99 protein-coding genes and 8 pseudogenes (1 of these 107 only partly in view) are annotated in these 113,001 nt (G+C 68.3%); 54 read left to right on the top strand and 53 right to left on the bottom strand.

The window, feature by feature from the left end:
- Positions 1-230 precede the first annotated feature (230 nt).
- The 4 genes from MKK75_RS23200 to MKK75_RS23215 form a co-directional block, all read right to left on the bottom strand.
- Complete coding sequence (locus MKK75_RS23200) at positions 231-1,118, bottom strand: carbohydrate ABC transporter permease (protein ID WP_244044983.1); 888 nt, start codon at positions 1,116-1,118, stop codon at positions 231-233.
- A gap of 47 nt (positions 1,119-1,165) precedes the next feature.
- Positions 1,166-2,122 (bottom strand): carbohydrate ABC transporter permease, encoded by a 957-nt coding sequence (locus MKK75_RS23205; RefSeq protein WP_244044874.1) that lies wholly within the window; start codon positions 2,120-2,122, stop codon positions 1,166-1,168.
- A 23-nt stretch (positions 2,123-2,145) separates the two neighbouring features.
- Positions 2,146-3,456: an ABC transporter substrate-binding protein gene (locus tag MKK75_RS23210; RefSeq protein WP_244044875.1), complete on the bottom strand. Its 1,311-nt coding sequence runs from the start codon at positions 3,454-3,456 to the stop codon at positions 2,146-2,148.
- Positions 3,457-3,529: 73 nt separating this feature from the next.
- Complete coding sequence (locus MKK75_RS23215) at positions 3,530-4,591, bottom strand: ABC transporter ATP-binding protein (protein WP_244044876.1); 1,062 nt, start codon at positions 4,589-4,591, stop codon at positions 3,530-3,532.
- Positions 4,592-4,844: 253 nt separating this feature from the next.
- Between MKK75_RS23215 and MKK75_RS23220 the strand changes: the two genes are divergently transcribed.
- The 4 genes from MKK75_RS23220 (at position 4,845) to MKK75_RS23235 (ending at position 8,279) form a co-directional block, all read left to right on the top strand.
- The gene (locus MKK75_RS23220; RefSeq protein WP_244044877.1) at positions 4,845-6,038 is read left to right on the top strand and encodes a fumarylacetoacetate hydrolase family protein; all 1,194 of its coding nucleotides are present in this window, start codon (positions 4,845-4,847) and stop codon (positions 6,036-6,038) included.
- A 46-nt stretch (positions 6,039-6,084) separates the two neighbouring features.
- Entirely contained in the window at positions 6,085-7,452 is a 1,368-nt protein-coding gene (locus MKK75_RS23225) for an FAD-binding oxidoreductase (RefSeq protein WP_244044878.1), read from the top strand.
- 10 nt (positions 7,453-7,462) lie between these two features.
- Positions 7,463-7,747 (top strand): DUF167 family protein, encoded by a 285-nt coding sequence (locus tag MKK75_RS23230; RefSeq protein WP_244044879.1) that lies wholly within the window; start codon positions 7,463-7,465, stop codon positions 7,745-7,747.
- Between the two features lie 286 nt (positions 7,748-8,033).
- Positions 8,034-8,279 (top strand): hypothetical protein, encoded by a 246-nt coding sequence (locus tag MKK75_RS23235; RefSeq protein WP_244044880.1) that lies wholly within the window; start codon positions 8,034-8,036, stop codon positions 8,277-8,279.
- Here the strand turns inward: MKK75_RS23235 and MKK75_RS23240 are convergent.
- The 3 genes from MKK75_RS23240 to MKK75_RS23250 all read right to left on the bottom strand — a co-directional run bounded on the left by MKK75_RS23240 (position 8,276) and on the right by MKK75_RS23250 (position 10,463).
- Positions 8,276-8,422, bottom strand: coding sequence for a hypothetical protein (locus MKK75_RS23240; RefSeq protein WP_244044881.1), 147 nt, complete (start codon positions 8,420-8,422; stop codon positions 8,276-8,278). The genes MKK75_RS23235 and MKK75_RS23240 overlap by 4 nt on opposite strands.
- Before the next feature lie 185 nt (positions 8,423-8,607).
- Positions 8,608-9,537 (bottom strand): 3-keto-5-aminohexanoate cleavage protein, encoded by a 930-nt coding sequence (locus MKK75_RS23245; RefSeq protein ID WP_244044882.1) that lies wholly within the window; start codon positions 9,535-9,537, stop codon positions 8,608-8,610.
- A 2-nt stretch (positions 9,538-9,539) separates the two neighbouring features.
- Positions 9,540-10,463, bottom strand: a complete 924-nt coding sequence (locus tag MKK75_RS23250; RefSeq protein WP_244044883.1) for a 3-hydroxyacyl-CoA dehydrogenase — start codon at positions 10,461-10,463, stop codon at positions 9,540-9,542.
- Positions 10,464-10,563: 100 nt separating this feature from the next.
- On the opposite strand from MKK75_RS23250, the gene MKK75_RS23255 reads away from it, so the two are divergent.
- From MKK75_RS23255 to MKK75_RS23270, 4 genes are all read left to right on the top strand, one after another.
- The gene (locus MKK75_RS23255; RefSeq protein WP_244044884.1) at positions 10,564-11,277 is read left to right on the top strand and encodes a GntR family transcriptional regulator; all 714 of its coding nucleotides are present in this window, start codon (positions 10,564-10,566) and stop codon (positions 11,275-11,277) included.
- Positions 11,278-11,279: 2 nt separating this feature from the next.
- Positions 11,280-12,047 carry an SDR family oxidoreductase gene (locus MKK75_RS23260; RefSeq protein WP_244044885.1) on the top strand — a complete coding sequence of 256 codons (768 nt, stop codon included), beginning with the start codon at positions 11,280-11,282 and terminating at the stop codon, positions 12,045-12,047.
- Positions 12,048-12,160: 113 nt separating this feature from the next.
- Positions 12,161-15,106 (top strand): FAD-binding and (Fe-S)-binding domain-containing protein, encoded by a 2,946-nt coding sequence (locus MKK75_RS23265; RefSeq protein ID WP_244044886.1) that lies wholly within the window; start codon positions 12,161-12,163, stop codon positions 15,104-15,106.
- A 59-nt stretch (positions 15,107-15,165) separates the two neighbouring features.
- Positions 15,166-15,846: a GntR family transcriptional regulator gene (locus tag MKK75_RS23270; protein WP_244044887.1), complete on the top strand. Its 681-nt coding sequence runs from the start codon at positions 15,166-15,168 to the stop codon at positions 15,844-15,846.
- Positions 15,847-15,873: 27 nt separating this feature from the next.
- Here the strand turns inward: MKK75_RS23270 and MKK75_RS23275 are convergent, their stop codons facing one another.
- Positions 15,874-16,527: a GntR family transcriptional regulator gene (locus tag MKK75_RS23275; protein ID WP_244044888.1), complete on the bottom strand. Its 654-nt coding sequence runs from the start codon at positions 16,525-16,527 to the stop codon at positions 15,874-15,876.
- A 473-nt stretch (positions 16,528-17,000) separates the two neighbouring features.
- Between MKK75_RS23275 and dctP the strand changes: the two genes are divergently transcribed.
- The 4 genes from dctP (at position 17,001) to MKK75_RS23295 (ending at position 20,679) form a co-directional block, all read left to right on the top strand.
- Entirely contained in the window at positions 17,001-18,023 is a 1,023-nt protein-coding gene (gene dctP / locus MKK75_RS23280; RefSeq protein WP_244044889.1) for a TRAP transporter substrate-binding protein DctP, read from the top strand.
- Entirely contained in the window at positions 18,020-18,694 is a 675-nt protein-coding gene (locus MKK75_RS23285; RefSeq protein WP_244044890.1) for a TRAP transporter small permease, read from the top strand. Before dctP ends, MKK75_RS23285 begins: the two co-directional genes overlap by 4 nt.
- Positions 18,691-20,043 (top strand): TRAP transporter large permease, encoded by a 1,353-nt coding sequence (locus MKK75_RS23290; protein WP_244044891.1) that lies wholly within the window; start codon positions 18,691-18,693, stop codon positions 20,041-20,043. Before MKK75_RS23285 ends, MKK75_RS23290 begins: the two co-directional genes overlap by 4 nt.
- Positions 20,044-20,211: 168 nt before the next feature.
- Positions 20,212-20,679, top strand: a complete 468-nt coding sequence (locus tag MKK75_RS23295; RefSeq protein WP_244044892.1) for a YbaK/EbsC family protein — start codon at positions 20,212-20,214, stop codon at positions 20,677-20,679.
- Positions 20,680-20,682: 3 nt separating this feature from the next.
- Here the strand turns inward: MKK75_RS23295 and MKK75_RS23300 are convergent, their stop codons facing one another.
- The 4 genes from MKK75_RS23300 to MKK75_RS23315 form a co-directional block, all read right to left on the bottom strand.
- Positions 20,683-21,495 carry an enoyl-CoA hydratase/isomerase family protein gene (locus MKK75_RS23300; RefSeq protein ID WP_244044893.1) on the bottom strand — a complete coding sequence of 271 codons (813 nt, stop codon included), beginning with the start codon at positions 21,493-21,495 and terminating at the stop codon, positions 20,683-20,685.
- A gap of 23 nt (positions 21,496-21,518) precedes the next feature.
- On the bottom strand, positions 21,519-22,739 hold the full coding sequence (locus MKK75_RS23305; protein ID WP_244044894.1) for a CaiB/BaiF CoA transferase family protein: 1,221 nt from the start codon (positions 22,737-22,739) through the stop codon (positions 21,519-21,521).
- A gap of 7 nt (positions 22,740-22,746) precedes the next feature.
- Positions 22,747-24,039 (bottom strand): MFS transporter, encoded by a 1,293-nt coding sequence (locus MKK75_RS23310; RefSeq protein WP_244044895.1) that lies wholly within the window; start codon positions 24,037-24,039, stop codon positions 22,747-22,749.
- Positions 24,040-24,354: 315 nt separating this feature from the next.
- A complete protein-coding gene (locus tag MKK75_RS23315; RefSeq protein ID WP_244044896.1) occupies positions 24,355-25,605 on the bottom strand; it encodes a nitrate/nitrite transporter in 1,251 nt (416 codons plus the stop codon).
- A gap of 486 nt (positions 25,606-26,091) precedes the next feature.
- On the opposite strand from MKK75_RS23315, the gene MKK75_RS23320 reads away from it, so the two are divergent.
- The gene (locus MKK75_RS23320; protein WP_244044897.1) at positions 26,092-27,105 is read left to right on the top strand and encodes a L,D-transpeptidase; all 1,014 of its coding nucleotides are present in this window, start codon (positions 26,092-26,094) and stop codon (positions 27,103-27,105) included.
- Positions 27,106-27,249: 144 nt separating this feature from the next.
- Here MKK75_RS23320 and glpX read toward each other — a convergent pair whose 3' ends face one another.
- From glpX to MKK75_RS23335, 3 genes are all read right to left on the bottom strand, one after another.
- The gene (gene glpX, locus MKK75_RS23325) at positions 27,250-28,233 is read right to left on the bottom strand and encodes a class II fructose-bisphosphatase (RefSeq protein ID WP_244044898.1); all 984 of its coding nucleotides are present in this window, start codon (positions 28,231-28,233) and stop codon (positions 27,250-27,252) included.
- A 214-nt stretch (positions 28,234-28,447) separates the two neighbouring features.
- Entirely contained in the window at positions 28,448-29,764 is a 1,317-nt protein-coding gene (locus tag MKK75_RS23330; RefSeq protein WP_244044899.1) for a homoserine dehydrogenase, read from the bottom strand.
- 110 nt (positions 29,765-29,874) lie between these two features.
- Positions 29,875-30,561 (bottom strand): ceramidase domain-containing protein, encoded by a 687-nt coding sequence (locus MKK75_RS23335; RefSeq protein ID WP_244044900.1) that lies wholly within the window; start codon positions 30,559-30,561, stop codon positions 29,875-29,877.
- Between the two features lie 138 nt (positions 30,562-30,699).
- Between MKK75_RS23335 and xth the strand changes: the two genes are divergently transcribed.
- Both xth and MKK75_RS23345 read left to right on the top strand, forming a co-directional pair.
- A complete protein-coding gene (gene xth / locus MKK75_RS23340; RefSeq protein ID WP_244044901.1) occupies positions 30,700-31,494 on the top strand; it encodes an exodeoxyribonuclease III in 795 nt (264 codons plus the stop codon).
- A 69-nt stretch (positions 31,495-31,563) separates the two neighbouring features.
- On the top strand, positions 31,564-32,187 hold the full coding sequence (locus tag MKK75_RS23345) for a glutathione S-transferase family protein (RefSeq protein ID WP_244044902.1): 624 nt from the start codon (positions 31,564-31,566) through the stop codon (positions 32,185-32,187).
- A 22-nt stretch (positions 32,188-32,209) separates the two neighbouring features.
- Here the strand turns inward: MKK75_RS23345 and MKK75_RS23350 are convergent, their stop codons facing one another.
- From MKK75_RS23350 to poxB, 7 genes are all read right to left on the bottom strand, one after another.
- Complete coding sequence (locus MKK75_RS23350) at positions 32,210-33,112, bottom strand: tetratricopeptide repeat protein (RefSeq protein WP_244044903.1); 903 nt, start codon at positions 33,110-33,112, stop codon at positions 32,210-32,212.
- Positions 33,099-34,829 carry a dihydroxy-acid dehydratase gene (gene ilvD / locus MKK75_RS23355; RefSeq protein WP_244044904.1) on the bottom strand — a complete coding sequence of 577 codons (1,731 nt, stop codon included), beginning with the start codon at positions 34,827-34,829 and terminating at the stop codon, positions 33,099-33,101. The genes MKK75_RS23350 and ilvD overlap by 14 nt, the downstream gene beginning before the upstream one ends.
- Before the next feature lie 635 nt (positions 34,830-35,464).
- On the bottom strand, positions 35,465-36,325 hold the full coding sequence (locus tag MKK75_RS23360; protein WP_244044905.1) for a transglutaminase-like domain-containing protein: 861 nt from the start codon (positions 36,323-36,325) through the stop codon (positions 35,465-35,467).
- A 70-nt stretch (positions 36,326-36,395) separates the two neighbouring features.
- Positions 36,396-36,989, bottom strand: coding sequence for a lactate utilization protein C (locus tag MKK75_RS23365; RefSeq protein WP_244044906.1), 594 nt, complete (start codon positions 36,987-36,989; stop codon positions 36,396-36,398).
- Complete coding sequence (locus tag MKK75_RS23370) at positions 36,986-38,557, bottom strand: lactate utilization protein B (protein ID WP_244044907.1); 1,572 nt, start codon at positions 38,555-38,557, stop codon at positions 36,986-36,988. The genes MKK75_RS23365 and MKK75_RS23370 overlap by 4 nt, the downstream gene beginning before the upstream one ends.
- Positions 38,554-39,297 (bottom strand): (Fe-S)-binding protein, encoded by a 744-nt coding sequence (locus tag MKK75_RS23375; RefSeq protein ID WP_244044908.1) that lies wholly within the window; start codon positions 39,295-39,297, stop codon positions 38,554-38,556. Before MKK75_RS23375 ends, MKK75_RS23370 begins: the two co-directional genes overlap by 4 nt.
- Positions 39,298-39,363: 66 nt before the next feature.
- Entirely contained in the window at positions 39,364-41,094 is a 1,731-nt protein-coding gene (gene poxB, locus MKK75_RS23380) for a ubiquinone-dependent pyruvate dehydrogenase (protein ID WP_244044909.1), read from the bottom strand.
- Between the two features lie 168 nt (positions 41,095-41,262).
- Between poxB and MKK75_RS23385 the strand changes: the two genes are divergently transcribed.
- Positions 41,263-41,655 (top strand): DUF2267 domain-containing protein, encoded by a 393-nt coding sequence (locus MKK75_RS23385; protein WP_244044984.1) that lies wholly within the window; start codon positions 41,263-41,265, stop codon positions 41,653-41,655.
- A 172-nt stretch (positions 41,656-41,827) separates the two neighbouring features.
- Positions 41,828-42,046 carry a hypothetical protein gene (locus tag MKK75_RS23390; RefSeq protein ID WP_244044910.1) on the top strand — a complete coding sequence of 73 codons (219 nt, stop codon included), beginning with the start codon at positions 41,828-41,830 and terminating at the stop codon, positions 42,044-42,046.
- Positions 42,047-42,304: 258 nt separating this feature from the next.
- Here MKK75_RS23390 and MKK75_RS23395 read toward each other — a convergent pair whose 3' ends face one another.
- Positions 42,305-43,207: a hypothetical protein gene (locus tag MKK75_RS23395; RefSeq protein ID WP_244044911.1), complete on the bottom strand. Its 903-nt coding sequence runs from the start codon at positions 43,205-43,207 to the stop codon at positions 42,305-42,307.
- Positions 43,208-43,290: 83 nt separating this feature from the next.
- The gene (locus tag MKK75_RS23400; protein WP_244044912.1) at positions 43,291-45,366 is read right to left on the bottom strand and encodes a M3 family metallopeptidase; all 2,076 of its coding nucleotides are present in this window, start codon (positions 45,364-45,366) and stop codon (positions 43,291-43,293) included.
- 175 nt (positions 45,367-45,541) lie between these two features.
- On the opposite strand from MKK75_RS23400, the gene MKK75_RS23405 reads away from it, so the two are divergent.
- The 3 genes from MKK75_RS23405 to MKK75_RS23415 all read left to right on the top strand — a co-directional run bounded on the left by MKK75_RS23405 (position 45,542) and on the right by MKK75_RS23415 (position 48,277).
- The gene (locus MKK75_RS23405; protein WP_244044913.1) at positions 45,542-46,444 is read left to right on the top strand and encodes an extensin family protein; all 903 of its coding nucleotides are present in this window, start codon (positions 45,542-45,544) and stop codon (positions 46,442-46,444) included.
- A 74-nt stretch (positions 46,445-46,518) separates the two neighbouring features.
- Positions 46,519-47,631, top strand: a complete 1,113-nt coding sequence (locus tag MKK75_RS23410; RefSeq protein ID WP_244044914.1) for a L,D-transpeptidase — start codon at positions 46,519-46,521, stop codon at positions 47,629-47,631.
- A 256-nt stretch (positions 47,632-47,887) separates the two neighbouring features.
- Positions 47,888-48,277, top strand: coding sequence for a response regulator (locus MKK75_RS23415; protein ID WP_243920087.1), 390 nt, complete (start codon positions 47,888-47,890; stop codon positions 48,275-48,277).
- 16 nt (positions 48,278-48,293) lie between these two features.
- Here MKK75_RS23415 and MKK75_RS23420 read toward each other — a convergent pair whose 3' ends face one another.
- Together MKK75_RS23420 and rsmI are read right to left on the bottom strand one after the other, a co-directional pair.
- Positions 48,294-48,683 carry a YraN family protein gene (locus tag MKK75_RS23420; RefSeq protein WP_244044915.1) on the bottom strand — a complete coding sequence of 130 codons (390 nt, stop codon included), beginning with the start codon at positions 48,681-48,683 and terminating at the stop codon, positions 48,294-48,296.
- Complete coding sequence (rsmI, locus tag MKK75_RS23425) at positions 48,680-49,648, bottom strand: 16S rRNA (cytidine(1402)-2'-O)-methyltransferase (RefSeq protein WP_244044916.1); 969 nt, start codon at positions 49,646-49,648, stop codon at positions 48,680-48,682. The genes MKK75_RS23420 and rsmI overlap by 4 nt, the downstream gene beginning before the upstream one ends.
- A gap of 135 nt (positions 49,649-49,783) precedes the next feature.
- On the opposite strand from rsmI, the gene MKK75_RS23430 reads away from it, so the two are divergent.
- Positions 49,784-51,067 (top strand): penicillin-binding protein activator, encoded by a 1,284-nt coding sequence (locus MKK75_RS23430; protein ID WP_244044917.1) that lies wholly within the window; start codon positions 49,784-49,786, stop codon positions 51,065-51,067.
- Here MKK75_RS23430 and hemW read toward each other — a convergent pair whose 3' ends face one another.
- From hemW to rph, 3 genes are read right to left on the bottom strand one after another with little or no spacing between them, the layout of a single operon-like run.
- The gene (gene hemW, locus MKK75_RS23435) at positions 51,068-52,243 is read right to left on the bottom strand and encodes a radical SAM family heme chaperone HemW (RefSeq protein WP_244044918.1); all 1,176 of its coding nucleotides are present in this window, start codon (positions 52,241-52,243) and stop codon (positions 51,068-51,070) included. It abuts the gene before it with no gap.
- Positions 52,244-52,281: 38 nt separating this feature from the next.
- The gene (rdgB, locus tag MKK75_RS23440; RefSeq protein ID WP_244044919.1) at positions 52,282-52,911 is read right to left on the bottom strand and encodes an RdgB/HAM1 family non-canonical purine NTP pyrophosphatase; all 630 of its coding nucleotides are present in this window, start codon (positions 52,909-52,911) and stop codon (positions 52,282-52,284) included.
- Positions 52,908-53,621 carry a ribonuclease PH gene (rph, locus tag MKK75_RS23445; RefSeq protein ID WP_244044920.1) on the bottom strand — a complete coding sequence of 238 codons (714 nt, stop codon included), beginning with the start codon at positions 53,619-53,621 and terminating at the stop codon, positions 52,908-52,910. Before rph ends, rdgB begins: the two co-directional genes overlap by 4 nt.
- A gap of 180 nt (positions 53,622-53,801) precedes the next feature.
- Here rph and hrcA point away from each other — a divergent pair, with 180 nt between their 5' ends.
- A complete protein-coding gene (hrcA, locus tag MKK75_RS23450) occupies positions 53,802-54,857 on the top strand; it encodes a heat-inducible transcriptional repressor HrcA (protein ID WP_244044921.1) in 1,056 nt (351 codons plus the stop codon).
- A gap of 420 nt (positions 54,858-55,277) precedes the next feature.
- Positions 55,278-55,910, top strand: coding sequence for a LysE family translocator (locus MKK75_RS23455; RefSeq protein ID WP_244044922.1), 633 nt, complete (start codon positions 55,278-55,280; stop codon positions 55,908-55,910).
- A gap of 102 nt (positions 55,911-56,012) precedes the next feature.
- Here the strand turns inward: MKK75_RS23455 and MKK75_RS36175 are convergent, their stop codons facing one another.
- Positions 56,013-56,300 (bottom strand): DUF1236 domain-containing protein, encoded by a 288-nt coding sequence (locus tag MKK75_RS36175; protein WP_313901888.1) that lies wholly within the window; start codon positions 56,298-56,300, stop codon positions 56,013-56,015.
- Positions 56,301-56,979: 679 nt separating this feature from the next.
- Between MKK75_RS36175 and MKK75_RS23465 the strand changes: the two genes are divergently transcribed.
- The 3 genes from MKK75_RS23465 to MKK75_RS23475 all read left to right on the top strand — a co-directional run bounded on the left by MKK75_RS23465 (position 56,980) and on the right by MKK75_RS23475 (position 59,947).
- A complete protein-coding gene (locus tag MKK75_RS23465; RefSeq protein ID WP_244044924.1) occupies positions 56,980-58,344 on the top strand; it encodes an MFS family transporter in 1,365 nt (454 codons plus the stop codon).
- An 84-nt stretch (positions 58,345-58,428) separates the two neighbouring features.
- A complete protein-coding gene (locus MKK75_RS23470) occupies positions 58,429-59,610 on the top strand; it encodes an alpha/beta hydrolase (protein ID WP_244044925.1) in 1,182 nt (393 codons plus the stop codon).
- A 55-nt stretch (positions 59,611-59,665) separates the two neighbouring features.
- Positions 59,666-59,947, top strand: coding sequence for a DUF2312 domain-containing protein (locus tag MKK75_RS23475; RefSeq protein ID WP_244044926.1), 282 nt, complete (start codon positions 59,666-59,668; stop codon positions 59,945-59,947).
- A 40-nt stretch (positions 59,948-59,987) separates the two neighbouring features.
- On the opposite strand, the gene MKK75_RS23480 is transcribed toward MKK75_RS23475, so the two are convergent.
- A complete protein-coding gene (locus tag MKK75_RS23480) occupies positions 59,988-60,977 on the bottom strand; it encodes a phosphoribosylaminoimidazolesuccinocarboxamide synthase (RefSeq protein WP_244044927.1) in 990 nt (329 codons plus the stop codon).
- A 336-nt stretch (positions 60,978-61,313) separates the two neighbouring features.
- On the opposite strand from MKK75_RS23480, the gene MKK75_RS23485 reads away from it, so the two are divergent.
- A complete protein-coding gene (locus tag MKK75_RS23485) occupies positions 61,314-62,054 on the top strand; it encodes a Crp/Fnr family transcriptional regulator (RefSeq protein WP_244044928.1) in 741 nt (246 codons plus the stop codon).
- A gap of 18 nt (positions 62,055-62,072) precedes the next feature.
- Positions 62,073-62,255 carry a hypothetical protein gene (locus MKK75_RS23490; protein WP_244044929.1) on the top strand — a complete coding sequence of 61 codons (183 nt, stop codon included), beginning with the start codon at positions 62,073-62,075 and terminating at the stop codon, positions 62,253-62,255.
- Positions 62,256-62,699: 444 nt separating this feature from the next.
- Here MKK75_RS23490 and MKK75_RS23495 read toward each other — a convergent pair whose 3' ends face one another.
- A complete protein-coding gene (locus tag MKK75_RS23495; protein WP_244044930.1) occupies positions 62,700-63,002 on the bottom strand; it encodes a helix-turn-helix domain-containing protein in 303 nt (100 codons plus the stop codon).
- A gap of 524 nt (positions 63,003-63,526) precedes the next feature.
- Here MKK75_RS23495 and MKK75_RS23500 point away from each other — a divergent pair.
- Both MKK75_RS23500 and MKK75_RS23505 read left to right on the top strand, forming a co-directional pair.
- On the top strand, positions 63,527-64,327 hold the full coding sequence (locus tag MKK75_RS23500; RefSeq protein ID WP_244044931.1) for a pentapeptide repeat-containing protein: 801 nt from the start codon (positions 63,527-63,529) through the stop codon (positions 64,325-64,327).
- A gap of 43 nt (positions 64,328-64,370) precedes the next feature.
- A pseudogene (locus MKK75_RS23505) lies at positions 64,371-64,643 on the top strand (NAD(FAD)-dependent dehydrogenase); the annotation flags it as partial.
- 21 nt (positions 64,644-64,664) lie between these two features.
- Here MKK75_RS23505 and MKK75_RS23510 read toward each other — a convergent pair.
- From MKK75_RS23510 to soxB, 4 genes and pseudogenes are all read right to left on the bottom strand, one after another.
- Positions 64,665-65,176: pseudogene (locus MKK75_RS23510) on the bottom strand (GlcG/HbpS family heme-binding protein).
- Positions 65,163-65,618 carry a hypothetical protein gene (locus MKK75_RS23515; protein WP_244044932.1) on the bottom strand — a complete coding sequence of 152 codons (456 nt, stop codon included), beginning with the start codon at positions 65,616-65,618 and terminating at the stop codon, positions 65,163-65,165. Before MKK75_RS23515 ends, MKK75_RS23510 begins: the two are co-directional and overlap by 14 nt.
- 15 nt (positions 65,619-65,633) lie before the next feature.
- Positions 65,634-66,116, bottom strand: a complete 483-nt coding sequence (locus MKK75_RS23520; RefSeq protein WP_244044933.1) for a hypothetical protein — start codon at positions 66,114-66,116, stop codon at positions 65,634-65,636.
- Positions 66,113-67,664 (bottom strand): annotated as a pseudogene (soxB, locus tag MKK75_RS23525) (thiosulfohydrolase SoxB); the annotation flags it as partial. The pseudogene soxB and the gene MKK75_RS23520, both read right to left, overlap by 4 nt.
- A gap of 870 nt (positions 67,665-68,534) precedes the next feature.
- On the opposite strand from soxB, the gene MKK75_RS23530 reads away from it, so the two are divergent.
- The 4 genes from MKK75_RS23530 to MKK75_RS23545 are packed head-to-tail and all read left to right on the top strand — an operon-like array spanning position 68,535 to position 72,341.
- Positions 68,535-69,260 (top strand): TIGR04282 family arsenosugar biosynthesis glycosyltransferase, encoded by a 726-nt coding sequence (locus tag MKK75_RS23530; RefSeq protein WP_244044934.1) that lies wholly within the window; start codon positions 68,535-68,537, stop codon positions 69,258-69,260.
- Positions 69,257-70,552, top strand: a complete 1,296-nt coding sequence (locus MKK75_RS23535) for a hypothetical protein (protein WP_244044935.1) — start codon at positions 69,257-69,259, stop codon at positions 70,550-70,552. The genes MKK75_RS23530 and MKK75_RS23535 overlap by 4 nt, the downstream gene beginning before the upstream one ends.
- Positions 70,549-71,622: a radical SAM protein gene (locus MKK75_RS23540; protein WP_244044936.1), complete on the top strand. Its 1,074-nt coding sequence runs from the start codon at positions 70,549-70,551 to the stop codon at positions 71,620-71,622. Before MKK75_RS23535 ends, MKK75_RS23540 begins: the two co-directional genes overlap by 4 nt.
- Positions 71,619-72,341, top strand: coding sequence for a glycosyltransferase family 2 protein (locus MKK75_RS23545; RefSeq protein WP_244044937.1), 723 nt, complete (start codon positions 71,619-71,621; stop codon positions 72,339-72,341). The genes MKK75_RS23540 and MKK75_RS23545 overlap by 4 nt, the downstream gene beginning before the upstream one ends.
- Positions 72,342-72,352: 11 nt before the next feature.
- On the opposite strand, the gene MKK75_RS23550 is transcribed toward MKK75_RS23545, so the two are convergent.
- Genes MKK75_RS23550 through MKK75_RS23565 form a run of 4 tightly spaced genes read right to left on the bottom strand, consistent with a single transcriptional unit; the run spans position 72,353 to position 76,188 of the window.
- On the bottom strand, positions 72,353-73,015 hold the full coding sequence (locus MKK75_RS23550; protein WP_244044938.1) for a DoxX family protein: 663 nt from the start codon (positions 73,013-73,015) through the stop codon (positions 72,353-72,355).
- 33 nt (positions 73,016-73,048) lie between these two features.
- Positions 73,049-74,608, bottom strand: coding sequence for a PhnE/PtxC family ABC transporter permease (locus tag MKK75_RS23555; RefSeq protein ID WP_244044939.1), 1,560 nt, complete (start codon positions 74,606-74,608; stop codon positions 73,049-73,051).
- Positions 74,605-75,285, bottom strand: a complete 681-nt coding sequence (locus MKK75_RS23560; RefSeq protein ID WP_244044940.1) for an ATP-binding cassette domain-containing protein — start codon at positions 75,283-75,285, stop codon at positions 74,605-74,607. Before MKK75_RS23560 ends, MKK75_RS23555 begins: the two co-directional genes overlap by 4 nt.
- A gap of 15 nt (positions 75,286-75,300) precedes the next feature.
- Positions 75,301-76,188, bottom strand: a complete 888-nt coding sequence (locus MKK75_RS23565) for a putative selenate ABC transporter substrate-binding protein (protein WP_279594077.1) — start codon at positions 76,186-76,188, stop codon at positions 75,301-75,303.
- 373 nt (positions 76,189-76,561) lie between these two features.
- On the opposite strand from MKK75_RS23565, the gene MKK75_RS23570 reads away from it, so the two are divergent.
- The 8 genes from MKK75_RS23570 (at position 76,562) to MKK75_RS23605 (ending at position 87,075) form a co-directional block, all read left to right on the top strand.
- On the top strand, positions 76,562-77,629 hold the full coding sequence (locus MKK75_RS23570; protein ID WP_244044942.1) for a radical SAM protein: 1,068 nt from the start codon (positions 76,562-76,564) through the stop codon (positions 77,627-77,629).
- Positions 77,622-78,425, top strand: a complete 804-nt coding sequence (locus MKK75_RS23575) for a TIGR01459 family HAD-type hydrolase (RefSeq protein ID WP_244044943.1) — start codon at positions 77,622-77,624, stop codon at positions 78,423-78,425. The genes MKK75_RS23570 and MKK75_RS23575 overlap by 8 nt, the downstream gene beginning before the upstream one ends.
- A gap of 53 nt (positions 78,426-78,478) precedes the next feature.
- Complete coding sequence (gene selD, locus MKK75_RS23580) at positions 78,479-79,528, top strand: selenide, water dikinase SelD (protein ID WP_244044944.1); 1,050 nt, start codon at positions 78,479-78,481, stop codon at positions 79,526-79,528.
- A gap of 10 nt (positions 79,529-79,538) precedes the next feature.
- Entirely contained in the window at positions 79,539-80,348 is an 810-nt protein-coding gene (locus MKK75_RS23585) for a nucleoside phosphorylase (protein WP_244044945.1), read from the top strand.
- 63 nt (positions 80,349-80,411) lie between these two features.
- Positions 80,412-80,741, top strand: a complete 330-nt coding sequence (locus tag MKK75_RS23590) for a hypothetical protein (RefSeq protein WP_244044946.1) — start codon at positions 80,412-80,414, stop codon at positions 80,739-80,741.
- Between the two features lie 117 nt (positions 80,742-80,858).
- Positions 80,859-82,253, top strand: coding sequence for a molybdopterin-dependent oxidoreductase (locus tag MKK75_RS23595; RefSeq protein WP_244044947.1), 1,395 nt, complete (start codon positions 80,859-80,861; stop codon positions 82,251-82,253).
- A 386-nt stretch (positions 82,254-82,639) separates the two neighbouring features.
- Positions 82,640-84,727, top strand: a complete 2,088-nt coding sequence (locus MKK75_RS23600) for a catalase (protein WP_244044948.1) — start codon at positions 82,640-82,642, stop codon at positions 84,725-84,727.
- 269 nt (positions 84,728-84,996) lie between these two features.
- Complete coding sequence (locus tag MKK75_RS23605) at positions 84,997-87,075, top strand: molybdopterin-dependent oxidoreductase (protein ID WP_244044949.1); 2,079 nt, start codon at positions 84,997-84,999, stop codon at positions 87,073-87,075.
- A 363-nt stretch (positions 87,076-87,438) separates the two neighbouring features.
- Here the strand turns inward: MKK75_RS23605 and MKK75_RS23610 are convergent, their stop codons facing one another.
- The 4 genes from MKK75_RS23610 to MKK75_RS23625 all read right to left on the bottom strand — a co-directional run bounded on the left by MKK75_RS23610 (position 87,439) and on the right by MKK75_RS23625 (position 90,825).
- On the bottom strand, positions 87,439-88,344 hold the full coding sequence (locus MKK75_RS23610) for a LysR family transcriptional regulator (protein ID WP_244044985.1): 906 nt from the start codon (positions 88,342-88,344) through the stop codon (positions 87,439-87,441).
- A gap of 99 nt (positions 88,345-88,443) precedes the next feature.
- Positions 88,444-89,409 (bottom strand): alpha/beta fold hydrolase, encoded by a 966-nt coding sequence (locus MKK75_RS23615; protein ID WP_244044950.1) that lies wholly within the window; start codon positions 89,407-89,409, stop codon positions 88,444-88,446.
- 75 nt (positions 89,410-89,484) lie between these two features.
- A complete protein-coding gene (locus MKK75_RS23620; protein ID WP_244044951.1) occupies positions 89,485-89,871 on the bottom strand; it encodes a nuclear transport factor 2 family protein in 387 nt (128 codons plus the stop codon).
- A 93-nt stretch (positions 89,872-89,964) separates the two neighbouring features.
- The gene (locus MKK75_RS23625; protein WP_244044952.1) at positions 89,965-90,825 is read right to left on the bottom strand and encodes an alpha/beta fold hydrolase; all 861 of its coding nucleotides are present in this window, start codon (positions 90,823-90,825) and stop codon (positions 89,965-89,967) included.
- A 139-nt stretch (positions 90,826-90,964) separates the two neighbouring features.
- Between MKK75_RS23625 and MKK75_RS23630 the strand changes: the two are divergent.
- Positions 90,965-91,405: pseudogene (locus MKK75_RS23630) on the top strand (nitrile hydratase subunit alpha); the annotation flags it as partial.
- 18 nt (positions 91,406-91,423) lie between these two features.
- On the opposite strand, the gene MKK75_RS23635 reads toward MKK75_RS23630, so the two are convergent.
- Entirely contained in the window at positions 91,424-92,491 is a 1,068-nt protein-coding gene (locus tag MKK75_RS23635) for a bile acid:sodium symporter family protein (RefSeq protein ID WP_244044953.1), read from the bottom strand.
- 88 nt (positions 92,492-92,579) lie between these two features.
- Here MKK75_RS23635 and MKK75_RS23640 point away from each other — a divergent pair, with 88 nt between their 5' ends.
- A complete protein-coding gene (locus tag MKK75_RS23640; RefSeq protein WP_244044954.1) occupies positions 92,580-93,467 on the top strand; it encodes a LysR family transcriptional regulator in 888 nt (295 codons plus the stop codon).
- Between the two features lie 318 nt (positions 93,468-93,785).
- On the opposite strand, the gene MKK75_RS23645 is transcribed toward MKK75_RS23640, so the two are convergent.
- The gene (locus MKK75_RS23645; protein WP_244044955.1) at positions 93,786-94,589 is read right to left on the bottom strand and encodes a MurR/RpiR family transcriptional regulator; all 804 of its coding nucleotides are present in this window, start codon (positions 94,587-94,589) and stop codon (positions 93,786-93,788) included.
- A gap of 195 nt (positions 94,590-94,784) precedes the next feature.
- Here MKK75_RS23645 and MKK75_RS23650 point away from each other — a divergent pair, with 195 nt between their 5' ends.
- The 4 genes from MKK75_RS23650 to MKK75_RS23665 are packed head-to-tail and all read left to right on the top strand — an operon-like array spanning position 94,785 to position 97,643.
- Positions 94,785-95,072 (top strand): hypothetical protein, encoded by a 288-nt coding sequence (locus MKK75_RS23650; RefSeq protein ID WP_244044956.1) that lies wholly within the window; start codon positions 94,785-94,787, stop codon positions 95,070-95,072.
- Entirely contained in the window at positions 95,069-95,896 is an 828-nt protein-coding gene (locus MKK75_RS23655) for an efflux RND transporter periplasmic adaptor subunit (RefSeq protein ID WP_244044957.1), read from the top strand. The genes MKK75_RS23650 and MKK75_RS23655 overlap by 4 nt, the downstream gene beginning before the upstream one ends.
- 43 nt (positions 95,897-95,939) lie before the next feature.
- Positions 95,940-96,716 carry a hypothetical protein gene (locus MKK75_RS23660; protein WP_244044958.1) on the top strand — a complete coding sequence of 259 codons (777 nt, stop codon included), beginning with the start codon at positions 95,940-95,942 and terminating at the stop codon, positions 96,714-96,716.
- A 42-nt stretch (positions 96,717-96,758) separates the two neighbouring features.
- Complete coding sequence (locus MKK75_RS23665) at positions 96,759-97,643, top strand: undecaprenyl-diphosphate phosphatase (protein ID WP_244044959.1); 885 nt, start codon at positions 96,759-96,761, stop codon at positions 97,641-97,643.
- A 569-nt stretch (positions 97,644-98,212) separates the two neighbouring features.
- On the opposite strand, the gene MKK75_RS35850 is transcribed toward MKK75_RS23665, so the two are convergent.
- The 5 genes from MKK75_RS35850 to MKK75_RS23685 form a co-directional block, all read right to left on the bottom strand.
- On the bottom strand, positions 98,213-98,341 hold the full coding sequence (locus MKK75_RS35850) for a hypothetical protein (protein WP_279594078.1): 129 nt from the start codon (positions 98,339-98,341) through the stop codon (positions 98,213-98,215).
- Positions 98,342-98,435: 94 nt separating this feature from the next.
- A complete protein-coding gene (locus tag MKK75_RS23670) occupies positions 98,436-101,219 on the bottom strand; it encodes a PAS domain-containing sensor histidine kinase (RefSeq protein ID WP_244044960.1) in 2,784 nt (927 codons plus the stop codon).
- Entirely contained in the window at positions 101,129-102,055 is a 927-nt protein-coding gene (locus MKK75_RS23675) for a Plug domain-containing protein (protein WP_244044961.1), read from the bottom strand. Before MKK75_RS23675 ends, MKK75_RS23670 begins: the two co-directional genes overlap by 91 nt.
- Positions 102,056-102,579: 524 nt before the next feature.
- Positions 102,580-104,787, bottom strand: a complete 2,208-nt coding sequence (locus tag MKK75_RS23680) for a TonB-dependent receptor (RefSeq protein ID WP_244044962.1) — start codon at positions 104,785-104,787, stop codon at positions 102,580-102,582.
- Between the two features lie 179 nt (positions 104,788-104,966).
- Positions 104,967-105,470: a Fur family transcriptional regulator gene (locus MKK75_RS23685; RefSeq protein ID WP_244044963.1), complete on the bottom strand. Its 504-nt coding sequence runs from the start codon at positions 105,468-105,470 to the stop codon at positions 104,967-104,969.
- 85 nt (positions 105,471-105,555) lie between these two features.
- On the opposite strand from MKK75_RS23685, the pseudogene zigA reads away from it, so the two are divergent.
- The 6 genes and pseudogenes from zigA to MKK75_RS23715 form a co-directional block, all read left to right on the top strand.
- Positions 105,556-106,776 (top strand): annotated as a pseudogene (zigA, locus tag MKK75_RS23690) (zinc metallochaperone GTPase ZigA).
- Between the two features lie 25 nt (positions 106,777-106,801).
- Positions 106,802-107,460 (top strand): annotated as a pseudogene (locus MKK75_RS23695) (DUF1826 domain-containing protein).
- A 41-nt stretch (positions 107,461-107,501) separates the two neighbouring features.
- The gene (locus tag MKK75_RS23700; RefSeq protein ID WP_244044965.1) at positions 107,502-108,176 is read left to right on the top strand and encodes a ZIP family metal transporter; all 675 of its coding nucleotides are present in this window, start codon (positions 107,502-107,504) and stop codon (positions 108,174-108,176) included.
- A 262-nt stretch (positions 108,177-108,438) separates the two neighbouring features.
- The gene (locus tag MKK75_RS23705) at positions 108,439-108,771 is read left to right on the top strand and encodes a hypothetical protein (RefSeq protein WP_244044966.1); all 333 of its coding nucleotides are present in this window, start codon (positions 108,439-108,441) and stop codon (positions 108,769-108,771) included.
- 386 nt (positions 108,772-109,157) lie between these two features.
- A pseudogene (locus MKK75_RS23710) lies at positions 109,158-110,090 on the top strand (hypothetical protein); the annotation flags it as partial.
- Positions 110,091-110,399: 309 nt separating this feature from the next.
- Positions 110,400-110,606 (top strand): annotated as a pseudogene (locus tag MKK75_RS23715) (HoxN/HupN/NixA family nickel/cobalt transporter); the annotation flags it as partial.
- A 293-nt stretch (positions 110,607-110,899) separates the two neighbouring features.
- Here the strand turns inward: MKK75_RS23715 and MKK75_RS23720 are convergent.
- Together MKK75_RS23720 and MKK75_RS23725 are read right to left on the bottom strand one after the other, a co-directional pair.
- On the bottom strand, positions 110,900-111,274 hold the full coding sequence (locus MKK75_RS23720) for a response regulator (RefSeq protein WP_279594079.1): 375 nt from the start codon (positions 111,272-111,274) through the stop codon (positions 110,900-110,902).
- Positions 111,275-111,314: 40 nt separating this feature from the next.
- On the bottom strand, positions 111,315-113,001 hold the 3' portion of the coding sequence (locus MKK75_RS23725) for a GAF domain-containing protein (RefSeq protein WP_244044968.1). The gene runs 1,100 nt beyond the window's last position; only the last 1,687 of its 2,787 coding nucleotides appear in the window; the start codon falls outside the window, past its right edge — the gene reads right to left on this strand; it ends in the stop codon at positions 111,315-111,317.

Below are 113,001 nucleotides of genomic sequence, written 5' to 3' on the forward strand. Positions count from 1 at the left end.
CTGTCCGGGGTCGTGGAATGGACGGGCAGGCACCCAAGCTGAGGTGCGGGCTTCAAAGCCCCAGGATGAGCCGGGGTCCTGCCCGTCGCCGCAGATCCAACCTTACCAGATCGGACAACAGAGGACTTACAAGGATGAGGGCGTTCGATGGGCGGGCCGACGTGCGGCTTGGCAGTCACATGTCGTCCACGGTGTGCAACGCGATCGGCACGGCTCTAACGGGATCTCCGTCATTCCTTCACGGCACCCGTGAGCGCGGAGACGTAATACTCCACGAAGAACGAGTAGAGGATCACCAGCGGCAGCGAGCCGAGCAGCGCGCCGGCCATCAGCGAGCCCCACTTGTAGACGTCGCCGTCCACGAACTCGCTCACCACCGCGATGGGCACCGTCTTGTTCTGCGTCGAGGACAGGAAGGTCAGCGCGTAGATGAACTCGTTCCAGCACAACGTCAGGGAGAAGATCCCGGCGGAGATCAAGCCCGGGAAGGCCAGCGGCAGAACGATCTTGGTGAGGATCTGCCAACGGCTCGCGCCGTCCATCAGCGCGCATTCCTCCAGCTCGTAGGGGATGGTCTTGAAGTAGCCCATCAGGAGCCAGGTCGAGAATGGGATCAGGATGGTCGGATAGGCCAGGATCAGGGCGATCGGTGAGTCGAACAGCCCGTAGGCCTGCACGATCGTTGCGAGCGGGATGAACAGGATCGAGGGCGGCACGAGATAGGCCAGGAAGATCGCCGCTCCGACCCAGCTCGCACCCCGGTAGCGGACCCGGACGCAGGCATAGGCGGCGAGCACGCTCGCGAACAGCGACAGCACGGTGGCCGCCACCGACACGTACATCGTGTTCCAGAGCCAGCGGGGATACTGCGTCTCGAACAGCAGCTTGTGGATATGCTTGAACGTCGGCTGCACAACCCAAAACGGGTTGTAGTGCTCCATGTCGATCAGCTGCTCGTCCGGTTTGATGGCGGTGAGCGCCATCCAGTAGAACGGGAACAGCAGCACCACGAGGATGAGCGCGAGCGGCAGGTAGGTGGTCACGAGCCGCCGGGGCAGGCGCTCCAGGTAGGCCATGCCCTCGGAATTGTCGGTGAGGCCGGGGGGCTGCACCGCCATCACGGGCGTGCGCAGCGGGTCGGCCTGGGCGGGCGGTGCGGGGGCGCTCATCGGTCGGATTCCCCGGCCTGCCAGGCCCGGCGCTGCAGGCCGAACCACGAGATGCCGATGGCTGCGAGCAGGAACGGCACCATGGCGGTGGCGATGGCCGCCCCCTCCCCCAGCGTCCCCGAGAGGATGCCGCGCTGGTACGACAGGGTCGCCATCAGGTGGGTGGAATTGACGGGGCCGCCGCGAGTCATCGCCCAGATCAACTGGAAGTCCGTGAAGGTGAACAGCACCGAGAAGGTCATCACCACCGCGATGATCGGCGTCAGCAGCGGCAGGGTGATCCGCCAGAAGATCTGCCAGTTCGAGGCGCCGTCGAGCGTCGCGGCCTCGTACAGCGAGGGCGAGACCGTCTGCAGGCCGGCGAGCAGCGTGATCGCGATGAACGGCACGCCGCGCCAGATATTCGCGAAGATCACGCAGGCCCGCGCCAGATTCGGCTCGCCCAGGAAGTCGATGTTGCCGTCGATGATCCCGAGATGCCGCAGCGACCACGAGATGATCGAGAACTGGCTGTCGAAGATCCACCAGAACGCGATGGCCGACAGCACGGTCGGCACCACGAAGGGGATCAGCACGATCGAGCGGATGATCGCCTTGAACGGCATGTTCTTGTTGAGCAGGAGGGCGAGATACAGGCCCACCGCGAACTTCACCACCGAGGCGACCGCCGTGTACAGGCAGGTGTTGAACACCGAGAGCCAGAACACGTCGTCGTCCCAGAGCCACGCGTAGTTCTCCAGGCCGATGAACACGCCATCCCGGCCGATCCGCGCATTGGTGAAGGACAGCCAGATGCCCTTCAGCAGGGGATAGGCCAGGAACAGGCCGAGGATCAGAGCGGTGGGCAGCATGAACCAGAAGCCCGCCCAGCCGCGGCTGGCCCGCAGGCGCTGCCAGCCTGAGCGGGTTGAAAGCGCGGCCGGGGCGGGCTGCGTCAGGGCCGTGTGCGCCATGCTGTCGCCTCTCGCGCCGGGGGTCAGGTGTTCCGGAAGATGCGCTGGGCGGCACGCTCGGCGCTCTTGATCGCGCCCTTCACGTCCTCGCGTCCGGTGCAATGGCTCGCGAACATGTCGACCACCACGAAATCCGCCAGCACCGCCGCGATGCGCTCGCTCACCGGCGCGAGCCCGCCCGCCGCCAGCGAGCGCCGGCCCGCCTCCGCGAAGACCGCGTTCTTCGGGTCGGCGGTCCAGATCGGGTTCTTGGGGTAGTTCGACAGCGGCTCGCACAGGTAGCCCTGCGCGGCCTCCAGCCAGGGATTGTAGTTCGCGGCCTCCATCATGAAGGCGATGAACGCCTTACAGGCATTGGGCGCCTTCGTGTACTTGAAGGCCAGGATCGGGAAGGCGAGCTGGAACTCGGTCGGCTTGCCCACCGGCCCGATCGGCCAGACCGCGTGATCCATGTCCTCGGCGAGCTTCGGGTTGTCCTTCTTGGCGGCCGCGTAGATCGAGATGCCGTTGTTGGTGAGATACAGGTCGCCCGCCAGGAACGCCTTGTTGTTCGAGGAATCATTCCACGAGACGGTGCCGGGCACGAAGGTCTCGTACAGGGACTTGACGTATTCCAGCGCCTTGGCGGTCTCGGGCGAGTTGATGACGATCTTCTCGTTGGCATCCACGAGGTTGCCGCCATGGGACCAGAGCGCCCAGTGGCACCACGTGTTGCCGTCGCCGGTGGCGTGGCCGAGGGCGAAGCCGGCCGGAGTGTTGTTTTTCTTCAGGCCCCGGCACAGTTCGAGGAAGCCCGCCGTGTCGGTCGGAAACTTGTCGAAGCCGGCCTTGTTCATGGCGGCGACGCGGTAGTTCAGATATCCACCGTTGAACGCCACGGGGATCGCGATCCACTTGCCCTTGACCTTGCCGTAGGCCTCCGCCGAGGGGAACCAGGGTCCGTACTTCTTGGCGAGCGACGCGGCCACGTCCTCCATCGGGACGCACTTGTCCGGGAACAGCGCCGGGAACGAGAACAGGCCCCAGACCAGGTCGGGCCCCTGCCCGGTATTGGCAGCCACCGAGGCCTTCGGCTGGATGTCGTCGTAGGATTCGTTGCTGACCGTGATCTTGACGCCGGTCGCCTGGGTGAAGGCATCGACCAGCTTCAGGAAGGCCTCGTCCTCGCTTGGGACGAACCGCTTCCACCGCAGAAGCGACAGGCTGGCGCCGGGCTCCGGCCTCCACTCGGCGCTCTGCGCCCAGGCTCTGGCGAAGCCGAGGAGGTCGCCGCCGGCGGCGAGCCCGGCCGCGGCGGCGCCGGCGAGGAGGGAGCGGCGATCGAGACCTTGCATGGGTGGCTTCTCCCTGGGTGTCGTTGTCGGCCGACCCTTTCAGCGGGCCGCCGTATGAAGGGCCGGCCGTCGTTCAGTTCGGCAGTCGACGCCCGGTCGCGGCGTCGAACAGATGCACGCGGTTCGGTCGCAGAAACACGGTCTCCCCCGGCCGCTCGGTCACGCGTTCGCGCAGGACGCAGGTGAGATCCTGGCCGACCGCGCGCACCGCCAGCATCGTCTCCGAGCCGGTGGGCTCCACGACTACCACCTCGGCGGCGATCCCGTCCGGGGTGAGGTCGAAATGCTCGGGGCGGATCCCGAGCACGAGGGGCCTTCCCTCGGCCCCCGCCGGCACCTCCGTGAGCGGGATGGTCAGGCCCGCATCGGTGACGAAAACCAGATGGCCGTTCGCCCTGATGTGGCCGGACAGGAAATTCATGGCCGGCGAGCCGATGAAGCCGGCAACGAACAGGTTGTCGGGCCGGTCGTAGAGGTCGAGCGGCGCGCCGATCTGCTCAACGACTCCGTCGTGCATCACGACGATCCGGTCGGCCATGGTCATGGCCTCGATCTGGTCGTGGGTGACGTAGATCGTCGTAGTCTGCAGGCGCTGATGCAGTTCCTTGATCTCGGTGCGCATGGCGACGCGCAGCTTCGCGTCGAGATTCGAGAGCGGCTCATCGAACAGGAACACCTGTGGGTCGCGCACGATCGCCCGCCCCATGGCGACGCGCTGGCGCTGCCCGCCGGAGAGCTGGCGCGGATAGCGGTCGAGCAGGTGGGTCAGTCCCAGGATCTGCGCGGCCCGGTTGACCCGCAGTTCGATCTCGGCGGCCGGCGCCTTCCGGATGCGCATCGAGAACGCCATGTTCTCGCGCACCGTGAGGTGCGGGTAGAGCGCGTAGTTCTGGAACACCATCGCGATGTCCCGCTCCTTGGGCGGCACATCGTTCACGACCCGCTCGCCGATGCGGATCTCTCCGCCGGAGATGTTCTCCAGCCCGGCAATCATTCGCAGGAGCGTCGATTTTCCACAACCCGACGGACCGACGAGGATGACGAATTCCCCATCCCGGATGTCTACCGACACACCGTGAAGGATGTTCGTCGATCCGAAAGCCTTGCGAACCTCGCGGATTCCCACCGAGGCCATGCTTCCTCCTGATCAAGGCCGCTCTGTCGGCGACTCTCTGAATACAGTACACGGGAGCGTGAGCGGGAAAGCAAGGCTTCACCTTCATCATCGCGCAGATTATCCCGCTTCTGTCATTCCGCCCCGGCGGAGCGGGTGACGGGACGGTCGGGGTGAAACGGCGCGCCAGCCTCATCGGTCGTCCGGGGTGCTAAGGCTGCGCCGCCCCGGCCCGGCAGAAGGCCGCGGCCGATCGAGCAGGGAACGAAGCATCATGGCGTTATCCGGTCTCGACGCGTGCGCGATCCTGCCCGCCGACGGGTGCCGCGGCTCGCTCGTCGGCCGGGTCTGGCGCCCTGACGCGGGGGGACCCAGCGTCGTGGCGATCCGCACCGATGCGTCGGGCGAAGGGCGCGTGATCGACGTCACGCCCCGCTTCCCGACGGTGAGCGACCTGTGCGAGCAGCCCGATCCCGCCGCCGCCCTGCGCGGCGCGGCGGGCGAGGATCTCGGCGGCCTCGACGCGATTCTCGCCAACACGCCGCCGGACGCACGCGACCCGAAGCGGCCGTGGCTCCTCGCGCCGGTCGATCTCCAGGCCCTGAAGGCGGCGGGCGTCACCTTCGCCACCTCCATGCTGGAGCGGATCATCGAGGAGCGGGCCCGGGGCGACCTCGCCGCCGCCGCGGCGATCCGCGCCGAGGTCGAGCGCCTGGTCGGCCAAGATCTGCGCCGGCTCAAGCCCGGCTCGGCCGAGGCCATGGTGCTCAAGGAAGTGCTGGTCGGTCAGGGCGCCTGGAGCCAGTATCTCGAAGTCGGCATCGGCCCCGATGCGGAGATCTTCACCAAGGCCCAACCGCTCTCGGCGGTGGGCTGCGGAGCGGATGCCGGCCTCCATCCGGACTCGCACTGGAACAACCCGGAGCCGGAGGTCGCGCTGGCCGTCAGCTCCGATCAGCGCGTGGTCGGCGCGACGCTCGCCAACGACGTGAACCTGCGCGATTTCGAGGGCCGCTCGGCCCTGCTCCTCGGCAAGGCCAAGGATAACAACGCCTCCTGCGCGCTGGGGCCGTTCCTGCGCCTGTTCGACGCGACCTTCGACCTCGACGCGATCCGGCGCACCACCGTGACCCTGGAGGTGACCGGCGTCGACGGCTTCCGCATGGAGGGTGCCTCGCCGCTTGCCGAGATCAGCCGCGATCCCGACGAGCTGGTGGCGGCCCTGATGGGGCAGACGCATCAGTATCCGGACGGCGCGCTGCTGCTCCTCGGCACGATGTTCGCGCCGATCCAGGACCGGCACGGGCCCGGCCTCGGCTTCACCCATGTCGAGAACGACCGGGTCGTGGTGGCGAGCCCGGAACTCGGCAGCCTCGTCAACCGCATGCGCCCGTGCGATGCCTGCGAGCCCTGGATCTTCGGCACCCGCGCGCTGATGCGCAATCTCGCGGCGCGCGGGTTTCTGTGACACAGCGAGCGCCGTGAGCCCCGACCGTTTCCGCCGAGACCTGCCGATGACGAACGCCGCCCTCCTCGACCGCTTGGCCGCGCTCGTCGGGCCGTCCGGCCTCGTAATCGGCGATGAGTTGCGTCAGCGCTCGGCGAACTGGACGCGCCCGACCGAGCCCTGCGCGGCGTTCGCCCTGGTCCGTCCGCGCAGCACCGCCGAGACGAGCGCCGTGATGGCCGCCTGCCACGCGGCCGGCGTCGCGGTGGTGCCCCGTGGCGGCGCCACCGGCCTCGTCGACGGGACCTTGTGTGCGCCCGACGAGATCACCCTCTCGACCGAGCGCATGACCCAGATCGAGCCGGTCGATCCCCTCGGCATGACGGTGGTGGTCGGCACCGGCGCCAGTCTGGAGAGCGTCCAGAACGCGGCGACCGAGAACGGCCTGTTCTTCCCCCTCGACCTCGGCGCCCGCGGCTCGGCGACGGTCGGCGGCGCGATCTCGACCAATGCCGGCGGTCTGAGGGTGCTCCGCTACGGCATGATGCGCGAGATGGTCCTCGGGCTCGAAGCGGTGCTCGCCGACGGCACGATGGTGTCGTCGATGCGCCCGCTGATCAAGAACAACACCGGGCTCGACCTGAAGCAGCTCTTCATCGCCACCGAGGGGACGCTCGGCATCGTCACCCGTGCGGTGCTGCGGCTGCGTCCGGAGCCGGCCGGCTACGCCACCGCACTGATCGCCTGCCCCGGCGTCGACGACGGCGCACGGGTGCTGCGCGCGGCGCAGAGTGCCTTCCAGGGCCGCGTCTCCTCCTTCGAGGGCCTGTGGCCGGACTTCTATCGCGTGATGACCGCCCCCGGTCGGGCCACCGCGCCGCTCGGCCACGACTACCCGTTCTACGCGATCATCGAGATTGAGTGCGTTCCGGACGAATCCGAGCGGTTCCTCGGTCTGCTGGAAGGGCTGATGGGCGAGGGCACGATCCTCGACGCCGCCATCGCCTCGTCCGAGGAACAGCGACGCGGCATGTGGCGCATCCGCGACCGAGTGGAGCACCTCAACGCCGACGGGATCGAGCGCGCCTTCGACGTCAGCGTCCCGCTAGCGAAGATGGACGGGTACGTGCGCGGTGCACTCGACCGCCTCGCCGCGATTCCGGGTTGCCGGGCCGTCGTCTACGGACACATCGGCGACAACAACCTGCACTGGAATACCACCCGCCTCGACGGTGCTGGCAACGCGGCGATCGATGCAGCGCTCTACGAGCCGCTGGCGGCGCTCAACGGCTCGGTCTCGGCCGAGCACGGGATCGGACTTGAGAAGCGGGGCAAGCTGCCTCTGTCGCGCTCGCCCGAGGAAATTGCGGCGATGCGGCTGATCAAGCGTGCGCTCGATCCGGACAACCTGCTGAACCCCGGCAAAATTTTTTGATGATGTGGCAATGACGGTTCGGCTGGCGGTGCGGCTCACGCCCCGCGGTGGGCGCGATGCTGTCGAGGGTTGGGCTCGGGACGAGAAAGGTCAGCCCTACCTTAAGGCCCGCGTCGCTGCCCCACCGGTGGAGGGTGCCGCCAACGCCGCGCTGGCGAAGCTGATCGCCAAGGCGCTGAAGGTGAGCCGGGGGGCAGTGCGGATCGCGGCGGGGGATCAGAGCCGGCTGAAGATCCTGGAGATCGACGGGATCGCGCAGGCGGATCTGGAGAGGGTGTTCGGCAAAATCAAATAAAACCATAAACACGCCTGCGCCTCGTCTGCGGATGTCCGTCGTTCATTGTGTTTTCCGCGCAGAGTCCGGAGTCCGTGCATTCCTTCACAGGTCCACCGCATCAACTCATTTTTCCCGCTCACGGGACGAGTCAGTTCTCAACTCGCAATTTTGGTCCGCGACGAAACTCTTCGAGATTTGCGCTGACCAACATCGAGCCGGGCGCCCGGCATTGAGATGCGATGATGAGATCATTTTGACCCATCGACGTTCCTGCCCATTCGAGGGGTGCTCAGATCTCGCCGTCATGGCGATCGGCCGACGTGCCGAGCGGCAGGATGGTAATCGTTCAGCGCACGGCCTCGGCGCGTTCCGTCAACCGCCTGGAGCCCTTCCGCGCCACTCCGTACCGAACTTCGGCAGCAACGACGATGCTTGTCGCGACCTCGGCTGCACGCTCTACCATAACAGCGGCAACGCGCTCTTTTTAGCCGTGCCTGATCAGATAGGAGAGGATGTTGGTGTCGAGGAAATAAGCGGGGTCGTCACTTAAAGGACAACATCCTCGATGTCGAGTTCCGGGATCTCGTCCAGCGCATCTTCGGGACCGAGCGGCTCCAGCGTGCGCACGCGTTCGATAAGGCGCAGTCTCGGACGGATCAGAAGGCTGCCATCCGCCTGCCGCGCGATCGTCACCTCATCGCTGGGCCGTTCGAACGCCTTGGGAATACGAATGGCCTAGCTCCGGTTGTTCCGGGAAACCCTCGCGACGCGCTCCAAGGCCGCCTCCATCGACATAGGCCAGAACATCTGTCGCAGCTACGGGCGTCGCAAGCTCGGGGGCGGCGCAGCATGCACTCCGCCCAAGCCCCGAACCGTTTTCAAAACGCGACCTTGTCGCCCCCCTTCAGCGCGAGCATCTCCCGCGCCTCGTCGGGCGAGGCCACTGCGAGCCCCAGCCCCTCGATGATCGCGCGCACGCGCCAGACCTGCGCGGCGTTGGTCTCGGCGAGCTTGCCCGGCCCGTCCCAGAGACTGTCCTCCAGCCCGACGCGCACGTTCCCGCCCATCGCAGCCGCCATGGCGGCGATATTCATCTGGTTGCGGCCCGCGCCCAGCACCGACCACCGGTACTGATCGCCGAACAGCCGGTCGGCGGTGCGCTTCATGTGCATCACGTCGTCGGGATGCGCGCCGATGCCGCCCTGAAGCCCGAACACCGTCTGGATGAACAGCGGCGCCTGAACGAGACCCCGGTCGAGAAAGTATTTGAGATTGTAAAGATGCGCGGTGTCGTAGCACTCGAACTCGAACTTCGTGCCGTTCGGCCCGCAGGTCGTCAGAATGTGCTCGATCTGCCCGAACGTGTTGCGGAAGATGATGTCCTTGTTGCCGAGATAGTCCCGCTCCCATTGGTGCTTCAGGTCCTTGAACCGGTCGAGCATGCCGAACAGGCCGAAATTCATCGAACCGAGATTCAACGAGGCGACCTCCGGCTTGAAGGTGGCGGCCGGCCGCACCCGCTCCTCGATCGACATGGTCGGCGCGCCGCCGGTGGTGAGATTCACCACGCAGGAGGAGCGCTGCTTGATCACCGGAAGGAACGGCGCAAAGGCCTCGGGCGACTGATCGGGCTGGCCGGTTTCCGGGTTGCGGGCGTGCAGGTGGACGATCGCCGCCCCGGCCTCGGCGGCGCCGATCGCGGCATCGGCGATTTCTTCCGGCGTGACCGGAAGATATGGTGACATGCTGGGCGTGTGGATCGCGCCCGTCACCGCGCAGGTGATGATGACTTTCCGCTGTGCGGCCATGCTCAATCCCCTCGTGTAGCCTTGTGGGCCCGGAGCGCCGCGAGCCGCGCGTCGCGGCGGCGCATGCGCGCGGGCAGATCGGGTTTGTTGGGCCAATGGGCCAGGATCGCCCCCGTGGCCGGCGCCTCGTAGACCGAGGGCGGCGCTGGATCGGCGGCGAGGCGCTTGTAGAAATCGGTGTAGCGCGCGCAGTAATCGGCGATGCCGCCCGGTGCGTTCAGTTCGATCGTCTCGAACGGCCCCATGAAGCTCCAGCGCAGCCCGAGCCCGTCCGAGACAGTCCTGTCGAGATCCTGCGGCGTCACGTAGCCCTCGGCGGCAAGCCGGAACGCCTCGGCCAGCAGCGCGCCCTGCAACCGATTGAGGATGAAGCCCTCGATCTCCTTCAGCACGGTGATCGGCACCTGACCGATCTGCTCGTAGACCACGCGCGCCCGGGCCAGGGCGGCCGGGGCGGTCCAGGGCGCGCCGGAGATCTCCACGAGCGGGATCAGATGCGGCGGGTTCACCGGATGGCCGATCAGGCAGCGCGCCCGGCCCGGCAGGTCCGCGGTGAACAGCGAACACCGGATCGCCGATGAGGATGAGGCCAGGATGGCCTCGGCCGATGCGCGCGCATCGAGTTCGGCGAACAGCGCCTGCTTGGCGGCCAGCGTCTCCGGGCCGTTCTCCTGCACGAAGCCGACACCGTCCAGACACGCCGCGAGGGTCGAAAACGCCCGGATCCGCAGCCCGGCCGCCTCCGGATCGGGGCAGAGTCCGTTCCCGGCCAGCATGTGCAGTCCTTCGACGCAGAGCGGGATCGCCGCCTCGGCAACGCCGTCGGCGGTATCGAACAGCCGGACATCCCAGCCGGCGCGGGCAAAGATCATCGCCCAGGCCCGGCCGATCAGGCCCACGCCTACGATCGCGACGCTGCCGGTCATGACAGCCCTCCCCGGCACCCATTCACGGCAGCCCACACCTGCCGCCGCTGTGATCACAGATCACTAGCGGGATCGCGCCCATGTCGTCTAGTCTTGAGCCATGGCGTCCCTGGCGGCCCTGGCCGACCTCCCGCAGCTGGAACGACGAACCCTCACCGACACCGCCTACGCGGCGCTGTCGGACCTCCTGGCGTCGGGTCGGCTTGCCCCGGGCGACAGGCTGTCCCTACGCCAGAGCGCGGCGGCCTTCGGGGTCTCGGTGATGCCGGTGCGCGAGGCCGTGAGCCGCCTCGTCGCGGAGGGCGTGCTGGAGGTTGCACCGGCGCGCATCATCCGCGTGCCCATCATGGGCGCAGGGGCGTTCCGGGCGCTCGCCGAGACGCGCATCGCCGTCGAGGGCATCGCGACCGCACGCGCCGCGGAGCGCCGGACGGAGGCGGAACTCGACGCGATCCGCCGGGCCGAGGCGGCGTTCCGAGCTGCCGCGGAATCCCCCGAGCCCGATCGGATCAGGGCTGTCCAGCTCAACCGCGACCTGCACTTCGCGATCTACGATGCCTGCGGGTTGCCCCCGCTCACGCAGATCATCGGCCGCCTGTGGCTGAAAGCCGGGCCGGTCATCAACCTGGATCTGCGCGCCTGTCCGGAGCGGCTGCACCAGGGCATCGCACTCAAGCGCCATGCCGAAGCCTGCGCGGCAATCGCGGCACGCGACGGCTTGGCCGCCTCCGCGGCGATCGCAGCCGACATCCGCGAGGCCGCCGACTTCATCCTGGCCCGCGGCACGTTGCGGGCGGAGCCCGAGGAGGACTGATCATGGATCTCGGATTGGCAGGCTTGCGCGTCCTCGTCACGGCGGGGGCCGCGGGGATCGGGCGCGCGATCGTGGATGCCTTTCTGGAGGAAGGTGCCCGGGTCTTCGCCTGCGACATCGACCAGGAGGCCCTGGACACCCTGGCGGCCACAGTCGGACGCAGCCGCACCGATGTGGCCGATCGGGCCGCGGTGGCGGCGATGATGGAGGCCGCGCTCGATCATCTCGGCGGCCTCGACGTGCTCGTGAACAATGCCGGGATCGCCGGACCGACCGGCCGCGTCGACGAGATCGCCCCGGAGGCCTGGGATCAGTGCATGACCGTCTGCCTGACCAGCCAGTTCAACTGCGCGCGCCTCGCCGTGCCGCACCTCCGGCAGAGCGCCAACGCATCGATCGTCAACCTGTCCTCGGCGGCCGGCAAGTTCGGATTCGCCCTGCGCAGTCCCTACGCGGCGGCGAAATGGGGGGTGATCGGCTTCACCAAATCGCTCGCCATCGAACTCGGCGGTGACGGCATCCGGGTCAACGCGATCCTGCCGGGACTGGTCGCGGGCGACCGCCAGCGCCGGGTGCTCGAAGCGAAGGCGCAGCAGCAGGGCACCAGCTACGCCGAGATGGAGGCTCGGGCCTTCTCGTTCGTGTCGATCAAGGACTACGTCACCGCCCGCCAGCTCGCCGATCAGGTGCTGCTGCTCTGCTCGGAGCGTGGCCGGACCATTTCCGGCCAAGCGATCTCCATCGATGGCGACACGCGGATGCTGTCCTGAACTGTGTTCACCCCGCGCCGGAAGCGCGCAGGGGGATCGGATCGATTTCCGAATGGCTGAATTTTGAATACACTTCCCTCAAGGGGCCTGGGCTGCTGTGGGAGGATGCGGACGTGACGGGAACGAGGCCTCAGACAGCGCCGCGCGCTGCCGCGCGGCTCGATGCCGGCCTGGCGCGCAGGCTGGCCGAGCAACTGCAGGGCGAGGTGCGCGTCGATGCCTTTACGCGCGGCCGCTACAGCACCGACGCGTCGATCTACCAGATCATGCCGGCCGGGGTGGTGCTGCCGCGCTCGGCCGCCGACATCGCCGCGACCTTGCGGGTCGCCGCCGAGCACGGCGCGCCGGTGATTATGCGCGGCGGTGGAACCTCGCAGAACGGCCAGCCGATCGGCGCAGGACTGGTGGTCGACTGCTCGCGCCACTTCAACGGGATCCTGGCCTACGATCCGGAGGCCGGCACGATCACGGTCGAGCCCGGCATGGTGCTGGAGCGTCTCAATACCCGTGTGAAGGCCGATGGCTGGTTCTTCCCCGTGGAGCCGTCCACGGCGACCCGATGCACCGTCGGCGGGATGGCGGGCAACAATTCCTGCGGCGCTCGCTCCCTGCGCTACGGCAAGATGAGCGACAACGTCCTTTCCCTGGACGCGCTGTTGCATGACGGCGAGGCCTTCACGTTCGGCCTGACTGGCAACACGGTCTCCGGCGTCACCGGCTCGGCCCGGGCTGAGATCCTGGCCGAGCAGGCGCGCGCCCTCGCGGACGCGCACCGGGACGAGATCGCGGCCCGCTACCCGAAGGTGCAGCGTCGGGTGGGCGGCTACAATCTGGACGCGCTGATCGAGCCGCGTCCGAACCTCGCGCACCTGTTGGTCGGCTCGGAGGGCACGCTGGCCGCCACCACGGCGGTGACGCTGAAGCTGTCCCGCCTGCCGACGCACAGGGTGATGGGGGTCTGCCATTTCCCGTCGTTCCGGGCCGCGATGGAGACCACGCGGCACATCGTGGCCCTCGACCCGGTGGCGGTGGAGTTGGTCGACAACAACGTCCTCGTGCTGGGCGCCGACATCCCGCTGTTCCGCACGACGCTCGCCGACATCACCCGCGGCAAGCCGAACTGCCTGCTGCTCACGGAATTCGCCGGCGATGACCGCGATGCACTGGATCGCGACCTGAAGCGTCTCGAATCCTGCATGGCCGATCACGGCTATCCGGACGCGGTCGTCGAGGTCGTGGAGCCGGCCCGGCAAAAATCCGTCTGGGAGGTGCGCGAGGCCTGCCTCAACATCATGATGTCGATGAAGGGTGACGCCAAGCCGGTGTCGTTCATCGAGGATTGCGCGGTGCCCCTTGAGCACCTAGCCGACTATACCGATGCGGTCACCGAGGTGTTCACCAAACACGGCACCCGCGGCACGTGGTACGCCCACGCCTCGGTCGGCTGCCTGCACGTTCGCCCGATCCTGGACATGAAGGACGGGGGCGACGTGCGCCGGATGCGCGCGATCGCGGAGGAAACCGCCGAGCTGGTGCGCCGGTACAAGGGTTCGTATTCTGGCGAGCACGGCGACGGGATCTCCCGCTCCGAATACATCGCGCCGCTGTTCGGCCCCGTCCTGACGAGCGCCTTCGAGACCGTGAAGGACGCCTTCGACCCCGACAACCGTCTCAATCCCGGCAAGATCGTCCGCCCGCTCGCGATGGACGACCGGTCGCTGTTCCGGTTCAAGCCGGACTACGCGGTCACGCAGCCGCTGGAGACGGCCCTCGACTGGTCCGACTGGGGCGGCTTCGGAGCCGCGGTCGAGATGTGCAACAACAACGGCACCTGCCGGAAGCTCGTCGGCGGCGCCATGTGTCCGTCCTACCGGGCGACCCGGGAGGAGCAGCACCTGACGCGGGGCCGGGCCAACTCCCTGCGGCTCGCCATGTCCGGGCAGCTCGGGAAGGACGCCTTCACCAGCCCCGAGATGAAGCGGACCCTCGATCTCTGCGTTTCGTGCAAGGCCTGCCGGCGGGAATGCCCGACCGGCGTCGACATGGCCAAGATGAAGATCGAGTTCCTGCACCACTACCATGCCCGGCACGGGCTGCCGCTGCGGGAGCGGCTGATCGCCCTGATGCCGATCTATGCCGGGGCGGCAGCCAGGTTCGCGCCGCTCCTGAACCTGCGGGACCGGCATCCGGCCCTGGCCCGGCTATCCGAGAAAGTCGCCGGGCTCTCGGCGAAGCGCTCCCTGCCACGCTGGCGCCGGCCATGGCGCGAGCAGGGCGAGCCCGCCCATCCGGGCGACGTGAAGGGCGATTTTCGCGACCTCATCCTGTTCGGCGATACGTTCAACCGCGCCTTCGAGCGGGAGAATCTGGAGGCGGCCGAGCGGGTGCTCGCCGCCGCGGGCTATCGCCTGCACCGCGTTCATCCGGACCGCGGGCGGCGTTCCCTGTGCTGCGGACGGACCTGGCTCGCCTCCGGTCAGACCGACCGGGCGCGGCAGGAGGCGCGGCGGACGCTCGACACGCTCCTCCCCTTCGTCCGGGCGGGGGCACGGGTGGTCGGTCTGGAGCCGTCCTGCCTTCTCACCTTCCGGGACGAGTTCTCCGCCCTCCTCCCGGGGTCGGATACCGCCCTGCTCGCCGGACAATCCATGCTGTTCGAGGAGTTGCTCGCTGCCGACCTCGCGGCGGGGCGGATCGCGCTGCCGCTGGCGGATCAGCGCGGCCGCGTGGCCCATCTGCACGGACATTGCCATCAGAAGTCCTTCGGCCTGATGGGATCGGTGGAGACGGTGCTGCGGGCTGTTCCGGGGCTCGATGTGCGGGTGATCGAGTCGAGTTGCTGCGGCATGGCGGGTGCCTTCGGCTACAGGCCGGAATCGATCGAGACCTCCTTCGCCATGGCCGAACTGGCGCTGTTCCCGGCCCTGCGCGCCGCGGCGCCGGGTGATCTCGTCGTCGCCGACGGGACGAGCTGCCGCCATCAGATCCAGGACGGGCTCGGACTGCACGCGGAACATGTGGCATGCGTGCTCGATCGAGCCCTCACGCCTCGACACTGAATTGCCGGACACCTACACAGAGATGACAGGCACGCGGCCCTGCCATGCGTCGGGGGACCATGAACAAGATCGAGTCCGGGATCGGCATCAACCGCCGCTACCTGCATGACGAGGTGGCGGACCGGATTCGCGAATTGATCCGATCCGGTGAGATGGAGCCGAAGGCGCGGATCAACGAGGGTGAGCTGACGGAGCGCTTCGGCATCTCGCGCACGCCGCTTCGGGAAGCGATCAAGATCCTGGCCACGGAAGGTCTGCTCGAACTCCTCCCCAATCGCGGTGCGCGCGTCGCCAGCATTTCCGAAATCGAGCTGGAGGAGATGATGGAGGTGATCGCCGGCCTGGAGGCCACAGCCGGCGATCTGGCTTGCCGCACGATCGGCGACGCGGAGATCGACGCCATCACGACGGACCACGCAGCGATGGTGGCCGCTTGGAAGGCAGGCGACGAGGCCGGCTACTTCGGCCGCAACCGCCGCATCCACGAGGCCATCATGGCGGCCAGCCGCAACACGGTGCTGGCGAACCTCTACGCGAGCCTGTCGGGGCGGATCCAGCGGTCGCGCTACTCCGCCCACCAGACCCCGGACCAATGGGCCCGCGCGGTTGCCGAACACGAGCGCATGATCGAACTCCTGCGCGCCCGCGACGGCGGATCGCTCGCCATCCTCATGCGCGAGCATATTCGGGGAAAGAAGTCGGTCATCGCCGCCCATTACGGACCCGCCGAGGCGGTCTGATCACGACCGGCTCACGGCGGGTCGTGGTCAGGCCGCATTCGGCGCCCGCAGGCCGGCCACGAGATCGGTGAACCTGTCGCCCTGCACGATGACGTGGCTGCGCAGGGCGTCGGCCGCGCCCGTCGCATCACCGGCCAGGATGGCGGCCACGATCGCCTCGTGTTCGGCGAGCGATTGCGGAACGCGCTGGCGCACCCGCAATTGCAGGCGTCGGTACGGCGCCAGCCGGCGGTGCAGCGAGAGGGCCTGCTCCGCCAAGAAGTCGTTGTGGCTCGCTCGATATACCACAGTGTGGAATACGTAATTCTCGGCGTAATAGGCTTCGGCATCCTCCGTCGTCATGGCGGAGCGGCAGCCCGAGAGGGCGGTCCGCAGGGCGGCCGCATCGTCGGACGTGAGGCGCCTGGCCGCGAGCCGGCCGCAGGCGGCCTCGATCTCCGCCATGGTCTCGAACATGGCGAGCAACCGGTGCGGTTCGGGAGCGCTGACGATCGCGCCGCGCCGCGGCTTCGACTGGATGAGGCCGGTGGCGGCGAGTTGCAGCAGCGCTTCCCGGATCGGCGTGCGTGAGACGCCGAACCGCGCCGCGAGCTGATTCTCATCGAGCCGCGATCCGACGGCGAGTTCGCCCGAGACGATCTCCTCCTCGATCGACTGCTTCAGACGTTGCGCGTGGTTCATCCCTCCGATTCCCTATCGTGCGCGCGGATGCTCGCCGAAGCGGTCCCCGACCCCGTGTCGGCCGGCTCGGCGAACGAGCGCGCTTCAGGAGGCGCAGCGTTGTCTCCGGCGACAACGTCGCGATTCAGCATCGCGCCCCAACCAGGCCGCAGCTGAGGTCCGTATCCCGATGTGACCCCGCAGGGCTTGCAGACGACGCCGCTTTCTCGGTCTCCGCAGCGCCAGGATGCCGCCGCATCGATAGGATGGAATGTAAGGCGGCTCTCCCACATCGGTGATTAATCCCGTCGCAGCCCGTATCGGCGAGCGATCCGGAACGAATCTCGGCGTCAACCGATCGCTCTGGACGACTTCGCAATATGCTTCCGGATTGACAAGATATACAAGGCAGTCCTTCATGCATACATAACGATGGCGTGATTGATGCGCCGCACAACAGTCGAGCCGCAATGTTTGCGGTGCGGGAGAGACAGATGACGCCCACTCGTCGCTCGTTGGTTGCAGCCACGCTTGCAGCGCCGGCGCTGCTCAGATTAGGTCTGGGGTCAGCGCAGGCAGCCACGACGCTGAAGCTGTCGCATCAGTTTCCGGGCGGAACCATCGACGAGGGCGATTTCCGCGACCGCATGTGCCGGAAGTTCGCGAAGACGGTCGCCGAGCGCTCGAAGGGCGCGCTCGAAGTGCAGGTCTATCCCGGCTCCTCGCTGATGAAGACCAACGCCCAGTTCGGCGCCATGCGCAAGGGCGCCCTCGACATGTCGCTCTACCCGAGTCCCTACGCGGGCGGCGAGGTGCCCGAGATGAATATCGGGCTGATGCCGGCGCTGGTGACATCCTACGCGCAGGCTGTGGCCTGGAAGAACGCACCGGTGGGTCGCAAGCTGACGGAGATTCTCGATGCCAAGGGCATCATCCTCGTCTCCTGGGTCTGGCAGGCGGGCGGCGTCGCGAGCCGCGAGCGGCCCCTCGTCACTCCGGCCGACGCCAAGGGCATGAAGGTCCGCGGCGGCTCGCGCGAGATGGACATGATGATGAAGGAGGCGGGTGCGGCCACCCTCTCAATCCCGTCGAACGAGTCCTATGCGGCGATGCAGACGGGGGCATGCGACGCCGTGATCACCTCGTCGACCAGCCTGATCTCGTTCCGCCTGGAGGAACTGGCCAAGGCGCTGACCTCGGGCCGGGAGCGCTCCTACTGGTTCATGCTCGAACCGATCATGATGTCCAAGATCGTGTTCACAGGTCTGCCGAAGGACCAGCAGGACCTGATCATGGCGGTGGGTGGCGAGCTCGAAGCCTTCGGGCAAGCGGGCGCCAAGGAAGACGATACCCGCGTCGAAGAGATCTTCTCGAAGGCCGGCGCCAAGGTCTCGCAACTCGATGAGAAGACGCTGGGCGAATGGCGCGAGCTTGCCCGGGGCACGGCCTGGAAGGACTACGCGGCCAAGAACGCGAACTGCGCCGAGTTGCTGAAGCTCGCGGAGCAGGTCGCGTGAGCCACGGCTTCGACGCTGCCACGGCGGCCACGGAGGCCCGGGCTGCCGAGGAGCCGCGGGTGCCCGGCCTCCTGGGTGCCCTCGACCGGGCGATGGGGCTCCTGAACCGGGTGATCCTGGGGCTCGGCGGCCTCTGCCTCGTCGCGGCGTGCCTCGTGCTGACCCACAGCGTCGTCGTCCGCTATCTCCTGAAGGAACCGACCGAGTGGCAGGACGAGATGGCGGTGTTCCTGATCATCGGGGCCACCTTCCTGTCGGCGGCCGGGGTGCAGGCCAAGCGCGGCCACGTGGCGATCGAAGCGCTGACCGGTCTGTTGTCGCCCGCCGTAAACCGGATCCGGCTGTTGCTGGCCGACGTGATCAGCCTCACCTTCTGCCTGTTCTTCGCGTGGAAGAGCTGGTCCCTCGACCACGAGGCCTGGACCGATGGCCAGGTCTCGCAATCGACCTGGGGGCCCCCGCTCTGGATCCCCTACACGCTCATGGCAGCGGGCATGAGCCTGCTGTGCCTGCAATTCGCCCTCCAGATCGCCGAAGCGCTGGCCTACGGCCCCCGCGCGGCTGGCTGGGCGAAGCCGAAGATCGGCCTCGGCGCCGATCTCAATCGCACGCTCGCGCCACAGGGGCCGGATCCGATGGGCCAGACGGTGACCGCCGAGGGCGAGCGATGAGCACCGCCGCGATCGGCTTCCTCTACGCGGGTGCGACCCTCGGGGCGATGCTCTCCGGCATCCCCATCGCGTTCGCTCTGGGCTTCGTGGCCCTGGCCTTCATGGTCGCGTTCATGCCGGGCGCTTCCCTCGATACGGTGGCGCAGAACGTCTACGAGGAGATGGCCTCGATTACTCTGCTGTCGATCCCCCTCTTCATCCTGAAGGGCGCGGCGATCGGCCGGTCCCGGGCGGGCCAGGATCTCTACTCGGCCATGCATGCCTGGATGCACCGTATCCCCGGGGGGCTGGGCATCGCCAACGTCTTCGCCTGCGCGCTGTTCGCCGCCATGGCGGGCTCGAGCCCGGCGACCTGCTCGGCGATCGGCTCGGCCGGCATCCCGGAGATGCGCAAGCGCGGCTACTCGCCGGGCTTCGCGGCCGGGATCATCGCGGCCGGCGGGACGCTCGGCATCCTGCTGCCGCCCTCGATCACCATGATCCTCTACGCGGTCGCCGCCGAGCAATCGCTCGGCCGCCTCTTCCTGGCCGGGATCGGGCCGGGGCTGCTCCTGGTCAGCCTGTTCGCGACCTGGTCGGTAATCCGCTTCCGCTCGGAATACGCGACCGCGAAGACGGCGCTGGAACGCGGCGGCCCGGCGTCGCCGATCCTGGCGGACGAGCAGTACAGCATGGCGCAGCGCTTCTCGACGCTGCCGCGTGTGCTGCCCTTCGTGGTGCTGCTCACCGGCGTGATGGTGGCGCTCTACGGCGGCTACTCCACCCCCTCGGAGACGGCGGGGCTCGGCGGTCTGCTGGCGCTGGCGCTGATCGCGGCGATCTACGGGGTGTGGCGGTTCCGGGATGTCAGCCCGATCCTGACCGCGACGCTGCGTGAGTCGACCATGCTGATGCTGATCATCGGCATGTCGCTGCTCTACGCCTACGTGATGAGCTATCTGCACATCTCGCAATCGGCCGCTGCGGCGATCGTGGCGATGCAGCTCTCGCCCTGGCTGCTGCTGGTGACGATCCTGGCGCTGGTGATCGTGCTGGGCTTCTTCCTGCCGCCGGTCTCGATCATCCTGATGACGGCGCCGATCATCCTGCCGCCGCTCAAGGCCGCGGGGTTCGATCTCGTCTGGTTCGGCGTGGTGATGACCATCACCATGGAGATGGGGCTGATCCACCCGCCGGTGGGCTTGAACATCTTCGTCATCAAGAACATCGCGCCCGATATCCCGCTCTCGGACATCATCTGGGGCACCCTGCCCTTCGTGCTGCTGATGGCGGTGGCGATCCTGATCCTGTGCCTCGTGCCGGGAATCGCGATGTGGCTGCCGGACTGGCTACTGGCGACGACGCGGTAGGGTGAGCGGGGTTGCCGTTCGTGGGGCGGAGGCCTCCGCGCAACCCCTCCCTTTCTGCGGGGAGGGAGAGACGCGGGAAGGCCATCTCCAGAACGTGCTTCCGGTCGCGCTTCGTATGGAGCCGGCGTAGATGAATGCCCGCACCGTCGAGCGCTCCCAGGAGCCGCCATGAGTCTCGCCTCCGTCCGGGCGTTCTTCGCCCAGAACGCGCCCGATATCGCGGTTTTGGAACTGGAGACCCGCACCGCCACCGTGTCGGAGGCCGCCGCGGCTCACGGCGTCCCTCCGGCGCAGATCGCCAAGACGCTCTCGCTCCGCGTCGGCGCTCAAATCGTCCTGTTGGTGACCCGCGGCGATGCCCGCCTCGACAACCGCAAGGCCAAGGCGTCTTTCGGCGGCAAGGTCCGGATGCTCGATCTCGCAGAGGTCGAGGCGGTCACCGGCCATCCGGTCGGCGGCGTCTGCCCCTTCGGCCTGATCGCATCGCTGCCGGTCTATTGCGACGTCTCGCTCAAGGCGTTCGACGTGGTGGTGCCGGCCGCCGGCAGCACGCACAGCGCGGTCCGGATCGCGCCGGAGCGGATGGCCGCGCTGACCGCGGCCACCTGGGTCGATGTCTGCCAGCAGATTGGCTGAACCTCAGCGCCCGGACCAATTCGGCGGGCGCTTGCCGAGGAACGCCTCCATGCCTTCGCGGAAATCCTGGCTCATGTAGCAAAGGAGGATCAGGTCGTCGCCCGGATGGGCCGCGCCCTCTTCCGGCGCGTCCTCCTCGGCGAGGCGGCGCAGGCCCTCCTTGGTCGCCTGCATGGTCAGGGGCGCGTGGCCGGCCAGCAGTTGCGCGAGCGTGTCGACCCGCTCGGTGAGCGCCGTGCGATCCTCCACCATTTCGCCGATGAGACCGATCGCCAGAGCCTCCTCGGCTCCGACCAGGCGCGCGGTGAAGATGATGTCCTTGACGCGGGCGGGACCGATCAGCCCGGAGAGGCGCTTGAGGTTACCCTGGCTCAGGCAGTTGCCGAGCGTCCTGGCGATCGGGAAACCGAACCGGGAATCCCGGGCGGCGATGCGCAGGTCGCAGGCCGCCGCGATGGCGGCGCCCCCGCCCGTGCACGCCCCCGCGATCGCCGCGATGGTCGGCACGCGCAGCCGTTCCAGCGTCCCGAGCACCCGGTCCATGAACCGCTCATAGCCCAGCGCATCCTCGGCGGTCTCGAACTCGCGGAACTGCGCGATGTCGGTGCCGGCCGCGAATGCCTTCTCGCCGGCGCCCGTGATGATCAGCGCCTTCGCGGCCGGGTTCCCGGCGATCGCCTCGCAGCAGGTGATCAAGCCCTGGTACATCGCGAAGGTCAGCGCGTTGCGGGCCTGGGGGCGGTTGAGCACGATCCGGGCGATGCCGCCCTCGTCGATACTGAACAGCAGTTCGTCGGTGGCGGATGTGGCCTTCATCGGATGCGTCTCCTGGCGTCGCGTCAGGCCACGGTCTCGCGGACGACGCCCCGCGCGATCAGGCCATCGATCTCGGCCGTCGTGTAGCCGGCCTCGGCCAGGATCGCCCGGGAATGCTCGCCGAGCAACGGGGCCGGCCCGTGGACGCGGCCGGGCGTCTCCGAGAACTTCACCGGCAGGCCGAGCGTCTTCATCCGCCCGACCCGCGGGTGATCGACCTCGACCACCATCTCGCGGGCCAGCGTCTGCGGATCGCGGTGCATCGCGTTGACGTCGAGCACGGGACCGGCCGGGACCCCGCCGGCCTCGAGCCGCGTCAGCCACTCCGCGGAGCCGTGCGCCCGGAAGATCGGCGCGAGCGTCGCGGCGAGTTCCTGGCGGTTCTCCATCCGGTCGCGGTTGAGCGCGAAGCGCGGATCCTCGGCCAGGGCGTCGGCGCCGATCGCCTTGAGCAGCCGCAGCCAGTTCGTCTGGTTGGCCGCCCCGATGGTGATCCACCCGTCGGCGGTCTCGAACGCCTCGTAGGGGGCGTTCAGCGGATGGGCCGAGCCCATCGGGCCCGGCGCGATCCCGGTCGCCATGGCGATAGCCGATTGCCAGTAGGTGTGGGTGATGCCGGCCTCGAACAGCGAGGTGTCGACCACCTGCCCTTTGCCCGTGCGGAGCCGGTTGGCATAGGCCGCCAGCACGCCCATGGCGGCGAGGATGCCCGCGGTGATGTCGGTGACCGGCGGCCCGCATTTCATCGGCGGTCGGCCCGGGCCCTCGCCCGTCACCGACATCAGACCGCTCATGCCCTGGGCCACGAGATCGAAACCGGCGCGGTCGGCGTAGGGGCCGGTGCGGCCGAAGCCGGAGAGCGAGCAATAGACCAGCTCGGGAAATTCCTGCCGCAGGGTCTCGTAGCCGATCCCGAGGCGCTCCATCGTGCCGCCGCGGTAGTTCTCGATCAGCGCGTCGGCACCCTTCAGCAGGCGGCGCAGGACGGCGATGCCGTCCGGGTCCTTCAGGTCGAGGCTGATGCCGCGCTTGCCGCGGTTCATCATCATGTAGGCGGCGCTCTCGCCGTCGAGCGCCGGGGGGACGGTGCGGCGGGTGTCGTCGCCGTCCATCTTCTCGACCTTGATCACCTCCGCGCCCATGTCGGCGAGCATCAGCCCACAGACCGGGCCGGCCATGATGTGCGCGAGCTCGATCACCCGCATCCCGGCGAGCGGGCCGGATCGCCCCGATGGCTCCGTCATCGTGAGACTACTCCCCCGCCGGCACCGTCGCCGCGGATCCGAGCGGCCGATCGGCCGGCTCGACGAACTCCCGCTCGGGGTGCATCGTGAAGGCGAGGCCGGCGCCGAGCAGGCACAGGCCGATGGAGCCGACGAACGGCAGGGTCCAGCTCCCCGTCAGATCGACGATGACGCCGAACACGATGGGCGAGACGATCGCCGCGACCGCCGAGCCGGTGTTCATCAAGCCGCTGGCGGTACCGGCATATTTCGGGGCGATGTCCATCGGCACCGACCAGATCGGCCCGATCACCAGTTCGGCGAAGAAGAAGCCGGAGGAGAGGAGCAGCGCCACCAGCGTCAGGTCGCGGGTCATGAACACGCCCGCGAGGCTCGCCGCCGCGCCGAGGAAGCCGACCACGATCACCGAGAGTCGGGCGAGCTTCACCTTGCCGGTGCGGTGCAGGATGAAGTCGCTCATCATCCCGCCGACCGTGTCGCCGATGACGCCCGCGAAGAACACGCCTGAGGCGAACAGTGCCGAATTCTTCAGGTCGAGGTTGTAATTCTCCTTGAAGAAGCTCGGCAGCCAGCCGAGGAACAGCCACAGGGTCCAGCCGTAGCAGAAATACGTGACCGTCACTGGCAGCATCCGGCGGGTCAAGGCGCCCCACGGCACGGACTGCTTCGCACCGACCTTGCGCGGCGGGGGCAGCGTGTCGAGTTCGGCCTGGGTGATCCCCGGATGGTCGGAGGGGTCGTCGCGGAAATAGGTGTACCAGATCACCACCCAGATGAAGCTGAACGCGCCCAGGATCACGAAGCTGGTGCGCCAGCCGAAATGCCAGATCAGGAACGCGACGATCGGCGGGGCCACGGCGTTGCCCAGCCGGCTGAACGCGTGGGTGATGCCCTGCGCGAAGCCGCGCTTTCCCGGCGCCGTCCAGTTCTGCATGGCGCGGGTGGCGGTCGGGAACGTCGCGCCCTCGCCGAAGCCGAGCAGCACGCGCGCGAGGAACAGGCTGACGATCCCGCCGACCGTGCCGGTCAGGATCGTCGCGGCCGCCCAGATCACGCCGCAGGCCAGCAGGGTGCGCCGGGCGCCGAACTTGTCGCCCACGGAGCCGCCGATCACCTGGAAGATCGCATAAGGGTAGGCGAAGGCCGAGAGGATCAGTCCGAAATCGGTCTTCGACATGCCGAAATCGCGCATGATCTCGGCGCCGGCCGTCGCGATGTTCACCCGGTCCAGATAGGTGATGAAATACATCACGCAGAGCAGGCCGAGCACGCCGTTCGTGGCGCTGAAGCGCTTCGACATCGACCGTTCCTCCCATCGGAGCGCCGCTTCTCACGGCCGCACGGCGCCTCAACCAGCGGCTGGGCGCTCTCTCGTAATGCATTATTCAAACGCTTCGAGAGCCGAATGGCAACCCGCGAAGAGCGCCTTATTCCGGAAACGTGGCTGACGGCTTGAACGAACGCGGGGGCCGCCAGGGCCCCCGTTCCAGTCCGGTCGATCGTGGTGGCCGGCTGAGAGCCGCTCCCGATCGCGTTGCAATCGGGAACCGCCCTGAGCTCTTGGTTTGACGCGCTCTCTTACGCCTAACCGGTGTCCACTTGTGCGGAGAACGCTTCAGGCGGTGGCAGGCCGCAATTGTCCAGGCTCACCGGCCGGAGCCGTGCCGAGGGCCTTGCCCCGCGGCCCAACCCAGCTTCCAACCCACTTGCGCTGCCAGAGCGCGAGGCAGCCGAGCACGATCGCTGCGAACGCGGCGTAGCCGACGAAGCCCATCGAGAACGAGCCGGTATATTGCTTCGACAGGCCCATGACGTTGGGCAGGATCGCGCCGCCGAGCGCACCGACTTCGCCGATCATCGAGCCGGCGACGGCGGTGTTCGAGGGCCAGCGCAGGGGTACGAGCTGGAACAGCGCGCCGTTGCCGGCGCCGAGCGCCGCGAAGCAGAGCATGAACAGCAGCGTCGTCAACGCCAGCGACGGGGTCGCGGTGAGCGACAGGAACGTCGCGATCGCGGCCAGCAGCACGACCGACAGGACCGCGATGCCGCCCATCCGGTCGGCGAAGTAACCGCCGACGATCCGGATGCCCGAGCCCATGAAGGCCGCGAGCATGGTCAGACGCCCGGCCTCGACCTTGGTCACGGCGAACTGCTCGTAGAAGAAGGTCGGCAGGAAGTTCGACAGGCCGACGAAGCCGCCGAAGGTGATCACGTAGATCAGCGAGAACGCCCAGCCATCCTTGGTGAACAGGCAGGAGATGTGCTCCTTGAACGACTGATGCTCGGAATCCGGCGGCTCCTTGGCGAGGACGATCATGATCACCAGCGGCAGCAGCATCACCAAGCCCGCGAAGGCGTAGGTCGTCTGCCAGCCATAGGCCTGCGCCAGCGGTGGGGCGAACAGCACGGCCAGCACGGTTCCGGAATTGCCGGCCCCCGCGATGCCCATGGCGAGGCCCTTGTGCTCCGGCGGGAACCAGCCCGAGCCGAGCGAGAGCGCGACGCCGAAGGACGCGCCGGCGATGCCGAGCAGCACGCCCATCGCCAGCACGTCGCTGTACGAAGTGACGAAGAGATAGCCATAGGCCATCGCCAGCATGATCACGCTCATCTCGGTGATCGCGGCGTTCTTCCGGCCGATATACTGGGCCAGGACGCCGAGCGGGAAGCGCATCAGCGCGCCCGCGAGGATCGGCAGCGAGATCATGAAGCCGGTCTGGGCCGGTGTCAGCTTGTAGGTCTCGGTGATGAACGGGCCCATGGCGCCGTTCAGGACCCAGATGGCAAAGCAGAAATCGAAGTAGAGGAAGGCGGCGAACAGCGTCGGGGGGTGACCCGATTTCATCACGGTCTTGAAGCTGGCCATTGCGGGTGCTCGTCATAGAAAGGCGAACCGTCACGCGGTCGCTCATGCCGGGGATCCGGACTCACACCGTCCGCTGTCTGGAGCGCCGTTGCTCCGCCGCCGCAGCAGGTGCGGCTGATCGGGCTAAGCAGCAAGCGTGCCAGACCGGGCGACCTCGCCTCCGCGGCTGTCGACGGGTCGATCACCGCAGCGACGCGGTCCCGTGAGAGCACTCTGATGCCGCTCGCGAAGGCAGCGCTGCCGAGCAAACGGGCGGCGGCGCGCGGCCGTCGCGGATCGGCGTGCGGGAATTGCTGCATGCAGGCAACACAGAGGGGAAGAACGCGGCCGCGGCAGCGCTTAATGTGCCCGCGCAGGTTGCCGGCAACTTGGCGTCAAAGTGCGATATTTGCTAAGACACGGGATGAGCTGATCCTTGTCTTCGTGCAGGCAGGCTCGACTGCGCGCCTTGGCGTGTCCCGGCGTTGCCTCCGAGGAATCCGAACCATGCCCGCCCCAATCCGTCGCCTGTTCCTGGCCGGTTTCGCCGTCCTGGCCGTCGCATCCGCCGTACACGCCCAGGGCCGCGGTCCGGTCGGCGAGGCCGGCATCGATGGGTTTGGCGATGACGGTCAGCTCTACCAGGACCAGAACGGCGCGTACTACGTGCGCCGCGGCGGCCGCTACCTGCCCTATACCGGCCGCACCGACTTCGTGCGCCCCGTTGCGCCCCCGCAGGCCGCGCAGGTCCCGCTCTCGGCACCCGCCGCTTCGCTGAACGCGGAGCCGACCGCGTCCGCTCGCCCGGGCACCGCGTCCTCGACCGAGGGCCTGTCCCCCCTGGAGGCCGCCAAGGCGAAGGCCGTGCTGCGCGCGCCCGACAACGAGGCGATCGACTACGCCAAGGTCTACGGGCCGGTCGCCGATGACGTATTTCCGGTCCAGGCATTCAATTACAAGAAGATGAACCCCGCGTTCCTGCGGCAGGAAATCGCCTATCACGGGCCCTACGAGCCCGGGACGATCATCGTCGATCCGCGCGCGCATCAGCTCACCCTGGTCCAGGAGAACGGCCGGGCCCGCCGCTACGGCGTAGGCGTCGGCAAGCAGGGCTTCTCGTGGTCGGGCTCCGCCACGGTCAATTCCAAGCAGGCGTGGCCGGACTGGTATCCGCCCAAGGAGATGATCGCCCGCAGCCCGAAGCTCGCGGGCGAGGTCGACAAGCTTCAGAGCGGGCTCGGCGTCGCGGGCGGCCTGCGCAATCCGCTCGGCGCCCGGGCCATGTACCTCTGGCAGGGCAACAAGGACACGCTGTTCCGCATTCACGGCACCCTCGAGCCGTATTCGATCGGCAAGAGCGTCTCGTCGGGCTGCATCCGGATGATCAATCAGGACGCGATCGACCTGTTCAGCCGCGTCAACGTCGGCACCAAGGTGGTGGTGCTGAACGGAAGTGGCACGGTCGAAGCGGCCGCGAATCCGCCGATGCCGCGGGGCCGCTCGGCTGACAGCCGCCTCTGAGGCGTTTCTGTCCGGCTTTCGGGATGGTGCGGAGGCGAGAACTTCCGCATCGCGGTTCGTCCGCGCGACGGCGCGGCGGCTTTCGTCCGCCAGGCGCGGTGATCCCGACCCTGGGTCTGGATCACCGCAACTTGGTCTAAGACCTCAGCCCAGCCCGCGCCGATGCTCCCCGAGGATCCGGCGCACGGTGCCGGCCTCGGAACGGTAGACCACCGTCTCGGTCTGGATCCGGTCCGGCCGGAAGCGGACGCCCCGCAGCAGCGCGCCGTCGGTGACGCCCGTGGCCGCCACGATCACGTCGCCGCTCGCCAAGTCGGTGAGGTCGTATTTTCGGTCCTGGTCCCTGATGCCCATTTCCGTGGCCCGGCGGCGGCGATCGGGCGTGTCGAGGATGAGGCGTCCCTGCATCTGGCCGCCGATGCATCGCATCGCCGCCGCAGCGAGCACACCCTCGGGCGCCGCGCCGGTCCCGAGGTAGAGATCGATGCCGGTCTCCTCCGGGCTCGCCGTGAAGATGATCCCGGCGATGTCGCCGTCCGAGATCAGCCGGACCGCGGCGCCGGATTCCCGCACCTCGGCCACGAGCGCCGCGTGGCGGGGCCGGTCCAGGATCAGCGCGGTGATCTGCTGCGGAGCGACACCCTTGGCTCGGGCGAGCGCCAGGACGTTCTCGGTCGGGCTGGCGTCCAGATCGACGAGGCCCGGCGGATAGCCCGGGCCGATGGCGATCTTCTGCATGTAGACATCGGGGGCCGCGAGCAGCGAGCCGCGCTCCGCCATCGCCATCACGGCGATGGCCCCGGGCATGTCCTTGGCGCAGAGCGTCGTACCTTCGAGGGGATCGACCGCGATATCCACCTCCGGGCCGTCGCCGCGCCCGAGCTGCTCGCCGATGAACAGCATCGGCGCTTCGTCACGCTCGCCCTCCCCGATCACCACGGTGCCGCGGATCGGCAGGCCATTGAGTTCGTCGCGCATGGCATCGACGGCGGCCTGATCGGCGGCCTTCTCGTCCCCCTTGCCGCGCAGGCGCGCGGCGGCGATGGCGGCCCGCTCCGTCACCCGGGCGAGTTCCAGGGCGAGCATGCGCGGGACCCCGCGGGACGCGGGTTTGAGAGCGTCGGCCATCGTTTCCTGCCTTTGTCCGGGTCCGATCTTTTGTCGGATCACGATCTAAACGCCGTCGGACGAACGACGTTCAGCCTAAGCGCCGTTTGACACGGGCTCATCATCTCGATTGCGTCGGCGCATTTGCGCACCGGATCGTTTCGCGAGCTTTGCCGGCCCTGCCAAACCGGCCTTCGATACGAACGCCGTGGCGCGTTCGCCGCGGACAGAGCCGTTACTCGCGCTCGATCCGGATCACCTGCGGCGGCTCGGCCAGCAGGCCGTCCGCATCGATGGCGTCGAGGGCCGCGCGGATGCTGCCTTCGGTCGCCGCGTAGGTGATCAGGACCAATGGGACGGGTCGTCCCGAACGGCCGCGGGGATCCGATCCGCCGCCCTCGGTGCGCCGCTGCAGGATACTCTCCAGGGAGATCTCGCGCTCGGCCATCCGCTGTGCGACGCCGGCCGCGACACCCGGACGGTCGTGCACCGTGAGTCGGATGTAGTATCCGCCCTCGTGGCGCTGCATCTCGACACGTTCGCTGGACGGCATGGTGGCGGCCGGGACGCCGAAGGTCGGACGCACGATGCCGCGGGCCACATCGGCGATGTCGGCGACGACCGCGGAGGCCGTCGCTTCGCCGCCGGCGCCCGGGCCGATCAGGGTCAGTTCGCCGATCGCGTCCGCGTCGATGGTCACGGCATTCGTCACGCCCATGACCTGGGCGATCGCCGAAGACTTCGGCACCATGGTGGGGTGCACCCGCTGCTCGATCCCCGCCTCGGTGAGTTGGGCGACGCCGAGGAGCTTGATCCGGTAGCCGAGTTCGTCCGCCATGCGCAGATCGAGGGGCTGGACTCGGGAGATCCCCTCCACCGACACGCCTTCCGCGTCGACTGCGGTGCCGAAGGCGAGGCTCGTCAGGATCGCGAGCTTGTGGGCCGTATCGAAGCCCTCGACATCGAAGGTCGGGTCCGCCTCGGCATAGCCCAGCGCCTGCGCGTCCTTGAGGCAGGCCTCGAAGGTCAGGCCCTCGCGCTCCATCCGGCTGAGGATGTAGTTACAGGTGCCGTTGAGGATCCCGTAGACGCGGGTCAGGGCATTGCCGGGCAGTCCCTCGCGCAGGGTCTTGATGACCGGAATGCCCCCGGCGACCGCCGCCTCGAAGGCGAGCGCGACGCCGCGCGCTTCGGCCAGCGCGGCCAGTGCCGCGCCGTGGCGGGCCAGGAGCGCCTTGTTGGCGGTCACCACCGGCTTGCCGGACTGAAGCGCGGCCTCGACGACGGACTTGGCGGCACCCTCGGCCCCGCCGATCAGTTCGACGACGGCGTCGACGGTCTCTGATCGTGCAAGGGCGACCGGATCGTCGAACCATTCCATGCCCGCCAGATCGAGCCCGCGGTCCCGACCTCTGTCGCGCGATGCGACCGCGGTGACCCGCAGATCCAGGCCAGCCGCCACCAGCGCCGACCGACGTCGTTCCACCATCCGAACCACGGACGCGCCGACGGTGCCGAGCCCGGCGATCCCGAGGCGAAAACTCACAGTCATGACCTGTTCCGAACCTCGGGCAACTTGGGGGAACCCGGCGCCCGATGCGGCGCAGTTCTGCAAGAAAACCGCCCGCGCCGCAAGGAAACGGCCCCGGCATCGGATGCGCCTCAACCCGCGGTTTCGCGATGCCGGATCGCTGTCGCCACAAGCGCGTAGAGCACGGCGGCGTTCAGGATATGCCAAAGCGCGTGCGTCCCGGTCGGCAGGGACGTGCAGGCGGCCTGATCGACGGTGCGTGCGGCGAGCGAGACCAGGAATAGGCAGCCAATCCCGGCGAGGCGCCATCCCGTGCCGGCGATGCGCGCCTCGGGCCGTGACATGGTCGCAGCGGCGATCCCGAACAGCGCGAGCAGGGCCGGAACGTAATCGACCGAGCCGTTGGTCGCTGCCGAGACGTCGAGCCCGGTTATATCACCGAGGACCGGCGTGAGAAGAAACCCGAAGGCGGCGAAACCGGCCGTCACCGCGACGACCGCGGCCGCCGGCAGCTGCAGATACCGGCGGAGCGCCAGCGCGAAATAGGCATAGATAAACAGCGCGATCGGGAACACGTCGGCCAGCATCGACCATGTGACCGCCAGCGTGTGGAACAGGAACGAGCCGATTCCGACCACGGCGATCAGCCCGGAAAGGACCAGCCCGGCGCGATCCGGCGGCGCGGTTCGCGCTGCGCGCCGTGCCGCCGCCGCCGCGGCGATCAGGAAGCCCGCATTGGACAGGGCGTTGACGGGCTCGGCCCAGAAATCGGCGTCCGTCCGCTCGCAATACGCCCGCACCGGCGCGAACCAATCCATGCGAACACCCCCTGAACAACCCAGCCGCGGGCGGAACGGCGACGCGGCAAGCTTGGATTGCGGATCCAGGCCCAGGCCGGCCTTGCCAGCGCGGCGCGAAGCGCGGATGACGGCCCTGCGGCGACCGGATGCGAGGCGATGCGGATCACGACCTGGAACGTCAACTCGATCAAGCAGCGGCTGCCCCACCTTCTGGCGTTCCTCGACGAGGCGAAGCCCGACGTGGTCTGCCTGCAGGAGCTGAAGTGCCAGGACGCGGCGTTCCCCAACGCGGAGATCGAGGCGGCCGGCTACGCGGTCGAGGCGCTCGGTCAGAAGGCCTATAACGGCGTCGCCCTGCTGGTCCGCGCGCCGCTGACGATGGGCGAGGTCCGGCGCGGACTTCCCGGCGATGCCGACGACGAGCAGGCCCGCTACATCGAAGCGCTAATCTCTGGGGCGGAGACCCAGCCGGTGCGGGTCGCCTCGATCTACCTGCCGAACGGCAACCCGGTCGACAGCCCGAAATACCCCTACAAGCTCGCCTTCCTCGAACGTCTGCGGCTCCATGCGCGCGCGCTCATGCAAGACGAGACCGCCGTCGTGTTGGCGGGCGACTACAACGTCATCCCCGAACTGGCGGATGCGGCCGATCCGGAGGCATGGCGGTCCGACGCGCTGTTCCTCCTTCAGACCCGCATGGCGTTCCGCGCGCTGCTAGCCGAGGGTTACGCGGATGGCCTCCGGGCCTGCGATCCGCGCGACGGGCTCTACACCTTCTGGGACTATCAGGCCGGCTGCTGGCAGCGGAACGCCGGCATCCGCATCGATCACCTGCTGCTCTCGCCCCAGGCCGCCGACCGGCTGGTCTCGGCCTCGGTGCAGAAGCACTTGCGCGGGCTCGACAAGCCGTCGGACCATGTTCCCGTGACGGTGGAGCTCTCGGCGGGCTGAGGCGATGCCCTATCTTGGCGCTGTGGGAATCGGAACGAACCCACCGCGTCCCCAGCAGAGGAGTCCCGCTTGATCGTCTACGGCACCGGCTATTCGCCCTTCGTCCGCAAGACCCTCGTCGCGCTCGCCGAGAAGGGCGTGCCCTACGAGCACAGGCCCGTGATGTTCCACGCGCCCGATCAGGATTTCCAGGCGTGCAGTCCGCTCGGAAAAATCCCGGCCATCGAGGAGGACGGGTTTCGCCTCGCCGATTCCTCTGCGATCCTGTGGTATCTCGAGCGCAAGCACCCGGCGCCGGCCCTCGCGCCGACCGATCCGAAGGCCCTCGGCCGTGCCGTCTGGTTCGACAAGTTCGGCGATACCGAGCTGTTCGGGAAGCTGATCGTGCCCTTCGTCGAGCGGGTGCTGAAACCCAACATGATGAAGCAGCCCACCGACGAGGCCGCGGTCACGAAGGCGCTCGACAAGGACCTGCCGCCCCTCTTCGATTATCTGGAGGGCGAGATCGCGGGTCCGTATCTGGTCGGCAAGGCCTTCAGCATGGCCGACATCTCGATCGCCACCGGCTTCTACAACTTCCATCTGGCGCAGGCCCGCGTCGATGCCGGCCGCTGGCCCAAGCTGGCCGCCTATGTCGATGCCACCCTCGGGCGGCCGTCCTTCAGGACCGCCGTGGAGGCGAAGAAGGGCTGATCGGTCGATCCGCCGGCGGCTTTCAGCGCCGCCGGCGGATCGACCCCACGGTCTGGAGCTGGGTCTGCGCCTCGGCGCGGTCGTCCTCGGCAGCGTTGGCCCAGTTCTTGTCGTAGAGCGCCACGATCCATTCGTCCTTGCGGCCCTCCGCGCCCTCCCGGGCGAGGGAGAGCCACATCAGGCCCTTCACGCGCTGGATCGGCACGCCGCCGAGGCCGTTGATCAGCATGTCGCCGAGCAGCGCCTGGGCGGGGTGATGCCCCTTCTCGGCGGCGAGGTTGAACCAGCGCGCCGCCTGCCTGGGATCGGCTTCGACGCCCGTGCCGTCGAGGTAGAGCCGGGCCAGATTGTACTGCGCGTTGGGGTCGCCGTAGTAGGACGCCGCGTAGTTGAACATGTCGTAGGCGCGCTCGGGGTTCGGGCGCACGTAGGTGCCCTTGATCCCCTCCAGGAAGTAGGTGCCCAGCGCCGTGAACGCGCTGCCCAGAACCGCGGAGTTCTGTGGATCGGGGCCGTCATCCGTGCTGGCATCGGCGATCCGGGAGAAGAACTCGAACGCCTTCAGGTCGTCGTGGGGCACGCCGTCGCCGTCGGCATACATCCGGCCGAGCTTCCACAGGGCCAGGGCATGGCCCTGCCCGGCCGCGTATTCGAGCGCCCGGGCGGCGCCCTGCTTGTCGCCGGCGTTGTATTCGCGCATCCCGGCCCGGAGCGCGTCCTTGGCCGAGCGGTAGCTCTTGTCGGCCACCGGCACCTGGACCGGCGTGCGCACATTGGCGTCGAGGGCGCGGGGCGCGCTGGCGGGCAGCGCGAGCAGAGCCAGCGCCCAGGCCGCCAGGGCGGCCCTCCCCACAGACCGGAGCCGACCGGGATCGGCCCCGGCCGGCGCCCTGCGCCGGCTGAGGTCAGTCCTAGACGTCCGCATAGCTCTGCGTCTCCTTGGCCCCTCCGGGGTGCGTGACGGCGCCGTAAAGCGCCGGGCCGACGCCCTGCGCGTATTTCCAGAGGTAGCCGGAGGTCGCTGTGTTGCAACGCGGCATCCAGGCCTTGCGCCGCTCTGCGAGTTCGTCGTCCGACAGGGCGACGCTGAGCGTGCCCTGGATCGCGTCGAGGGTGATCATGTCGCCGTCGCGGATCAGGCCGATCGGACCACCGACCGCCGCCTCGGGTCCGACATGGCCGACGCAGAAGCCGCGGGTCGCGCCGGAGAAGCGCCCGTCCGTGATCAGCGCGACCTTGTCGCCCATGCCCTGGCCGTAGAGGGCCGCGGTGGTCGACAGCATCTCGCGCATGCCGGGACCGCCGCGCGGCCCCTCGTAGCGGATGACGAGCACGTCGCCTTCCCGGTAGGTCCGCGCCTGCACGGCCTGGAAACACGCCTCCTCGCCGTCGAACACCCGGGCTGGGCCGGTGAAGACCTGCTTCTCGACCGCCATGCCGGCGACCTTCACGATCGCGCCCTCGGGGGCGAGGTTGCCCTTGAGGCCGACGACGCCGCCGGTCGGGGTGATCGGCCGGTTGGCCGGGTAGACCACGTCCTGATCCGAGTTCCAGGTCACCCGGTCCATGTTCTCCGCGATGGTGCGCCCGGTGACCGTCAGGCAATCGCCGTGCATGAAGCCGTGATCGAGGAGCGTCTTCATCAGGAGCGGGATGCCGCCGACCTCGAACATGTCCTTGGCAACGTAGCGCCCGCCGGGCTTCAGGTCGGCGATGTAGGGGGTCCGCCGAAAAATCTCGGCGACGTCGAACAGCGTGAATTCGATGCCGCACTCGTGCGCGATCGCCGGTAGGTGGAGCGCCGCGTTGGTCGAGCCGCCCGAGGCCGCCACGACGGTCGCGGCGTTCTCCAGGGCCTTGCGGGTGACGATGTCGCGCGGGCGGATCTGCTTGGCCAGCAGCTCCATCACCTTCTCGCCGGCCGTGGCGCAGAACTTGTCCCGGATCTCGTAGGGCGCCGGGGCGCCGGCCGAGTAGGGCAGCGCCAGGCCGATCGCCTCGGAGACGGTCGCCATGGTGTTGGCGGTGAACTGCGCGCCGCAGGCGCCGGCGGAGGGGCAGGCGACCTGCTCCAGCTCGTCGAGATCCTCCAGGCTCATGTCGCCGACCGCGACCTTGCCCACCGCCTCGAACAGGTCCTGGACGGTCACGGGCTTGCCGCGGAACGAGCCGGGCAGGATCGAGCCGCCGTAGATGAAGATCGACGGCACATTGAGGCGCACCATCGCCATCATCATGCCGGGCAGCGACTTGTCGCAGCCGGCGAGCCCGACCAGCGCGTCGTAGGCATGGCCGCGCATGGTCAGCTCGACCGAATCGGCGATGACCTCGCGCGAGGGCAGCGAGGCACGCATGCCGCCATGGCCCATGGCGATGCCGTCGGTGACCGTGATGGTGCAGAACTCGCGCGGCGTGCCGTGCGCGGCGGCGACACCCTTCTTAACCGCCTGGGCCTGACGCATCAGCGAGATGTTGCAGGGCGCGGCCTCGTTCCAGCAGGAGGCGACGCCGACCAGCGGCTGGTGGATCTGCTCGCGGGTCAGACCCATGGCGTAGAGATAGGAGCGGTGCGGAGCGCGATCCGGCCCCTCGGTGACGTGGCGGCTCGGCAGCTTCGACTTGTCGTTCAAACGCGTCACCATGAGCCCGGGCCAAGCCTTCGCACAACCGATCCCGAGGGCGCGCGACGGACCGCGACGCGTCGCCGTTCGCGATACGCCGATTGAACCATCCGCGGGCTCGGGAAACCTCGTTCGTTAACGGTAAAGCGTTGTCGAAATTGCCGTTTACCGCCGATGTTGAGGTGGGCCCGGACTATGGCGGGATCGCGGCGTTTACGGGCGGGTCTCGGGGCGGACCCGGGATCGTTTTACGGTGTTGCGACCCCGCCACAGCCACGCTTCGAGGCATTTCGAAAGCCTGCGATAAGTCTTGATGATGCGCGTCGAGGGCGGACAAATCGGAGAGGTGGGACGTACGACGCGTTGGCCGGCGGCATCGCTCAACCGGGAGGGCGATTGGTCCTGAACGAGATGGCAGTCGCGAATACAACGTATGCCCGGTCTGCGCGCGCCAGCGCGGCACGTTGAACTTGTCCTCTGGTTCGGCCGATAGTGTGAGTTAGCCAGATCGGCCCATCATTTGGGCCGGACCCGGGCGCACCGCCGATAAGGGTTCCGCCTCGGCAGCGGTGCCGGGAGGTTTGCACGACATTGCGCCCGATCCGAGCGCGGCCGGCACGGCGTAAAGGCCCCCCGATATCCGGCCGCTTTCGAGCTCAGGCCGCCCCGGCATGGGGGGCCGGGATCTCGGTCGAGATCGCGTCCACGGTGCGCGGCATCGGGCTGCCCTGCCCGTCGGAGCGCTGGATCCGCACCTGCTGGTTGACGGGTTGCATGTCGCCGAAGGGCGTCGAGAACGCGATCTCGGCGGCGTCGCGCCCGACGCCGATCCGCACCAGCCCGTCGAGATCCGCCTGCCGCGTGGCGTCGAACAGCCACCAGCGGCCGTCGAGATAGGCCTCGAAGACGGCGTGGAAGTCGCTCGGCACGAGACCGTGGGCGTAGCAGCTCACGAATCGGGCCGGGATGCCCAGCGCCCGGCAGAAGGCGGTGCCGATATGGGCGAAATCCCGGCAGACGCCGGCGCGCTTCAGCAGGGACTCGTCGGCGGTGGTTTCGCCGTCGCTCGTGCCCGGCTGGTAGGTGATGTGATCGTGGATCCAGTTGCAGATCTCGTTCACCCTTGCATGCCCCTTCGGCAGGGCGCCGAATTCCGCCAGGGCGAACGGCGTCAGCCGGTCCGACGAGACGAACCGGCTCGGCAACAGGAACGGCAGGATGTCGAGGGGGAGCTCACCGATCGGCGTCTCGTTGATGGTCGCCGGGTCGGCCCGGTGCACCGTCAAATCCACCTCTGCATTGTACTCCAGCGAGAACTGGCCGGTGGGCACGTTCACCGCGAGATAGCGGTTCAGCAGATCGGGCGTGGTGTAGAGGTCGCGCTTCAGGTTCGGCGTCAAGACCAGGGTCTCGCTCAGAATCTCGACGCTCTTTAGCTTGGCTACCTCCAGGTTGAAGATGAAGGTGGTGTCGGACAGGATGTTGTAGGACAGGCTGCAACCAAGTGTGTAGCGCATCGGATCTCCTTGCCGGGGGACGACCTGTTCTTCGTCCAAGCAAAGGGCGCGCCCGAATGGCGGTTCCGGCTCACGCCATTCGCGGCAGCATCACCACCGTCAGCGAACGCACCCCCTGCGCCCCGTGGATCAGCACGCCCTCAATGTCGGCGGTGGCCGAGGGACCGGTGTGCAGCACCGCGTAGGCCGAGCGGCCGAATTCGGACCGGCGATAGGCCGCCTGCACATTGGGCAGGATGTCGGAGGGATCGAGCAGGACGATCAGGTGCTGGGCCAGGTAGGCCACGGCGTTCACGATCAGCTGGTCTTGCGTGAACAGCACCGAGCCAGTCTCGGCGATGCCGAACACCGCCCGGACCACCGCCACGTCGACATCCTCGACCTCCTGCGGGTAGCGAACGCTCCGCAGGTCGCGGTTGCCGGTCAGTTCCGGCACCGCCGAGGCGATGACCTTTGCGCCGTCGAGCCGTTCGCGCACCCCCGCAAAGACATCGCCGGGGCCGGGCGCGACCACCCGACCGCCCATCCGCTTCAGCCGCTCGCCGAACTCGGCCACGAGGTCGTCGCCGACCAGGGGCTCGAACAGGGGCACCTCCGGCAAAGGAAAATCCCCCGCCGGCAGGTTCCGGCGGATGTCAGCCAGGATCGCGTCGCGGGCGCTCATCGGCCGGCGTCCTTCATGCGGTTCTGCCTGTACCACGCGTGAAAGGTCTGGCGCGGGGCGTCTGGCATCTCGCGCTTCTTCCCCCAGGTGTTCAGCGGGTTGTAGACCGCGAAGCGCGGCAGCACCTTGAGCGCGGAATCGGCCGCGCCGATCGCCGCCCGGTAGGCGGCCGGTCGCGACAGGACCGCGCCCGCGGCCTTCATCATGCCTTGCTTCAGCGCCGGGATCTGGTGTTCCTCGACCAGCACCTTGCGCCAGGCGAAGATCTGCTCATGGATGTTGATCTTCACTGGGCAGACGTTGGTGCAGGAGCCGTTCATCGTCGATGAGAATGGCAGCGTCGAGTATTTCCGCTTGTTGAAGGTCGGGTCTATGATCAGGCCGATTGGCCCGGAATAGGTCGCCCCGTAGGAGAGCCCGCCCGAGCGCCGGTAGACCGGGCAGGTATTCATGCAGGCGCCGCAGCGGATGCACTTCAGGGAGGTCCAGAACTCCTCCATGCCGAGCCGCTCGGAGCGGCCGTTGTCGACCAGCACCATGTGCATCTCGGTGCCCTTGCGGGGCGCGCGGAAATGCGAGGTGTACTGGGTGATGGGCGAGCCCAAGGCGGAACGCGAGAGCAGCCGGATGAAGACGCCGAGATGCTCGGTTTTCGGGATGATCTTCTCGATGCCGATCGAATGGATTTGCAGCGGCGGCACGTTGCCGGAGAGGTCGGCATTGCCCTCGTTGGTGCAGGTCACGACCGAGCCGGTCTCCGCGATGGCGAAGTTGCAGCCGGTCATGCCGGCATCGGCCTTCAGGATGTAGGGCCGGGTCGTCTCGCGCTGGCTCTCGGCGAGGTAATGGGCGTCGTCGTTGTCGGGGTCGGTGCCGAGGGTCTTGGCGAAGACCTCGGCCACGTCCATCCGGGTCTTGTGAACCGCCGGGGCGACGACGTGGCTCGGCTCCTCGTTGTCGAGCTGCTGGATCCGCTCGCCGAGATCGGTCTCGATGATCTCGATGCCGTTGGCCGCCATGTGATGGCGGAAGCCGCATTCCTCGGTGAGCATCGACTTCGATTTGACCAGGGTCTTGGCGCCGTGGCTCCGCAGGATCTCCAGCACGATGCGGTTGTGATCGGCCCCGTCCCGCGCCCAGTGAACGTGGACACCGTTGGCCTTCGCGGCCGCCTCGAACTGCTCGAGGTAGCGGTCGAGGTGGCTGAGCGTGTGCGTCTTGATCTGCGAGGCGAGCTCGCGCAGCTCCTCCCATTCGGGGATGCCGTGGGCCGAAACGTCGCGCTTCTTGCGCAGGTCCCACAGGCGCTCGTCGTGGGCCGCCTGATGCAGTGGCGCGGCGAGGAAGCGCTCGGCGGCCTCGGCCTGGTCGATCGGCCGGTCGCCGCGGATCTTGGCGCCGCGGGGCTGGGGCTCGCGGACCTGCGGGGCGCGGATCGGCTTGGAGGCGGCCTCAGCGTGCTGGAGACGGACTCCGTCCGGGGCGCGCTCGCTCTCATCGTCACGGGCGCGCACCTCCGGGTGGATGACGCCCTCGCGCTCGCGCGGGTTCAGATCCTCAACACTCATGCGGCCGCTCCGTTCAACACCTGCGCGATGTGGATGTATTTGAGCGGCACCCCGAGGCGCTCGGCGCAGCCCTTCTGGTGCATCAGGCAGGAGGAGTCCGCCGAGACGACGTACTCCGCCCCGGCCCGGTTCTGATCGGCGACCTTGTCGTAGCCCATCTTGGCCGAGACCGCCGGCTCGAACACCGAGAAGGTGCCGCCGAAGCCGCAGCACTCGTCGGGCCGGGCGAGGTCGACCAGCTCGACGCCCGGAACGAGGCGCAGCAGATCGAGGGGTTTGGAATAGTAGGGCTTCACCAGCTCGGAGGGCCGGGCGTGGTGGATGCCGCGGAGCGCGTTGCAGTTGCCGTGATAGGCGACCTTGTGCGGGAACCGCGCCCAGGGCAGCGCCTCGACCTTCAGCACGTCGTGCAGGAACTCGACCAGCTCGTAGGTGCTGGCGCGGACCTTCCTGACCTCCTCCGTCTGCGGAATCGCGGTCAGGTGCTCACGGACCTGATGGACGCAGGAACCGGAGGGCGCCACGACGTAGTCGAAGCCCGAAAAGTTCTTGACGAACAGCGCCTCCGTGGCGGCGGCCTCGGCGTGGCAGCCGGTGTTGGTCATCGGCTGGCCGCAGCAGGTCTGGTCGAACGGGTACTCCACCGTGCAGCCGAGCCGCTCCAGCAGCTCCAGCGTGGCGATTCCGACCTCCGGCTCGAAGGCGTCGACGTAGCACGGCACGAACAGGCCGACCCGCATGGTCCGGAACCTCCCTGGAGCGTCCGTTCCGCTGGTCTGGAACGGTTCGAGACTGATCCTCAGGGTCTATCGGATGAGGTTGGTCTTGGCGAGATCGAGGACCGCGTCACCGCGTCCATCCATGACGGCGCGCAGGACGTAGAGACTGAACCCCTTCACCTGCTGGCCGTCGATCTTAGGCGGCATCGACAATTCGTTGCCCGCCGTGCGCACGTCGAGGAGCGACGGGCCGTCAAAGGCCAGGAACTCACGCATCGCGCCCGGCAACTCGGCGGGATCCTCGACCCGCAGGGCGAAGATGCCGGCGGCGCGCGACATCGCGGCGAAGTCCGGATTGTCGAGGGCCACGCCGGTTTCGAGGTAGCCGGCCGCCTTCATCTCCAGCTCGACGAAGCCGAGGGTGCCGTTGTTGAAGATGACGACCTTCAGCGGCAGCCGATGCTGGCGCAGGGTCAGGAAGTCGCCCATCAGCATGGCGAAGCCGCCGTCGCCGCAGAGCGCGATCACCTGCCGATCGGGCTGGCAGGCCTGCGCGCCGATCCCCTGCGACAGGGCATTGGCCATGGAGCCGTGGACCCAGGAGCCGAGGAGCCGCCGCCGCCCGTTCATCGCGAGGTAGCGCGCCGCCCAGATCGTCGGCGTGCCGACATCGGCGGTGAACACGGCGTCCTCGGATGCCATCTCGCTGATCGTGCGGGCGAGGAATTGCGGGTGCAGCGAGCCACCGGGCTTGCCGGTGGCGAGGTCATCGAGGCCTGCGCGCGCCTTGGCATAGTGCTTCAAGCTGGCATCCAGGAAGGACCGATCGGTCTTCGGCTTAAGCCGGGGCAGCAGCGCCCGGAGCGTCGCGGCGACATCGCCCACGAGACCCAGCTCGATCCGGCAGCGGCGGCCGAGCTCGGACGGGCGCAGGTCGATCTGCGCGACCTTCGCCTCCTGCGGGTAGAATTGCTTGTAGGGGAAGCCGGTGCCGAGCATCAGCAGCGTGTCGCAGGCCATCATGGCGGCGTAGCCCGACGCGTAGCCGATCAGCCCGGTCATGCCGACATCGTAGGGATTGTCGAACTCCACGAACTCCTTGCCGCCGAGCGCGTGGACGATCGGGCTCTTGAGCGCGTCGGCGAGTTGGAGAAGCTCGGCATGGGCACCGGCGCAGCCGCGCCCGCATAGGAGCGTCACCCGGTTGCCGGCATTGAGCATCGCGGCCAGGGCATCGAGCTCCGGATCCGCTGGCCGGACCACCGGCTTGGCGGGGATCAGCCCGGCCCGCGGCGCCAGGGCGCGCTTCGGCGCCTCGCGGAGAGCCACGTCACCCGGCAGGACGATCACCGCCACACCCCCCTCCCCCACGGCGGCGCGGATCGCGTTCTCCAGCACGAACGGCATCTGCGCCGGGTCCGAGATCATCTCGCAGTAATGGCTGCAATCGCGGAACAGCTCGGTGGGCTTGGTCTCCTGGAAATAGCCGGAGCCGATCTCGGGCGACGGGATATGGGCCGCGATGGCGAGAACCGGGGTCCGACTGCGATGCGCGTCGTAGAGCCCATTGATCAGGTGCAGATTGCCCGGCCCGCAGGACCCGGCGCAGACGGCGAGCTGGCCGGTGACCTGCGCCTCCCCCGCCGCCGCGAAGGCCGCAGCCTCCTCGTGGCGTGTGTGGATCCATGCGATCCGCCCCCGCGCCCGCAGCGCTTCCGTAATCCCATTCAGGCTGTCGCCAACCACCCCGTAGATGCGGGCGACGCCCGCTTCCCGAAGGGTCTCGGCGACGACGTCGGCAACGTTGCTGATGCGCATGATCGGGCTCCGGTTTCAGCCTCGGCCAGGAATGTGGAACCCGAGGACCGGAAGTCACCCCGGGTCCCGACGCACCGGGGACTATCCCGGGCAACCCGGGGCGCGCGCTTGATTTCCGGCGTCCCAGAGTCGAAGGACGTCTGGAAACGTTCCGAAGAGATCATCACCATGGAAGAACTGCTTGCCCGCGTGACTGCCCGCACCGGGCTCGACGCCGCGACGGCCCAGACCGCGATCGGTCACATCCTCGCCTTCCTGCAGAAGGAGGGGCCCGAGACGGAGGTGAACCAGCTTCTGGCGGCGCTGCCGGGATCCGATTCGCTGATCGCCGAGGCGAATGCCGGCGAAAGCGGTGGTGGCGGCCTGATGGGTATGCTCGGCGGCATGATGGGCGGCGGCGGTGTCATGGCGCTCGGGCAGAAGTTGATGGCCGCCGGCGTGCCGATGGGCCAGATGCAGCCGCTCGGTCAGGAACTGTTCGCGTTCGGCCGCGAGAAGGTCGGCGAGGACGCGATGGGGCCGATCATCGGCTCGATCCCCGGTCTCAACCAGTTCGTCTGATCTCGTTGCGGGTGTGAGAGCGCACAGAATTCGGCCACGGCCTGGACGATCGTGAAAAAACAGTTTCCGGGCGGAAGCTTGACGGAACCTGTCACCGCGATCCCCGTTATTGGGGTGCGGTCGGAATCGACGCTATCGGCGACGTTCGCGACCGCAATCCAGCAGGCCGGCCATGCCCGTCTTCGAAGCGAAGAATCTGGACAGTGCATTCGAGGGCCAAGCCCTCCTCGCCGCGATTCTGCATCCGACGCGCGCGGCCCAGACACGCGCGCTGCGTCACGGCCGCCGTCGCGCCGAGCGTGCGACCGCCATGGCCGATCCGCTCACCCTGGAACCGCGGTTTCCGGTGACCGTCGACGGGCTGGCCCCGACGCCCTGCCCGTCGCGCTGAAGCGCCGACGGCGGCCCTTAGAGGCGGGTGGCCGCGGGCACGTCGTGGGCTCGTCGCGCCTGAGCCGATCACGCGCACCCCCTGTTCCGGATCGGTGAAGCGACGCGAAACCTGATCCGGGTTACAGCGCGAGGCTCGCCGCGCCAGCGTTACAGATCGACCAGTTTGCTGCCGCCGCATGCGCCCGGGAAAGGATCGGTACAGATCCGATGGCATCGGACCTTTCCACACGACGTGAGAAGCACCGGCTCCGAACAGTTACCAGGGCTGTGGGGTAACAAGGCCCTGGCGGGTCACCACCACCCAGTCGCGCCCGCGGCGCTCGACGCCCTCGACACGGCCGAAACCGGGAAGAATCTCGCCCGGCCCGATTTCCAGGAGCCGGTGCCGGCGGTTCTCCAGGATCGCCATCCCGTCATAGACCTCGCGGACCGCCCAGGCGTCGATCACGGGGGGCTTGTCGCTCACCGGAGCCTTCGGCTTCACGTCGGCCGGCTTGACATCGGCGAGCTTCGCCTCGGTGATCCTGGCGTCCGTGACCTTGGCCTCGACCACCTTCGGCTCGACGCTGCGGGTCTCGGCAAGACTTCCGGTCTGGGACGGCTCGGCTTTGGCGACCGTCGCGGCGCGACGTTCGATCTGGGCTGCGAGGCCGGCGATTCGGGCGGTTTGCTCCCGCTCGACCTGTTCGAGACGTTCGCCGAGGGCAGCCGTCTTGGCGGTCAGATTCTTGTCGAGCTGCGCAAGGCGCTCGCCGAGCGCGCCGCTGCGGCTCGACGCCTCCTTGCGTGCGGAGTCGGTGGAGGCGCGCAGGTCGGCCAGGACCTGATGGAGCTGCGCGATATCGCTCCCAAGGCGCGCGGTCTCGGTCCGGCCGGCATCGAGGGTCGTGCTGAGCGCCGCGACGGCGTCGCTCGACAAAGCGGACGAGCGAGTCAACGCGATGAGGCCGCCGCCGAACAGGGCGCCGAGCGCGAGGCAGGCGCCCGGAACCGCAAGCCTCCGCCGGTCGATCCGCGACAGCGACCGAAGCACAACCAGCGCAGGCGCAGCGGTTTTCGGCGCCTTGACGGCATCCGCTGCCGATTCGGCCTGGCCGCTCACCACGGCCTTGAGCAGGTCGTCCGGCGTGGCGGCCGGCTTGGTCTCGGTCTTGATCATCGCCCCCAACTCCGCCTGCAGGATGTCGCTGCAAGCGTTCGTTAAGGACGTTTGTTTACGAAAGCCTTACCGGCCGGGCCTGCTCAAGCCGCCAGGCCACGCTTCTTCAGCAGCGGCTCGATGCTCGGCATCCGCCCGCGGAACGCCGTGTAGGCCTCGCGCGGATCCCGCAGGTTGCCGGCGCCGTACACGAAAGTGCGCAGGCGCTTGGCGGTCTCCGCATCGAAGATGTCGCCGGCCTCTCGGAAGGCGTCGAACGCGTCGGCATCCAGCACCTCCGACCAGAGATAGCTGTAGTAGCCCGCCGCGTAGCCGTCGCCGGAGAAGATGTGGGCGAAGTGCGGCGTGCGATGCCGCATGCCGATCTCGGCCGGCATGCCGATCCGCCGGAGCGCTTCGCCCTCGAAAGCCGGCACGTCGAGCCCCGCCTCACCCTCGGCCGAGAGATGGAGCGTCATGTCGACGATCGCCGAGGCGGTGTACTCGACGGTGGCGAAGCCCTGGTTGAAGGTGCGGGCGGCGAGCAGCTTCCGGAGCAGCGCATCCGGCATCGGCGCCCCGGTCTGGTGATGGCGCGCGTGGGTGCGCAGGACTTCCGGCTGCTCCAGCCAGTGCTCGTAGAGCTGCGAGGGCAGTTCCACGAAGTCGCGGGCCACCGCCGTGCCGGAGAGCATCGGATAGGTCACGTCCGACAGGAGCCCGTGCAGGGCGTGGCCGAACTCGTGGAACAGGGTGCGCGCGTCGTCGAACGACAACAGCGTGCTCTCGCCCTCCGGCGCCTTGGCGAAGTTCATCACGTTGACGATGATCGGCGTGATCGGCCCGTTCAGCCGCTCCTGCGAGCGGAACGCACTCATCCAGGCGCCGGAGCGCTTGGTGGCCCGGGCGAAGTAGTCGCCCAGGAACAGCCCAACCTCGGATCCGTCCGGGTTGCCGACCCGCCAGACCCGCACGTCGGGGTGGTAGCGCGGCACGTCGGCCAGTTCCTCGAAGGTCAGCCCGAACAGCCGGGAAGCCGTATCGAAAGCCGCCTGGATCATCCGTTCCAGGGGCAGGTAGGTCTTGATCTCGCTCTCATCGAGATCGTGCTCGGCGCGCCGCACCTTCTCGGCATAGTGGCGCCAATCATGTGCCTGGAGGGTGAAGTTGTGGCCCTCGTCCTGGATCGCCGCCTGGAGCCGGTCGCGCTCGTCGCCCGCCCGCGCCCGGGCGGGGGTCCAGACCTCGCGCAGGAGGCCGGTGGCCGCATCGGGGCTCGCCGCCATCGTATCGTCGAGGGCGAAGTGCGCGAAGCTGTCGAAGCCCAGCAGGCGCGCCCGCTCGGCGCGCAACTGGATGATCTCGGCGGCAATCGCGCGGTTGTCGGTCTCGCCGCCATTCTCACCGCGCCGAGTCCAGGCCGCGTAGGCGCGCTCGCGCAGGTCGCGGCGGGTGGAGCAGACCAGGAACGGCTCGATGAGCGAGCGCGACAGGGTGATGACGTGGCCCTCCAGCCCCCGCTCTTCCGCGGCACTCCGGGCGGCGGCTCGCAAGAACGGCGGCAGTCCGGCGAGGTCGTCCTCGGTCTGGAGCGGGAGCGTGAAGCTGCTCTCGTCGGCCAGGAGGTTCTGGCTGAACCGGGTGCCGAGCTCCGACATCCGGGCCGCGATCTCGGCGATGCGCGCCTTGGCGTCGGATTCGAGCGTCGCGCCGGCCCGGCGGAAGCGGACACGGTAGCGATCGAGGACACGCCGCTCCTCCGGACCGAGGCCGTCGGCCTCCGCGTCGACCGCCGAGATCCGCGCCCAGAGTTGCGGGTTCAAGTAGATCGCGCTGCCGTGGCGGGCGAGTTTCGGCCCGATCTCGCGCTCGATCGCCTGCAGCTCCGGGTTCGTGTGGCTGCCGGTCAGGTTGTAGAAGACGCCGGCGACCCGATCGAGGGCCTGCCCCGCCCGCTCCATGGCCGCCACGGTGTTGGCGAAGGTCGCGGGCGTCGTCTCGGACGCGATGGCCTCGATCTCGCCGGCATGGGCCGCGAGCGCCGCCTCGAAGGCCGGGCGGTAATGCTCCGGCGTGATCCGCTCGAAGGGCGGAAGCCCGTGGGGCGTGGTCCAGCGCGCCTCGTGAAAGGGATTGTCCCGCGGCAGGCTGGGGAGCCCGGCTTCAAAGGCGTCCGGCATTCCATCCTCAGATTCGTGTCAGGCAGCGCGGGCCGTCGTCGCGGCAATTTGGCGACGGGGCTCGCGCATCCAATCCGGCAGAGAAAATCCTGTTCGCGCCATCCGTCAACCGCGCCGGCGATCCGAAGGGCTGCTCGCTCGTTTGTGTGAACCGACGCCCACGCTTCGAGGCCCCATGCCGGGACGATCTTTCTTGACGATTCACCGTTCGCCGACGGCCCTGGCGTTCGGCGCCCTTGCCCTGGTGCTCTCTCTCGCGGCGGGCCGGGCGGCCGAGACGCCGGCCTCGACCGTTCCAGTACCCCCGCCTCTCCCGCCGGAGCGGCCGGAGGCGCTGAAGGCGCCGCCCGTGCCCGAGGCGCCTCCGCCGACGCCGCCGGCCCGCCCGGCCGAGCTGACGCCCCCCGCTGCCAAACCCAGCGAGGCCACCGAAACGCCGGCGGCGGAGAAGCCCGAAATCCCGACTCCGCCCCCGACCCCGCCCGGACGGCCGCCGGAGCTTTCCGGCGAGGCGGCCCTGGCACTTAAGGTCGCAGCGCCGGACGACACCGCGTGCCGGACCCGGCTGAAGCGGCTCGGCGTCGCGTTCGAGCCCCTGCCGCCGATCGCCGACGGCCAGTGCACGGCGCCGCTGCCGCTGAAGGTCGTACGGCTCGCCGACGATGTCGCGCTGCCGCAGGGCGCGACGCTCACCTGCCGGTCGGCCGAAGCCCTCGCGCGCTGGGTGACCGAGGTTCAGATCGAGGCGGATCGGACCCTCAAGCACGGATTGACGGGCCTCGAACTCGGCGGCTCCTACGTCTGCCGCGGTCAGAACCACGACGTCGATGCAAAGCTCAGCGAGCACGCCTTCGCCAACGCCGTCGACGTGATGGGTTTCACCTTTGCGGGTCGCGGCAGCATCGCGGTGAAGGCGATGCCGGAGGGAACCGACGAGGCACAGTTCCTGAACGCCGTCCGCGGCAAGGCCTGCGGCTTTTTCCGCACGGTCCTGGGGCCGGGCACGAACGCGGCCCACGCCAATCACTTCCACCTCGACGAGCGCGAGCGGACCGCCGGCCATCGTCTCTGTGAATGACGCGGGTGGAACGTTCGGGCAGACGCGGCATTTCTGCGTGCGAAGCGCCTACGCTTCCGGAGACGGCGATCTCAATGAGTCCGAAACCCTGGCGGCCGGTCCTTGCGGCGCTCTCGGCGACGCTTCTGGCAACCAGCCTCGCGATGCCGGCTGCCGAAGCCCGCCCGAGCGCGAAAGCCGTGGACCGCGAAGCGCCATCGCCTGCTCTCACCGCGGAGGCCGTCAACACGGCGTCGCTGTCGCCGCCGGCCGATGACAGGTCGTCCGCCAAGGGGCAGAGCAAAGACAAGGCGGGGGACGACAAGCCCGATCCGCTGATCGTCAAAGCCCAGGTGCTGCTGGATCGCGCCCACTTCTATCCCGGCGCCATCGATGGCCTGCTGGGCGACAATTACAAGCGGGCGCTGTCCGCCTTCGCGACGGCGCAGGGCCTTCCCGCCACGCAGGCGCTGACGCCGGAGGTCTGGGACAAGCTCAAGGCCACGAGCGACAAGCCCGTGGTCACGGACTACACCATCACGGAAGCCGACGTTAAGGGCCCCTACGTCGACACGATCCCGCCCAAGATGGAGCAGCAGGCCGATCTGAAGGCGATGAGCTACACGAACCCGCGGGAAATGCTGGCCGAACGCTTTCACATGGCCCGCGCGCTGGTCACGACGCTCAATCCGGACAAACCCCTCGACAAGGCCGGTACGACGATCTCGGTGGCGGCAGTAGACCCGATGGGGACCGACAAGCCGAAGGCGAAGGAGTTGCCGCAGGACCCCAAGGTCGAGCGCATCGAAGTCGACAAGAGCAGTCGCGACGTGCGTGCTTTCGGAACGGACGGGAAACTGTTGGCCTATTACCCCGCTTCGATCGGCAGCACCGAGAAGCCGGCTCCGAGCGGTGACACGAAGGTCAAGGGCGTCGCGTTCGATCCCGACTATACTTATAACCCGAAATACGCATTCAAAGGCGTGAAAGCGCAGCACAAGTTCACCATCCAGTCCGGTCCGAATAACCCGGTTGGACTCGTCTGGATCGACCTTGCGATCCCGAGTTACGGTATCCACGGGACGCCAGAGCCTGAGAAGGTCGGTAAGACCGAATCCCATGGTTGCATCCGGCTGACCAATTGGAATGCCCGCGATCTTGCGGCCCACGTCGCGCGCGGTGCGAAGGTCAGCTTCAAGGACGAATGACGCCGTCGCCCGCCGATTGGGCGGTCCTCGCTGCGAATATGTAACATCGGTTAACATACTGCGCGAACACCGGCCGGGAACGGCTCAGGAACGCTTGACACGTTGCGCGTTACGGGCGACGCCACAGGCTGCCTCGTGAACCGTTCGTCGTGGCGGCGTTGCGTATTTCTGGACGCCGACCAAGCGGTTCTCGAGTAAAACCAATCGGACGGCTTGGTCCCCGGTGCGGGGGCGCTCGAAGGGAAGACGGCCCGGCGTGACTGCTGACTCCAACGATGATGTTCTCAACGGCGTCCGCGTACTCGTCGTGGAGGATGAGGCTGCGATCTCGATGCTGCTGGAGGACATGCTGCTCGATTTCGGCTGCGCCGTCGTCGGACCGGCCGCGCGCCTGTCCTCCGCCCTCGAAATGGCCGCCCAGGAGACGTTCGAGGTCGCGATCCTCGATGTGAACGTGGCCGGTGAGCCGATCTATCCGGTCGCCGAGGCGATCGCGAAGCGCGATCTCCCGCTGGTCTTCTCGACCGGCTACGGCGGCGCCGGCATCCGGGAGCCGTTCCGTGATCGGCCGGTGGTTCAGAAGCCCTTCAGTCAAGCTGAGCTGAAGCGCACGCTGATCGGCGCCATCCGCGCTGCCAGAGCTTGATCCGGCGGCCGTCGCGTCACAGGCCTTCGATCGTGAACGCGTCGGCGACATGCGCCGGCCATTCACGGGCGCCGACGAATACGGCATCCGCCCGGAACGTCATGCTCGTGCACCAGGGATTGTGCCCGATCCAGGATCTGACGGCCCTGGAGAAGCGGCGCTTCTTGGCCGCGTCGATCGCCTCCCGGGCGTCATCGCGCCGGGACCGCGCCTTGACCTCCACGAACGCGATCGTGTTCCAGCGCTGGACGACGAGGTCGATCTCGCCCCCCGCGAAACTCACGCGCCGGCCGATCGGCCAATAACCCTTCAGCATCAGCGCCGCCAGGGCCAGCCACTCCGCGCGATGGCCGCGTCGATAGGCCGCCCGGCGCTTCCCGGCCTGTTCAGGCCGCGCATCGGTCATCCCTCGCTCCGCGCCAGGGCGAGCGCCCGCGTGTAGACGAGGCGGCGCGGCTGCCCGGTCTCATCGGCCACGAGGCTTGCGGCATCCTTGATCGAGTGCCGCTCCAGAGCCGTGCGGAGCAGGGCATCGAGGGCTTCGTCATCGTCCGCGGTACGCTCCACGGCGGTGGCGGCGCCGATGATCACGACGATCTCGCCCTTCGGCGGCCCGTCCTCGGCGAAGCGCTGGCTGAGGCCGCCGAGGGTGTCGCGGCGGATCGTCTCGTAGAGTTTGGTCAATTCCCGGGTCACCGCAGCGGGGCGGTCGGTCCCCAGCACCGCGGCGGCATCGCTCAGCATCTCGGGCAGCCGGTGCGGCGATTCGAACAGGACCAGCGTGCCCGGCACCTGGATCAATGCCTCCAGGCGGTTGCGCCGGGCGCCGGCTTTCTGCGGTAGAAACCCCTCGAAGAAGAACCGGTCGGTCGGCAGGCCCGCCGCGACCAGGGCGGTCATCACCGCCGAGGGACCGGGAACCGGTGTGATCGGGATCCCGGCCTCGATGACCGCCTGGACCAGCTTGTAGCCCGGGTCCGAGACGAGGGGCGTGCCCGCATCCGAGACGAGCGCCAGAGCCGCGCCGGCCCGCAGCCGGCCGACCATCCGCTCATGCACGGCATCGTTCGAATGCTCGTGATAGGCGAGCAGCGGCGTCGTGATGCCGTAGTGGGCGAGCAGGTTCCGCGTCACGCGGGTATCCTCGGCAAGAACCGCATCGGCCGCCGCGAGGGTGGCGAGCGCGCGGATGGTGATATCGCGCAGGTTGCCGATCGGCGTGGCCACGATGTGTAGGCCAGGGGCGAGCGGTTCAGCCTCGCTCGCCAGCCCGAAGGCCGTGAAGGTGGTGCTCCGCGGCCGGTCGGCTGGCTTCTGGGATGGGACTGTCGGCGACGCGGAGCGCCCCGAGGTGTCGAATCGGCGGGTCATGGCTGGCGATCTTGCCACACTGGGCGTCTCTCGTCGCGCGGGAGCCGCGTCGCCGGGAGCAAGTCCTTCGCGGTGCGTTTACATTTTCGGATCCCACGATCACGTTGCCATGGCCTGCCCGAAGGAGACCGCGCCATGACGCGCCTGATCGGCGCGCCGGTCCGTCTTGCGCGCGTCACCGCCCTGAGCGCCCTCATGTGCGCAGCGCTGCTGCCCCTCGGCGGCTGCCTCGGCAGCGATGATGGCCGGCGCAGGCCGCCTCCGCAGGCCAGCCTCGCACCCCCCGTCGAGGTGCCGCAGGCGGTTCCGTCGGCAGCCACGCCGGTGCCGGGCGTGCCTGGGTCGGTCACCCCCATGGCGTCGCCCGGGCCGCGGATCGGCGGCGGCTCGGTGAAGGTCGCCCTCGTCCTGCCGCTTACCGGACAGGGATCGGCCGTCGGCACCGCCATGCGCAACGCCGCGCAGCTGGCCTTCGAGGAGGCGCAGCAGCCGGACCTGACGATCCTCGTGGAGGACGACCGTGGCACGCCCGACGGGGCGCGGGACGCCACCCAGGAGGCCCTGCGGCAGGGCGCCGAGATCGTCCTCGGCCCCCTCTTCGCCGGCAGCGTCCAATCCGCGGCCGCGGTGGCGAAGACAAGTGGCAAGCCGGTGATCGGCTTCTCGACCGACGTCACCGTGGCTGCACTCAACGTCTATCTCCTGAGCTTCCTGCCGCAGCCGGAGGTCGACCGGGTGGTCGAGGATTCGGTGGCGGGCGGCAAGCGCTCCTTCGCCGCGCTCATCCCCGAGACCGCCTACGGCAACGCCGTCGAGGCGGCCTTCCGCGAGACGGTGGCACGCCGGGGCGCCCGCGTGGCGGCGGTGGAACGCTACCCGGCGGGCGCTCCGGGCCCGGCGGTGGAGCGGTTGGCCCGCGTCATCACGGGTCCCGGCGCGACGGCCGACGCGCTGTTCATCCCGGACACCGCCGAGACGCTGCCGGCCGTCGCCGCCGCGCTGACCAAGGCCGGCTTCTCCCCGGCCCGGGTGCGGCCGGTCGGCACGGCCCTGTGGAACGAACCGGCGCTGTTCGCCCTCCCGGCCCTTCAGGGCGGCCATTTCGCCGCGCCGGACCGCAGCGGCTTCTCGGCGTTCAGCGGGCGTTATCAGGCGCGGTTCGGCGCCGTTCCGCCACGCGTCACATCCCTGACCTACGACGCCGTCACGCTCGCCGCGGCGCTCGCCCGGCAATACGGCTCGCAGCGCTTCGCGGGAGCGACCTTGACCAACGGAGCCGGTTTCGCCGGGGTGGACGGCACCTTCCGCTTCCGTCCCGACGGGCAGAGCGAACGAGCGCTGGCCGTCTACGAGATCCGCAACAACGCCGCGACGGTGGTGAGCCCGGCCCCTCGGGTTCTGGCCAAGCCCGGCCTCTGATCAGCCGGCGAGTTCGGCCACGATCGCGTTGAGAACCGGTGCGCCCCAAGCGGTGACGGCGATGCGGCCGCCGGGACGCCGCTCCAGCAGTCCGTCGCCCGCCAGCATGCCGATCCGGTTGTCGTTGAGGGGCCGACCCTTCAGGGCGGCGTAGCGCTCCGGATCGATCCCCTCGCGCAGCCGCAGGCCCATCACCAGGAACTCGTCGGCCTGATCGGCCGGCGAAAGCGCCTCGGTCTCGACGATGCCGTGGCCGTCGCCCTCGACCCGGGCGAGCCACGCCTCGGGCCCGCGCTCTGTCACGGTGCCGATCCGACCCGCCTCGGTGACGAGGCGCCCGTGCGCGCCGGGACCGATCCCCGCATATTCGCCGTAGCGCCAGTAGAGCAGGTTGTGGCGCGATTCCGCGCCGGGCCGGGCATGGTTCGAAATTTCGTAGGCGGGCAACCCGGCCCGTGCGCAGAGTTCCTGCGTCACGTCGTAGAGCGCGCGCGCCATGTCGTCGTCCGGGACCACAAGTTTGCCCGCGTTGGCGAGGCCGTGGAAGGGCGTGCCCGGCTCGATGGTGAGCTGGTACAGGGACAGATGCTCGCCGGCCCGCTCCAGCGCCTCGCCCAGCTCGTCCCGCCACATCGCGAGTGTCTGGCCCGGCCGGGCATAGATCAGGTCGAAGGATGTGCGCGCGAAGGTCGCCTGGGCGACGCGGATCGCATCGCGCGCCTGCCCCACGTCGTGCAAGCGGCCGAGCGCCCGAAGCGATGCGTCGTCCAGCGCCTGCACGCCGAGCGAAACCCGGTTGACCCCGGCTGCGCGATAGCCGCGGAAGCGGGCCGCCTCCACGCTCGACGGGTTGGCCTCCAGGGTGATCTCCGCGTCCTTCGCCACCGGCCAGTGCGCCGCCACGGCGTCGAGCAGGCCGGCGACCGTGGCGGGCTGCATCAGCGATGGGGTGCCGCCGCCGAGGAAGATGCTGGTGACGGTGCGGCCGGGCGTCCGCGCGGCGGCATGGTCGATCTCGGCCCGGAAGGCGTCGAGGAAGCGCGGCTCGTCAACGCGGGCGTGGCGGACGTGGCTGTTGAAGTCGCAGTACGGGCACTTCGCGGCGCAGAAAGGCCAGTGCAGGTAGATGCCGAAACCCACGTCGCGGGTCGGATGGTCCGGGCCGGTCGCTTGCATGATGGCGGGGATGTGAGCGCCGCAACCCGGTTTGGCAATCAGGCGCCGGGCGCGAGGCAGGCCCGGCTCAGTTCCACGAAGGCCCGGGCACGGTGCGACAGGCCCTGACCCCGCTGCCAATCGACGCCGTGCTTCTCCTCCGCGCTCATCTCGCCGAAGGTCCGGTCGTGCCCGTCCGGCCGGAAGATCGGATCGTAGCCGAAGCCGGCCGAGCCGCGGAGTTCCACGAGGTCGCCGAACACCCGGCCCTCGAACAGCTCGGTGTGGCCGTCCGGCCATGCGAGCACCAGGGCCGAGACGAAATGCGCGCGGCGATCCGATGCGCCGCGCCGGTCGAGTTCCGAAAAGATCCGCGCCATGGCGCCGGCAAAGTCCTTGGTCGGGCCGGCCCAGCGGGCGGAAAAGATACCCGGCGCTCCGTCGAGGGCGTCGACGCACAGGCCTGAATCGTCCGCGAAGGCCGGGAGGCCAGTGGCGTCGGCGGCGGCCTTGGCTTTGATCGCGGCGTTCTCGGCGAACATCGTGCCGGTCTCGTCCGGCTCGGGCAGGCCGAGTTCGCCGGCCGATACGGCTTCGATCCCGAACGGCGCCAGCAGCGCGCGCATCTCGGCGAGCTTGCCGGCATTGTGCGTGGCGATGACGACCTTCCCCGTCAGCCGCCGGCTCACGCGATCGCCTCCTTCTGGAGGGCGACCAGCCGGTCGGTGCCGGCGCGGGCAAGGCGCAGCAGCTCGAGGAGCTGAGCTTCCGAGAACGGCTCCATCTCGGCGGTGCCCTGCACCTCGACGATGCCGCCGCGGCCGGTGAGCACGAAGTTGGCATCGGTCTCGGCCGCCGAATCCTCGGCGTAGTCGAGATCGAGTACCGGCGTGCCCTTGTAGAGGCCGCAGGAGACGGCCGCGACGTGGTCGCGCAGCGGATCGACCGAGATGATCGAGCGCGCCCGCATCCAGCCGAAGCAATCGTGCAGCGCCACCCAGGCGCCCGTGATCGCGGCGGTGCGGGTGCCGCCATCGGCCTGGATCACGTCGCAATCCACGGTGACCTGCCGTTCGCCCAGCGCCTGCAGGTTGGTCACGGCCCGGAGCGACCGGCCGATCAGGCGCTGGATCTCCTGTGTCCGCCCCGAGGGCTTGCCGGAACCGATTTCGCGGCGGGTGCGTTCGTGCGTCGCACGCGGGAGCATGGCGTATTCGGCCGTGACCCAGCCCTTGCCCGAACCGCGCAACCACGGCGGTCCGCGCTCCTCCAGCGAGGCGGTGCAGAGCACCCGGGTGTTGCCGAAGCTGACGAGGCACGAGCCCTCGGCGTAGCGCGAGACCGCGCGCTCCAGGCTCACGGGCCGCAACTCGTCGGCGCCACGCTTGGAAGGCCGCATTGCGGACCCCTTCTGTGAGGAAAGTCGAGGGCCGGGCTCTTAGGCCGCCGGGTCCGCGCCGGCAAGCGGCGCAGGCGAACCGCTTGAGACGGATTGATCCCGAGCGGGCGGTTGGACATGATCGGACCACAGGATCAAAGCGTGACAGACCCGAACCCGCGATTTCCCGATTGTCCATCGATGCAAGCGCTTGCCGCGCTCAACGAACGCGCCCGGGAGATCTTCCGGCAGATCGTCGAGAGCTATCTCACCACGGGTGAGCCGGTGGGCTCGCGCAACCTCGCGCGAATCCTCCCGATGGCCCTGTCACCGGCGTCGATCCGCAACGTGATGGCGGATCTGGAGCATTCCGGCCTCATCTTCGCGCCGCACACCTCGGCCGGCCGGCTGCCGACGGAACTCGGCCTGCGCTTCTTCGTCGACGCGATGCTGGAACTCGGCGACGTCGGCCAGGACGAGCAGGCTCGGATCGAGGCGCAGATGCGGGCCGCGGCCTCGGGCCACACCTTCGATTCGGCGCTGGCCGAAGCCTCCACCATGCTGTCGGGCATCTCGCGCGGCGCCGGCGTGGTGCTGACCACCAAGGCGAACGTGAACCTGAAGCACATCGAGTTCGTGCGCCTGGACCCGGCCCGGGCGCTCGTCGTGATGGTCTCCGACGATGGCTCCGTCGAGAATCGCCTCGTGGACCTGCCGCCCGGCCTGCCCGCCAGCGCGCTGCGGGAGGCGACGAACTTCCTGAACGCCCGCCTCCAGGGCCGGACCCTCGGCTCCCTGCGCGCGGAGATCGAGGCCGGCCGTCAGGCGATGAAGCGCGAACTCGACGCCCTGACCGAGCGCCTCGTAGATGCCGGGCTCGCGACGCCGGTCGGCCCCACCGAGGCGCGCCAACTGATCGTGCGCGGGCAGGCGAACCTCCTCGGCGACCTCAAGGCCGCCGAGGATCTGGAGCGTATCCGCCTGCTGTTCAACGATCTGGAGAGCCAGAAGGACGTCATCGACCTCCTCGCCCGGGCCGAAGGGGGGGACGGCGTGCGCATCTTCATCGGCTCCGAGAACAAGCTGTTCTCGCTCTCGGGCTCGTCGCTGATCGCCGCGCCGTTCCGGGACGGAGCCCAGAAGATCGTCGGCGTGGTCGGGGTGATCGGGCCGACGCGGCTGAACTACGCACGCATCGTGCCGATGGTCGATTACACCGCTCGCGTGGTGTCGAAACTTCTGGACGGGGGGCGGTGACGCGACCGTTGCTGTGCCCGGCGCGGGGCGCGTCATCTTCGGGAGCGGGATTGGCAGCGGTGACCGCCGATCCCTGGCATTCACCGTTTCCGGTGTTGCCGTGTCCAGAGACGAATGCGCGGCGCAGTGTGACCCGCCGTTCGCTTTTCTGGACCATGCCGGAGCGATGACCATCCTCTGCACTCCCGGCCGCGCGCGGCCTTCGCAGGTTAGTCGGTCAAGCTCACGACCCGTTTCAGCCGGCCGGGCTTTCGGAGTAATCATGCATCGGCGGTATGCCAGCGGCTGCTGCACGCTTTGACAAGTTTGCGCCGAACTCGTCAGCTCGCTGCCGAAGGCGACTCGCTGTCGTGAATGACATTGGCCTGGAAGAGGCGTAGGGCGGCGTCTTCGGCGCGACCTTTGGCGGGACGGATCGACATGCCTGATCTGGGCAATGACCTGACTTTTGCTTTCGTCTCGCTGGGCATGGCCCTGACGCCGGGGCCGAATATGGTCTATCTGATCTCCCGCTCGATCGCGCAGGGGCGGACGGCCGGCCTGATCTCGCTCGGCGGCATCCTCGCGGGCCATATCGTCTACATGGTGTGTGCAGCCGTGGGCCTGACGGCGCTGCTCATCGCGGTCCCTTACGCCTACGATGCCGTCCGCCTCGCCGGCGCACTCTACCTCCTGTACCTCGCGTGGCAGGCGGTCCGGCCCAACGGCCGATCCCCGTTCGAGGTCCGCGACCTGCCGAAGGACAGCCGGCGCAGGCTCTTCATGATGGGTCTGCTGACCAACCTGCTCAACCCGAAGATCGCGGTCCTGTACCTGTCGCTGCTCCCTCAAATCATCGTCCCCGAGAACGGAAGCGTGCTAGCCCAGGCTCTGATCTTTTGCGGCACGCAGCTCGCCGTCAGCGTGGGGATGAATGCCGTCTTCGTCCTTGCCGCCGGGACGATCGCCGCATTCTTCAACCAGCGCCCGCTCTGGAGCGTCGTGCAGCGCTGGGTGATGGGGACGGTGCTGGCGTCGCTCGCGGTCCGCATGGTGGCCGACGCTCACCGCTGATCGCGCCGCGATCGGCGGTGATACGTCCATCGTGCGGCCCGGTGGTCAACGCCGCACGCCGAAACAAGGTCGGTCCGGCGTGCGGCATTCGTCGTGGGCCGGTCAGCCCGGGATCACGTCCACGATCTCGTAGGTGTCGGGATCGACGATCACGATGTCATCGCGCACCAGGACGAAGTCGTAGCCCTCGTATTCCGGCACGATCTCGACGAGGGACGGCGGCAGCCGGTGCAGGCCCACCGAGCGCGGGATCGCCGTGCCGACCGCCAGACCGAAGGCGACGTCCCGGAGCGGCGAGACGCCCAGGCGGGTGATTGACGAGCGGAACTCGGTGCGCTGCCGCGTGTCGAGCCGGCCCGCCGCACCGCGGACCGAGCCGCCATCACGCACGCCTGCACGGCCTCCGCGCTCACCGGCGGGACCACGTTCACCGGCGGGACCGCGGCCGCCCTGATCGGGCCCGGCATCGCGGTTGCCGCGCTCTCCGCCCGGTCCGGGCTGCCGCGCGCCGCGCTCAGCCGGTCCGCCGCGCTCGTTCGCACCGCCGACGCGGCCAGGCCCTTCGGCACCGCGCCCACCGGGTCCACCCGGCTCGGCACTGCGCTGGCCACCCTCGGCCCCGCCCCGCATGCCGCCGCCTGCTCCGCCCTGACCGGCGCCGCCACCCCCCGGACCACCGCCGCCGGCCGGACCAGCGCCGGCGCCAGGCGGTCCCCCGCCTCCACCGGGCCCGCCGCCCCCGGGACCGCCCGGTCCGCCCTGCGCGAACGCGGTCGCCGCCCCCGCGACGACGATGGCAAATGCCACCGTGTCCATCACAATCCGCTTCATGGCCTCTCCTCCAGCCTTCGTGGGAGCGCCATCGGCGCCCGGACCGGCCCGCAACGGCCCCCCGGGGTAAACCGTTCCGGACGCTGCGACTGCGGCAGTGCCGCGGATGACAGGCGCCGAGCGCGTCCTGAGGAAAGAATCATCACGGACTTGCGATCACGGTCATCAGCTGTAACGTCGGATCGTACGAAGAAGAGGCCGGCAGTCGCCGTGCCATAAAGCGATCGACGGAGACGCCATGTCCGCCTTGCGAGACGATACGATCGGTATCGCACCGGGCACATACGACGATGCCGCCGACCGGAAGCGGCGCATCTGGGCGATCGTCGGCTCGTCCTCGGGCAATCTGGTCGAGTGGTACGACTTCTACTGCTACGCATTCTTCGCGCTCTACTTCGCGCCGGCCTTCTTCCCGAAGGGCGATTCCACCAGCCAGCTGCTCCAGACCGCCGGCATCTTCGCCGTCGGCTTCTTCATGCGTCCGGTCGGGGGGTGGCTGTTCGGGCGGATCGCCGACCGGGTCGGGCGGCGGACCTCGATGGTCATCTCCGTGCTGATGATGTGCTTCGGCTCGCTGCTGATCGGCGTGTTGCCGACCTACGCGCATGTCGGCACCCTGGCGCCCGTGCTGCTGCTCCTCGCCCGCATGCTCCAGGGCCTCTCGGTCGGCGGCGAGTACGGTACCTCGGCGACTTACATGAGCGAGGTGGCGATCAAGGGGAAACGCGGCTTCTTCGCCTCGTTCCAGTACGTGACGCTGATCGGCGGGCAGCTCCTCGCCTCGCTGGTCCTCGTCGTGCTCCAGACCGTGATGACCGGTCCCGAACTCACCGCCTGGGGCTGGCGCATCCCGTTCTTCATCGGCGCCGGGCTTGCCATCGTGGCGCTCTATCTCCGGCGCTCGCTGGCCGAGACCAAGGGCAGCGGCGACAAGGAGAGCGCCGGCACCTTCGCCGAGTTGTTCAAGCACTGGCGGGCGTTCCTCGTGGTCGTGGCCTACACGGCCGGCGGCAGCTTGAGCTTCTATACGTTCACGACCTACATGCAGAAGTATCTCGTCAACACCGCCGGCATGCCGAAAACATCGGCCTCGCAGGTCATGACCGTGGTGCTGTTCGTCTACATGGCGATCCAGCCGATCTTCGGAGCGCTGTCCGACAAGATCGGCCGCAAGGCCAACATGCTGCTCTACAGCGGCCTTGGAACGCTCATGGTCGTGCCGCTGATGACGGCGCTCGGCACCAACAAGGACCCGTATCTCGCCTTCGCGCTGATCACGCTGGGGCTGGCCGTGGTGTCGTTCTACACGGGCATCAGCGGCATCGTGAAGGCCGAACTGTTCCCGACCAACGTGCGCGCGCTCGGCGTCGGTCTGTCCTACGCGATCGCCAACGCCATCTTCGGCGGCACCGCCGAGTTCGTCGCCCTGTGGTTCAAGGACAACGGCATGGAGAGCACGTTCTTCTGGTACGTGACCGTGCTGATGGCGATCGCCTTCGTGGCGTCGCTGATCATGCCGAACCCGAAGGTGCATGGTTATCTCGACGGCGCCGGCACCGTCGAGGAGGCGCTGGGCAAGAAGTCCCGCTTCGCGCACGCCTGAGGGCGGCCGCGCCGCGCTGGACCGGGCGACCCATTCGCGCTGATATACCCCCGCGGACGCGCGAGACGTCCGCGGGAGGACATCATGCTGAGGAAGACCACCGCAGGGGTCTTGGCCCTGCTCTGCCTCGCCGCCGGACCGGCTCCGCGGGCCGCCGAACAGGGGTCGGCCTCGGCACCGTTCAAGCCGCATCAGACGAGCGGCTACTTCTTTGTTGGCGGCGGCTATGCCGGCGCGAATGGCAAGACCACGGCCCTCGGGCAGATGTTCGTGGAATACCGCGCGCCGGAGCGGATCACGCAGCCCTACCCGGTCGTCATGGTGCACGGCACCGCGCAGTCCGGAACGAACTTCCTCGGCACGCCCGATGGCCGGCCCGGCTGGGCGGACCGGTTCGCCGCGAAGGGCTTCGCGGTGTATGTCGTGGATCAGGTCGGACGGGGCCGCTCCGGTGGCGATCCGGATACCTATGGTCCCTATGCCCGCCTTCCGGTCGAAGATCTGGAGACCGTCTTCACCGGGCAGGAACGCTTCTCGCTCTATCCGCAGGCAAAGCTGCACAGCCAGTGGCCGGGCGGCCCGGGGGTGCGCGGCAACGCCGCCTTCGATCAGTTCTACCTCTCGCAAATCCCCTATATCGCCAGCGCGCTGAGAACCGAGGAGTTGGTCGATCCGGCACTGATCGCGCTCCTTGAGAAGATCGGCCCCGCGATCCTTGTCACGCATTCGCAGGCCGGGGTCTTCGGCTGGGCGGTGTCGGACCAGCGACCTGACCTTGTGAAGGCGCATGTCGCCGTGGAGCCAAACGGGCCGACCTTCTACGACATCCGGTTCAAGGGCGGCGCCGACTGGTACGAGCGCGTCGGCGACGCACGCGCCCGGCCCTACGGCATCACCCGGGTCCCGCTGCATTTCGAGCCGCCGGTGCGTGGCCCGACCGACCTCACCGTCATGCAGGCCGAGACGGCGGCCGCGCCCGACAAGATCCGCTGCTGGCTTCAGGCGGAGCCTGTCCGTACCCTTCCGAACCTCGCCCGGGTGCCTGCCGTGATCGTCACCGCCGAGGCCTCGTTCCGCGCCACGATGGATGATTGCACCGCGGCGTTCCTCACCCAGGCCGGCGCCAGGCCGGACCGGCTCGACCTCGCCGAGCACGGCATCCATGGAAACGGCCACATGATGATGCTGGAGTCCAACAGCGACGCGGTGGCGGATGCGATCCTCGACTGGATCGTGGGGCGGATCCAGGCGCCGGCCCGGCCTTAACCGATCGCTTACCCTGCGCCGGCGAGGATACCCTCGTCATCCGACGAGGAATTGCATGACCGATATGACCGACACCGTGGGCGTCGCGGGCGACCGGATCCGCTCGATCATCGAGCGCATCGAGCGGCTGGACGAAGAGATCAAGGACCTGATGGAGGCCAAGAAGGAGATCTTCGCCGAGGCCAAGGGCGAGGGCCTGGACGTCAAGATCCTCAAGGAGATCCTGAAGATCCGCAAGCAGGACAAGGACGAACGCGACGAGCACGAGACGCTGCTCGACGTGTACCTCCGGGCGATGGATGCGCCCGCCCCGGCCCCAATGGCGGCGGCCGCCTGAGCCTTCGCGCACAACCCGGGGCGGCGCGGTGTGCCGCCCCTTACCGGTCCGGATTGGCCGCCAGATAGGCGTCGAGGTTGCGGCGCACCCGATCGAGCGGCACCTCGGACGGGTCCGGCAGGACGAAGCGTGCTCCGGTGATGATTTCGTAGGCCCTGATGTAGACCGCGGCGGTCTCGAGAACCACGTCCGCCGGAATCTCGGGGATCGGCTCGCGATAGGGATCACAGCGCGCCACGACCCAGTTGCGCACGAAATCCTTGTCGAAACTCTCGGGCGCGGCCCCGCGGCCGAAGCGATCGGCATAGCTCTGCGCGAACCAGTAACGGCTGCTGTCCGGGGTGTGGATCTCGTCCGCCAGGACGATCCGGCCCTCAGCGTCCGTGCCGAACTCGTACTTGGTGTCCGCCAGGATCAGGCCGCGCTCCGCCGCCACGGCCTGCCCCCGGGCGAACAGGGCCAGAGCCGCGTCCGAGACGACGCGCCACTGCTCCGCACTCAGCAGGCCGCGAGCCAGGATCTCGGTCTCCGTCAGGGGTTCGTCGTGGCCGCCGTCGAAGGCCTTGGTGGTCGGCGTGATGATCGGGACCGGCAGCTGCTCATTCGGGCGCATTCCGTCGGGGAAGCGATGCCCGTACATCTCCCGTTCGCCGGCCCGGTACCGGGTCAACACGGAGGTCGAGGTCGTGCCGGCGAGATAGCCGCGGACCACCACCTCCACCGGCAGGATCTCGAGGCGCCGACCGACCACGACGTTGGGATCCGGGTAGGCCAGGACGTGGTTCGGGCACAGATCAACGGTCTGCTCGAACCAGAAGCGCGCGGTTTGTGTCAGCACCCGCCCCTTGAACGGGATCGCGGCGAGCGCGCGGTCGAACGCGCTGATCCGGTCGGTGGTGATCAGGATGCGCCGTCCGTCCGGAAGATCGTAATTGTCCCGGACCTTCCCGCGGTAGTGGTCCGGCAATCCGGACAGCGTCGCCTCGGCCAGGACCTGATGCGCGTGCGGGGCGAGATCGGCCGTGTTCATCCGAGCGTTCCGTCAGGCAGGGCGGCGATGCTGCCGCGCCGCCTGTGTGCGCGGACGGCAAGGAGATTGCCAGCCCCGTTTCACCACGGCGCTTCCGCGCATCGCGCGTCGATGAAGCCCTTCGCCGGGCCATCGCGATCCGGAACAGCGGAGGGTCTACTCCCCGCATCGATGCATTTTGAGCTGCGACAAGTACAATCTCGATGGAAATATTCGTATCGGATCTATCTTCAGGCCTCGATTGCATCAATTGGTGTTGGCGGAGCACCAGGATACTGCGTGCCGGTCGGACGCGCGCATTCCGTGCGGTGTCTGCCCAAAGCCGATTGAGATGAGATGAACGGTTCAAACCAGAACGCGACTCGGCATCCTCTGCTGCGCAAGGTCGACAGCATAGCGCTGTTCGAGCTCTCATCCGAGGAACGCGGCGCTCTCGAGGCTCTGCCGATGCAGGTAGCTCAGTTCGAGGCCTACCAGGACATCGTGCGCGAGGGAGACCGGCCGGGCCGCAGCTTCGCACTCCTGTCCGGTATCGCCAGTACCTATAAGACCACCCGGGGCGGCAAACGACAGGTCATGAGCTATTACGTCCCCGGCGACGTGCCCGATTTCCAGAGCCTTCACCTCCAGACCCTCGACATCAGCATCGCGGCCATCAGTCCGTGCCGTGTCGGGTTCGTGCAGCACGAGGCGGTGCGCGCGCTGCTCCGCGCGCATCCGAGGCTCGGCGAAGTCTTCTGGCGGGCGACGCTGATCGATGCCGCCGTCGTCCGCGAATGGATGCTGAATACCGGTCGCCGGGATGCCTACGCCCGGATGGCCCATCTCGTCTGCGAGTTGGTCACGCGCCTCGATGCTGTCGGGCTCGCGCCGGAGCTGAGCTGCGACTGGCCCATGACCCAGCCCGAACTGGCTGATGCCCTCGGCATCACGCCAGTTCACGTCAATCGCACGATTCGGGACCTGAAGGCCGCGGGGTTGCTATCGCTGCGGAGCCGACGTCTGACCGTACATGACTGGGCAGGCTTAGCGTCTGCAGCGGATTTCGACCCGACCTATCTGCATCTGGGTCAATAGGGGCGGACGCCCGCTCGGATGCTTGCGCTCTCCGATTTTGCTGCAGCGCTCCTATCCCTTCGACGTCAGCCAAACTGCGCTCTCATGTTTTTTGACCCGAGCAAGATCGACAAGTCCTTTGCTCAGCTGATCGCGGCCTCGGCAATGGGCTTCGGCCGGGAGAAGGATTTGCCAAGCCTCAACGCTACGCCGCCAGTATGACTGGCCACCGCGCTCGCCTTCAACGACGACATGCTGCCGATCAACGCGGTAGGTACGGCACGAGGCAGAAAGAGCGAGGTTTACATCGTGCTGCGCGACACGCCCAGCTTTCTCCCGCCGAGCCGAGCGCGGAACACGTTACCCAAGCAATCGATGGGACTGTGACGTAGGCGCCAACCGGTGCTTCCGATGATCTCTGAAGGCTGCTGGGGCTCGCCAGCTCGACAGCCGCGATAAGGACGGGGCGACCGCAGCTTTCGAGCGGCAACCGTCGACTGCTTGTGGCCGAGAGCGGAACGGCGGCTTTGGAGAAGGCTTGCCAGGAAAGCGGACGGCTTCCTGTCGGGCCGACTCAATCGCAACGCTCGCCCCGCCTCAACCCTCGAAAGCAGTCACGAGCACGCCTCAGGTTAATGCCGACCTTCGGCCGCCAAGCCGGGACGATCAACGATCTCGATTGCGCCCCCGACGAAGTTCGATCAGACCCGTCTCGAACCATTGCCCCACAAGACGGCTGACAACCTCGCGGACGCTACCGACGCCGTCCGCGAGCTTCTGATGGGTCGCCGCCGCGACACCCCGCGGATCGGCGTCAGCAAGGAGCCGCTGCGCGAGGCGCTGCGTGAGCGGTGCGAAAGCGACCTCATCGGTCAGCGTCAACAGGTCAGACATGAGCCGCGTATCGTCGTCCATGACGAAGCTGCGGAAGGCGGCGCTCTCGCCCATCAGGTGCTGGAACGTGCTCACTGGCAGAGCTGCGAGTTCGGTCCTCTCCTCGGCTACGCTTTGGGCCGGGAAGGTGCGGCCAGACCGGAGGCACTGCATGGTCAGGGGGCAGGTGCCGCCCGGGCCGACCTTTTAGATCAGCATCTCGCGCCCGCTCTCCGACCTGCGGAAGATCCGCGTGCGCCCCTCCAGGCACATCGGTCGTTGGCGCACTCGCCATCTGGGTCGTAGGCGACGGCGCCTTGGTCCAGCACTGGGAAATGCACGGTTCCCCGGGCGCTCTGGAGGTGCGCCGGGCTGAGAGCTTGGAGAAGCGCAAACCGGTCGATCCATCGCTCGACCTTCTGGGCATCCGTCATGGCTGGCGTCGTCCCCCCGGCCACGACAAAGGGCTGATCATCCGGCTCGCGTTGCGTTTTTCGCCCGCCGCGCCGGACTTGTGTGACTTGGGTCACCGACTGGGCGCAGCGGCCCGGCATACCATCGGATCGCAACGAACACGATAAGGGTGCCTGCCGTGTGCGGCGCCCACCGGGAGTGAACCGATGCGCCGCCTCGCCTTGAGCTTCATGCTCGCCGTCCTCGCCGCCGGCCCCGCCGCGGCCGAACAGGACCTCCTGCTCGGGGCCGACATGACCTCGCCCGCCATGACCAAGGCCGAGATGAGCCGCGTCGACGTCGAGGCGATGATCAAGACCGCGGACGGCAAGCCCGTCGACCTGCACGACAAGGCGCTGTCGGGACTCGATCTTTCCGGCCTGAACCTCCGGGGCGCCAACCTGCGGACCGCGCGCCTGAACAACACCAACTTGCGCGGCGCCGACCTCAGCGGCGCGAACCTCGAACAAGCGTGGTTCCTGAAGGCCGATCTATCCGGCGCCAAGCTTGCGGACGCGAAGATGTTCGGCATCACCGCCCGGGACGCCGACTTCAGCGGCGCCGATCTCAGCCGCTCCATGCCGATCGGCGACTTCAAGGGCGCCAATATGAGCGGCGCGACACTGGTCGACCTCAAGGGCGGGGCCGACATCAAGAACCAGTCGATGGGCCTGATGCGGGCGGTTTTCACCTCGGTGAACCTGTCGGGTGCGAACCTGAAGGGGGCTAACCTCGGGCGGTCGCGGCTGGAATACGCCAACCTCAAGGATGCCAACCTGACCGATGTGGTGCTGATGGGCTCGGACCTGTCCGGGGCGAACCTGACGGGCGCCACGGTCACAGGCGCCGACTTCAAGAACGTCGACGTCGACGCCGCCAAACTGATCGACCTCAAGGGTCAAGCCGAAGCCAAAGACTGGTCGGAGCGCGTGAATGCCGACCGCGCCGTCACCCGGGCGGCCAACTGAGCAACGTACCCATACCTCCTCACTCTCACGGAGATACGAGCCCAACCTCCTCGTCGACATGGGCCGGCTGCGCGCGGCGGAGGTCGCCTCCGACGGGTACGGGTCCTGCCCGCGCACGGTGGAGCGCGGCAAGATCCTGCTTGCGGAGTTCGGCTAGAGCGGCAAGCTGCTGCCGAGCTTTCCCGCCTGGCTCATCGACGGCACCAAGCCGAGCCATGTAGCCTGGCTCCGGAAGGAGCGGATGCTGCCACCGATCTACCGGAAGGGCATGCTGCGCGGCCGGGAATGGACGGCCAAACCGAAGGCCGTCGCCTGAGGCGGTCCCCCGGGGCGCCGGTCAGAAGTCGAGCTGGTCGCGCACCGCGTCGATCCCCGCGGCGGCGCAGGCCGCGTCCTTGTCGCCGCCCGGTGCGCCGGAGACACCGCCCGCCCCGACGAGGCCGCCCCCCGCCTCGATCGGCAGGCCGCCGGCCATCGCCACCACGTTCGGCAGCCGGCCGAGACCAGGATCGAGGCGCTTGTCCGCGATGGCCTTGGCGAAGTCCGCCGTCGTGCTGCGGAAGCTCAAGGCCGTATACGCCTTCGACGAGGCGGTGGTGGCCGAGGGCAGGCCGGCGAAACGGTCGCGCAGCAGCACGAGGGGAGACCCGATCCGTCCATCACCACCACCGCGACCTGAAGCCCGTCCGCGCGGCACTTCGTCAGGGCGGCCTGGGCGATGGCGAAGGCGATGTCGGGCGAGACAGATTTGTAGGTCAAGAGCGCGTCCTCAGCCGCTGCAGGGCCAGCGAGGCAGGCCAGGGCGAGGGCCACCGCTAGGCGAACCCGTCGGGCATCAGGGCCGTACATAGCTCCACCCCTGCTCCTGACGGTCCATGATCTGCACCACGCCGGAGGGGACGAGATTCGCCTGCGGCAGCAGGGTGATCGGGTGCCCCTCGGCCTGCTCCATCGCGGTCTTGGTGTTGTTGCAGGCTGAGAACTGGATCTTCGACGGGAAACCGTAATCGGCAAAATGCGCGATCCGGTCGGCCACCGTGGATGTGTCGGCGCGGTACATGGCCAGGCCCGGGCCGAAGGCGACGATGTCGATCTCCACCTCCTCGTGCTTCGCGCGGTAGAAATCGACGACGTTGGTGGCGTTGTTGAGGGTCAGGCTCATGGTGGCCGGATCGGCGGTATCGACTTGGAACACCACGCGGTGTCCCTTCGGCCCCTCGGCGGCGAGGGCCGGAGCGGCGGCGAGCCCGGCCATGAGAAGCAGCATCGGGCGTCGGGACATGTGTCGCATGGCGCGCTCCATTCGTCAGGGCCGGACCAGGGTGTACCCGGTCTCTGCCAGCGTCATCAGTTGCACCACCCCGGCCTCGACCGGAATCGCGTGCGGGTTGATCGCCGGCCGCCGTCCGGTCTCGCGGGCGATGGTCTCGACTGTGTTCATGCACACGTCGAAGCGCACGCCCTGGGCGACGAGGCTGTCCACTCCGATCCGGTGCGGACTCTCCTGCCGCAGGAGGTCGATGCCGGGGCCGAAGGCGACCACCTCAATCGCCACCTTGTCCGGCCCGTAGGCCTTCAACACGTTGTTGGCGACGCTGAGCACGAGGTCCTGCCGGTGCGGATCGCGCTCGGAGAGCTGAAGGGCGAGGCGGTGCTCGGCGAAGGCCGAGACCTCCGGCGCCTGGCCGCCGCCGAGGGTCGCGGCGGCGGGCGTCCCGCCGGCCTGGGCCACAGCCGGCACGAAGAGGCCGCCGAGCAGCAGCCTGCGCGGCAGGCCGGAGCCGCTCACGCCGATCCGCCGTAACCGGGGTTGTCCGCCACGCCGACCACGTCCACCGGTTTGTCCGGTGACAGGTCCGCCCTTCCCGACCGGCCGAGCTGCGCCTCCAGGATATCCCAGACCGGCTTGCCCTCCTGCGGGTTGACGGAGGCCCAGCCCGCGACCCGGTAGGTCTTGGCCCGATCAAGTCTCCCGCCGTCCGTGAGGGTGAGGTCGGAGATGCGCTTGCCGCTCTCGGCGCCCGGCTCGCAGCGGTAACTCAAGCCGCCGACCCGGACCATGTCGCCGCCCTGCTGGTAATAGGGATCCGGGTTGAAGAGGTTGTCGCAGACATCCTCCATGATGGCGTGAATCAGGGCGCCGGTCATCGGCTGGACGTAGGTCTCCGAGTAGGTCGTGGCGGTCTGCGCCAGGACGTCCTGCGCGGTGACGTCCCCGCCTGCCAGCACCGAGGTGCCCCAGCGGAAGCCCGGCGAGAGCGAGATTTCCGCGTCGAGCCGCGTGCGCAGGGCATCGCACAGCAGATGATCCATCGTGCCGGTGAAGTTGCCGCGCCGGTAGAGCAACCCCTCGGCGGTGGCGAGCCGCCGCCCGAAGGCGGCCGCGTGCGGGGCTTCGAGGGAGGCGATCAGCGCCTCCATCTCGGCGTCAGGCTTCAGGAGGTCGGTGAAGACAGGGAGCAGGCGGTAGCAGATCCCGCGCAGGGCGCCGGGGGCAAGGTCGAGGTCGACCACCGCCAGGAACTTGCCGTTGGAACCGGCGTTCGAGACCAGGGTCTTGCCCTTGGCATTGGACACCGCGACGGGCTCCGGCACCGCGTCGTGGGTGTGGCCGCCGAGGATCAGGTCGATGCCGGCAACCCGGTTCGCGAGCTTCAGGTCGACATCCATGCCGTTGTGCGAGAGCAGCACCATGGCATCGACCTTGTCCTTGCCGCGCACCTCGTCCACCAGGACCTGAAGTTGGGCGTCGCGGATGCCGAAGGTCCAGTCCGGTGTGAAGCGCTTCGGGTGGGCGATCGGCACATAGGGAAAGGCCTGTCCGATGATCGCCACGCGGCGGTCGCCGAACGCCTTGATGGTGACCGGCTTGAACACTCGGCCCGAGGCGGGATCGAAGGCCGGCGCCTCGTTGAAGGCGGCCTCCTCCGTCAGGAACACGTTCTGGGCCAAGAACTCGCCCCTGAACTGGGCGAGGTTCGCGCGCAGGCCGTCCTGCCCGTAGGTGAACTCCCAATGACCGGTCATCGCGTCGATGCCCAGCAGGTTGGCTGCCTCAACCATGTCGGCGCCCTTGCGGGCGTTCGCGAGTCCGCTGCCCTGCCACAGGTCGCCGCCGTCGAGGAGGACGGCGTGGCCCCCCGGGCGCCTCGGCACGCAGGCGGTTGACGAGGGTTCGGAGCGGGGCGCCCCCCCCCCCGAGCCGACCGTAGCGCGTGGCCGCCGCCTCGAAGTCGAGATAGGTGAAGGCGTAAGCCTCGCGGCTGTCCGGATCGAAGCCGAACCGGTTTAGGAATGCCTCGCCGACGAGGTGGGGCCTTCGGGCGGCGGTGGCTCCGGTGGCGGGCCCTCACCCGAGGTGAATGCCAGCCTCGGCATCCTCCTGGCCGGTGCCACATTCGCCTTCCTCCGGCGCAAGCGTGGTGGCAATGAGGCCACAGCCGCCTGAACGCTGCGGTGACTGATACGACCACATCCCAGCGGGTTGGCCCGCCCAGATCGATCGAGGTCCGGGTCCCCGATATAACGCCCGCTCCGGGACTGAGAGTTTGGGTCCGCTCCCCACCCGACCCAATCATCCAGTGACGCCCGCCAACGCGACCGAAGTTGGCCGGAATCAGACGGACTGCTCCGGTGAAGGCTTGCTTGCAAAGCGGACAGCTCCCGATCGACGCATTCCGGTACCCCGACAGGGCGGAGGAAGCGGTCGGCCCGGCGGCGCTTCCTGCCGCGAGAGCGCCCCCCGCCGACGTGGAGACCGGATCGACGCAAGAGCGCGCCACGACGAAGGCTCGGAGCCGCGCGCGATGGCAATGCGCACGGGACACGACAGACGACAGGGATGCCTCGGAGCGGCTGTCCCACCCACCCCGTCCTCCTGAGGCGCCGGAGCGCAGCGCAGGCCTCGAAGGAGACCTCCGGACGGCTCTGCGATCCCCGGAGCCGCCTTAGCGGCCCGCTGACGCGGGCACCTCGGGATGAGGGGGTCGGATGGGATCACCCGATCGATCTGCCACAGGTCACGGTCGTGTCCCGCGCGCGTTACGATCGGGCACGGCTCAAGCCGAGAACCGTCGTCTCGGCGGGGATCAAGACCGCGGACTTGGGATTGTGATTTGTCTTTCGCGGCGAAACGGGGCCTGCCTCGCGGCACGCGGACGAAGCGCTCCAACGCCAGAATTGCTGCGCGGGGGGAGCGCTGCCCAAGGTGGAGACGGCCGGCCGGATGAACGCAGCGCTTGGGATCATGTGCAAGGCTCCGCGTCCCGGTCGCACCAAGACCCGGCTCGCCGCGCATCTGGGGCCTGCGCAGGCGGCACAACTCTCCGCATGCTTTCTGCGGGATGTCGCCGACGCCGTGCTGGCGGTGCCGGAAACGCTGGGACGTCAGGGTTACGGGGTCTATGCACCCGCCGGATCGGAGGCCGAGCTTGCCGCGATCCTGCCCCCCGCTTTCCGCCTCGTCCTTCAGGAGGGCGCAGATTTCGGTGTCGTGCTGAGCACAACGGTACAGCGGTTGCTGGAGCACAGCCATGATTGCGTCGTGCTGATCAATTCCGATTCGCCGACCCTGCCGGCGGCCCTCCTCACCGCAGCCGTCACCGCTCTGCGACGGCCCGGGGATCGGGTGGTGCTCGGACCGGCCATCGATGGGGGCTACACCCTGATCGGACTGAAGCGCCACCATCCCGCGCTCTTCACCGACATCCCCTGGAGCACCGGCGACGTGCTGCGCCTGACCCGGGCGCGCGCCGTCGACGGCGGCCTCGAGGTCGCGATGCTGCCGCTGTGGTACGATATCGACGATGCGGAGACGCTCGGGCTGTTGCAAGCGGAGATCGCCGGAACCCCGCCGGCATTCGCGACGCCCGGAATCGTCGGCGGGCCGGCCGCGGCGACGCGGGCGCTGCTGACGCAGTGGTCGGAGGCTTGAGTGCGATCCAACGGCTGATCCTCCTCGGCCTCGCCGGCACGGCGCTGGTGGGGCTGGGGATGCCGGTCCTGCTCGGACTGGGGGACGACGCCTTCCTGGCGCTCACCATCGCCAGCGGGGTGATCGCGGCGCTCGCGGCCCGCCTGGAATGCGTCGAGGCGGGGCGGGCCCTCGCCCTCATCCTCGGAGCCGGCCTGGCCATGCGGATCCTCGCACTGCCCGCGCCGCCGATCCTGTCCACGGACATCTTCCGCTACGTCTGGGACGGCGTCGTGCAGGGCGCCGGCATCAATCCGTACCGCTACGTCCCCGCCGATCCGGCCCTGGCAACCCTGCGGGACGGGGCGGTCTACCCCTTCATCAACCGTGCCGACTACGCGGTGACCATCTACCCGCCGATCGCGCAGGGGTTCTTCTTCCTCGTCACCCGGGTGTCGGCGAGCCCGCTGGCCATCAAGCTCGGCCTCGTGGTCGTCGAGAGCCTCACCCTGGTCGCCCTGGTCGGCCTCCTGCGGCTGACCGGGCGTCCGGTGACGCGCGTGGCGGCCTACGCGTGGCACCCGCTCCCCGTCTGGGAGATCGCCGGGCAGGGCCATGTCGACGGGCTGATGATCGCCCTGATGATGCTGGGCCTCTGGCTGGCCCTCGCCATCGGCCGGCGCTACGCGGGGGCCGCCGCTGTCATCCTGGGGGCGCTGGCCAAGCCCTTCGCCCTGATCGCGCTGCCCGGGCTGTGGCGACCGTGGGACTGGCGGATGGTCGGCCTTGTGCCGCTCGTCATCGCGACGGCGTATCTGCCCTACCTGTCGGTCGGGCGCGGCGTGCTCGGCTTTCTCGCCACCGGCTATGTCGAGGAGGAGGGCCTGTCCTCAGGCTCGGGCTTCGTCCTGCTGCGGCTCTGGCGCCTCTGCGTCGGTGAGCACCCCCACGACACGCAGATCTATCTGGGCCTCAGCCTCGCGATATTGGCGGCGCTCGCGCTCAGGACCGGGTTCCGGCGCGTGCGGCCACCCGAGCGCAGCCTGCGCGACATCAATCTTTCGATCGTGACGTTACTTTTTTTGCTCTCGCCCGAATTCCCTTGGTATCTGTTGATGGCGGTGCCGTTCTTGAGCGTCGCACCGACACTTCCGGGCTGGGCCCTGACGGTGGGAGGCTTCATGCTCTACGATGTCGTCCCCGGCGATCCGCAGCTCTCCTACCCGGTGCGCTCGGCGGTCCTGGCCGCCCTTGTCGCGGCCGCCGCGCTGGCACAGGTCGGCCACGGCCGGCGCCCCGGAGTTGCCCGATGACCCTCGGTCTCACCGCGAAGCCGCCGGTCGTCGACCCGCGCCGCTACCACGAGGCGGCGCCGCGGACGGCCGGGACCGTCGTCGAACGTCCGCCGGTCTGCCTATATCTGGAGGTGACGAACCGCTGCAATCTGCTCTGCACCACCTGTCCGCGCACTTATGTCGAGCTCGAACCGCCGGCCGACATGAGCTGGGAGCTGTTCACCCGCATCGTCGATCAGGTGCCCGATCTCAGCCGGGCCGTGCTCCACGGGGTCGGCGAGCCGATGCTGGTCAAGGACCTGCCGCGCATGGTCCGCTACCTCAAGGATCGCGGGACCTACGTCCTGTTCAACACCAACGGCACCGTCCTGTCGGAGCGGAACGGGCGGGCCCTGATCGCGGCCGGCCTCGACGAGCTGCGAGTCTCGCTCGATGCCTCGACGCGCGCCTCCTACATCACGGTTCGCGGCAAGGACTATTTCGAGCGGATCCTGAAAAACGTGCGCGCGTTCCGGGCCCTGCAGGAGCGGGAGGGCCACGCCAAGCCGCGGGTCTCAGCCTGGCTCACCGGGCTCAAGGAGACCCTGCCGGAATTGCCCGCCTTCGTGCGGGTAGCCGCCGAGACCGGCGTGAAGGAGGTCTATCTCCAGCGCCTGGTCTATTTCGAGGACGATGCGATCGGCATGGCCCGACCCGATCAGGCGCTCTACGAGCGGATGGAGGCGGACGAGGCCCATTACCTCGCCGAGGCCGAGGCGGTCGCGGCCGAGCTGGGGCTCACCTTCTCGGCCTCGGGCGCCGCGAGCGAGCCCGGCATGAGCCTTCGGCGCGACGACGACGGCTCGCCCTGGTCGCTGTGCCGCCGCCCCTGGAACGTGATGTATTTCACGGCCAACGGCCGGGCGCTCCCCTGCTGCATCGCCCCGTTCTCGCAGCGCGGCTACGAGAACTACACCTTGGGCGACGCCACGCAGGACAGCCTGCGGGCGATCTGGAACGGCGCCGCCTACACCGATTTCCGCGACGCTCTGCTCTCCGACAAGCCGCCGCAGGCCTGCGCGAATTGCGGGCTGCGCTGGAGCCTGTGATCATCGCGCCCTTCGTCACGGCCATCGTCCCCTGCCTGGACGAGGAGACCGCGATCGCCGACGTCGTCGCCGGCCTGCTGACCCATGGGGCCGACGCGGTCATCGTGGTCGATGGCGGGTCGGCGGATGCGACCCGCGAGCGGTCCGCGACCGCGGGGGCGCGGGTGGTCGTCGAGCCGCGCCGCGGCTACGGCCGGGCGATCCAGACGGGGATCGCGGCGCTGCCGCCCGAGACCGGCATCGTCCTGTTCGTCGACGGCGACGGCAGCGACCGGCTCGATTGCGTCCCCACCCTCCTCGATCCGATCCGCCTGGGTCACGCCGATTTCGTCCACGGCTCCCGGATCCGGGGCCACCGCGAACGGGGGGCTATGAGCCCGCAGCAGATCGTCGCCGGTCATCTCGCGGGCTGGCTGCTGCGGCTCACCTACGGAGCGCGCTTTACCGACATGTCCCCGTTCCGGGCGATCCGCCGCGACGCGCTGGCGCGCCTCGGCATGCGGGACGAGACCTATGGCTGGAACCTCGAGATGTTGATGCGCGCCTCCGCGGCGGGCCTGCGCTGCGTGGAGGTCGCCGTCGGGCAACGTCCGCGGCGCGGTGGCGCCTCGAAAGTGTCCGGTGACTGGCGGGTGGGACTGCGCGCCGCGTGGGCGATCGGCACGACCTTCCTGCGCCTCGCCCGCGCCCTGTCCCGGGAGGGACGCCCGGCCGGCTGACGCGCCGCGCCTCAGGTCGCGATGCGCACGAGGCGCGCGGCCCAGCCGAAGGTGAGACCGGGTGGGTATCGGCGCCGCAACTCCGCGTCGAGGCCGAGACTGCGGCCCGCCCCGAAAACGCTGAACAGGGCCATGAGACCGCCAAGGAAGACGTAGGTCCACGGCCATTCCTGCGGCTGCAGGTATAGGCCGAGCCAGAGCTGAGCCACGAACAGGACGCCGACCGCACCGACGATCCGGACGCCGAGGCCGAGGAGGAGCGAGATCGCGAAGGTCAGCTCCGTGAAGAAGACCAGGACGTCGAGGATGTAGAAATTCGGCGTCGCCAGCAGCACGCTCCGCACGAACGTGCGGTGGATCGCGAAGGCGGCGTTCGTCACCTCCTCGCCCGTCCAGTAGTAGAGCCCGTTCTCGGTGGAGGCGAGCGGCAGCTTCCAGAGCATGCCCTGGAACCACATGCCGCCGATCAGGGCGCGCAGCGCCCACAGGGTGACGTCGCGGCCGGTGCGCTGGACCGGATCCTCGATCCATTCCCGGATTGCGATGATGATGCTGGCGAGGACCAGCAGCGCGAAGCCGGCAGCGACCAGCCATCGCCCGTAACCGAGCGCGACCTCGTCGTTCTGCTGCCCGATCAGGAACAGCCAGGTGTCGGTGAAGGGATCCGTTCGCATGGCATCGATCCTCGATGGATGGCAGCAGGCCGTTCAGGAGCAGGCCGTCGGGAGGGGCGGGTTCGTCGCGGGTCCGTGCCGCGGCTCGGAGAGGCGGACCGGCAGGTCCGCGAGGCGCAGAGACCGGCGCAGGGCCCGGGACAGCGCATCCACCAGCATGGTCAGGAGTCCTGTCGCCGCGATCAGCAGCACGGCGGTGTCGAGGCGCAGTTCGGAGATCGCGGCATCGACGTAGAAGCCGAGCGTCGCCACGCCCAGGATGCCGAAGATCGCGCTCTCGCGCAGGATCAGCTCCCAGCGATAGAGCAGGTAGGCCAGGAACTGCCCGTAGAGCCGCGGCACCGTCTCGTAGCTGTAGAGGTTCAGGCCGGTCGGGGCGTCGGGGCGGTAGGCGAGGCCGTCGGCATGGCGCCCCATGAGGTAGCCGACGATGCCGGCATTGTGGATGGTCAGGGCGAGGATCGCCGGCAGCATCGACGGGCCGAGCAACTGCAGCAGCACGTAGGCCAGCATGTATTCCGGCGTCGAGCGCACCACCACCAGGAGCACGCGCCCGAAGGGCTGCCCGATCGGCCCGGCAAAGCGGCGCGAGGCGAGGGGGAACAGGACCAGCGCGCCGAGGGCGGTGGCGACCAGTGCGACCTGCGCCAGCACCAGGGTCTGGATCGCACCGGGTACGATCTGCTGGGTGAGGATCGGCCGGAACCAGAGTTCGAGCCGGCCCCAGGTCGCGGGATCGAGCAGCGTGCCGGACCGGAGGGGGGCCGGGACGATGTCGTGCGTCACGAAGCGTATCAGGCTGGCGAGCCAGTGCGTGGTCCCGACGGTCCGCGGCAGGACGAGGCCGCTGCCGACGAGCAGGATGGGCAGGGTCGAGAGCCGCATCCAGAGGCGGCGGGAGCCGATCAGGACGTAGAAGACGAGGAGCAGGGCTCCGGCCTCGGCGTAGCGGCCCTGCCGGAAGGCGGATTCGAGGTAGAAGCCCATGGTGGGCAGGCCGATGAAGCCAAGCACCAGGGTCGAGCGCAGGGCGCATTCGAACCGGTAGAGCGTGTAGTGCCGGAAGGCGGCAGCCACATCCGGTAGACGGCCATACGCGAAGGCCGACACGGCACCGGTTCCCTCGGGCAGGACCCGCAGGGCCGAGAGGTCCGCCTCCTCGATGATCTCGGAATAGACCTTGGCGCAGATCCCCGCGTAGGGCAGCGCGATGGCGAGGATCCCGGTCGTCGCCGACAGGCCGAACACCTGCATCAGCAGCAGCGCCCAGAACAGCTCGTGGACCGAGCGCAGGCCGGCGCAGGCGAACCGCACGCCCCGGGACCGGGCGAACGGGATGGCGAGGAGGAGGCCGGCCCCGGCCCCGAGGGTGACCCCGAGGATCGCGAAGGCGACGGTGTAGACGACGCTCCAGATCTCCACGGCGGGAAAGTCCGGGTGGATCAGGCCGGCGAGCAGGCGCCGCAGGTCGGCCCAGGGGTGGAGGCTGGTGACGGCGAGGTCCGCCGCCAGGAGTGCGGCCAGCGCACCACCGGCGAACCAGCGGGTCACCGCCGCGTAGCCCCAGCCGGGTATCCGGCGCAGCGCGCTCACGTGGACGCCCCGTAGAACGGCAGGAGGGTCGCTTCGTCGAGGTCGCGGGCGTTCGCATCCAACACGATGCGCCCCGCGTCAAGGACCACGATCCGGTCCGTATGCGCGAGCGCCAAGCCGACATCGTGGAGAGCCAGGACCAGCGTCCGGTGGCGCGCGGCCAGCCGCTCCAGGACGAGGCCGCCCTGCGTGCGGTCCAGGGCCGAGACCGGTTCGTCCCCGATCAGGATCGGACGCCCGTTGTAGAGCGCGCGCGCCACGGAGACGCGCTGCTGCTGCCCGCCCGACAGGGCGCCGGCCTTGGCGTTGAGCGAGCCCGCAAGCCCGATCTCCCCGAGGATGTCCCGGATCTCGGCGACGTCGGCGCGGGCCGGGAATGCCAAGGTCCGCAGGTTGTGGAGGGTCGAGCGCCGGTCGAGGCGGCCCATGTAGACGTTGTGGAACACGGACAGGGTCCGCACCAGCGCCGCCGCCTGCGGGATCAGTGCGGTCCGCGCGCGCGCCTGGGCGTGGATGAGCCCGAGCAGGGTCGACTTCCCTGCCCCCGAGCGTCCCATCAGGGCGACCCGTTCGCCGGCCCGGATGACCAGGTTCACCCCGAACAGGACGGGCCTGCCGTCATAGGCCGCCTGGGCGCCCGCCAGCATGATCTCCGGCTCGGGTTGGAACGGGGGCACCGCGTTGCGCTCGCGTCAGTCCAGCAGACCCGTGGATTTCGCCACGCGCTCGATCGGCTCATAGGCGGCATTGGTCACGGGAATGAACTTCGAGCGCGCGAAGGGCGCGAGAATCGCCGGATCGGTGATGCCGATGAGGGCCGCCTTCAGCCGCTCCATGAACCCGGCGCCGTAGATCGCGTCGACATCGCCCCGCACGGTCCACTGGTAGTCGGGAAACGGCGGGCTCTCCCAGATGATGCCGACCTCCTTCGGATCGACCTTGCCGGCCTTGCTGTCGAGGTCCCAGACCGAGTAGTCGACGGCCCCGACCTGGAAAGCACCGGACTGGACGAGCTGGATCGTGCGGCTGTGGTCCCCGGAGAAGCCCACTCGGGCGAACACCTCCTCCGGCGTCTTCCCCGGGAAGGCCTCGCGGATGAAATATTCCGGCATCAACCGGCCCGACGTCGAGGAGCGGGCGCCGAACGTGAAGGTCTTGCCGGCGATCGCCTTCGGAAAGTCGGCCGATTTCGTCAGGCCGGTCTTCGTGTTGGCGATGAGGTAGGTCTTGAAGGCCGCATCCTCCGCGCCCTGCGCGATCGCCTGCGCGCCGGGGGAGGCCAAGCGGGCCTGGACGCCGGTGAAGCCCCCGAACCACGCGAGCTGGACCTGCCCGTTGGTGAAGGCCGTGACCGCCGCCGGGTAGCTCTTCACCGGGAGATACTTCACCGGCACGCCGAGCTTGCCCTCGAGGTAGGCGGCGACCTTGCCGAAGCGCTCGACGAGGCGGCTCTCGTCCTGGTCGGGGATGCCGGTGAACACGAAGGCCGGCTTGGCCCGCTCCTGCGCGGCCGCAGGCCCGGCCACGACGAGACATCCCAGTCCCACCAGCAACGACCCGTTCAACATCCGTCTCAGCATTGCCGTCCTCGCTGGAATGTCAGTCTTCTACGCCCCCAAACGGAGGCGGATGTCCAATTAATTGACGATTGTTGCCGGCGCGGGATCGTCGGGTTGCGCGGCCGCCATGCCACCGATCACCTTCGCGGGGCGGCGCCGTGCGGTTACGCGCCGGGAAGCGCCGGCGTCTCCGGGGCTCGGCCGGCGGGGCGGACCGGGACCGGCAGCGTGCGGGTTCCCGCGACGATCGCACCGGGGACACGCGCGGACCACCACGCGTTGCTGAAGATGTGATGTCACCGCGATGCCCCTCCGTGCGAAGGGTATCGGGATGCCGCGCGCCATGACGCCGAGCCTCGTGCATCGTGGCGCCGGATCAGGTCAGAGGATCTCCATGGCTTCGATGTCGCCGACGCCCGCGCTGCCGACACCGGTCGACGCCGACCCGGCTCGGTCCTTCTCGCTCGGGCTCGGGCTGACCAACGAATGCAACCTCGCATGCAATTTCTGCTACCGCGATCCGGACCGGCTGGACCGGCTCGGGCCCGCTCAGGTTCGGGCGGTCCTCGACAGCCTGCCGGTACGCTCGGTCAACCTGGGCACCGGCGAGAACGGGATGCATCCGCAATTCCCGATGCTCCTCGACATGCTGCGGGCCGAGCCGATCAAGCTCACGATCACGTCGAACGGGCACTCGATCGCGATGATCGACGACGCGGCGGTCCGGGCCTTCGCCGACGTGGAGTTCTCGATCGACTATCCGACCCGGGACGAGCAGGACGCGCAGCGCGGCGCCGGCAACTGGGACTTGGTGATGGCGCAGGCGGCCCGCTGCCGGGCGCTCGGCGTCGGCGTCACCTTCATCGCGGTGATGATGCGGACCAACTTCGACCGGCTGCACGAGATCGCCGCCATCGCCCAGAGGTTCGAGGCGCCGCTGCGCATCAACGTCTACCAGGCGGTGCGCACCGATGCCTTCGCGCTCACCTACGAGGAATACTGGGGCGGGTTCGCGCGGCTGTTCGCCGAGACCGACGTGATCGCCATCGGTGAGCCGCTGGTCCGGGCCATGGCCGGCCTGCCGGCGCGCCGGGGCGGGTGCGGGGTCGGCACGGTGCGGGTGACGCCCCGCGCCACGGTCCAACCCTGCGTGTACTGGGGCGGCACGGGACAGAGTCTCGACACCCTGTGCGAGGCCGGCATCGGGATCGTCGAGACGGCCCCTTTCGCAGCGGCCCGCGCCCTGCCGGAGCCCTGCCAGGGCTGCGTGCACGAGGCGTCCTGCCATGGCGGCTGCGCCGGGCGTCGGCGCCTGATGGAGCAGCTCGATCAGGTCGACCCCTATTGTCCGATCGTGCGCGGGGAGTCCCGCCCCCTGGCGATCACCATGGCGCCGGCCCGCGAGCTGCCGAAGCTCGAGAGCGCCTGCACCACGATCGTCCAGGCGCGCGTCCGTGGCTGACGAGCCGGAGGCCATCGCTGGACTGAGCCAGGTCGCGGGCGACTATGAGGTCCTCCTGTGCGACGTCTTCGGTGTCCTCCACGATGCAGCCCGCATCTTTCCGGCCGCCATCGCGGCGCTGAGCGCCTTCCGGGCGGCAGGCGGCACGGTGGTGCTCGTCTCGAACGCCGCCGATCCCGGACGCTACCTCGCCGACGCGCTCCGGGCCCGCGGGATCGCCGCCGTGTACGACGCCCTCGTCACCTCGGCCGACATCGCCCGCATGCTCCTGAGCGAACGGGCGCCGGCGGGGGTTCACCATATCGGCCCGGCGCGCGACCGGATCCTGTTCGCGGGCCTGCCGGTCACCCTGACGGGAGTCGAGGACGCAGCCTGCACCGTATGCACCGGCTATCCGGACGGCGATGACGACCTCGACGCAATCCTGTGCCGTGCGCTCCGGCGCGGCCTCCATCTGCTCTGCACCAATCCGGACACGAGCCTGATGGTGGGTGCGACGCGCCTGCGCTTCGCCGGCCTCGTGGCCGCGCGCTACCGGACGCTCGGCGGCGCGGTCGTCGAGACCGGAAAACCCGGCGCGCTGATCTATCGCCACGCCCTGGAGCGTGCCGAGCGGGCGCAGGGCCGGCCGGTCGCCCCCGGACGTGTCCTCGGTATCGGCGACACGCCGGCGCTCGACGTGGCGGGCGCGCTGAGCGCCGGGTTCAGCGCGCTCCAGATCGGCGATGCGCCGTCGCGCCCCCGTCCGGCCGGCGCCGCCGGCCGTCTGTATGGGCTGCCCGCCCTTCTCTGGTAGGACCCGCGCCCGACCCTCCGATGTCGAAGCCCCCGATGCCACAGGATTCAGCCATGGATACGGCCCCGGTTCGCCTCACCAGCCTCGCCCACGGGGGCGGCTGCGGCTGCAAGCTCGACCCGGCGGTGCTGCGCACCCTGCTGGCCGACCAGCCCGTGGCCGGCCCGTTCGAGCGCCTGCTCGTCGGCAACGAGACGGCCGACGACGCGGCGGTCTGGGCGCTGGACGACGGGACGTGCCTGATCGCCACGACCGACTTCTTCACCCCGATGGTGGACGATCCCCACGATTTCGGCCGGATCGCCGCCACCAACGCGATTTCCGACGTCTACGCCATGGGCGGCAAGCCGATCCTCGCGCTCGCCATCCTGGGGATGCCTGTCGGCAAGATCGAGCCCGAGATCGTCGCCCGGATCCTGAAGGGCGGTGCCGCAACCTGCGCCGAGGCGGGCATCCCCATCGCGGGCGGCCACTCGATCGATACCCCGGAGCCGATCTACGGCCTCGCAGTGATCGGATTGTGCGGCCGGGACCGCGTCCGGCGCAACGCCGACGCGCGGGCCGGCGACGTCGCCATCCTGACCAAGCCTCTCGGCGTCGGCATCTACTCCGCCGCGATCAAGCGCGAGGCCCTTGATGCCGAGGGTTACGCCGACTTCGTCGCCACCACGACGCGCCTCAACAAGGTCGGGGCGGAGCTGGCGGGCGACGCGGAGGTCCATGCCATCACCGACATCACCGGCTTCGGCCTCCTCGGCCACGGGCTCGAACTTGCGCGCGGCGCCGGCCTGACCTTCGTCGTCGCGGGCGGCGCGATCCCGCTCCTGCCCCGGGCCGAGGCGCTGGCGCAGGACGGCTTCGTCACGGGTGCCTCGCACCGCAACTGGGCGAGCTTCGGCGATCATGTGTCCCTGCCCGAGGGGCTGCCGGACTGGCGCCGCCACATCCTCACCGATCCCCAGACCTCCGGCGGCCTGCTCGTGACCTGCGCGCCCGGACGGGCCGAAGCGATCCTGGCCCAGGTCCACGCCGCCGGCTTCGCGCAGGCCGCGATCGTCGGGCGGTTCGAGGCCGGCCCCCCCGGGATCCGGGTCGAGGCCTGACGCGGTTTCGATGCCGCCCCGTGACGCGCCCGCCGCTCCGATCCTGCGCGACAAGGCGTACGGGGCGGCCTCGGAATTCACACCCGAGAGCCTGTTGCGCGAGGCGCGCCGGCAACGCGGCCTCGCCGCCGCCCGGGTGCCCGCGCTGTGCGTGCTCGACCCGGACGGCGATATCGTTCGCCACCTGCGCGCGACCGGGCAGGCGCGGCCCGACCCGACCTGGGCCTGCTATCACACCGAACTCGTCCGCTTCGAACGCGGCGGGCATGAGATCGGCATCGTCGGCTGCGCGGTCGGTGCGCCCTTCGCGGTGCTGGTGGCCGAGCAGATGTTCGCCTCGGGCTGCGAACTCCTGATCAGCGTGACCTCGTCCGGCCAGATCACGCCGTCCTGGACGCCGCCCTACTTCATCCTGATCGAGTCGGCCCTTCGCGACGAGGGCACGAGTTACCATTACCTGCCGCCGGCCGACTTCGCCCGGGCCCCGGCCGATCTGGTCGCCGCCATCGCCCCCGCCCTGTCGACCATCGGCGAACCCGTGGAACGGGGTGCGACCTGGACGACCGATGCGCCCTACCGGGAGACCCGGCAGGCCATCGCGGCCGCGTCCGCGCTGGGCATCCTCGCGGTCGAGATGGAGGCGGCCGCGCTCTACGCCTTCGCGGAGGCGCGCGGCCAAGCGGTCCTGTGCTTCGCCCACGTCACCAACCAGATGGGTCAGGCCGGCGATTTCGAGAAGGGCGACGCCAACGGCGCCACCGCCGCACTCCGCCTGGTCGGGGCCGTCGCAGCGGCTCACCGCGCTCGTGCAACGGGATAGTAACGCGATCGCAAGAATTCGAGCGTAGCATCCCGGGCAGGCGACGGGCCGGGATCTGTACTGATGTCGATCAGCATCGGCGCATCCGCTTCGAGCGGCGCTTCCGCGCCGCCGGTCAAGCTGCCGAGGCCGTCGCAATCCGCCGACCGGACGCAGGCCGCGCGGCAAACGGTTCGAACTCAGTCCGCGATCGCGACGGCGCAACAGGCGCTCGCGAACGCCAACGGCCTCGTCGATCAGGACAAGCGCGACCATAGCCCGGGCTGCGTCGCATGCGACCAGAAGCTGGTGGACAAGGCTCAAGCGCAGCTCACGCACGCCAGGGCGTCGGCGAGCGATCAGGCCGTGGGGACATTGATGCCACCGGGCAGCACCGTCGACTTCTCTGCCTGACGGCATTCCGCGGCCCGTTGCGTCCCATGCGTTCGTCAGACACGATGACGGGGGAGCGCGGATTGATGCCGTCCGGATAATGGACACCGCTCGCGTCAGAACGGCGAGGACGATCCGATGTCCGAAACGACTGTTTCCCCGGTTGCAGCCTTGCCCCGCGTCGAGGCGGCCCGGCCGAACCGCCGCAGTATCTTCGTCGGCCTCGCTGCGCTCGGTGCGTCGGCGCGCGTACCGGCGATCGCCGCGGAGGCGCCGGCCGACCTGCCGCGCCTGACCATCGGCAACACGGCGGCCCCGCCGATCTCGCGCATGCATCCGAACTTCGTCAAGGATGTCGGGCTGCTGACCGACCTCAACCCGACCAACCAGGGCGGGGCATGGTGGAACTTCGACACCTACATCACCCCCGCCGAGCAGTTCTACATCCGCAACGAGTACCCGACGCCGCGCGCCGAGGTGGATTCCCGCGTCGATCCCCGCCGATGGCGGCTGAAGATCCACGGCGACGCGGTCGAGCGGCCGATCGAGATCGGCTACGACGATCTGCTCAAGATGCCCTCCCGCTCGCTCATCAGCGTGATGCAGTGCGCGGGCAACGGCCGCTCCCTGTTCTGGGAGCAGCAGGACATGCTGGCGTCCCCACAGAAGGTCACGGGCAACGGCTGGGGGCTGGGTGGGGTCGGTCAGGCCGAATGGCAATACGTGCCGATGAGCCACATTCTCGGCCTCGTCGGCTTGAAGGACAACGCCAAGGCTTGTCTCTTCTGGTCGGGGGTCGACGGCAAGGCGCCCAACACCGAGTCCGACACGGGGCGTCCGCTGCCGATCGAGGAGATCATCAGTCGACCCGACGATATTGGCCTCGCCTTCAAGATGAACGGCAAGGCGCTGTTGCCGGATCACGGAGCGCCCGTGCGGGCCTTCGTACCGGGCTGGGCGGGCGGCGCCTCGACCAAGTGGCTCACCGAGATCAAGATCGCCAGTCACGACTTCTGGGTCCGGCTCAACACGATCGGCCACGCCAACATCGGACCGGCCTACCCGGCACCGGTGCCGGGACCGAACGACGAGTTCCGCTTCGTGAAGCCCTCCGATATCCGGGGCGTGCCGGTGACCTGGCACGTCATGCGCTCGATGCTCACCGTACCGCTCGCCCTCGCCAAGCAGCCGCTCTTGCCCCCGAACTATCCGCTGGGGCGCGGCGAGGCGCCGACGCTCCCCCACGGGCCGCAGCTCCTGCGCGGCTACGCTTGGGCACCGCAGGCCGGTGTCCGCAAGGTCGACGTCCGCGTCAACGGCGGCCTCTGGCAGGAGGCACGGCTGATCGACCCGCAGCCCAACCCCTACACGTGGCGCCGCTTCGAGATCGCCCTCGACCCGCAGCCCGGAGACTTACTGATCGAGACCCGCACCATGGACAACCGCGGGCAGGTGCAGCCGGCCACCGTGCCCTTCAACGAAGGCGGCTACGATTTCGGCGCGGTCCCAAGATTCAAGATCCGCTTCACGTGAGCGTCTCGGCAGGATCGACCCGGCCTCGACCCTGCTCAGTTCACGGGCGGGCATTCGGCAGCCAGGGGACCGCGATGAGCGGATTCCGGCGGACCGGGATGCGCGGTTCGTGAAGCGGTCGACTTCCTGCCGCAGCGTCCGCTTTCGGGATACCGAAGTGCTCGGCTGAACGGACGGGACGGGCGTGAAGCCGCCGACCGGATCTGGCCGAAAGCTGACGGTCTGCTTCCGCACCGCAATCGCGGTGAAGCGGACATGCCTCAGCCATCTCGACCAGCCTTTTGGGCGGGCCGCGAGCCGACCGAGATCACGCTTTCACCGCTATCGCCCGACGGGGGAAACTTACGGCCGCGCTTTCGGTTGGCTCTCATCCAAGGAGAGCAGCCATGACCGAACTGACCTCACTCGATGCCGGCCACGGTGGTGAGACACATCAAACCGCCGACGCGGACCACCCCGTGCTGACCACCAATCACGGCACGCCGGTCTCCGACAACCAGAACCAGCTCAAGGCCGGTCCCCGGGGCCCTGTCTTGCTCGAGGACGAGGTCTACCGCGAAAAGATCAACCACTTCGACCACGAGCGCATCCCGGAGCGGATCGTCCACGCCCGTGGGTCCGCCGCGCACGGCTACTTCGAGTGCACTGAGAGCCTCGCAGACATCACCGTCGCCGACCTGTTCCAGAAAAAGGGCCAGCGCACCGATGTGTTCACCCGTTTCTCGACCGTGGCGGGCGGAGCGGGGTCGATCGACACGCCCCGTGACGTGCGCGGCTTCGCCGTCAAGTTCTACACCCGCGAGGGCAACTGGGACCTCGTCGGCAACAACATCCCGGTGTTCTTCATCCAGGACGCGATCAAGTTTCCGGACCTGATCCACGCCGCCAAGATGGAGGCCGACCGCGGCTATCCGCAAGCGGCGACCGCCCACGACACCTTCTGGGACTTCATCAGCCTGATGCCGGAGTCGACTCACATGATCATGTGGGCGATGTCGGACCGGACACTCCCGCGCACCTTCGCTAACATGGAGGGCTTCGGCGTCCACACCTTCCGGTTCATCAACAAGGCGGGCAAGAGCACATTCGTCAAGTTCCACTGGAAGCCGAAGGCCGGCCTCGCCTCGACGATCTGGGACGAGACGGTCAAGATCGCCGGCGCCGACCCGGACTTCCAGCGCCGCGACCTGTTCGAGCGGATCGAGCGCGGCGACTACCCCGAGTGGGAGCTCGGCTTGCAGCTGTTCGACGAGGAGTTCGCCAACAGCCAGCCCTATGACGTGCTGGACGCGACCAAGATCATCCCCGAGGAGGTGCTGCCCGTCCGGATCGTCGGCAAGATGGTCCTCAACCGCTACCCGGACAACTACTTCGCGGAGACCGAGCAGGCGGCCTTCGTGCCGAGCCACGTCGTGCCGGGCATCGGCTTCTCGAACGATCCGCTGCTGCAGGGCCGGCTGTTCAGCTATACCGACACCCAGCTCTCGCGGCTGGGCTCGGTCAACTTCCACCAGCTGCCCATCAACTCCGCCAAGGGTCGCGCCGAGGCGGCCGGCTGCCCATTCATGAACCAGCAGCGGGACGGCCACATGCAGATGGCGGTGCCGAAGGGCCGCGCCAACTACGAGCCGAACAGCCTTGCCAAGGCGGGCGAGCCGGGCGGTGCGCGAGAAGACGCCAAGGGTGGCTACAAGACCTTCCCCTCGGACGAGGAGGGGCCAAAGCTCCGGGTCCGGCCGGAGAGCTTCGCCGACCACTACAGCCATGCGCGGCTGTTTTTCCGTTCGATGGACCCGGCCGAGCAGGCGCATATCGCGTCCGCACTCGTGTTCGAGCTATCCAAGGTCAGCCTGGAGCACATCCGCCTGCAGATGCTCGCCAACCTCCGCAATGTCGACGAGAGTCTAGCCACGCGCGTTGCCGACGGGTTGGCGATGGACCTGCCGCTTGCCTCGCCGACCGCGGCCCCGGTCCTGGACATGGCGCCGTCGCCTGCCCTGCGCATCATCCGTGGCCCACTGGAGCGGCACACGCTGGAAGGCCGCAACGTCGGCATCCTGATCGCGGACGGAACAGATGCGGGCGAGCTGAACGCCCTGAAGAAGGCGATCAAGGCGGCGGGCGGCCATGCGATGACGATCGCCCCGAAGGTCGGCAAGGTGCCGCTCTCGGACGGTTCGGCCATCGCCGCCGACGCGCAACTGTTCGGCCAGCCCTCGGTGACGGTCGATGCCTGCGCGGTGATCCTGTCCGAGAAGGCTGCGGGGAAGCTCGTGAAAGAGGGTGCCGCGGTGCAGTGGGTGATGGATGCCTTTGGCCACTTGAAGGCGATCGGCGCCAACGCCGCTGCTAAGCCGTTGCTTGATAAAGCAGGCGTCGAGGCCGACGAGGGCGTGACCGACCTCGGCGGCTTCGTCGAGGCGGCGAAGAAGCGCTACTGGGACCGCGAACCGAACGTCCGCACGCTCGCCTAAACAGATGAAAGGCACGATCGCTTGGGCGTGATGATCAACCTCTAGCGATCGTCCTTTTCTGATGGCATCGAGATGCGCGGTAGCCTGACGGCCTCAGCGGGTTCTGGCCGAAGGCGGCTGGTCCGTTTCGGAGAAAGTCCACTTGAATAGCGGACTCGGGCTACGTCACTGGACGCGCGATGTTCGGCAGGCACAAGATCTGCTCTCACTCGTCAGCCGGGTGCGACACGGCTACGGTCGCCCGCGCTGAATGAGCCGGAGCCGCGCTGATGTCCGAGACCCACTCATCCGTCTGCCCGCATGACTGCCCGAGCACCTGCGCGCTGGACGTCGAGGTTCTGGACGGCAATCGGATCGGAGCGGTGCGGGGTGCGGACAACCCGTACACGGGCGGGGTGATCTGCAACAAGGTGGCCCGCTACGCCGAGCGCATCCACCACACGGACCGCGTGCTCCACCCGCTGCTGCGCGTCGGCGACAAAGGGAGCGACGCGTTCCGTCGGATCGGCTGGGACGAGGCGCTCGACCGGGTCGTGGCCGGCTTCCGGGCGGCGACCGAGCGTTACGGCAGCGAGGCCGTCTGGGCCTACAGCTCAGGCGGCACGATGGGCCTCGTGCAGCGCGATGGCATCTTCCGGCTGCGCCACGCCCTGCGCTGGTCCGGCCGCAAGGGGACCATCTGCTCCATGATCGCCGGCGCGGGATGGACCGCTGGCTGCGGCCGCATCTCGGGCTCGGACAGTCGGGAGATGGCGGTCGCCGACCTGAACGTACTCTGGGGCACCAACCCGGTCTCCACGCAGGTCAACGTCATGACCCACGTCACGCGTGCTCGGAAGGAGCGCGGGGCAAAGCTCGTCGTGATCGATCCGTACCGCACCGGCACCGCGGCGGCGGCCGACCTGCACCTCGCCGTCCGGCCCGGAACGGACTCAGCCCTCGCTTGCGCGGTGATGCACTGCGCCTTTCGCGACGGCCATGCCGACCGCACCTACATGGCCGCCTATGCCGACGATCCCGAGGCTCTCGAAGCGCATCTGGTCACGCGCGGGCCCGCCTGGGCGGCCGCGATCACCGGATTGACTGTCGCGGAGATCGAGGCGTTCGCAGCGCTGTATAACGCCACGCCGCGGGCCTACATCCGCTGCGGTTACGGCTTCACCCGCGGGCGTGGGGGCGCCGCGGCGATGCACGCGGTGACCTGTCTGCCCACCGTCACCGGCAAGTGGCGGCACGAGGGCGGCGGCGCGCTGTTCACCAACAAGGGCATCTTCGCTTGGGACAAGTCGCTGATCGAGGGCACGGCGCTCCGGGACTCCGCGATCCGGGAACTCGACATGAGCCGCATCGCCAGCGTGCTGACCGGTGATGCGGATGCGCTGCACGGCGGCCCCGGCATCTATGCTCTGCTTGTGCAGAGCGGCAATCCCGCCTCGGTCTGTCCAGACAGCAACCGGGTCCGCCAGGGGTTGATGCGGGAGGACCTGTTCACCGTCGTGCACGAGCAGTTCATGACCGAGACGGCTCGCTACGCGGACATCGTGCTGCCGGCGACGATGTTCCTCGAGCACGACGACATCTACCAGGCGATGGGCCATAGCCACATCCAGATCGGTTTGGCGGCCATCGACCCGCCCGGCGAGGCGATGTCCAATCACGACCTCGTCTGCACATTGGCGCGGCGTTTCGGCCTCGACCACCCGACCTTCGCGATGACTGCCCTGACGTTGGCGGATGCCACGCTACGCGCCTCCGGCTATCCGTCCGCCGCGGAGCTGGCGGAGCGGCGATGGCTGGACGTTCAGCTGCCGTTCCGATCCGCCCACTTCCTCGACGGGTTCGCCCATCCGGACGGCCGGTTCCGCTTTCGGGCCGATTGGCGGGCGCTGGGGGATACGGAGGGTCGGTTGTCCCCTCTGCCCGACTGGCTGCCGCTGATCGACGGCGCGACCGGCGACCGCCCCCTGCGCCTCGTCACCGCCCCGGCCCGGCAATTCCTGAACTCGACCTTTACGGAGACGCCGAACGCCCGCAAGCGCGAGGGGCGCCCGCAGGTACTGATCGCCCCGGAAGACGGCCTCCGCTTCGGAGTCGGGGACGGGGCTCTCGCCCGCCTCGGCAACGCGCGCGGAGAGGTGGTGCTGCACGCCCGGCACGCGCCGGGCCAGCAGCCGGGCACCGCGGTGGTGGAAAGCATCTGGCCTGCTGCCGCCTTCGGTGGTCCGGGACGAGGCATCAACGTGCTGATCTCGGACGAGGCTGCGCTCCCGTCCGGAGGCGCTGTCTTCCACGACACCGCCGTGTGGATACGGGCGGAGGCCGAGGCTGCAGCTACGGTCGCAGCCTGACCCCGACCGTACTTGGCCGGAAGCTGCCGGTCCGCTTCGGAGCGGGTCCGCAGCCAAAGCGGACAGGCTCCGACTGATCCGATGCGGTCGCCCGAACTGCCGTCGAAGCTTCGGTATAGCGGTCGTTCGCCGGGCCTCCGTGGACTTCGGATCGGGATGGCACGCCGTTCCCCGCCCGACGGCATCAGAGATCTCGGACGGAAGCTGCCGGCTGCCTGAACTCGATCGTCGCGCCGTCAGGGCCGACAGCCTGAATCACCCTCGTTCCAGCCTGACCTGACCGGCCGGCTTTGGACCGGGCTGATTGAGAGGCTCAGCCCGGACCAAAGGAGTTGGACATGCGACGAAGTCATTGGCTGAGATTCAAAGCTCGGCCGCGCTCAGATGGCCCCGGAGACGCGGGACGACGAAATCTACGAAGGCGCGCAACTTGAGTGGCAGGCGGCTCTGCTTGTCGTATATCAGATGCACCGGCCGGGGGGTGGGCTCGTGGGCTTCGAGCAGGAGTTCCAATTGGCCTGCACGCACATAATCAACGACTTGATAAGACAAAGTCCTGATCACCCCTGCGCCAGCCACGCCGGCGGCGATCGCCGCGTCGATGGTGCTGACGCTCAAGCGCGATTTGAAAAGCACGTCGATTTCAGTCCCGTTCGATGCGTAGCGCCAGAGGGTGAGAGACGCTACGCTCTGAAATGAGATGACATCGTGGTTGACGAGATCCTGCGGAACCGCCGGAGGCTCGCGACGAGAGAGATAAGCCGGGCTTGCGCAGGTCACCCGACGAACGGTACCGAGGCGTGCCGCAATCAGGCTACTGTCGGGTAAGTCGCCTATGCGCAACGCGACGTCGACCTGGTCATCGAGGAAGTGGGTCACACGGTCGGTCAGCATCAAATTGATGGATACGTCGGGGAACACGGCCAGAAAGCTGATGACAACCGGAAGGACATGCAGCCGACCGAACATTGTCGGGGCGGTGACGACCAGATCGCCCTTAGGCTCACTATACTCCCCAGCAGCGGCGCGCTCGGCTTCATTCAGTTGTTCGAGTATGGTCTTCGCTGCCGCCAGATAAGTTCGGCCGGCGGGCGTCAGCTCAAGTCCTTTAGGCGAGCGAATGAAAAGATCCGCCCTGAGGTGGCTTTCGAGCTCGGATACCTTACGGCTTACGGTAGCAAGTGGCTGGCCGAGCTTGCGACTTGCCTTGGAGAGGCTTCCGCACTCGACCGCCGTGAGCATCACTTGCATCGCGTCCAGACGATCCATGATCCGGTCAAGCCCTAAAATCCCGCCTTCCGCTCCGAACGACACTCCGGCGAAAATGAGAGGCGTCAAAGTAGTATTCCAAGCTCATTGGTTTCGGCCCTACCGCTTCGTCGATGCGTCTGACGGCATGTGCTTAGCCATGAAGGTCAGAATCAACGTCGCAATGTCATCAGTCTTCTCATCGAGCGCGAAATGGCCGGCGTTCAGCAGGTGGATCTCAGCGCCCGGCAGGTCGGCACGGAACGCGGTAGCGCCCGCCGCGATGAAGGAAGGATCGTTGGCCCCCCAGACCACCAGGGTCGGTGGCTGATGTTGCCGAAGCCAAGCCTGCCACGTCGCGTAAGCGGCGATGTTGGTCCTATAGTCGTAAAGCAGCGCCGCCTGGATATCGCGCTGGCCGGGCTTCGCCAGATGCGCGATCTCGTCGGTCCAAGTGTCCGGATTGTAACGCTCTGGATGTGTGGTCCCGGCGGTATGGCGCTCCTCGGTCGCCGCCGGCGACACGAAAGCATCTATCACCTCCGGGTGCGCGGCCGGATCGTCCCAATACTGAGCGATCGTACTCCATTTCGCGCCCAGGCCGGCTTGGTAGATGTTGCCGTTCTGGGTGACCAGCACCTGCAGGCGCTCGGGGTGGGCCAGGATCAGCCGCATCCCGACCGGCGCCCCGTAATCGTGGATGTAGAGACTGTAACGCTCGAGCTTCAGCGCTTCGAGAAGATGGTCGACGGTCTGAGCCATATGGTTAAAGGTGTAAGTGTAGATGGAGGGCGGCGGTGCATCGCTCTGACCGAAGCCCGGGAAATCAGGCGCAATCAGATGATATTGCGCCGCCAGTAGTGGGATCAGCGTGTCGAACTCTCGCGAAGACGATGGAAAACCGTGCAGCAGAACGATGGTCGGGGCATCTTTCGGTCCTGCTTCACGATAGAAGATACCAATCCCGTCAACCTGCATCTTATGGAAGGTCGTCGTCGCCGAGGTCGATAGGATAGGCGCAGCACAGGCCATGACAGGCATAGCGAGTGCGATCGAGGCGCCGAGTAAGCTTTGGATCATCGTCATCGTCCCTCGGAAGCCCCCGTGGGTTGACCCGAATAATCATCGGGGCGGTGGTTCATTGGCCAGTGACTCGGCTTGTCAAACGCGGGCCTCGGCAATCGCCAGGGTGTCGATGTACTGACGGAAGCGAGTGATTTTTCCATTCTCCACCGTCCAGATATGGGCGTAACGCGCTTCGGAGGCCTTGCCGGTTCGAGCATGAACGCCTGTGAAGTCGCCCAGCGACACCACGGTCTCGCCCTCAGTGATGAACTCGGTGGGCACAAGCGAGAAGCTGGTCCATTCAGCCATCAGTGGCTTGAACAAGCCCTCGGCTACGCGGCCAGGGCCGCGGCCTTCGACCTTGTAGAGCCACATCGTGATCCATTCGATGTCGGGGGCCATCAGGCCCAGAGCACCGGAAGCATCACCCACGGCGAGCTTGTCGTAGAAGTCGCGGACTACGCTCTTCGGAATAGCGATCATGGTCAATCTCGGATTGTAAAGGTCCGCGCACAGTGACTGAGGAAGCCAGTGCAAGCCGGACGCCTCGAGGATTCGTCGACGGCGGCTGAATTTTCAGCCCAGATATTTCTCTAGAAATTCGCGCATAGCTGCACCAATTTCGCGAGCATGGGTCTCGAGAGCGAAGTGACCACTATCAACGAAGCGGACCTCAGCGTCTGGCAGGTCTCGTTTGAACGCTTCAGCGCCCGGTGGGATGAAAAACGGGTCATTCTGACCCCAGATAGCCAACAAGGGCGGCTGATTTTTGCGTAGATAGGCCTGGATTTTTTCGTAACAAGCAATATTGGTTTTGTAGTCCCCAAGAAGGTCTAATTGTATTTCATCGTTTCCTGGGCGAGACAGATAAAAATCATCTAGATTGCGCCCGTCGGGGGACACGAGCGTCGGATCGCTTACGCCGTGTGTGTATTGGAAGAGCGTGGTTTGTGGAGCCAGGAAGCTGCGGAGGGCCTCCCGGTTGGCTTGGGTCGGCTCATCCCAGTAGGCCTGGACTGGCGCGAAAGCCTCAGACACGCCTTCTCGGTAGGTGTTGCCGTTCTGCGAGATGATCGCGGCGATGCGATCAGGATGGTCCAGCGCCAAACGGAAGCCGACCGGGGCGCCGTAATCGAAGACGTAGATGGCGAAGGTTGTGAGGCCGAGTACCTCGGTGAAGCGGCCTATTACCCTCGCAATGCCCTCAAACGTGTAAGCAAATACATCACGAGTCGGCTGCTCGGTCATGCCGAACCCGGGCAGGTCTGGGGCGACCACGTGATACTTGCAGGCGAGCTCTGGAATTAGGTCACGGAACATGTGGCTCGCGCTGGGGAATCCGTGTAGTAGCAGGACGGCCGGAGCGCTCTGGTCGCCGGCGGAGCGGTAGAAAACTTTTAGCCCATCAACGTCGACGGTGTTGAAGTGAACGGTCATTGCTCATTCCCTGAAACGGGTGGTGCTGAGCGCTTTGCTCGATGAAAACGATGTCGGCCTATCTGACCCGGCAGGACAGTGATCGAATTCGGGAAGTGGCCTTCCGATAAGCTGAAGGGCTGCGGTCACAACGCGCAGCGTGAGGCCCTTTTGTTGCCGCAGACCAAGAGCCGGGGGCGTCGAGACCGTCTACGACGACACGTTCAGTTACCGGTGCTCAACCGGGCCCGACGGCATCGGCCCGGCAAGGCCAGTCTACTGCATCAAGTTCGACCCGCAGCAGCTCTCACCCGGCAACGCCGAGCCATGCCTCTTCCTCTACGCTAACCCGTTCGACGCGTACCTGCGCCCGGTCCGAGGATCGGGCCGGCGCGTGAAGGCGGGAGACCCGTTGAACAACCGCTTCCACGATCAACGGGAGCGTGAGGCGCGCAACGCAGTGCGCGTGCGGGCGCTTGAAGGCCTGCCGGTCCAAAGGGGCGTGATCACAGATCAGATTGTCGACAAGGTCATGCAGACCTTCGCCACCGAGATCGAGCCGTTCAACGGCGCCGAGCTCGTGGCGAGGGCCTGGACCGATGACGCCTTCAAGGCGCTGCTAGCGACCGACACGATGGCGGCCGTCGCGAAGCTCGGCCGCCCCACGGATGCCGTCGGCGTCGAAGGCGAGCCGTGCGTGGCACGCGCGGGCTATGTCTCGATCCTCCCGGCGGGCAGCATAGCGGCGGGCGAGGGCCGCGCAGGCGAAAAGCTGCGTTTGGTGGAACAGCATGAGCGGCAGCACCACCAGTGCCACCCCCGGGCCGGGGAACAGGACATTGGCCATCGGGATCCCGCCGGCCATGCTCTTCTTCGAGCCGCAGAACACGACTGCGATCTCGTCCGCGCGGCCGAGGCCGAGCAGGCGGCAGACCGCCGTTGTCGCGGCGAGCACCGCCACCAGCATCGCACCATCAAGGCCCAGCACGATGAGGAGGTCGCGCAGCCCGATCTGACCCCAGATCCCCGCGACCATACCCTCACCGAAGGCGGCATAGACGATCAGCAGGATCGAGCCGCGGTCGACGAGCGCCGTGACAGCGCGGTGGTCTTCGAGGGCGGACCTGAGCAGGGGGCGCAGCGCCTGTCCCAGGGCGAAGGGCAATAGCAGTTGGAGGGCGATCTCACCGAGCGCATGCGGGTCGATCCCAGCCCCGTGGCCCCCGAGCGTAAGGGCGACCAGCGCCGGGGTGAGCACTACGCCCAGCAGATTGGACATCGAGGCGCTGCAGAGGGCCGCCGGAACGTTGCCGCGCGCGATCGCCGTGAAGGCGATCGAGGACTGGACTGTCGACGGCAGCAAGCAAAGGAATAGTAGGCCGGCACTCAGTTCCTCCGGCAGGAACAGTCGCGACGCCCGCGCCATCGCCAGACCGATCAGCGGGAACAGGACGTAGGTGCTGGCGAAGACGAGCGACTGGAGCCGCCAGTGCGACATCCCTTCGAGCACGGCCTCCTTCGACAGCTTGGCGCCGTAGAGAAAGAACAGCAGCGCGACAGCAGCTGTGACGGCATGGCCGACCCACACGGCCATCGCGCCGCGCGCGGGCATAATCGCGGCCAGCGCAACCGCTGCAACGAGAGCGACCAAGAAGGTATCGATGTTGGGCATGCGCGGGCGCTTCATGACGGTCTCCAGGGGGCGCATTGGATATCCCGCCCGGCTTGCTCATCGTCTAGAGCATGTGTCAGAGAAATAGTCATCACGGATGGTGATGATCGTGGATCCCGTCGAGCTCGCCGACCCCATCCTGCTGCGCAGCTTCATCGCCGTGTGCGAGGCCCGGAGCTTCACCGCCGCAGCGCGCCTTCTGGGCCTGCGCCAATCCGCGGTGAGCCAGCACGTCGCCCGGCTGGAGCGGCGCTGCGGCCGGCGGCTGCTGGCGCGGGATACCCACGGTGTCGCACTCACGCCGGACGGGGACGCTCTCCTGCCCCATGCACGGGAGGTGTTGGCCATCGGCGCGCGCATCGAGCGCTACCTCTCGGGTGTGCGCCTGCGTGGTCGGGTCCGCTTCGGCGCCTCGGAGGACTTCGTGTCGGGGGCCTTGGCGGACGTGTTGGCGGAGTTTGCACGCCAGCACGAGGGTGTCGATATCGAGCTGACGGTCGCCATGAGCGGGCAGCTATATCCGAGTTTCGACGCGGGCGAACTCGACCTGATCCTGACGAAGCGGCGCGGCGGTGATCGGCGTGGGCACGTGGCGTGGACGGAGCCGCTGCAGTGGGTCGGCCGGCGGGGGTTGACCCTGGATCCGGCCTTACCGCTGCCCCTCGTGCTGTACCCGCCGCCCAGCATCACGCGGTCGATCGCCATCGGAGTCCTCGACGCAGCAGGGCGATCGTGGCGGGCGGCTTGCACGAGTGGGAGCTTGAGCGGCATTCACGCGGCGGCGATGGCGGGCCTGGGTGTCGCGGCTTATGCGCCGCGGCTGCTGCCGCCCGGCCTCGCCGCGCTCGACCGGTCCGCCGGGCTCCCGCCGCTCGGCACGGTGGAGTTCGTGATGTTGGGCGGGGACTCCGCCGGCACCCCGGCCGCAGCGCTCGCTGACGCGATCATCGCGCGAATCCCACGTCTCAGGCGCGTCGACTTTCCGGTCTAAGATCGCGCCGATGGCGGAGTGTGCCTAGCATCGCTCCGATCTCCGATATGGCAGCCAGCCGATCGTTCAGCGCACCGAGATAGTTGCGAAGAGATTCGGCGACACTGTCCGCTTCGATGCTTCGCCGCCCGTAAGCTGATCGGCGGAAACCTACCCCAAGCGGCCGTTCCAATAACGACCAGCGCGGTCGCTCACGCGCGGTCATGCGGCTTCCGGAAGCAGATGTACGTCCCGCCGGTACGACAGATCAGTCTTGCCAAGGTATGGGGTCGCAAGTCTGCACTGCGGCCTGTCCGGAAACAGCAATGGCAGTGTCGTTCAGGGGCCGATTAGCTTCCTCAGCCGGTCGAGGTTGCCCAACTGCTGGAGCGCGTGGTCGCGGTCGGCTGCAGCGAGGCCGAGTGTGACGGCCTCCAGCGCGATCAGGGTGGTGGCGTGGAGAGCGACCTCGTTCGCGCGGCCGCGACGGGCCAGCAGCACGACCGTGGCCTGCTGTGCCAACGCGCTCGTGTGCGTGTCGGTCACCAGCACCACCGGCAAGGCCAGGCGTCGAGCCTCCGCCATCACGGCCTGGACCTCGCGGTAGGGCTGTCCGTAGGCGAGAAGCAGGATCGCGTCGCCGGCCTGCAGGCCGAGGAGCTGGTCGGCGAGCGACCAACCCGTACCGTCGAGGAGGAAACTGCACCGCCCCGAACGCGTGAGTTGGAAGGCGAGGTACCGAGCGAGGTGTGCCGAAGGTCCGATCCCGAACACGCCGATGCGGGTCGACGGATGCAGGGTGGTAATGGCCGCGCGGATGGCCGCTTTCCCATCCTCCGTCCGGAGTGCTTCCATTCCCTCCGCGTGGGCCGCCAGAACGGCGTCGATGGCTTGACTCGCATTCTCGCCGACGCCGGCGAGGGTGCGTCGCATGTCGGCCGCAGGCGTTCCGCGGTCGTCCATGCCGGCGGCCAGCGCCTGCTTGAGATCCGTCAGGCCGTCGTACCCGAGCGCTTGGACGGCCCGGATGACTGTCGCGTCCGACGTCCCGAGCTGCGCCGCGATCTGGGCGGCTGAACTCGCGAGGACCGCCGCGCGGTTCCGGTCGAGATAACTCGCGACCCGCGCAGCCGATGGCGTCAACGACGGCGTCAGGCGTCGTACCGTAGCACCGAAGTCTTCCGTCACAGCATCCCCTCCCCTCGGCGAGGCGCGTCGAACGCCTCACGCGCACGATGTAACCATCTCAACATATATATTGACAATGGTAGTGATTGCTACATTTTCGCATCCGGACAAGCCGGTGCGGCAAGTCTCACCGGCGTGAGGGCCTTCCGAATGACCGCCGACGGGACACATGCGTGGTCAACGGCCATCGCGACGGTCCTCGCCGCAGCCGTCGCGTTCGTCGAGGCGCTCGCGGTCGGCGCGGCGCGCGGCTGGCGCAGCACCCTCACCGGTACGTCTGCCGTGTTCGCCGCCGCTACCCAGGGCTGGATCGCCCTCGTCTGGGTGCGAGCCGCGTTGGCGACGCAGCCGGGCCCCTGGGTGGCGATCCTGCTCTTCGGCGGTCTTGCGGCGATCCTCTTGGAGAGCGCCCTGCGGCGCTCGGGAGCCGCGCGATGACCGGCACGCCGACACCCTTGAACGGCGGACACGGCACGCCGTCCACGCGACGCGGTCCACGGGGCCTGATGGTCACCGTCGCCGTCCTGGCTTCGTCCGCCGTCGGCTTTGCCGCCTATCGTCACGAGGCGGCGCCTCCCCCGACCCCCGAAGCCGGCGTCCCGGCGCCCGTGCCGGTCGTGGCGGCGGCCGTGCGGACCCAGGACGTGCCCATCGTCCTGACCGGCGCGGGCACGGTCGACGCGCTGAACCTAGCGACAATCCGCAGCCACATCACCGGGTACCTGCAGAATGCCGACTTCACGGAGGGCCAGTTCGTTAGGCGGGTCGACGTGCTCGCCCGGATCGACCCGCGCATCTACCAGGTCCGCCTCGAACAGGCGCAGACCCAGCTTACCAAGGACGGGGCGCTGCTCGCCAACCAGAAGACCAGCCTCGCGCGCAACGTGCCGCTGCTGCAAAAGGGTTTTGCCACCGACCAGCAGGTCGTGAGTGAGCGGGCCCAAATCGCGCAGACCGAGAGTGCCCTTAAGGGCGACCTGGCCGCTATCGATTACGCGCAGTCCGAACTCGACCCCACGACGCTGCGCGCGCCCTTCGACGGGGTGACCGGAATCCGCCGGGTCGGCATCGGCAACATCGTCAATCCCACGGACACCAACGGCATCGTCGTCCTGACGCAAGTCCAGCCGATCGGCGTGCTCTTCACCCTGCCCACGAGCGACATCGCGGCCGTGCAGGCGGCCCTGGACCGGGACATGCTGAGCACCGCGCTCGCCGCGCGACGTCCAGCGCGCCTGCCCGATGCCGCCGAAGCGCGATGAGCCGTCATCGCTGGGTTATCGTCGCTTGGAAAGAGCATCGCCCATGAGAGAGTTCACCGACCGCACCCCGAGCAAGGTGCCCTCGGTCACCCTCAGGTTCTGGCTCATCAAGGTCCTCGCCACGACGCTCGGCGAGACGGGCGGCGATACCGTCACGATGACCTTGGGTTGGGGCTATCTCGCCGGAACCGCATTGTTCGCCCTGCTCCTAATCGGCTTGGTCGTCGCCCAGATCCGAGCCAAGCGATTCCACCCGATTCTGTACTGGGCGACCATCGTCGCCTCGACGACCTTCGGGACGACCATGGCGGACTTCGCAGACCGCTCACTCGGGATCGGCTACACCGGCGGCTCTGCGTTGCTGTTCGCCTGTGTCGCGGCGGTGCTGGGGCTCTGGTACGCGTCGGAACGCACGATCGCCGTCGACACGGTCTCTACGCCCCGTGTCGAGGCGTTCTACTGGGCGGCCATCACGTTCTCGCAGACGCTCGGCACGGCGCTCGGCGACTGGCTCGCCGATACCGGCGGCCTCGGCTACGACGGCGGTGCTATCGTCTTCGGCACGGCCCTCCTGGTCATCGTTGGTCTGTATTACCGGACGCAGGTCTCGCGGGTGCTGTTGTTCTGGGCGGCCTTCATCCTCACACGCCCGCTCGGAGCGACCGTGGGAGATTTCATCGACAAGCCCGTGGCGGAAGGCGGCCTGAACCTCAGCCGCCCTTTGGCGTCGGCCGTGCTGGCGACCCTCATCGCCGCCGCGGTCGTCCTGCTGCCGCAGCGCGCAGGCACGCATCCGACGGCGCGGAACGGCCGCCCATGAGGCGCAGTTCGCTTCGCATCGAGAACAAGTTGGGAAAAATGGATGGCAGGATCTCTCGACGGCGCCTGCTCGCGGGGCATCGACACGGGCTTCGTGGCCCTGGGCTACGCGCGGGTGGCCGTGCTCGGGGTCGTGCAGGGGCTGACCGAGCTGCTGCCGGTCTCCTCCACCGCCCATATGCGCATCGTGCCCGGGCTGCTCGGCTGGCAGGATCCCGGCTCGGCCTTTTCCGCCGCCATGCAGCTTGCCGCTCTCGCCGCCGTCGTCACCTATTACTGGCAGGACGTGCGGGGCATCCTGTCCGGGAGCCTGTCGGCCGTCGCCCGGCGCGACTGGCGAAGCACGGAGTTCCGCTTCGCGGTGGGCATCGTTCTAGCGACGATCCCCATCGTGATCGCGGGCCTGCTGCTCTCCCCGGTGCTCAACGCCTGCAACTCGCCGCTGCGGACGCTTCCGGTGATCGCCTGGGCGTGCGTCGGGCTCGGCCTCCTGCTCGCGGTCGCCGAGTTGGCCGCCCGGCATGTGCGCCCGGCAGCCGAGGCGCGGCTGGGCGACATGCTGCTCATCGGCATCGCCCAGGTCGGCGCCCTTATTCCCGGCGTTTCCCGCTCCGGCTCGACCCTGACCGGGGCGCTGATGCTGGGCTTCCGTCGGGCGGATGCGGCACGCATCTCCTTCCTGCTCGGGCTGCCCGCCATCTTCCTCGCGGGCGTCCGTGAGTTGTGGATCCTGCACAAGCTCGGCCTCTCGGCGGACGGATGGGGCATCCTCGCGGTCGGGCTCGCCGTCGCGAGTGTTTCCGCGTTCGCGGCGATCTGGCTGCTCATGGCGGTGCTGGAGCGCTTCTCGGCGTGGCCTTTCGTGGCCTACCGGATCGCGCTCGGCCTTGGCCTACTGGCTGCGTTGCAGTTCGGCGTGCTGTCGTAGGAGCCGGTCGGCGCGCGTCAGCGCTTCGGGCCGCGCTTCAGCTTTGAAGGGTAGCAGAAACCGCTACCCGCGATCCGGTTCAGGAACTCGGCCCAACGGAACCGAAAAGCTGTCTCCCATCCCTCCCGAGCTCCGACGCTAAGCGACCTCTTCCGCCACGGAACGCCATCGCTAGCGCGCTGAACATCCCAGAAGCCGGCTTTTGGGTCTTGTGAGATGGGCCATAGTCGAGCGCGACGACATCCTCCTACATACATCATCGCCCAAAAGCGGACCGGCGGACAATCACCCAGCCCAGCCATAAAGAGGCGATCGCCGAGGAGACCGAACCCGGCCGAAAGCTGCCGGTCCACTTCGGTGCAGACACGCTGCCGTGGCGGACGGCTTCCTACCGACCCAACACGGTCGTTCTCGCGGGGCTATGCGCCGTCCGGAAGCGGACATGGCCGCAGACGTGAAAAAATCGCTGTGGGGGTCTCTGTGATCGCTTCTTCGAGCCGAGCCATCAGGCGGGCAGGCCTGTGAGGTCGGCTGATGACAGTCGCCGGCTTGTCGTCTCCGAAGCCGGCTCAGGCCATCAGGGGACGTGTGTTGTCCGCGACGAGCTCCTGGGAGCGCGCGATGACATCACCGGGGCTGCCGCCCGCTATCAGGGTGTTGGCAGCCTCCACCGCGGCCACGACCTTCTCGCCGACCATTGAGACCATCCCGGCTTGGCTCTCCGCGCCGCGCCATGCGATCCGCACCCCGGTCGCTACGGACGATGACGTAGGTCAACCTCTGCCGGCAGGTTCAAGCCTCGGCGATGAGATCCTTGATGCGGGTGGCGAGGGTTTCCAGCACGAACGGCTTGGTCAGGACCTGCATACCGGGGCGCAGGTAGCCATTCCCGAGCACAGCGTTCTCGGCGTAGCCGGTGATGAAAAGCACCTTCAGGTCCGGCCGCCGCTCGCGGCCGGCATCGGCCATCTGCCGCCCGTTCATGCCCCCCGGCAGCCCGACATCGGTCACTAGCAGGTCGATGCGCACGTCCGACTGAAGGACCTTCAGGCCTGACACGCTGTCGGCGGCCTCGATGGCGGTGTAGCCAAGGTCTTCGAGTACCTCGCTGAGGAGCATGCGCACGGAGGGCTCGTCGTCCACGATCAACACTGTCTCGCCCTGGCCGGCCTGCTCCACCTCGGCGAGCCTGCGGGCCATGTCATCTTCGTCGGCCTCGCCGTAGTGACGCGGCAGGTACAGGCAGACCGTCGTCCCGACGCCGACCTCGGAATAGATCCGCACCTGTCCGCCGGATTGTCGGGCGAAACCGTAGACCATGGACAGTCCGAGGCCCGTGCCCTCGCCGGTAGGCTTGGTGGTGAAGAACGGCTCGAACACCTTTCCGATTAGGTCCGGTGCCATGCCGGTGCCGGTGTCGGTCACGCAGACGCCCAGGTACTGGCCGGGAGCGAGATCGTGCTGGCGGCCGCCGGCCTCGTCAATCCACCTGTTGGCGGTCTCGACGGTGATGCGGCCCCCGTCCGGCATCGCATCCCGGGCGTTGATGCACAGGTTGAGCAGCGCGTTCTCCAATTGCCCCGGGTCGATCAGCGCCGGCCACAGCCCCGCAAGGCCGACGACCTCCAAGTGGACGGCAGGACCGACCGTACGCCGGATCAACTCCTCCATGTCCCGGACCAAGCGGTTCACGTTGGTGGGCTTGGGGTCGAGGGTCTGGCGCCGGGAAAAGGCGAGCAGGCGATGCGTCAGGGCAGCGGCGCGCTTGGCCGCCCCTTGCGCGACGCTCATGTAGCGATCGAGGTCGCCCATGCGGCCCTGCAACATGCGGGTCTGCATCAGTTCCAGCGAGCCCGAGATACCGGCAAGCAGGTTGTTGAAATCGTGCGCGAGGCCACCGGTCAGTTGGCCGACCGCCTCCATCTTCTGCGACTGCCGCAGGGCCTCCTCCGTTTTCGCGAGCGCCTCGCCCTGCAGCTTGATCTCGGTGACGTCGCGTACGGACGAGTAGATCAGGCTGCCACGCGGCACGGCGTTCCAGGACAGCCAGACGTAACCGCCGTCCTTGCAGCGGTAGCGGTTCTCGAACGTGAGTTGGGCCTCCCCACGCGCCAGCCCCCCCACGGCCGCCGTCGTCGTCGCGACGTCGTCGGGATGGACGAAATCGAGGAACGGTCGTGCCTTCATCTCGGCGTCGGTCCACCCGAGGGTTTGCGACCAGGCCGGGTTGAGACCGAGGAAGTAACCGTCGAGGTTGGCCACGCAGAGCAGGTCGGACGAAGCTTGCCAGATTTGGTCGCGCTCGGCGGTACGAGCGGCGACCTGGCGGGCGAGGTCGGCCTCCGTCTGCGCCCGGACGGTCACGTCCTGCACGAAGACGTGGAAGCCGTCGACCGCGCCGCCGTCATCCTGGCGGGGCAGGTAGCGAATCTCGGCGACGCGGTGCCGCCCGTCGCGGTGCGGCCAGTCCACCTCGAAGGTGACGGGCTCGCCCCCGAGTGCCCGATCGATGAAGGGCCGCCGAACGGCGTAGGCGGCCGGGCCCAGGAGTTCGCGGACATCGCGCCCGACGACCTCGCCGGGCGGGACGAAGAACCAGTCCCGGTAGGCATCGTTGGCGAAGCGGTAGACATGGCCCGCGTCGATGAACGCGATCAGCACCGGGAGCGCGTCGGTGATGAGTCGGAGTTCGCGCGCGTTGGCCTCCGCCCGCAACTCGGCGTTCCTTCGTGCGGTGATGTCGCCAAAGAAGACCGCGACGCGGTGGTCGCGCGGGTCCCCGACCCGGTGCGCACGCACGTCGAACCAGCGCCCGAACACGGCGGCGTAGTTCTCGAAGTGGGCGGGTTCCCCAGTCAGTGCAACGCGGCCGTAGCGGTCGAACCAGTGCCGTTCGAGGTCGGGCGCGAACGAGCTGACCCATCGACCGGCGACATCCGCGCCGGTCTGCCGGGCGAAGGCCGGGTTGGCTTCCTCAATCAGGTAGTCGACCGCCCGTCCGTCCACGTCGAAGCGCATCCTGATGATGCAGAACCCGACTTCGATCGTCTCGAACAGCGTCCGGTAGCGGGCCTCGCTCGCCTGCAGCGCCTCCTCGGCGAGGCGGCGGTCATGGATGTCCTCGACGACGCCGTACCAAGCCACGATGGCGCCCGCTTCGTCGCGGCGGGGACGCGCCCTGGCCCGCATCCAGCGGTATTCGCCGGCAGCCGCGATGTTGATGCGGTAGTCCACGTCGACCGGATCCCCCGAGGCGAGGCAGGCCGAGAACACCGCGACCGTGTGCTTTATGTCGTCCGGATGCAGGGCCTTCATCCAGCCCGCGCCGTCCGGTTCGCCCGGGGCCTGGCCCGTCAGTTCGAGCCAGCGATTCGAGTACGAGGTGATGTTGCCAAGAGGGTCGCAGGTCCACGGGACCTGGGGGTTGAGTTCGACCGTGTGCCGGAAATGGTCTTCGCTCTCGCGGAGCTTCGCCTCGTTCTCCCTCAGCGCCGTCCAGTGGAACGCCTCGCCCTCCGCCTCCGGCAGCCGCGACCGCAGGCGTATGACCTCCGCCTCGAGCTCGTTCCGCGACAACGCCGTGATGTCGAACCCAACCAAAACTCACGTCTCGCGATTGACCGAGGTCTCGCCTCGAAATGATGTATTCCGGGGGCCAAGCCATCCGGGCTCGACCGGTTCCGTCCGTGACCGCTCACGTTCGTGCCCGGCCAGGGTCCCGTCGACCGCGTCCCCCCAAGCCGGGGCCGCGAGGCCCCGCTCGACAGTCGTTCAATGAATGTCCGGAACATGAGGGTCGCCTCGAAATGGTCCGGCATCCGGGTGGTGATCTGCAGGACGCCGCCGGTCGCTTTGCCCGGGAAGGCCGCTGCGAACGGCCCGTAGAGGAAGTCGATGCGCTTGATCTCCTCGGGCGCGACGATGCCCCAGCGCGGCGCGCCGATGGTGTTGTTGTTGGCGATGAGCGCCGAGATCAGCACGTCGTCGGCGTAGACGAGCGTGCGGGCGCTGGAGTTCACGCCCCAGGTGCGGGTCTCGATGACCGGCTGGGTATCGCCCTCATTGCGCTTCCGCACGAACAGGCTGGGGAAGTACGTGATGGCGTCCTCGGTATCGACGACGTTGACGGTCTGGTCGATCTGCTCGCGGGTGACGCTGGCGCTGGTCTGCGGCAGCTGGAACCGGTGCACGATGGTCGGGGCCGCCGGATCGGACGGCACGATGCTGGTCGAGACCGGCGTCTGAACCGCGGCGGGTGGCGGGACCAGCGGCCCACTCGCCTGCCCGGTCACCGAGAGTTCTTCGAGGGTGACGGCGTTCTCCTCAGCCGCACCCGCTCCGATGCTTGCGGGCGAGACGAGCAATCCGACGGCCAGCGCGAATGCGCTGCCGCGGAGATGGTGAATGGACATGACAAAACCCTATCGGCTGATCGGCAGGTTGGGTGCGATCAGGCGACGGGGGGACCTCGGGCGCTCTGGGCGTGGGTCGGTGGTCCAGTCTTGTCGACGTCAGCTTCGGGCCGCCAGGCGACGCGGGAGACCTGTCGAAGCGGCCACAAGACAGAGAAAGCGGGGACGGGTGGCGGCGCGATGGTACCGACGTGCATGGCCATGCAGCACGCATGGCATTGTGCGTCGGCCTGGTCGTGCGCGGGCGTGCCCGAGCCGTGCTCGGCGCATAGGACCCCGCCGATCGGATCACGCGACAGGACAGGGGCTGAGAAGGAGCCTGTACCGCCATCATGCCAACAGCTCTTCGCCCCTCCGGACTAACCCGAGCCGCGCCGCTCGCCACCGTTCTCTGCGGCCTCACCTCCGCCGCGGACGCACACCCTCACGTGTGGGTCGCGGCGCGCAGCGACGCGCGCGGCCCGGCCTGCGCACGGATACGCCCCACGGACGAGGGGCGCTCCGTTGCGGGCCTTCTTGTCGGTTCAGAACGCCTGGGCGATCCCGGCAAACACCCCGCGCCGCTGGCCGTACTGGGCGGCGAACACGCCGAGCCCGGTACCGTCGCGAAGTTGGTAGATCTTGTCGGTCAGGTTGACCACGTCCAGCCGGAGCTGCGCCGGCTTCCAGCCCGCGACCAGCTGCACGTCGCGCGTCACGCCGAGGTTGATCTGGTAGTAGGCCGGCACGTGGCTGGTGTTGGCGAAGCCGGACCGCAGCCCGCTGCCGAAGATCCCGTCCATGCTGAAGCGGGAGCCGTCCAGCAGGGGCGACACCCCGCGGACGAGGTACGAGAACCCGCCTGACGCGGTCGTGTTCTGGGCGTGGTCCGTGTAGATGTAGTGTGTGGCGATGTAGTTGAGCTCGTCCGCGCCGAACAGGTACTGGCCGGTGTCGATCAGCCGGGCCTTCTGCTGCGCGAAGGCGACGTTGCCATAGGCCGAGAAGTTGCCGTCCGTGTAGGTCGCCTTGATCTCGACGCCCCGGTTGTAGGCGCGGGCGTAGTTGAACTCGGTGAGCACGTAGGCCTGCCCGAACTGGCCGTCGTCGAGCAGGTTGTGGGCGAGCTTGTAGTAGCCGTCCACGCCGACTTCGAGGCCCGGCAGGATCCGCTGGGTCACGCCGATGTCGTAGACGTCCGCCCGCTCGGGCTGGACGGGGGAAGCGGCCAGCACCTCGGCCTGGTTGGTGGTTCCCACCGTCAGCCCCGGGTTCACGGGGGCGGCCAGCACCTGCTGCGGCGGCGTGAATTGGCGCGCGTAGCCGGCGTGGAACACCGTGCCGTCGAACGGGGTCCAGGTGGCGCTGGCCCGCGGGCTGACCTGGTTGGCGTTGACGAACTGGTACATCTGGTCGAAGCGCAGGCCGTAGTTCAGGATCAGCCGGTCGGCGACGTGCCACTCGTCCTGCGCGTAGACGCTGACGAGGCCGCCGGTCTTGCTCACCCGGTCGTTCTGGTTGAACGGCGCGTCGATCGGATTGCCGAACGTGTCGAGCGGCAGGACGATGTTGTTGTTGTTGTTGAGCGTCTGCTCGACGCTGCCGAAGAAGCCGAAGCGCAGGGTGTGGTCGGGGGCGACCCGCCAGGCGCTGTCGCTCTGGACGCCGTTGACGAGCGACGAGCGGTACACGTCCGAGGCCACGCCGTTGAACAGCAGGTTGCCGAGCACGTCCGGCTTGGCGTGGACCGTGCTGTAGCGCTGGAAGTACGAGAGCTGCATGTCGACGTCGCCGGCCGAGCGCTGCACCGCCACGACGTTGAAGTTAACGAACTCGTTCTGCCGCTGGTTGATGCGCGACGAGTCGAAGTCGCTCTGGCCGAAGGCGGTGAACGACGGCGCCACGCCCGGGGTGTTGGGGATCTGGTAGCGCCCGATGAACGTGCCGCCGATGTATGTCAGCCGGGTGTCCGGGTCGATCTGCGTCGAGACGTAGGAGAACTCCCGCCCCTGCGCGGTGTGGTCGTGGACGGGGTTGTAGCTCGACGTCGTGTTCTCGATGCCGAGGTTGGAACGGAAGTACCGCCCGGAGAAGAAGTAGTCGGTGGCACCATCGTGGCCGCCATACACGAAGGTCGGCGTGATCGTGCCGCGCACGCCGCCGTAGAGGCTGACGCTGCCGCCTTCGAACGCCCCGGTGCGGGCCTGGATGTCGAGGATCCCGGCGGTCCGCAGGCCGTACTGGGCGGGCAGCGCGCCGGTGATGAGCGAGACGCTGCCGATGAAGGCGGGGTCGAGGAACTGGTTGAAGCCCGAGATGCCGTCGGGGATCTGGATGCCGTTGATGCGGTACTGGACGTTGGCGTGCTCGTTGCGGACGTGGAAGCCGCCGTTGGAGGCGTTGTCCTGCGTCACGCCCGGCAATTGCAGCACGAGCTGATTGAACGGCTGGTTGTCGCCCTGCGGCTGGGACTCGATCGCGCTGCGGTTGAGCGTGGTGACGGTGGCGCCGGCCTTGGTGAAGATCCGATCGCGCGCCTCACCGAAGCGGCGCTCCTCGACCGCGGCGGATCCGCCGGCCTCGGGCGCCGCGACGGGCGTCGGCGTCCCCTGCGCGGCCGTGCCGGGGACGGAGGCGCTGTCGCGGGGGGCGGTCACGCTGATCTCGCCGAGATTGACGTTCGACGCACCCTGGGCCGCGGCCGGATCATGTCCGGCGGCGTAGGCCGTCACCCCGAGGATGGTCCCGGCCAAAAGAGCAGATCTGAGGGGGAGATACATCGTTGCCCGAACCGAACGTTATCACACTTCAAATGCTCAGTTCGCCTCCAGCTTGACAATGCGGTTTCAGCCCAGCCCGGCGAATCGTGCTCGGATGTAACAGTATTACAACACGTTGCCGGGATTGCGCTGTCGTGGGGATTGGATGGCCGCTACGGAACGTGCTCGATCGCGCCGCCGCTGCAGCTCGCGCATCGGCCCTCGATCTCGATGGCGCGACCATGCGGGGCAAAACCCGTCGCCGACGCGAATTGCGCGATCGCAGCCCGGACCTCCTCCGAGGGCGTCTCGCTCGTGTCGCCGCAGGCGGTGCACGTCAGCATGGCCACAAACGGCGCGTCCGGCCGTGCGCACAGCACGAACGCTTTGCGGAGCGCCAAGTGGCGGACGAAGCCCGCCTCGACCAGGAAGTCCAGCGCGCGATAGACGGTCGGCGGTCCGAGCAGCTTCGGGCCGGACAGGCGGTGGATGATCGCGTAGGCCGCCAGCGGCGTCGGGGATGCGGCGACGATCTCCAGGACGCGCCGGCGGATCGGCGTCAGGTTGAGGCTCCGGCGGCGGCAACTCTCGACCGCGGCGGTGACGAAGGACGACGGCTCGCCTGCGGTCTGGGGCTCGGCGATCGGCGAAGCGGGACGGACGGAATGAGCCTGCATGGCGAGGGCTCCTCGGTTGACGTGGTAATGTTATTTCATCAACCTTGGACGCGTTCTCATCACATCCACGCCATCGGCTGCCACCATGCAAACCCACGACCCGCGCCTGCCCGTCACCGTGCTGTCCGGCTTCCTCGGGGCTGGCAAGACCACGCTGCTCAATCACGTCCTGAACAATCGCGAGGGCCGGCGGGTCGCGGTGATCGTCAATGACATGAGCGAGGTGAACATCGACGCTGATCTCGTGCGCGAGGGTGGGGCCGACCTGTCCCGGACCGACGAGAAGCTCGTGGAGATGACCAACGGCTGCATCTGCTGCACCCTGCGCGACGACCTGCTCGCCGAGGTCCGGCGGCTGTCGGAGGCGGGCCGGTTCGACTACCTGCTGATCGAGGGGACCGGCATCGCCGAGCCGCTGCCGGTGGCCTCGACCTTCTCGTTCCGGGACGAGGACGGGGTCGCCCTGTCCGACGTCGCCCGCCTCGACACGATGGTCACCGTGGTGGACGCCGTGAACCTGCTCAAGGATTACGGCTCGAACGACTTCCTGCGCGACCGCGGCGAGACGGCGGGGACCGAAGATGCCCGGACCCTGGTCGACCTGCTGGTGGAGCAGATCGAGTTCGCCGACGTGGTGGTGATCAACAAGGCGCGGGACGTGGCGCCCGAACACCTCGCCCTGGTTCGCGCGGTGGTGCGTGGCCTGAACGGCGACGCCCGCATCGTCGAGACGTCCCACGGGCAGGCGCCGCTCGACGCGATCCTCGACACCGGGTTGTTCGACGAGGAGAAGGCGCAGCGGCACCCGCTCTGGTTCAAGGAGCTGTAAGGCGCCCACGAGCACGTGCCGGAGACCGAGGAGTACGGCATCGCCTCGTTCGTCTACCGGGCGCGCCGGCCCTTCGCTCCTGTGCGATTCAAGGCCTTCATCGAAGCCACCTGGCCGGGGCTGATCCGGGCCAAGGGCCATTTCTGGCTCGCGACCCGGCCGGACTGGGTCGGCGAGTTTTCCCTGGCCGGCGCCGTCGCGCATGTCTCGGCGATGGGCTTCTGGTGGTCGGCCGTGCCGCGCAAGCGCTGGCCGGCGGTCCCCGAGTTCCGGGAGCGCCTGCAGACCGTTTGGAGCGAGGTCTGGGGCGACCGTCGCCAGGAACTGGTGTTCATCGGCACCGGCATGGACCGGGACGCCATCACCGCCGCCCTCGATGCCTGCCTGATCGAGACCGGGCGCGATGTGGCGCCGTTCGACCCTGCCCCTTACAAGGGGCTCCCCGACCCGTTCCCGGTTTGGCGGCGCGCCGCCTGACGCGCGGGAATCGGGGATGACCGCCATGCAAGCCGTCCAGGGGTCGGATGTCGCGCGACCGCCGACTGCCGCCGCCGCCCGTCCGGACCGAGAATTCCCCGCGCATGTCCGTGTGGCCGACGGCGTGGAAGGGCTCGCGCTGATCCGGCGTCCCGGGATCAACCTCGCGCTCTGGCCACGAAAGCTCCCGGCAGAGGGCGTGACCCATCTGGCCGAGATGGTCTCGACCGGTCTCGCACCGGTGCGGTGCGAGGCGACCCTCGACGCGATGGAGGCCGAACTCCGCCAACGGCTTTCGCCCGGCCCGTGCCGGGACTGGCTCGCCGCCGATGCCGCGCGGCTGGCGCGGACCCTGGCGCAACTCGTGGGTACGCGCCGGGTCGTGCTCGGCATCGAAGCGATCGCCGGGGATGCCTGCCGGCTTTTCCACGCCGACGCCGTCGCGATGCGTCTCGTCACGACCTACCTGGGACGCAGTGGCTGGCGGACGCGGACGTGGAGGCATACGGCAACGGCGGAGCCGTACCGGAGGACCGCATTCACGAGATGGCTACCGGCACCGTCGCGGTGTTCAGGGGACTGCGCGGCGTGACGCGCGGACATCCGCTCGTGCACCGCTCGCCGCCGCGGCGGCCCGGGGACCCCGTCCGGCTGTTCCTGGCCGTCGATCCGGCGGCGTGCTGAGGCTGGGCGTCGGATACGTCGGACAACCGTTGATCTTGGCCGTGGGCCTGGCGACCGCGGTGGCGACACTGTGCGGCGGCTTCCCGGCGCTGCGCTACCGCACCGACTACACCCTGCTGCTCGGCTTCAGCAGCGGCGCGGTTGTCGGGGTGGCGCTGTTCGACCTCCTGCCGGAGGCGGGCGAGACCGGCGCGGCGGTCCTCGGGACGGTCGGCATCGCCCGCTGCCTCGCCGCGGGCTTCGCGACCTATGGCGCCCTCGACCGCGCAAGGTCGATGCTGACCGGGGCGCGCGGCGGCCATCGCGGGCACCTCGCGGCGGGCAGCCTGATGGACGGCCTCGGCATCGGGTTCGGTTTTCAGGTGTCGGCGTCCGTGGGTGCGGTCGTCGCGGCGGCCGTCCTGGCCCACGACGTAATGGACGGGGCCAACACGGTCGCGGTGACTCTGCGCGGCGGCGGAGACGAGCGCTCGGCGCGCCTGTGGCTCGTGGCGGACGTCGGCGCGCCGCTCGTGGGTATCGGCCTCGCGAGCCTTGCCTCGGTGCCCGATGCGGTCCTGGCGGGCCTCCTGGCGGCGTTCGCGGGCGTCTTCCTGTACATCGGCCCGTACGACCTGTTGCCCCGTGCCTATGCCCGCAATCCAGTCGTTCGTACCGCGGCGGCGATGGGATTAGGGCTGGCCTTCGTCTACGCGGTCGTGTGGCTGGCCGGCTGAAGCCGGATTGATCGAAACACGTGCCGCCTCCCGCCCGGCCTCGCGCCCCCGATCAGGATCACAGACGAAGTTTTTCCGCGTGCGACGGGCTGCGTCGGTCTAGCTGGCGCCAGGCAACGGCGGACCCTCTCGGCACGGATCGAGACCTGTGACACGCCTTCCAGGGGCCAGAATCGGACGCAGTCGGTTCTTGTAACGATATTGTATTGCGTAACGGGTGACGTTAAGGGCCTGCATACCGCCGCTACCAATCGGACCGGTGATGCCCGAAGCCATTCCCCACGTCGCATCGCCTCGGAACGCATCGCCCTTGGATCCGAGCGTCTACGAGCTCTCCCCTGGGGGCCGGGCCTACTTCGACCGGATGGCCACGGTGATCGGCCGCCGCGTTCCCGGTCATGGCACGGTCACCGAATTGGGACTGCCGTCCAGTGAACTCTATCGTATCCTGCGGGATCGGTCGGCTTCGACGGATGCCCGGATTGGCGCTGGGGAGTACGACCTCGTGTTGACGCAGGAGACCGACGTCGCTCGGCCCGATGTGCTGAAGCTCCTCTCACGAGGCCTCGACACGGCCCGGCGCGCCGTCGTCTGAGTTGTACCGGGCGACGACGGCACCCGGCTCGTCGGACCGACCCTGACGGGGTGCCTGCCGCGCGCCTGGGTCGAGGACCTGGAGAGCCGGTCTCTCTCCGCCGAAACCCTCTACGCGAACCTCGCCCGCGAATGCCCGCCGAACATCGTCACGAGCGCGGCTTGGTCGGTGCCCTTGATCATTCGCGACCTCGAGGCCTTCGCGGCGAGCCTGACCGACCGTATGGGCTGGTCCGGAACCCCGCGGGAGGCGGACCTCCTTCGACATTTGGCCGAAACGGCCAGGGCCCACCCCTTCGGGCACGCAGGGGTTCTCCAGTAATATGGTGCGGGCGCGCCTGGCTGAAGACGCCGCTTCTCATCCTTCTCGCTTCGGTCGGCCTCACCGTGTTCGGTGCTGGTGAGGACCGACTGGCTGGCCAACCGGCGGACATACCCACTTGGCTCGCGGCCCATATCGGTGAGGGCGACGACCAAATCGCACGGCCGGTCCTTCAACGGGCGCGGGCGCTCTATCGGCGCAAGGTGCGGGAGGGCGCCGTCCGGAACGCCTGCTACTTCGTCATGGATGCGACACGCCCCAACGGCGGCGAGGCGGACACGGCCGGGCATCGCTTCTACGTCATCTGCGAGACCGACCGGTCGTTCCGCGCGATCGCGGCGGGACACGGCAGCGGCCGGAAGCTGGACGGCGTCGCCGATTTCGCGAACGGGAGGCAGTGCGCGCGGAACTTCGGCAACGCGCTGGATTCCGACCTGACGGCCGGGGGGGCATACCTGACGGCCGAGGCGCGCCCGTCGTTCAAGGGCTACTACCGTCGCTCCGCCACCGAGGATGCGGAGCTGGTCCGCTCGTTCATCCAGTTCGACGGCGAGGGCGAAACGGAGAATGCCAGACGGCGCGCGATCTGGGGGCACGCGGCCGTCACGTTGAAAGGCGTGTGCCTGCGACGGGATCCGAACAGCCCCCACGCGAACCGCGCGGGCTATGTCCCGTTCGGACATCGGGTGGACTATGTCGGCGGGCGGAGCAACGGCTGCACGAGTTGGTCGGCATCCGATGCCGAATGGTTGATCGCACAAACCAAGGATGATCCGACGACGCTCTACATCTATCCGGAATCCGCCGACATCGCGGCTGTGGCCGACGCCGTCACGGCGGGCCGCCCGCCATCGAGCGGTGGCGCATACTGGAACGCCGCATGCTTGAAACAGATCGGGAAGCCGAAGTTCTGGTCCAGGGCCAAACTTGAGCCGATCCTGGCCGATTACAAGCGGGCGCACCCCGCGCCCCCTCCGAAGCCGCTTCCGCTCTGCTCCGACCAACGAGATCGTTCGGCCGGGACGCCTTCGTCCGTCCTGACCAGCCGAGTTCGGCTGGCGGGTCCGGAACAATCGGCCGAAGGGTCTCGTCGGCCGAGGTCGGCCGACAGGCTCTCGGATCCTGACACCGTGCCCGAGGCGGCCGACCGGCCTGCTCCGAGATGCGCCGCACCAAATGCCGACCCGCTGACGCGCCGTATCCTGATAGCGGGCGAGCAATCGGGCGGTGCCGTGCCGCCACGCCGGGCCCGATCCGGGTCGATATGAACGCGATCCCCCCCAGCCGAAGGCGCGGCGGCCCGCGGCCTGCGACGCCGTCTTGGTCTTCTCGACCTCGCCTTGATCCCGGCCAAGCCGCCTCCTGGTTGTGGGCTTATGGCCTGTTCGCGGGACGGCCAGCCCTGCTGTCGACCCCGACCACATCGCCGCCATCGACAACGTCACACGCAAGCTGATGCCGGCGGGTCAGCGACCGGTCTCTCGGTCGGCTTCTGGTTCGCGCTCGGCCACTCCTACGGTTGGCCCACGACGTGTTCCGCTCGCCGGATGCTTGGTGGCGCTTTCTCCCAGCGGATCAGGTCGAGTTCATCACGCTTTGAACGGTGCCACCGTGATTGACGGTCAATCGGCCACCACGCCATCCCAGAGATGCAACGCGAACGTCGACTTATGGAATGCTGTCGGGTTCGGACGAGCGGCGGCAATGGGCGCTGAGCAGACATCGCCCCACCGCCCGACAGCAGACATTCGGATTCCGCTGAACGGCCGTCCGATGTCGGCCCTGAACAGTTGCTGCGAATGTCCGCTTACTGGCTGGCTGAGACGAACGAGCGAATGCTCGCGACGAGCTTGCGCTGTTCGAAGGGCTTGTCGTGAAACACGCTCCGTGCCGGTATGCTCGACAAATTGGGCTTGACCGCACCCGTAAGGATCAACTCGATCGGTGGCCAGCGGTCGCGGATCAGCGCCGCCAGCTGCAGCCCCGTCACCGATCCACGCACGTCGAGATCGGCCAGCACGAGTCGAATGTCGACGCGGTCTTCGAGGATCTGGATGGCCTTTGCAGTCGTCGGAGCCTCGATGACGTCGCAGCCCGCCTCCTCGATGAAGTCGGACAAAACCATCATCAAGATCGGCTCGTTCTCAATCAAGAGAACGACCGGCCATCGCTCGGTCGACAATGTCACTCAGTCCCCCTTCGAGGACCTGCGTCTGCCCCGATCACGATGCTATAACCTGAGAGATAGGCGCGCGGAACTCCGCATCCAGGCCCGTGACCGCATAATCCAGATGCGTGTCGCGTGTTCCCACGAGCCCAGTCTGGATCAGCCGTGCCCCGAAGCCGCGCCGCGCCGGAGCCACGACCGGCGGGCCACCGCGCTCCTGCCACATCAGCACGACCGTTCGCTCGGCCGCCTCCTCGATCCGCCACCCTACGCTCACCACGCCGCCTTCCACGGAGAGCGCGCCGTACTTGACAGCGTTGGTGGTCAATTCGTGCAGGAGCAGGGATAGGGACAGCGTCGCCTGCGGAGCCAGGGCAAGGCCCGGTCCCGCGATCCGGAAGCGGTCGAGGGATGTCTGCAGGGTCAGAACCTTCTCGACGACAGACCGGATCGGTGCGGCAACCCAACTGTCCTGCATGAGGACGTCGTGGGCTTGCGCCAGGGCGATCAGGCGCTCGGTGAACGCCTTGACCGGCGCCTGATCCGGGACCGTTCGGAGCGTCTGGCCGGCGATACCCTGAACCATCGCCAGCGTGTTCTTGAGCCGGTGCGACAGCTCGCCCTTGAGGAGCACTTGCTGCTGCTCCGCTTGCACCCGGGCCACCGCAACCTGGACCCGGTCGGTGACCGTCCGGACGAAAACCAGCTCCTCCGGCCTGAAGTGCCGCGCGTGAGCGTAGTGGACGAAGCCGACGCCGACGAGCCGGCCCCGTTCCATGACCGGCACGTTGATCATCGTGCGGATGCCGATAGCGAGGTACCTGTCCGCCGCGGCCCGGCTGGCCGGATCGTGCTCGATGTCCTCGACGACCACGATCTCCCCCCGCTTCAGCTCGTCGAGCTGCGTGCCGTAGTCGCGGAAGACGTGCATTCCAGCGACGGAGGCGACCGTCGGCGCGCGCCAGTCCGTGGGGATGTCGAGAGTCTCATCGACGAGGTTCACAAGGCCGTAGCCAGCCCGCGAGGCCCCGAGGACGTCCGCCACGGTCTCGGCCGCGGCCTGGACGAGGGCGGCCACGGTGTCGAGGTCGCGCAGGCGGTCGCCGAGCTTGAGCAGCGCGTCCTGGCGCAGGCCCGCATTCTTGACGTCCGTGATGTCGGTGGCCACGCCGGGATAGCGCAAGGGTCGGCCCGCGGCGTCGTGATAGCAGCGCCCCCGGGCGTAGACCCAGTAGACGATGCCGTCCGCGGCGAGCAGGCGGTACTCCTCGGCGAAGTCGCCGGCCGTTTCGAGCGCCTGCTGGATGCGCTCACCCACCCAACCGCGGTCGTCGGGATGGATGCCGTCCACGAAGGCGGCGAGCGGAGCGCCCGCGGCTGCCAGTGTCGGATCGACACCGTACATCCGGGCGAAATGCTCGCCCGCGTACAGCCGGTCGTTCGGGATGTCCCAGTCCCACCAGCCCAGCGAGCCGGACGCCTCGAAGGCAAGGGTCAGCCGCTCCTCGCTGATCCGGAGGGTCTCCTCGGCGAGGTGACGCTCCGTGACGTCGCGGACCGTGCCGAACCAGCGGACGATAGCCCCGGCGGCGTCGCGCGTCGGCTGCCACTGCCGGGTCATCCAGCGCAGCGCCCCGTCGTCGGCGCGCCGGATGCGGTACTCGATGGGCTCGGCGGCGCTGCCGTCCGCGCGCGTGGCGTCAGTCGAGAGCTTGCCCCGGTCCGCCAGCAGGATCGGGGCG

It is taken from the genome of Methylobacterium sp. J-030 (assembly GCF_022829545.1).
Taxonomy (GTDB): domain Bacteria; phylum Pseudomonadota; class Alphaproteobacteria; order Rhizobiales; family Beijerinckiaceae; genus Methylobacterium.

Excerpts from the sequence above, each read along its gene's own strand:
- hrcA (WP_244044921.1), top strand. The coding sequence starts at position 53,802 with ATGCAAGCGCTTGCCGCGCTCAACGAACGCGCCCGGGAGATCTTCCGG.
- MKK75_RS23405 (WP_244044913.1), top strand. The coding sequence starts at position 45,542 with ATGCCGGGACGATCTTTCTTGACGATTCACCGTTCGCCGACGGCCCTG.
- MKK75_RS23590 (WP_244044946.1), top strand. The coding sequence starts at position 80,412 with ATGTCGATCAGCATCGGCGCATCCGCTTCGAGCGGCGCTTCCGCGCCG.
- MKK75_RS23275 (WP_244044888.1), bottom strand. The coding sequence starts at position 16,527 with ATGAACCACGCGCAACGTCTGAAGCAGTCGATCGAGGAGGAGATCGTC.
- MKK75_RS23330 (WP_244044899.1), bottom strand. The coding sequence starts at position 29,764 with ATGACTGTGAGTTTTCGCCTCGGGATCGCCGGGCTCGGCACCGTCGGC.
- MKK75_RS23615 (WP_244044950.1), bottom strand. The coding sequence starts at position 89,409 with ATGACGATGATCCAAAGCTTACTCGGCGCCTCGATCGCACTCGCTATG.
- MKK75_RS23270 (WP_244044887.1), top strand. The coding sequence starts at position 15,166 with ATGAACAAGATCGAGTCCGGGATCGGCATCAACCGCCGCTACCTGCAT.
- MKK75_RS23390 (WP_244044910.1), top strand. The coding sequence starts at position 41,828 with ATGCCCGTCTTCGAAGCGAAGAATCTGGACAGTGCATTCGAGGGCCAA.
- MKK75_RS23605 (WP_244044949.1), top strand. The coding sequence starts at position 84,997 with ATGTCCGAGACCCACTCATCCGTCTGCCCGCATGACTGCCCGAGCACC.
- MKK75_RS23620 (WP_244044951.1), bottom strand. The coding sequence starts at position 89,871 with ATGATCGCTATTCCGAAGAGCGTAGTCCGCGACTTCTACGACAAGCTC.
- MKK75_RS23685 (WP_244044963.1), bottom strand. The coding sequence starts at position 105,470 with ATGCAGGCTCATTCCGTCCGTCCCGCTTCGCCGATCGCCGAGCCCCAG.
- MKK75_RS23455 (WP_244044922.1), top strand. The coding sequence starts at position 55,278 with ATGCCTGATCTGGGCAATGACCTGACTTTTGCTTTCGTCTCGCTGGGC.
- MKK75_RS23385 (WP_244044984.1), top strand. The coding sequence starts at position 41,263 with ATGGAAGAACTGCTTGCCCGCGTGACTGCCCGCACCGGGCTCGACGCC.
- MKK75_RS23245 (WP_244044882.1), bottom strand. The coding sequence starts at position 9,537 with ATGGCCGCACAGCGGAAAGTCATCATCACCTGCGCGGTGACGGGCGCG.
- MKK75_RS23675 (WP_244044961.1), bottom strand. The coding sequence starts at position 102,055 with ATGTCCATTCACCATCTCCGCGGCAGCGCATTCGCGCTGGCCGTCGGA.
- MKK75_RS23360 (WP_244044905.1), bottom strand. The coding sequence starts at position 36,325 with ATGCGCTACACACTTGGTTGCAGCCTGTCCTACAACATCCTGTCCGAC.
- MKK75_RS23635 (WP_244044953.1), bottom strand. The coding sequence starts at position 92,491 with ATGAAGCGCCCGCGCATGCCCAACATCGATACCTTCTTGGTCGCTCTC.
- MKK75_RS23400 (WP_244044912.1), bottom strand. The coding sequence starts at position 45,366 with ATGCCGGACGCCTTTGAAGCCGGGCTCCCCAGCCTGCCGCGGGACAAT.
- rph (WP_244044920.1), bottom strand. The coding sequence starts at position 53,621 with ATGCGGCCTTCCAAGCGTGGCGCCGACGAGTTGCGGCCCGTGAGCCTG.
- MKK75_RS23365 (WP_244044906.1), bottom strand. The coding sequence starts at position 36,989 with ATGAGCGCCCGCGACGCGATCCTGGCTGACATCCGCCGGAACCTGCCG.
- MKK75_RS23565 (WP_279594077.1), bottom strand. The coding sequence starts at position 76,188 with ATGCTGAGACGGATGTTGAACGGGTCGTTGCTGGTGGGACTGGGATGT.
- MKK75_RS23515 (WP_244044932.1), bottom strand. The coding sequence starts at position 65,618 with ATGCGACACATGTCCCGACGCCCGATGCTGCTTCTCATGGCCGGGCTC.
- MKK75_RS35850 (WP_279594078.1), bottom strand. The coding sequence starts at position 98,341 with ATGGTCGGCGAGAAGGTCGTGGCCGCGGTGGAGGCTGCCAACACCCTG.
- MKK75_RS23205 (WP_244044874.1), bottom strand. The coding sequence starts at position 2,122 with ATGGCGCACACGGCCCTGACGCAGCCCGCCCCGGCCGCGCTTTCAACC.
- MKK75_RS23705 (WP_244044966.1), top strand. The coding sequence starts at position 108,439 with ATGCCCGAAGCCATTCCCCACGTCGCATCGCCTCGGAACGCATCGCCC.
- MKK75_RS23220 (WP_244044877.1), top strand. The coding sequence starts at position 4,845 with ATGGCGTTATCCGGTCTCGACGCGTGCGCGATCCTGCCCGCCGACGGG.
- MKK75_RS23480 (WP_244044927.1), bottom strand. The coding sequence starts at position 60,977 with ATGAACACGGCCGATCTCGCCCCGCACGCGCATCAGGTCCTGGCCGAG.
- MKK75_RS23230 (WP_244044879.1), top strand. The coding sequence starts at position 7,463 with ATGACGGTTCGGCTGGCGGTGCGGCTCACGCCCCGCGGTGGGCGCGAT.
- MKK75_RS23305 (WP_244044894.1), bottom strand. The coding sequence starts at position 22,739 with ATGACGGAGCCATCGGGGCGATCCGGCCCGCTCGCCGGGATGCGGGTG.
- MKK75_RS23595 (WP_244044947.1), top strand. The coding sequence starts at position 80,859 with ATGTCCGAAACGACTGTTTCCCCGGTTGCAGCCTTGCCCCGCGTCGAG.
- MKK75_RS23650 (WP_244044956.1), top strand. The coding sequence starts at position 94,785 with ATGACCGCCGACGGGACACATGCGTGGTCAACGGCCATCGCGACGGTC.
- MKK75_RS23465 (WP_244044924.1), top strand. The coding sequence starts at position 56,980 with ATGTCCGCCTTGCGAGACGATACGATCGGTATCGCACCGGGCACATAC.
- MKK75_RS23430 (WP_244044917.1), top strand. The coding sequence starts at position 49,784 with ATGACGCGCCTGATCGGCGCGCCGGTCCGTCTTGCGCGCGTCACCGCC.
- MKK75_RS23610 (WP_244044985.1), bottom strand. The coding sequence starts at position 88,344 with ATGGATCGTCTGGACGCGATGCAAGTGATGCTCACGGCGGTCGAGTGC.
- xth (WP_244044901.1), top strand. The coding sequence starts at position 30,700 with ATGCGGATCACGACCTGGAACGTCAACTCGATCAAGCAGCGGCTGCCC.
- MKK75_RS23200 (WP_244044983.1), bottom strand. The coding sequence starts at position 1,118 with ATGGCGGTGCAGCCCCCCGGCCTCACCGACAATTCCGAGGGCATGGCC.
- MKK75_RS23375 (WP_244044908.1), bottom strand. The coding sequence starts at position 39,297 with ATGCGGGTCGGCCTGTTCGTGCCGTGCTACGTCGACGCCTTCGAGCCG.
- MKK75_RS23470 (WP_244044925.1), top strand. The coding sequence starts at position 58,429 with ATGCTGAGGAAGACCACCGCAGGGGTCTTGGCCCTGCTCTGCCTCGCC.
- MKK75_RS23350 (WP_244044903.1), bottom strand. The coding sequence starts at position 33,112 with ATGCGGACGTCTAGGACTGACCTCAGCCGGCGCAGGGCGCCGGCCGGG.
- MKK75_RS23215 (WP_244044876.1), bottom strand. The coding sequence starts at position 4,591 with ATGGCCTCGGTGGGAATCCGCGAGGTTCGCAAGGCTTTCGGATCGACG.
- rsmI (WP_244044916.1), bottom strand. The coding sequence starts at position 49,648 with ATGACCCGCCGATTCGACACCTCGGGGCGCTCCGCGTCGCCGACAGTC.
- MKK75_RS23235 (WP_244044880.1), top strand. The coding sequence starts at position 8,034 with ATGGCGATCGGCCGACGTGCCGAGCGGCAGGATGGTAATCGTTCAGCG.
- MKK75_RS23225 (WP_244044878.1), top strand. The coding sequence starts at position 6,085 with ATGACGAACGCCGCCCTCCTCGACCGCTTGGCCGCGCTCGTCGGGCCG.
- MKK75_RS23410 (WP_244044914.1), top strand. The coding sequence starts at position 46,519 with ATGAGTCCGAAACCCTGGCGGCCGGTCCTTGCGGCGCTCTCGGCGACG.
- MKK75_RS23585 (WP_244044945.1), top strand. The coding sequence starts at position 79,539 with ATGCCGCCCCGTGACGCGCCCGCCGCTCCGATCCTGCGCGACAAGGCG.
- MKK75_RS23250 (WP_244044883.1), bottom strand. The coding sequence starts at position 10,463 with ATGACCGGCAGCGTCGCGATCGTAGGCGTGGGCCTGATCGGCCGGGCC.
- MKK75_RS23255 (WP_244044884.1), top strand. The coding sequence starts at position 10,564 with ATGGCGTCCCTGGCGGCCCTGGCCGACCTCCCGCAGCTGGAACGACGA.
- MKK75_RS23310 (WP_244044895.1), bottom strand. The coding sequence starts at position 24,039 with ATGTCGAAGCGCTTCAGCGCCACGAACGGCGTGCTCGGCCTGCTCTGC.
- MKK75_RS23540 (WP_244044936.1), top strand. The coding sequence starts at position 70,549 with ATGACCCTCGGTCTCACCGCGAAGCCGCCGGTCGTCGACCCGCGCCGC.
- MKK75_RS23655 (WP_244044957.1), top strand. The coding sequence starts at position 95,069 with ATGACCGGCACGCCGACACCCTTGAACGGCGGACACGGCACGCCGTCC.
- MKK75_RS23300 (WP_244044893.1), bottom strand. The coding sequence starts at position 21,495 with ATGAAGGCCACATCCGCCACCGACGAACTGCTGTTCAGTATCGACGAG.
- MKK75_RS23550 (WP_244044938.1), bottom strand. The coding sequence starts at position 73,015 with ATGCGAACGGATCCCTTCACCGACACCTGGCTGTTCCTGATCGGGCAG.
- MKK75_RS23625 (WP_244044952.1), bottom strand. The coding sequence starts at position 90,825 with ATGACCGTTCACTTCAACACCGTCGACGTTGATGGGCTAAAAGTTTTC.
- glpX (WP_244044898.1), bottom strand. The coding sequence starts at position 28,233 with ATGGCCGACGCTCTCAAACCCGCGTCCCGCGGGGTCCCGCGCATGCTC.
- MKK75_RS23320 (WP_244044897.1), top strand. The coding sequence starts at position 26,092 with ATGCCCGCCCCAATCCGTCGCCTGTTCCTGGCCGGTTTCGCCGTCCTG.
- MKK75_RS23420 (WP_244044915.1), bottom strand. The coding sequence starts at position 48,683 with ATGACCGATGCGCGGCCTGAACAGGCCGGGAAGCGCCGGGCGGCCTAT.
- MKK75_RS23315 (WP_244044896.1), bottom strand. The coding sequence starts at position 25,605 with ATGGCCAGCTTCAAGACCGTGATGAAATCGGGTCACCCCCCGACGCTG.
- MKK75_RS23600 (WP_244044948.1), top strand. The coding sequence starts at position 82,640 with ATGACCGAACTGACCTCACTCGATGCCGGCCACGGTGGTGAGACACAT.
- MKK75_RS23260 (WP_244044885.1), top strand. The coding sequence starts at position 11,280 with ATGGATCTCGGATTGGCAGGCTTGCGCGTCCTCGTCACGGCGGGGGCC.
- ilvD (WP_244044904.1), bottom strand. The coding sequence starts at position 34,829 with ATGGTGACGCGTTTGAACGACAAGTCGAAGCTGCCGAGCCGCCACGTC.
- dctP (WP_244044889.1), top strand. The coding sequence starts at position 17,001 with ATGACGCCCACTCGTCGCTCGTTGGTTGCAGCCACGCTTGCAGCGCCG.
- MKK75_RS23210 (WP_244044875.1), bottom strand. The coding sequence starts at position 3,456 with ATGCAAGGTCTCGATCGCCGCTCCCTCCTCGCCGGCGCCGCCGCGGCC.
- MKK75_RS23295 (WP_244044892.1), top strand. The coding sequence starts at position 20,212 with ATGAGTCTCGCCTCCGTCCGGGCGTTCTTCGCCCAGAACGCGCCCGAT.
- MKK75_RS23500 (WP_244044931.1), top strand. The coding sequence starts at position 63,527 with ATGCGCCGCCTCGCCTTGAGCTTCATGCTCGCCGTCCTCGCCGCCGGC.
- hemW (WP_244044918.1), bottom strand. The coding sequence starts at position 52,243 with ATGCAAGCGACCGGCCCGGACCATCCGACCCGCGACGTGGGTTTCGGC.
- MKK75_RS23290 (WP_244044891.1), top strand. The coding sequence starts at position 18,691 with ATGAGCACCGCCGCGATCGGCTTCCTCTACGCGGGTGCGACCCTCGGG.
- MKK75_RS23335 (WP_244044900.1), bottom strand. The coding sequence starts at position 30,561 with ATGGATTGGTTCGCGCCGGTGCGGGCGTATTGCGAGCGGACGGACGCC.
- MKK75_RS23395 (WP_244044911.1), bottom strand. The coding sequence starts at position 43,207 with ATGATCAAGACCGAGACCAAGCCGGCCGCCACGCCGGACGACCTGCTC.
- MKK75_RS23665 (WP_244044959.1), top strand. The coding sequence starts at position 96,759 with ATGGCAGGATCTCTCGACGGCGCCTGCTCGCGGGGCATCGACACGGGC.
- poxB (WP_244044909.1), bottom strand. The coding sequence starts at position 41,094 with ATGCGCATCAGCAACGTTGCCGACGTCGTCGCCGAGACCCTTCGGGAA.
- MKK75_RS23640 (WP_244044954.1), top strand. The coding sequence starts at position 92,580 with ATGATCGTGGATCCCGTCGAGCTCGCCGACCCCATCCTGCTGCGCAGC.
- MKK75_RS23660 (WP_244044958.1), top strand. The coding sequence starts at position 95,940 with ATGAGAGAGTTCACCGACCGCACCCCGAGCAAGGTGCCCTCGGTCACC.
- MKK75_RS23570 (WP_244044942.1), top strand. The coding sequence starts at position 76,562 with ATGGCTTCGATGTCGCCGACGCCCGCGCTGCCGACACCGGTCGACGCC.
- MKK75_RS23485 (WP_244044928.1), top strand. The coding sequence starts at position 61,314 with ATGAACGGTTCAAACCAGAACGCGACTCGGCATCCTCTGCTGCGCAAG.
- MKK75_RS23490 (WP_244044929.1), top strand. The coding sequence starts at position 62,073 with ATGCTTGCGCTCTCCGATTTTGCTGCAGCGCTCCTATCCCTTCGACGT.
- selD (WP_244044944.1), top strand. The coding sequence starts at position 78,479 with ATGGATACGGCCCCGGTTCGCCTCACCAGCCTCGCCCACGGGGGCGGC.
- MKK75_RS23475 (WP_244044926.1), top strand. The coding sequence starts at position 59,666 with ATGACCGATATGACCGACACCGTGGGCGTCGCGGGCGACCGGATCCGC.
- MKK75_RS23370 (WP_244044907.1), bottom strand. The coding sequence starts at position 38,557 with ATGAGTGTTGAGGATCTGAACCCGCGCGAGCGCGAGGGCGTCATCCAC.